We start from the raw sequence: 114,721 nt of genomic DNA, 5'->3' as shown, positions 1-114,721 counted from the left end.
ACGCTGGACCCGGAGTTCCTGGCCACGGCGTTCAACCGGGACGGCACCGCCGAACCGGACCGGGACGGCTCCGCGCACGCGCCCGCGCACGCTCACGAGCCGGGCCGGATCGTGCGCACCAAGGAGCACACCGCCACGCCGATGTCGGTCGACGACGCGCTGTATGAGATGGAACTGGTCGGCCACGACTTCTTCCTGTTCCACGACAAGGAGACCGACCAGCCGTCGGTGGTCTACCGCCGCCACGCCTACGACTACGGCCTGATCCGATTGGTCTGACGCCGCCCGGACCGGCGCCGCGGAGAAGCCGTCCCGACACTGCTCGGCCGCGGCAAAACCGGGCTGCGCAGCGGCGTCACCTACCATGGGTGACGCTCGTAATAGACGAAGACTGAGTAGGGGACCAGCCGTGCTGTCCAAGTTGCTGCGTTTTGGTGAAGGCCGGATGGTCAAACGGCTCAGGAAGGTCGCCGACTACATCGACACGCTGTCCGACGATGCCGAGGCCCTCACCGACGCCGAACTGCGGGCCAAGACCGATGAGTTCCGGGAGCGGCACCAAGCCGGCGAATCCCTCGATGACCTGCTGCCGGAGGCGTTCGCGGTGGCCCGCGAGGCGGCCTGGCGGGTGCTGACCCAGCGGCCGTTCCACGTCCAGCTGATGGGCGGCGCCGCGCTGCACTACGGCAACGTCGCCGAGATGAAGACCGGTGAGGGCAAGACCCTGACCTGTGTGCTTCCGGCCTACCTCAACGCGATCGCCGGCAAGGGCGTGCACGTCGTCACCGTCAACGACTACCTGGCCAAGCGCGACAGTGAGTGGATGGGCCGGGTGCACCGGTTCCTGGGCCTGGAGGTGGGGGTGATCCTGTCGGCGATGACTCCGGACGAGCGGCGGGTCGCCTACAACGCCGACGTCACCTACGGCACCAACAACGAGTTCGGCTTCGACTACCTGCGTGACAACATGGCGCATTCGCTGGACCAGCTGGTGCAGCGCCCGCACAACTTCGCCATCGTCGACGAGGTCGACTCCATCCTGATCGACGAGGCCCGCACCCCGCTGATCATCTCCGGGCCGGCCGACGGCAGCTCCAATTGGTACACCGAGTTCGCCCGGATCGTGCCGTTGATGGAGAAGGACGTCCACTACGAAGTCGACCTGCGCAAGCGCACCATCGGGGTGCACGAGCTCGGGGTGGAGTTCGTCGAGGACCAGCTCGGGATCGACAACCTCTATGAGGCGGCCAACTCGCCGCTGGTCAGCTACCTCAACAACGCCCTGAAGGCCAAGGAGCTGTTCAACCGCGACAAGGACTACATCGTCCGCAACGGCGAAGTCTTCATCGTCGACGAGTTCACCGGCCGGGTGCTGGTGGGACGGCGTTACAACGAGGGCATGCACCAGGCCATCGAGGCCAAGGAGCAGGTGGAGATCAAGGCCGAGAACCAGACGTTGGCCACCATCACCCTGCAGAACTACTTCCGGCTCTACGACAAACTCGCCGGGATGACCGGCACCGCCGAGACCGAGGCCGCCGAGCTGCACGAGATCTACAAACTGGGCGTGGTGCCGATCCCGACCAACAAGCCGATGGCGCGCACCGACCAGATCGACCTCATCTACAAGACCGAGGAGGCCAAGTTCGCCGCGGTCGTCGACGACCTCGTCGAGCGGTACGAGAAGGGCCAGCCGGTGCTGATCGGCACCACCAGCGTGGAGCGCTCGGAGTACCTGTCCAAACAGCTGACCAAGCGGCGGATCCCGCACAACGTGCTCAACGCCAAGCAGCACGAGCGCGAGGCGCACATCATCGCCGAGGCAGGCCGGCGCGGCGCGATCACCGTGGCGACCAACATGGCCGGCCGCGGCACCGACATCGTGCTCGGCGGCAACGTCGACTTCCTGGCCGACCAGCGGCTGCGCAGGAAGGGCTTGGACCCGGTCGAGACACCAGAGGAGTACGAGGCCGCCTGGGACGAGACGCTGAGCGAGATCAAGGCATTGGCGGCCGTCGAGGCCAAGGAAGTGATCGAGGCCGGTGGCCTCTATGTGCTGGGCACCGAGCGGCACGAGTCCCGGCGCATCGACAACCAGCTGCGCGGCCGGTCCGGCCGGCAGGGCGACCCGGGCGAGTCGCGGTTCTACCTGTCGCTGGGCGACGAGTTGATGCGACGGTTCAACGGTGCGGCGCTGGAGTCGCTGCTGACTCGGCTCAACCTGCCCGACGACGTGCCGATCGAGGCCAAGATGGTCAACCGGGCGATCAAGAGCGCCCAGACCCAGGTCGAGCAGCAGAACTTCGAGATCCGCAAGAACGTGCTGAAGTACGACGAGGTGATGAACCAGCAGCGCAAGGTGATCTACGCCGAGCGCCGGCGCATCCTCGACGGCGAGAACCTGGCCGAGCAGGCCCACGACATGCTCGTCGACGTGATCACCGCCTACGTCAACGGCGCCACGTCCGAGGGCTACGCCGAGGACTGGGACCTGGAGCAGTTGTGGACCGCGCTGAAGACGCTGTACCCGGTGGGCATCGACTATCACGAACTGCTGCACGCCGCCGACGTCGGCGAAGCCGACGACCTGACCCGCGAGGAACTGCTGGAGGCGCTGATCGCCGACGCTGAGAACGCCTACGCCGCACGTGAGGCCGAGGTCGACGGCAAGGCGGGTGCCGGGGCCATGCGGGAGCTGGAACGCGGCGTGCTGCTGTCCGTGCTGGACCGTAAGTGGCGTGAACACCTCTACGAGATGGACTACCTCAAGGAGGGCATTGGGCTGCGGGCGATGGCTCAGCGCGACCCGCTGGTGGAATACCAGCGTGAGGGCTACGACATGTTCACCGGCATGCTCGAGGGCCTCAAGGAGGAGTCGGTCGGCTTCCTGTTCAACGTCGCCGTCGAGGCCGCGCCCACCCAGCCGCAGGTGGCACCGGTGGACGCCCCGGAGGGGTTGGCGCAGTTCGGCTTGCGCGCCAAGGGAGTCGACGGTGCCAATGGCGCCGACGGCGCCGACGGCACCGCGGGCCTGACGTACTCTGGGCCCGACGAGGACGGCTCCGCGCAGGTGCGGCGCGGTCGCGACCTGCAACCCGCCGGTGCCAACAATTCGACGTCCCGTCGATCGCGGCGCGAAGCGGCCCGCCGTGAGGGTCGCGGGCCCCGGCAGCCGAAGACCCAGCGAAAGGGCTAGCCCGAAGGACCGCTCAGCCGATGTGCAGGGCGACGATCTGCCATGCCGTGCTTTCGGGTCCGGTTGCGGCCACCCGCTCGATACGGCAGGCCAGCGCGTGGGTGCGCCGGCCGCGCCGGTAGGTGCCGAACGCCTCGACGGCCGTGGCCGGTTCGGCTGATCCGGCCGGTCGCGCGCGCACCCGCTGCAGTGTCGCCGGCCCGCCACGGACCGCCGCCGCTGCGCGCGCCGACAGCACCGACTCGGCGAGTCCGGCGGCGAGCAGTGGATACATATGCGCCGCTGAACGGCGACCATCGATGACCTCCAGCACCCGGCGCAGCGCGGCGTCGGCGAACACCACGGCCGACTGCAACGGTGGCGGCAGCCGGTGACGCGGGGGCCGGTCCTGCCGAACTCCGGGGGGCTGACCCCGTCCGCGCCGGGGCCCGGGCGGTGGTGACTGTTGTGCCGGCCGGCACGGCGTCGCCGCCCGGGCCGGTGGCTCGTAGTCGATCACCGGGGCGACGGTCGAGCCTACGGGCGGGGAGGGGTCCACGGTCACGGCAGCTCTCCACGGTCGATCCGACGGATGGCCCTGCTGGAGAGTGGCAGGATGTGTGGCGATCATCGCACAATCACGGCGCGGCCGTATCCGGGTACGCCGCGCTGCGGCGGCGGGCTACCGTGAGCGGCAGTGTTTCTCCGGTTCTGGTTCCGGTGGGTGTCGCGCGCCAGGCCGAATCGAGTCAGCAGGGAGGGCGGGCGGCGATGGTGAACCGGCTGTCGGCGACGGACGCGGCCTTCTACCGGCTGGAGAACACCACCACGCCGATGTACGTGCAATCGCTGTTCATCCTGCGCCGGCCGCGCGGCGGATTGAGCTACGAGCAGCTGCTGGCCACCGTCGAGCAACGGCTGCCGCAGATCCCGTATTACCGGCAGAAGATCCGCGAAGTCACGATGAGCCTGGCCCGGCCGGTGTGGGTCGACGACCACGAGTTCGACATCACCTATCACGTACGCCATCTGGCGGTGCCCTCGCCGGGCAGCGACCGCCAGCTGCACGAGCTGATCGCCCATCTCGGGCAGCAGCCGCTGGATCGCCACCGGCCGCTGTGGGAGCTGTACCTGATCGAGGGGCTGGCCGACAACCGGATCGCGGTCTACATCAAGTCGCATCAGGCGCTGGTCAACGGAATGGCGGCGCCGGCGCTCGGGCATGTCCTGGTGGACCGGACGCAGCGCCCGCCGCCGTTCGACGAGGACATCTGGGTTCCGCGGCGCGAGCCCGGCGCCGTCGAACTGGTGCTGGGGGCGGTCGGGGACTGGGTGGCGGCACCTCGAGCCCAGCTGCAAGCGGTCGGATCGACGTTCAGCGACCCGCTGACCTGGGTGGGGCGCAAGGCATTCGACACCGCCCGGGCGCTGGTGCGCGGCACCGCGCCGCACACCCCGCTCAACACCCAGGTGTCGCAGAACCGCCTCTTCACGGTGGCGCACGGGGCGCTGGAGGACTACCGCACGGTACGCGCCCGCTACGGCTGCGCGATCAATGACGTCGTGCTCGCCGTGATCACCGGGGCACTGCGCAACTGGCTGCTGTCCCGCGGCGAGCCGGTGTCCTCGACGCGGACGGTGCGGGCGATGGCGCCGCTGTCGGTGTATCCCGACCATGAGTACGACACCGCCGGTCAGCCAATCGGTGCGGTCACCCCGTTCCTGGTGGATCTGCCGGTCGGAGAACCCAATCCGGTGGTGCGACTGTCCCAGATCGCCTACGCCACCGAGTCGCACCCAACGCCGACCGGCCTGGTGGACGCCCGCACCATTCTGACGGTGTCGGGCTTCGCGCCGCCGACGCTGCATGCGATGGGCGTTCGGGTCGCCACCGCGTTCGCCGGGTTCTCCGGGCGGGTGTTCAACCTGTTGATCACCAATGCGCCCGGCGCGCAGCGGCAGCTGTACGTCTGCGGCGCCAAACTGCTCGAGACCTACAGCGTGCCCCCGCTGCTGCCCAACAAGGCGTTCACCATCGGGGTCACGTCCTACAACGGCACGCTGTACTACGGGGTCAACGCCGACCGCAAGTCGATGAGCGACGTCGGCCTGGTCTCGGCACTGTTGGACGAGGCGCTGGCCGAACTGCTGGAGGCGGCCACATGAGCGGTGCGCAGGCCCGGATCGCCGACGATGTGTACCAGGCCGAATTGCTGCGTTTACAAACCGAATTCGTGAAACTCCAAGAATGGGTGCGGCGCTCCGGCGCCCGAGTCGTGGTGATCTTCGAAGGCCGCGACGCGGCCGGCAAAGGCGGTGTCATCAAGCGGATCACCGAGAGCCTCAACCCGCGTGTGGTCCACGTGGCGGCCCTGCCGGCGCCCACCGAACGTGAACGCGGGCAGTGGTACTTCCAGCGTTATGTCGCCGCGCTGCCGGCCCGCGGCGAGATCACCCTCTTCGACCGGTCCTGGTACAACCGCGCCGGCGTGGAGAAGGTGATGGGGTTCTGCACGGCCGACGAGCATGCGCGCTTCCTCGAGCAGGCACCGGTGTTCGAGCAACTGCTGATCGACGACGGGATCCTGTTGCGCAAGTACTGGTTCTCGGTCTCCCAGGAGGAACAGCTGCGCCGGTTTCGCAACCGGCGCAACGATCGGCTGAAGCAGTGGAAGCTGTCGCCGATGGACCTCGAGTCGGTGAATCGCTGGGATGACTACTCGCGGGCCCGTGACGAGATGATGGCGCACACCGATGTCCCGGCAAGCCCCTGGTATGTCGTCGAGTCCGAGATCAAGAAGCACGCGCGGCTGAACATGATGGCGCACCTGCTGTCGACGATTCCCTACCGCGAGGTGGCGCTGCCACAGGTGGAACTGCCGGACCGGCCCGCGGCGGGCGATGGTTACCAGCGCCCCGACCGGGGAAACTACCGCTACGTCGAGGACTACGCGGCGACGCTGGCGGGCGAGGCATGACCGGCCCGGCCGGGCCGCTGTGTTTGATGGCGGCGACCCGCTTCGCCCGGCTTCGCCGCGCTCGCGATCACCGCTAAGGTCTGGGCTCATGCGCGTGTACATCCCGGCGACGCTGGCCATGCTGGCCCAACTGGTCGCCGACGGATCACTGCAGGCAGTCAGCGGGACCGCGTTCGCCGTGACCCCGGCGCTGCGGGAGTCCTACGCCCACGGCGACGACGAGGAACTGGCCGAGGTGGCACTCGCCGAGGCAGCGCTGGCCTCGCTGCGGCTGCTCGGTGCCGCCGGCACAGGCCCGGACGGCGATACGCTGCCCACCCGCCGGGCGGTGCTGGTCGCCGAGGTCGACGGCGCAGCCGCGCGGCCTGATCTCGATGCCGCCGTGGTGCGGCTGGCCGGGCCGGTTGAGATCGGCGACGTCGTCGCGGCTTACGTGGACAACGCGGCCGCCGAACCGGCGGTGCGCGCGGCGGTGGCCGCGATCGATGACGCCGACCTCGGCGACGAGGACGCCGAGCTGACCGTCGGCGACGCCCAGGACCACGACCTGGCCTGGTACGCCACCCAGGAGCTGCCGTTCCTGCTTGACCTGCTCTGATGTCGGCCGGGCGAAGCTACGCTACCGTAGGTTCATCGTGAGCAAGAAACATTCCGCGGTCACCGCGAACATCGGCGACACCAAACGGCCGACCGTCGCCGGCGCCGACCGCCATCCGGGTTGGAACGCGTTGCGCCGCATCGCCACACGCATCACCACCCCGCTGCTGCCGGACGACTACCTGCGACTGGCCAACCCGTTGTGGTCGGCCCGTGAGCTGCGCGGGCGGGTGCTTGAGGTGCGGCGTGAGACCGCCGATTCGGCGACGCTGGTCATCAAACCGGGCTGGGGTTTTCACTTCGACTACACCGCCGGTCAGTACATCGGCATCGGCCTGCTGGTCGACGGCCGCTGGCGCTGGCGGTCCTACTCGCTGACCTCCAGCCCCGTGACCGGGGCACGCACCATTGCGATCACCGTCAAGGCGATGCCCGAGGGATTCCTGTCCAGCCACCTGGTAGACGGGGTCGCCCCGGGCACCGTGGTCCGGCTGGCCGCCCCCCAGGGTGAGTTCGTGCTGCCGGATCCGCCGCCGGCCACGGTGCTGTTCTTGACCGCCGGGTCCGGCATCACCCCGGTGATGTCGATGCTGCGGACCCTGGCCCGCCGGGACGGCATCACCGACGTGGTGCACCTGCACTCGGCGCCCACCGCCGACGACGTGCTGTTCGCCGAGGAGTTGGCGGCCCTGGCGCGTGAGTATCCCGGCTACCGGCTGCTGTTGCGGGCCACCCGCACCGAAGGCCGGCTGGACCTGTCGGGCCCGGGCTCGCTGGACGCCGAGGTGCCCGACTGGCGCGGCCGACAGGCCTGGGCGTGCGGGCCGGCGCCGCTGCTGGGTGACGCCGAGCGCATCTGGGCGGCCGCCGGGATCGCCGACCGGCTGCACATCGAGCGATTCACCCTCGCGCGTACCGCGGTGGCCGACGGTGGCGGTACGGTCACCTTCGCCGCCAGCGGCAAGAGCGTCGTGACGGATGCGGCGACGACGCTGCTCGAGGCCGGTGAGAGCGTCGGGGTGCAGATGCCGTTCGGCTGCCGGATGGGTATCTGCCAGTCCTGTGTGGTGGAGTTGACGGCCGGCCAGGTCCGCGATCTGCGCACCGGCGCCGATCATGAGCCGGGCACCCGCATCCAGACGTGCATCTCGACGGCCGCCGGCGACTGCGAACTGGACGTCTGAGGGTTACCCGTTGGTAACCTACGCCAACGTAGGTTACGATATCGTAGGTCAAGGTTTTTGGTATCCATGCCCGAAAGGCGGTTCGATGGCGGTAACCGACGTCGAGGTGTTCGCGCACCTCAGCGACGCCGATGTGGAGAATCTCGCCGCTGAGCTCGACGAGATCCGCCGCGACATCGAGGCATCCCGCGGTGAGCGCGACGCTCGCTATATCCGTCGCACCATCGCCGCGCAGCGGGTGCTCGAGGTGACCGGCCGGCTGATGCTGGCCGCCGGCTCTCGCCGCTCGGTCCGCTGGGCCGGCACCGCGACGCTGGGGGTCGCCAAGATCATCGAGAACATGGAGATCGGCCACAACGTCATGCACGGTCAGTGGGACTGGATGAACGACCCCGAGATCCACTCCAGCGGCTGGGAGTGGGACATGGCCGGGTCGTCCAAGCACTGGCGCTTCACCCACAACTTCCAGCATCACAAGTACACCAACATCCTCGGGATGGACGACGACGTGGGCTACGGCCTGTTGCGGGTCACCCGCGACGCGCCCTGGAAGCGCTTCAACCTGTTCAACCTGTTCTACAACACCATGCTGGCGATCGGGTTCGAGTGGGGAGTCGCCCTGCAGCACTTGGAGATCGGCAAGATCTTCATGGGTCGTGCGGATCGTGCGGCGACGCTGGTGCGGCTGCGGGAGTTCGCCGGCAAAGCCGGTCGGCAGTTGTTCAAGGACTACATCGCGTTCCCGGCGCTGACCGCGCTGTCGCCCGGCGCGACGTTCGGCTCGACATGCAAGGCCAACGCGATCGCCAACGTGATCCGCAACGTGTGGTCCAACGCGATCATCTTCTGCGGCCACTTCCCGGACGGCGCCGAGAAATTCACCAAGACCGACATGGTCGGCGAGACGCGCGGCCATTGGTATCTGCGGCAGCTGTTGGGCAGTGCCAACATCGACGCCGGGCAGCCGATGCGGTTCTTCAGCGGCAGCCTGTCCCATCAGATCGAACACCACCTGTACCCGGACCTGCCCAGCAACCGCTACCCCGAGATCGCGGTGCGGGTGCGCGAGATCTGCGAGCGCTACGACCTGCCCTACACCTCAGGGCCCTTCCTGGTGCAGTACGGCAAGACCTGGCGCACCATCGCCAAACTGTCGCTGCCGGACCGATTCCTGCGTGACACCGCCGATGACGCCCCGGAGACCCGCAGCGAGCGGATGTTCGCCGAGCTGGGCCCGGCGTCGACCGGAGCCGACCCGGTGACCGGCCGGCGTCGCGGACTCAAGACCGCGATCTCGACCGTGCGGGGCTGGCGGCGCGACAAGCCGGCCCGCCTGGCCGCCTGATCTTCGTTGTGGCGCGCTAACCCTCGCGGAGTGTGGACAGCAGGTGCCGCGCCGCGGCGACGCGCCGGGCCGCGGGCCCGCTCAGCGAGTCCAGGGCGCATTCAGGGTCGGCCGGCGGCCCCAGATGTCCACAGCCGCGCGGGCATTCGGTGATCGCATCGGCGAGATCGGAGAACGCCATCAGCACATCGTCGGGCGCGATATGGGCCAGCCCGAACGATCGGATGCCCGGGGTGTCGATCACCCAGCCGGATCCGGCCAACCGCAGCGCCACCGACTGGGTGGAGGTGTGCCGGCCCCGGCCGATGTCGGTGACCAGCCCGACCGCTCGGCCGGCCTGCGGGACAAGGCGATTCACCAGCGTCGATTTACCCACCCCGGAGTGGCCCAGCAACACCGTGATGTGGGACTGCAGTAGCGGCGCCACGGCGTCCAGCGGATCGTCGCGCCCTGCGGTGACCACCGTGAGATCCAGGTCGGCGAACTGGCCGGCGAACGGCCCCGGATCGGCCAGGTCCGTCTTCGTCAGGCACAGAATCGGCACCAGTCCACCGGCGTAGGCGGCGATCAGCGTCCGCTCGACCAGCCCGGTGCGTGGCGGCGGGTCGGCCAGGGCCACCACGATCAGCAGCTGGTCGGCGTTGGCGACCACCACCCGCTCGGTCGGATCGGTGTCATCAGCGGTGCGGCGCAACACCGTTCGCCGGGGACCGCGCCGGACGATGCGGGCCAGCGTGTCGGGCCGGCCGGACAGGTCGCCGACGACGTCGACGTCATCGCCGACGACGATCGGGGTGCGGCCCAGTTCCCGGGCGCGCATCGCGGTGATCTGTCGATCCGGCTCGCCGTCCAGCACACACCCCCAGCGGCCGCGGTCGACGCTGACCACCATGGCCGAACGGGCGTCGGCGTGTTCGGGGCGGATCTTGGTGCGCGGCCGGGAGCCGCGGCCGGAGCGGACCTTGACGTCGGACTCGTCGTAGTCGCCGGGCTTCAAGCGCTCGAACCCGAATCGGCCAGCATCTCCGCCCACATCCGGGGGAACGCGGGCAGGGTCTTGCCGGTGGTCTCGATGTCCTCCACGTCGACGTCGGGGACCCGCAGGCCGATGATCGCCCCTGCGGTGGCCATCCGGTGATCGGCATAGGAGCACCAGGTTCCGCCGTGCAGCGGCGCCGCGGTGATGACCAGGCCGTCGGGAGTCTCAACGGCGTCACCGCCCAGCCGGTTGATCTCGGTGGTCAACGCCGCCAGCCGGTCGGTCTCGTGGCCACGCAGGTGCGCGATACCGCTCAACCGAGACACCGATCCCGGCTCCGCCAGCGCGGCCAGCACGGCGACGGTCGGCGTGAGCTCGCCGACCGTTCGCAGGTCGACGTCGAACCCGGCATAGCTGGGCGGCCCCTGTACCTGTAGCTGCGAATCGCTGTGGCGCACCGTCGCGCCCGTCCTGCCGATGATGTCGATGATGGTGTCGGACGGCTGGACGCCGAGGGCCGGCCAGTCGGCGATGCGCACCTCACCGCCGGTGACCACGGCCGCGGCCATGAACGGGGTGGCGTTGGACAGGTCCGGCTCGATCTCCCAGTGCCGGGCCTGAAGGGTGGCCGGCGACACCCGCCAGCGGTTGGCGGTGGTGTCGTCGACGTCGATCCCGGCCTGGCGCAGCATCGTGACCGTCATCGCGATGTGCGGCGCCGACGGTAGCGACGCGCCGGTGTGCACCACGGTCAGCCCGTCGTCGAACGCCGCCGCGGCCAGCAGCAGACCCGAGACGAATTGTGAGGACGCCGAGGCGTCGATCGCCACGGTGCCGCCGGTGACCGACCCGGTGCCCTTGATCGTGAACGGCAGGGTGTCACCGTCGACCGCGATGCCCAGGCCGCGCATCGCATCCAGCAGCGGAGCGATGGGCCGGGCCCGGGCCTGCTCGTCGCCGTCGAAGGTCACGGTGGCGGTGCCCAGCGCGGCCAGCGGCGGGACGAACCGCAGTACGGTGCCGGCCAGGCCGCAGTTCAACCAGGTGTCCGGCTCGGGGTCGATCTCGCCGCTGACGGTCACCTGGTGGGCCACCGCCTCGACGCGCAGGCCCAGCGCACGCAGCGCGTCGAGCATCAGGTCGGTGTCGCGGCTGCGCAGCGCCCCGGAGAGGGTGGAGACCCCGCCGCCGCGCGCGGCCGCCAGCGCCGCCAGCACCAGCGCCCGGTTGGTCTGGGACTTCGAGCCCGGCACGGTGACCGTGGCGTCGACAGGGGTGGTGGTGGTCGGTGCCGGCCAAGTCGTCACGGCTTCATCCTGCCAGCGTTTTGCTCCGACGCTGGTATCCGGCGGTTCAGCGAGGCTCGACGGAGGAGAGGCGAAGCTGGGAGCGCCGCATCAACACCGCGGTTCAGCGAGGCTCGACGGAGGAGAGGCGAAGCTGGGAGCGCCGCATCAACACCGCGGTTCAGCGAGGCTCGACGGAGGAGGGGCGAAGCTGGGAGCGCCGCATCAACACGGCGGTTCAGCGAGGCTCGACGGAGGAGAGGCGAAGCTGGGAGCGCCGCATCAACACCGCGGTTCAGCGAGGCTCGACGGAGGAGAGGCGAAGCTGGGAGCGCCGCATCAACACCGCGGTTCAGCGAGGCTCGACGGAGGAGGGGCGAAGCTGGGAGCGCCGCATCAACACCGCGGTTCAGTGAGGCTCGACGGAGGAGGGGCGAAGCTGGGAGCGCCGCATGAGCCGGGCGTACCGGGTGTGCTGGACGCGTTCTTTGCCGATTGGCCGCTTTGCAGCACCCGGCCGTTCACCCGGGATCGTTACCATCGCGGCATGGCTCTGGCAGCGGGCTCTATTTTTGCTGAGTACACCATCCTCAAACTGTTGGGTGCCGGCGGGATGGGCAAGGTGTACCTCGCGCAGCATCCCCGGCTCCCGCGCCGTGATGCGCTGAAGGTTCTTCGCCGGTCGCTGAGCGCCGACGACGAGTACGAGGAGCGCTTTCGGCGGGAAGCCGAAGCCGCCGCGGTGTTGGACCACCCGAACATCGTGCGGGTGCACGATCGTGGCGAGTACCGGGGACGGTTGTGGATCGCCATGGAGTACGTCGATGGCGAGAGCCTCGCCGAGCTGATCACCCGCAGGTTTCCGGCCGGTATGCCCCCGGAAGCCGTAGTCCCGATCGTCGCGACCATCGCCGACGCGCTCGATTACGCCCACCGGCAAGGTGTGGTGCACCGCGACGTCAAGCCCAGCAACATCCTGGTGACCGAGTCCGAAGCCGGCGAGCTGACCGCCGTGCTGGCCGACTTCGGCATCGCGCGGCAACTGAGCGGGCCCACCGGGCTGACCGCGAGCAACCTGGCGATCGGCACCATCGCCTATGCCGCGCCGGAGCAACTGATGGGCGCCGAGGCGCTGCAATACGCCGACCAGTACGCGCTGGCCGCCACCACCTTCCAGATGCTCACCGGTACGCCGCCGTTCCAGCACGACAACCCGGTGACCGTCATCAGCCACCATCTGAACACGCCGCCACCGCCGCTGAGCGGGCAGCGTCCCGAGCTGGAAGAACTCGACGACGTGCTGGCCGCGGCGTTGGCCAAAGACCCCGCCGAGCGATTCCGGAACTGTTCGGACTTCGTCGCGGCGCTGGCCGAGCGGCTGGGCGATCCGGATGCCGAGGATGCACCCGACGCCGCGAGCACCGTCGTTCGGGGTGTTCCGCGAGCGGTGCCGGACCCGGCGCCGCGGAGCCGGTTGGCGACACTGGCCCGGCCGGCCCTCGTCGTGCCGCTGGCGCTGGTGCTGGTCGGCTCGGTGGCGACCGTCGTCCCGCGCATGTTGGCCGACGAGCAGGTGGAGACGGCCGCCGCCGGTGGCGAGCCGGCGGCCGCGGTGGTGCCGCCGGTCAAGGCGCCGGCGTTCGACGGGACCTACCGGGTGGACGCCAACCGGGCGGGGGAGAAGTACAACGGTGTCCCCAACCCGCACCCGCCCAACGTGAGCACCTGGTGGGCGATCCGGACGTCATGCGACGAGAAGGCCTGCACCGCCTCGGCGAGGATGCTCGACCAGAAGGATCACCGGAAAGCGGCGACGCTGCCCGACGGCGGCACCCAGATGGTGCTCGAATACGCCAACGAGACCTGGCGGTCCGAGCCGCAGCAGCTGGAGGGGCCGTGCATGGCGCCCGACGGGCGGCTGGGCACCCACACCACCACGCAGGTGCTGACGCTGTCGCCGACCATCCCGGGCGTGCTGCACGGCGCGATGGTAGCCACCGTCGACACCAACGAGTGTTCCCAGCGCGGCGCCCAGATCTGGGTTCCGGTGGTCGCCAGTCGCTTCGGCGATGCGCCGGCGGAGGTCGTCGGAGCCGTGGACCCCGTCGAACCCGTCAAACCCGCCAAACCGGCCTGAGTTTCCCGCTGCCGTCAAGGCCTGCCGCCGCGTGCGGTGCGCGGCGCGGTTGATCAGGCAGCGATCGGTTAGCCGGCGCTGGGCGGGCGGTTCATGACGCGGTGGCGGTAGCCGTAGCGGGGAACGAAGCGAAAACCGGTGGGCCCGCCACCGCCACCGGCGCCGGCTGCGGCCGCGGGCAGCGCCGCCAGGCCGGCCATACTGCCCATACCGGCGCCGCGGGGCATCGCTCCGGCCTCCGAGGCCGCGGCGCCACTGGAAGCGGCCATCCGGGACACCAGCGTCGCCGCAGCCTGATTGGCCCCACTCGGGGCGACGGGCCAACTCTGCGGCACCGACAACGCGCCGAGCTGGACACCCCGGCCCACCGCGGCGGACGGCGCCGCGGGGGTGAAACCCGAGGTGCGGGTAGCGGCGGAGCCGGCGCTCTTGGCCGCTTCCTCAGCGGCCTTCGCCGAGTCCGCCAGGAAAGTGCGCACACCGGCGGGGCCGGAGCCCGCGTGCTGCCAGCCTTTGAAAACTTCACCGACCGGATGCATGTACCGCGTCGGCAGCAGCGGGTTGCCCCGCATGCTGTCGAGCGGCTTCATCGCATTGACGAACCTCTGCAGGAACGCGGTCAGCGGCGACACCGGTTCTCCGGGCGGCGCGGTGCCCGGGGGCACCGGGGTGCCCGGCGTGGTGGGCGTCCCGCTGGCGGTGCCGGCCTGGGCGAGCGACTGGTTGAGCGCCTGCGTCGCCGCCGAGTTCCCGGCCGCATTGCTGGTCGCGGCGGCCTGTTCGGCGGGCCCGGCCGGATTGGTGATCTGCGGCGGCGAGGTGAACTCCGACAGTTGCGTGGCGGCCGCGGAACCACCGGCGTAGGCGTACATCGCCGCTGCGTCCTGCGCCCACATCGCCGCGTACTGGGCTTCGGTGGCCGCAATCGCCGGGGTGTTCTGACCGAAGAAGTTGGTGGCGACCAACGTCATCAGCTGGACCCGGTTGGCCAGCACCGCCGGCGGCGGCACGGTCATGGCGAACGCGGCTTCGTAGGCGGCCGCCGCGGCCTTGGCCTGCAGGGCCGCCTGCTCGGCTTGCGCGGCGGTGGTCTGGAACCAGGTGGTGTAGGGCAGTGCGGCAGCCGCCATGGCGGTGGCCGACGGCCCCCGCCACGGACCACTGGTCAGGTCGGTGATGGTCATGTGCACCGCGGCAGCGGTGATGCTCAACTCTTGGGCCAGGACGTCCCAGGCCCCCGCGGCTGCCAACAGTGGACCGGAGCCGGCTCCCACGTACATGCGTGCGGAATTGACCTCCGGCGGCAGCGCCCCGTAGTCGATCACTTGGGCTTCCTCGGTCTATCCGCCGAACGGACGACGTGGCATGACTGTCAACGGGCTTCCGTAGCGCGGCGCGCCGAACCCCTTGAAGCCGGCCCCGGCCGCACCCGCGGCACCCGCCGGCATGCCGGCCATCCCCATCGGGGGCGCCATCGGGGTGTTGCCGAGGATTCCGCTGCCGGCCGCACCGCCGATCGGCTGCCACGTGCCGCCCGACACCGGCCCCAGGGCGCCGCTCAACGGCGCCGACGGAACAGTCCAGCTCGGCGGCACCGACAAGCCACCGAGTGAGCTGGCCGCACCCGAGGCGGCGCTGGCGGCACCCGAGGCGGCTCCGGAGGCGGCGTTGGCGGCACCTGAGGCGGCCCCGGAGGCCGCGCCGGCGGCTCCGGAGGCGGCTCCGGAAGCGGCCTTGGCAGCGTCCTTCGCCCCATCGGCGAACATCTTCTGCAGGCCGGTCAGACCGCTCATACCACGCCAGACCGCACAGAGGTTGTTCGAGTGCATGGTGATCTGGCCGGTGGCCATGCTTATGGCCTCGTCGCCCAGCTTGAAGTTCGGGTCTTCGAGGATGTCCCCTGCGGGGCTGCCCGTGCTCTCGGCCGACATCGGGCGGAACAGGTTCTGCAACGCGCTGGATGCCCTCGCCGCCTGCCCCGTTGCCGCGTTCCCCGTGGCCGCCTCGCCGCCCGGGTTGGTCGGGTTCGGCGGCGGGGCGAACTCGTTGAGCTGGGTGGCCGTGCTGGACTGGGCCTGGTAGCCGTACATCGCCATGGTGTCCTGCGCCCACATCTCGCCGTGCTCGGCCTCGGTGGCCGCGATCGACGGGGTGTTCTGCCCGAGGATGTTGGTGTTGACCAATTCCTGCAGCATCTCGCGGTTCGCGTAGACGGCCACCGGCGGCACCGTCTGAGCGTGTGCCGTCTCGTACGCGGCCGCGGCGGCGCGGCCCTGGGTGGCGGCCTGCTCGGCCTGCGCGGCCGTGAGCTCCATCCAGTTCACGTAGGGCGTGACCGCGGTGACCATCGTCGCCGACGCCGGCCCCAGCCATTCCTCGGAGGTCAGCTGACTGATCACTGCCCGGTACTGGGCGGCAATGGATTTCAGCTCCGCGGCCAGCGAGCTCCAGGCCGAGGACGCCGCCACCATCGGCTGCGAGCCGGGCCCGGCGTAGATCAGTGTGGAGGTGACCTCCGGCGGTGAAGACAAATAGTCCATTGTCGTCGCCTAACCGGCCGCGGCTGCGTTGGCAGCCTCGGTAGCGGCGTACGCGTTTGCGCCGTTGCTCAGTGCGTTGACGAACATCTCGTGCACTGCCACGGCCTGGGTGCTCACCGCCTGGTAGGACTGGCCGTGATTGGCGAACTGGACTGCCGTCAGCGCGGAAACCTGGTCAGCGGCCGCCGGCACCACACCGGTGGTGGGGCTGGCGGCCGCGGCGCTGTGGGCGGCCAGCGACGAACCGATCGCCCGCAGGTTGGCGACCGCAGCCAGTAGTGCCTCGGGCTGCGTGGTGACGAACGACATGAACGCTCCTCATCGAAGTCCATGATCTGCGATCGCAAAGTTTGCGAGTCGCAGGCGCGGTTGGGCGCAGCTCCGACGCTAAGTGATCTGACCCCCGAGGCACAGTCGGGAGGCGGGCTTTTCGGAGACTGTCAACAGTTGTTCATCGACCGTTCGGAACGGCACCCGATTCATTCACCGAGCGGCCCGCCGATGTTGCTTTGGCGTCACTCTTCGTTCACCTTGTGCGGCAGGGTGCCGGCCACCAATTTCAGGGTGGTTTCGCGGCCCGGCGAGGCGGCGGGATCGGTTCCCTGCCGGGCCGAGGCGACCGGGTTGAGCATCAGTTCGTCCACGCCGAATTGCTCGGCGAGCGCACGCAGCTGCGCCAGCGCTTCCGCGGGCGTTCCCACCACCGCGCGCCCCAGTTCGGCTTGGGCGATTCGGTGCTGCTCCGGGGTGAGCGTGGCCTGCTGGGCCTCTTCGACGAGTTCCACGGGTCCGGGCGGATGCCCGGTGGCGGTCCGGGCATGCAGATGCAGGTACGGGAGTGTCAAAGCCGTTGCCTCCTGGTGTGTTTCGGCGACGACGGTGTTGACGGTCAGGAATGCGGTCGGCTCGGTGGTCAGCTCGCTCGGCACGAACTCCGACCGGTAGCACGCCAGTGCCTCGTCGGTCTGCTCGCCGAACAGGTGGTGGCCGAACACATAGGGCAGCCCCTTGGCCGCGGCGACCCGGGCCGATTGCACCGAGGAACCCAGCACGAAGACCCGCGGCCGCGTCAGTGCATGCGGCGTCGACTTGAGCACATAGTCGCGATCGGGCAGTCGCACCGACACCCCGGCGGGCCCCAGCAGGGCGATCACGTCATCGAGGTGATCGGGGAACTGATCCACGGCGCGGTCGTCGCGGCCGCCGCGCAACACCGTCGAGGTAACCGGGTCGGCACCGGGGGCACGTCCGATGCCCAGGTCGATGCGGCCGGGGTAGGCGGCCTCCAGCAGCGCGAACTGTTCGGCCACCGCCAGTGGCGCATGATTGGGCAACATCACCCCGCCCGCGCCCACGCGCAGCCGGGAGGTCGCGGTCGCGAGCATCGCGACCAGCACCGCTGGGTTGGTCGCCGCGACCGAGGGGAGGTTGTGGTGCTCGGCGACCCAGTACCGGGCGTAGTCCAGACCGTCGACCAGCTTCGCGAGCCGCATGGTCGCCGCCAGTGCGTCAGGACTGGACTGGTCGGTGCGTACCGGGGCTAGGTCGAGGACGGAGAGACGCACATCGCGATCTTGCCATTCCCCGCTCGGGTATCGACGCCGGTAACCCGGCGTTCCGATTTCGTTAACTTCGGTCACGCACAGTGGGCCGATGAGCAGCGACGCCGAGTTCGCCGGTGCTGTGCCTTCCGGGCCCCCGGAGCCCTGGGACATCGGCCGGCCGCAGCCGGTGGTGCAGCAGCTGGTGGCCTACGGCGCGTTGCGCGGTGAGGTGCTCGATCCCGGCACCGGCCCGGGCCATCACGCGATCCACTATGCCTCGCAGGGCTATCCCACAACCGGGATCGACGTGGCACCGGCCGCGATCGCGGGGGCGCAACGCAACGCCGCGAAAGCCGGTGTGACGGTGAACTTCCAGGTGGCCGACGCGGTCGAGCTCGCCGGGTTCGACGGCCGGTTCGACACCGTCGTCGACAGCGCGTTCTACCACGTGTTCCAGGACGACGAGGAGACCCAGCTGCGGTATGCCCGAAGTCTGCACCGGGCCACCAAACCACAAGCGCGGCTGTACATGTTCGAGGCCGGCCGCCACAACGTCAACGGCTGGCAACTGGACGGGCTGTCGCCCGAGCGTTTCGGGCCGTTGCTCGCCGAGGCCGGGTGGCGGATCGACCACATCGGGCCCACCACCTATCAGGGCACCTTCGACCCCAACTCCTTCACCGAGATGATCACGGTGATGGAGGCGCTTGGCCGGGAGGATCTGCTCGACGGCGTTCGCGCGCTGGCCGAGCGGTTCGCCTACCTGCAACCGCTGCTCGAGGACAACGTGGTGCACATGCCGTTCTGGGCCGTGACCGCCACCCGGCTCGACTAGCTGCCACCATGGAGGCATGTGCGGGCGCTTCGCGGTAACCACCGACCCGGCGCTGCTGGCCGAGCGGATCGAGGCGATCAACGAGGTTCCGGCGGACGCCGATCCGGGCCCGAACTACAACGTGGCACCGACCGACGCCGTCGCGACCGTGGTCAGCAGGCATACCGATCCCGGCGACGCCCCGACCCGCCGAGTCCGGCTGATGCGGTGGGGACTGGTGCCGCCGTGGACCAAAGCCGGCCCTGACGGCGCCCCGGCCGGCGGTGGCCCGCTGCTGATCAACGCCCGCGCCGACAAGCTCACCACCTCGCCCGCCTACCGCTCGGCTGCCGAACGCCGGCGCTGCCTGATTCCGATGGACGGCTTCTACGAGTGGCGCGCCGAAGCCCCCGGCGGGAAGAAGGCGCGCAAGACACCGTTCTACATCCACGGTGACGACGGGATGCTGTTCGCGGCCGGCCTGTGGTCGGTCTGGCGGGGCGGCCCTCGATGCGACCCGCTGCTCAGCGTCACGATCATCACCACCGGGGCGGCCGGAGAGATCGCCGGCATTCACGACCGGATGCCGCTGCTGCTGCCCGAAAAGCGTTGGGACGCTTGGCTGGATCCGGACACACCGCTCGACACCGCGCTGCTGGACAGTTCGCCGCAGGCGCCGGGGCTGGTGTTGCGTGAGGTCTCGACGCTGGTCAACAGCGTGCGCAACAACGGACCGGAGTTGATCGCGGAAGCCGCGCCGCAGCCCCAGCAGGGCTATCTGCTGTAGCCGCGCGCCGACGGCTCCGCTAGTGACCGACCAGGGCCCGCTTCTCGGCGGCGTATTCCTCATCGGTGAGCACGCCGGCGTTGCGCAGTTCGGCCAGCTCACGCAGTTCGATGTCGGCCCCCATCAGCAGGCCGAACGCCGATTCCGGTGTCAGCTCCGGCAGCTCGTTCGGCCGCTGTTCGCGCGGCCCCAGCGTGGTGGCGCCGGTAGTCGGTGTGCGCCGGCCGCCCGCGGCACCCGCGCTGGCCCGACCCGCCAAGCCCGCCGCGGCCATCCCCACCGCGGGCACCGCGGTCTCGCCGGCGATGGCCGGGGCGGCGGAGCTACCGGCCGAGGCCAGCGAGACTCCGGCCTGCCCGATCACCGATGGCACCGCCGATGCCCAGGCCAGCGGCACCGACAGGCCGCTGATCGAGACCGCCGAGGCCATGCTGGCCGTCATCGGCAGCGCACCGGACATCGCGGCCCGAAACAGTTCTTCAGCTATCCCGGCGACGCCGAGCGGATCGATCAGGAACGAGCCGAGGGCGTCGATACCGAACGTGCCTATCGAGTCGACGACGACCTCGAGACCGGCGTCAACGAGCTCGATCGTGGGTGTGCTGGACGCCGCCGCGGCGGTGAGGGGCCCGATGATGCCGGCCAGCGCGGTCGCACCGGTCGACGAACCGGCGGCGGTCGGCAAGGTGGAACCCGGCAGGGCCGGGGCGATCCCGGCGAGAAGGCCCTCGCCCTGGCCCTCGGCGGCGGTGGCGGCGGCCTGGCCCACGGCTTTACCCAATCCGGTGGCGTGGCCCACGGATTTGCCGATTCCGGTGGCGTGGCCCACGGTTTTACCGATTCCGGTGGCGTGGCCCACGGTTTTACCGATTCCGGTGGCGTGACCCACGGCTTTGCCGATTCCGGCGGCCTGGGCGGCGCCCGCGGCGGCGTTGGTGGTGGGCGGCGGTTGGCTGAACGGATCGAGCCGGGTGGCTGACGCGGCTCCGGCGGCGTAGCCGGACATGGCGGTGGCGTCCTGGGCCCACATTTCGCCGTAGTGCGCTTCGGTGGCCGCGATCGCGGCGGTGTTCTGGCCCAGGAAGTTGGTCGCGACCAGGGTCGTCAACAGGCTGCGGTTGGCGGCGATGACCGGCGGTGGCACCGTCATGGCGAACGCGGCCTCGTACGCGGCGGTGGCGGCCCTGGCCTGGATGGCAGTCTCCTCGGCCTGGGTTGCGGCGGTACGCATCCAGTGGGCATACGGTGCGGCGGCCGAGGCCATGGCGGCGGCGCTGGGCCCGGCCCAGCCGGACGACAGTTCGGTCAGCACCGATTCGTAGGCAAGGCCCGCGGCGTTCAATTCGGCGGCGAGGGCATCCCAGGACGATGCGGCGGCCAGCAGCGGACCGGCACCCGCGCCGGCATACATCCGGCCCGAGTTGATCTCCGGTGGCAAGAACGCGAAATCCATAGGTGTTACCGGCCGAGGAGGCGCCGCTTCTCTTGGGCGAACTCGTCTTCGGTGAGGATCCCGGCGTCGCGCAGTTCGGCCAACTCCCGCAGTTCGCCGGAGATCCGCGTGATCGGCCCGTTCAACGGCCGCGCCGGCGGTGACTCCGGCTTCCCGGCCGGGTCGCGTTGCTTGACGATCGCGCGCGGAGGCCGCTTGGCGGTTGCTTTCGTGCTCGTCGTTGCGGTCGCGGCGCCGCCGCGGCTGCGCCCGACGCCGGCGGTGGCCCGGCCGGCCAGACCGGCGGCGGCCATCGCGGCCAGCGGCAGCGCGGCGGCCCCCGCCGCGGCGGGGACGGCTGCCTCGGCGGCGGTGGGCAGTGCGCCGCCCACCTGCTGGATCACCGTGGTTGTCGGGGCGGTGGTGGCCCAGGTCTGCGGTACCGACAGCCCGCTGAGCGTGGCGGCCTCGCCCATCTCGGCGCTGACCGGGGTCACCGCGCTGGCCAGTGCCATCTCCGGCAGTAGTTCGCTCTCGATCTCGCCGATGCCGATCAGGTCGATGCCGAAGGAACCGGCCGCGTCGACGCCGAACGTGCCGGCGGAGTCGATGACGAATGTGCCGAACAGGCTCGCCGCCAACGCCGCGTACGACGCCGCCAGACCGGGCTCCATCGCCGCCGCCGACCCGATGGAACTGAGCAGCGACGCATTCGTTCCGGCCGCTGTCGAGCCGGGGGCGGCGAGGCCCTGCAGGGCCTGGGTGACCGCGGCGGCCACGGTGTTGGCCTGGTTTCCGGCCGCGGTGGCGGTCGCCTGCCCGACCGCGCCTGCCTGGCTGGGGGCGCCGGCGGGGCTGGTGGTGGGCGGTGCCTGCGTGAAGGGGGTAAGCCGGGAGGCCGCCGCGGAGGTCGTTGCGTAGCCGTACATCGCGGTGGCGTCCTGGGCCCACATCTGGCCGTAGTGGGCTTCGGTGGCTGCGATCGCGGCGGTGTTCTGGCCCAGATAGTTGGTGGCCAGCAGGGTCATCAGCTGGGCCCGGTTGGCGGTGATCATCGGCGGCGGGACCGTCATGGCGAACGCGGATTCGTAAGCGGCGGCCGCGGTTCTGGCCTGCGACGCGGCGTGTTCGGCCTGTGCCGCGGTGGCGTGCATCCACTGCGCGTAGGGCGCCGCAGCGGCGGCCATCGCGGTGGCGCTGGGCCCGGCCCAGCCGCCGGACAGCTCATCGATCATCGAGTCATAGGCCACGCCGGCGGTGGTCAGTTCGGCGGCCAGGGCGCTCCAGGCGGTGGCGGCGGCCAGTAGCGGCCCGGCGCCGGCTCCGGTGTACATCCGGGCCGAGTTGATCTCTGGTGGAAGTGTTGCGAAATCCATTGCTAGCCAGACCCGTCAGTGATAGGCGTCATGATGCCTCCTGAATCGCCGGGGTCGCTGCGGCCGCCACGCGTACGCAGCGTTGACCGAGTAACGGCGACGCTAGATGGTGAACTTGAAGTGAACCTGAAGATGCTGCCGGTCAAGAGAACCGGCGGAGGGATGCTCCCCATCCGGGCGCTGCGGTGTTATCAATGGACCATGGCCGATTCGCGGTCCGCCGATCGGCGAGGCGGCATTCCCTCGGCGCGCGGCGCCGAGACCTTCAGCGTGGGGACACCGCGGGTGCTGGTGGTGGAGGATTCCGAGACGATCCGCGAGATGGTCAGCGAGGCGCTGGCCGACGCCGGCTATCTGACCGAAACCCAGCCCGACGGCCGCGGGCTCGAAGAGGTGCTGGACGGCTTCCGGCCGGATCTGGTGGTGCTTGACGTGATGTTGCCGGGCCGCGACGGGTTCGACCTGATGGAGGTGATCCTGCGTTGGGGTGAGGTCGGAGTGGTGCTGCTCACCGCGCGTGACGGACTGCCCGACCGGCTGCGCGGGCTCGACAGCGGCGCCGACGACTACGTGGTCAAGCCGTTCGAGCTGGCCGAACTGGTGTCGCGGGTCGGTGCGGTGCTGCGCCGGCGGGGCCGGCTGCCGTCAGCGGTGCAGTTCGGCGATCTGATGGTCGATGTCGACGCCGGGGTGGCCTCCCGCTCGGGGACCCCGTTGGGGTTGACCGCGACCGAGCTGCGGGTGCTGGTCTACCTCGTGGAACAGCGCGGCCGCATCGTCAGCAGCGCACAGATCCTCAATGCGGTGTGGGGGTACGAGGCCTACGATCCCAACCTGGTTCAGGTCCACATCAGCGGGTTGCGACAGAAGCTGGAGACGCACGGGCCGCGGATCCTGCACACCGTGCGCGGGATCGGTTACCGGCTGCAGCTGTCGGCCTCATGACCGCCACCCCGTCGTTGCGCCGGCGTTTGACGGTGATGGTGCTGGCACTGCTGGCGGTGTTGATGCTGACCATGGGGCTGGTGATCAACGCCACGCTCACCGCGCTGGAGAATCACAGTCTGCAGGAGCGGCTGGCGTTGGCCACGCAGCGTGCGGATTCCCTCGTCGCACTGGGTGTTTCGCCGGAACAACTGGCCGATCAACTCAACGGCGGCATCATCAGTGCACTCGTCGTCGCCGTGGACGGGTCCAGCTACGGCGACCCCGCTATCGAGCCCGACGCCACCACCGGATCGCGAGTGGCGCCCCCGCCGCTGGAGCCCGACGAGACCTCGACGGTGCTGGTGCATCCGCTGGCCGACGGCGGGCGGGTGATCCTGGTCGCCGACACCACCGAGGCCGCCGAGACGCTGAGCCGGCTGCGGCGCCTGATGGTCGGCGCCGGCCTGGGGATCCTGTTCATCGCGTCGATCCTGTTGGCCGGGGTGAGCCGGGCCATGCTCGCCCCACTGGATCGGCTCACCGATCTGGCCCGTGACATCACCACCGGTGACCGCGGACGACGGCTGCGTCCCGACCGGCCGCGAACCGAACTGGGCCGCGCGGCAAGTGCTTTCGACGACATGCTCGACGAGCTGGAGGATTCCGAGAAGCGCGCGCAGCGAGCCGCCGAAGCTGCCCGGCGCGCCGAGGCCGCAGTCCGGCGATTCCTCGCCGATGCCGCCCACGAGCTGCGCACCCCGATCGCCGGCATGCAGGCCGCCGCCGAGCAGATCGCCGGCAATGTCGGCCAGGACGTCGGGCTGGACGCCGGGCTGGACACGGTCGAGCCCGAAGTGCTCCGCCAGCACCGCCGCGCCACCCTGCTGCTCACCGAGGCGCGCCGCGCCACCCGGCTGGTCACCGACATGCTCGACTTGAGCTACATCGACGCCGGGCTGCCCCTGGAACTCAAAGACATCGATCTGGTCGGCATCGTCGACACCCAGCTGGACCGGGCGGCGCTGTTGGCGCCGCAACTGCGCCTGGGCCGCACCGGTGTGGACACCCTGACCGTCCGGGCCGATCCGACCCGGCTGGCTCAGATCCTGTCCAATCTGCTGGACAACTCCCGCCGTTACACCCCGCCGGGCGGGAGCATCATGGTAGATGTGGCGCGCCTCGGCGAGCGCGCCGAGGTAACGGTCACCGACACCGGGATCGGCGTCCGCGGCGAGGACGCCGAGCGGATCTTCGACCGGTTGGTGCGCCTGGACAGTGCCCGCGGACGGGATCACGGGGGAGCCGGTCTGGGCCTGCCGATCGCGCGGGCACTTGCCGACGCACACGGCGGCCGGCTGGGCTGTGTCCCGCGGGACGGTGGGGCCTGTTTCCGGCTGACCCTGCCGCTGCGCGCAGTTTCCGGCCGATAGCTGGCAGATTGCGGACGAATTGGGTACAACGGTGCGATGGAAAGTTGGCCACAGCTGTGGAGTCGCTCGCCGATGTTGCAGGAGGCGATGGCTCGGCGGCTGCATCGCAGGTCCGAGGCCACCGGGCGAATCAAGCTGCCGGCGGTTCCGGGCATGGTCGATGAGTATGTCCGGATGTGCGAGACGATGTTCGCAGCGCTGGGTACCCCGCTCGACACCCAGCAACGGGATCACCTGCAGAAAGTCCTGCAAACAGAGGCGGAAGCGGCGTTTTCGGGCTCGCCGCGCTCATACATCATCATCAGCTATGAGGTGCCGGTCGGCAGCGTCCTCAACTACTGGGTCCGCGCCGAATGGCAGTCGATCGAAGCGGGGTACGAGAGCTGGGTCGCCCTTCGCGAGCCGCCCTTGTTCGGCACCGAGCCCGATGCCCGCGTGTGGGCGCTGGCCGGCGAGGCCACCGATCCGGAGAACTGCCGGGTGCTCGACATCGGAGCCGGCACCGGGCGCAACAGTCTGGCGCTGGCCCGGCGCGGACACCCGGTGGACGCGGTCGAGATGACGCCGCTGTTCGCCGACGGCATTCGCGCGGACGCGCAGCGCGACGGGCTCGGGGTCCGCGTGATTCAACGGGATGTCTTCACAGCCGGCGACGAACTGGGCAGTGATTACCAGTTGATCGTGCTCTCGGAGGTCACGCCGGATTTCCGAAGTACCGGGCAGCTTCGCGACATGTTCGAGCTGGCCGCCCGTCGGCTGGCCCCGGGCGGGCGTCTGGTTTTCAACGTGTTCTTGGCCCGGGATGGCTATCTGCCCGACGCGGCCGCCCGCGAACTGAGCCAGCAGTGCTACAACATGTTCTTCACCTGGGACGAGATGCACGGTGCCGCAGCCGGGCTGGGCCTGCAGCTGGTCGCCGACGATTCGGTTCACGACTACGAGAAGACGCATCTGCCCGAGGGTGCCTGGCCACCTACCGGTTGGTACACCGAGTGGACCCGCGGCCAAGACGTGTTCGACGTCGCGCCGGCCGCCTGCCCCATCGAGATGCGTTGGCTGGTTTACCGCAAGCCTGCCCAGGCCGGCGAGGCTACGATGGCGCGATGAGCGTCACTTTGACCGCCCGCGACGCGGAACGGCGGGACTTCTGGAGCGCACTGTGCCCCCAATTGTCGATCGACGGCGATGCCGTGGCGGTACCCGCCGCGGTCGGTGCGACCGACCCGCTGCTGGTGACCCTCAAACGAGAGGGCTACATCCGGGTACCCGGCGCGCTGCCCGAAGCGGTGGTCGCGCCGATCCGTGACGCGGTGTCGACGCTGTTCGGGTTGGGCATTCCGCTGCCGTTCGTGTTCGTCTACGACCAGTTATGGCGGGCATTCCAAGGACTTTCGGACTTCCTGACGGCGGTGCTCGGCGACGGTTATCGGGCGTTGCCCGACTTCTGGGTCTGGCATGTCAAGCCCGACGAGAGCGCGGCGGGCTGGGGTCCACACCGCGACCGGGTGATGCCGACGTTGGATGCCGACAACTCGCCGCACACGCTGACGGTGTGGCTGCCGTTCAGCGACGCCACCCCGCTCAACGGGTGCATGTACTTCCTGCCCGCCCACCTCGATGACCGGTTCCGGCAACGGCGTTGGGACGGTCCCGACAACACCCTGGTCCACAACCTGCAAGACATCCGCGCTGTGCCGGCCACCGCCGGCACGCTGATGGCCTGGAACCAGGCGGTGCTGCACTGGGGTGGACGGGCCAGCCGCCTGGGTGAAGCCCCGCGGATCAGCGCGGCGTTCGAGTTCCAGCGCGCCGACTCGCCGGCGTTCAACTCTCCGTTGCTCGACCCGGGCCGACTGCCGACGTTCGGTGAACGACTTGGGCTGATCGGCAAGCAGGTGCTGCAGTATCGGCACATGTATCCACTCAGCGACGACGTCGCCGCCATCGCCACGTCATTGGTGGAGCGCTTCATGCCCGGCGTCGCGCCGGTGGGGGATTCGCCGTCGGTGGGAACGGCGGTGTCGTTCTGACCGGATGTGCGCTACTGCTGCACATACCCCGGCGGGTTGACGGTGTCCACCCACAGGTCCACGCCCAGGTCGCTGCCGGGCACGCAGTCATACACCGATAGATCGGTGACGCCTGATTCGACCAGCACGTCCTCGCACAGCACCGTGTTCCCGGTGTATTCGGTCGCCGGTTTGGTCAGGATCGCGTAGGCGGCGTCGGCGTAGACCTCGGGGGTGCGGGCCCGGGCCATCGCCTCGTCGCCGCCGAGCAGGTTCTGCACTGCGGCGGTGGCGATCAGGGTGCGCGGCCACAGCGTGTTGGATGCGATGCCGTGCGAGCGCAGCTCCTCGGCGATGCCCAGCGCACACAGCGTCATCCCGAATTTCGCCATCATGTAGGCGGTGGGCTTGAGCCATTTCGGTTCCAGTCGTATCGGCGGGGACAGCGTGAGGATGTGCGGGTTCTCCCGGCCGATCATGTGCGGGATGCAGGCCTGTGACACCGCGTAGGTGCCGCGAACCTCGATGCCGTTCATCAGATCGAAGCGCTTCAGCGGAACCTCGAGGATGGACCCGAGGTTGATCGCCGAGGCGTTGTTGACGCAGATGTCGATGCCGCCGAACCGTTCGACGGTGGCCGCCACGGCACTGGTCACCGAGTCACCGTCGCGGATGTCGCCGACGATCGGCAGCGCCTGCCCGCCGGCCTCCTCGATCTCGGTGGCCGCGGTGTAGACGGTGCCGGACAGCTTCGGGTGGGGTTCGGCGGTCTTGGCGATCAGCGCGATGTTGGCGCCGTCGCGTGCGGCCCGCTTGGCGATCGCCAGGCCGATGCCGCGGCTGGCACCCGAGATGAACATGGTCTTGCCGGAGAGCGGAGCTGGATTGGCCATGGTGTCACCCTATGCCTAACCGCCGCCGGCTCCGTTCGCTGCGCGAGAAAGGCCCTGGTGCGCTTGCGGGTCGGCATCATCAGCCCGCGGCCGGTGACCACTGCGGCAGGTCCAGCTCGCCGGCAGGGGTGGCCAGCTGGGGGAATTAGAGCGCGCCACCGGTGCCGTCCGGTTGCTGCCGGTCGCGCCACCTGTTGCCCACCGGTCCAGAAAGTCGTCAACAAATGATGAAGACGGCACAACTTGAGGTTGTTGCAAGTCGGGAATCTACCCCCCTGACGGCCCTCGGCCAGCCAGCCGGGCCGCGGTCTGTATGAGATCGACCAGACCCGCGGTGCCCAGACCGCCGATCGCGGTCAGCGACGCCAACTCGGCATCGAACATACATACCTTCGGCCATACCCGAATCGGCCGACACGATCCGGCGCGTCGTCAATCGGTGCGAGGTCCGTCGAGGATTGGTAAAGATATCAATACCCGTCACTACTGTTGAAAACGTGACCACTTCCCCCGACATCATCGCCCCCGCCCTCATCGAACATCTGGAGCAACCGTGAGACGCGCCGCCGACGATGCGGAGCGCACCGACAAGGACGAGAGGCGCAAATGGCACTGAACAAGGTGGTCGAATCGGCCGCCGCGGCGGTCGCCGACATCCCGGACGGCGCCAGTCTGGCCGTGGGTGGCTTCGGGCTGGCCGGCATCCCGTGGTTTCTCATCGAGGCGCTGCTGCAGCAGGGCGCAACCGATCTGACCATCGTGTCCAACAACTGTGGGGTGGACGGCGCCGGGCTGGGCCTGCTGCTCGACGCGCGGCGCATCAGCCGGGTCATCGCCTCCTACGTCGGGGAGAACAAGGAATTCGCCCGCCAGTACCTGTCCGGTGAGCTGACCGTCGAACTCACTCCGCAGGGCACCCTGGCCGAACGGATGCGGGCCGGCGGCAGCGGTATCGGTGCCTTCTTCACCCCCACCGGCGTCGGGACCGCCGTCGCCGACGGCGGACTGCCCTGGCGATATCACCCGGATGGCAGCGTTGCCCTTGCCTCGCCGCCCAAGGAGGTCCGCAACTTCCGCGGCACCGACATGGTGCTCGAAGAAGGGATCGTCACCGACTACGCATTGGTGCGCGCGGCGGTCGCCGACCGGGCGGGCAACTGTCAATTCCATGCGGCCGCACGTAATTTCAACCCGCCGGCGGCGATGTCCGGTCAGATCACCATCGTCGAGGCCGAGCGGGTCGTCGAGGTCGGGGAACTACACCCCGACGCGGTCCATCTGCCCGGGATCTTCGTCAAGCGGATCCTGGAACTCACCGCCGAGCAGGCCGCCCGCAAAGACATCGAGAAACGCACCACCCGACAGCAGGAGACGATCCGATGAGCTGGACCCGCGACCAGATGGCCGCCCGGGCGGCACAGGAACTGCACGACGGCGACTACGTCAACCTCGGCATCGGTCTGCCCACGCTGATTCCCGGCTACCTTCCCGAGGGTTCGACCATCACGCTGCACGCCGAGAACGGCATCCTCGGTGTCGGGCCGTTCCCCTACGACGACGAGGTCGACCCGGACTTGATCAACGCGGGCAAGCAGACCGTCACCGTGCTGCCCGGGGCATCGTTTTTCGATTCGGCGACGAGTTTCGCGATGATCCGCGGCGGGCACGTCGACGCGGCCGTGCTGGGTGCCATGCAGGTCGCCGGCAACGGTGACCTGGCCAACTGGATGGTGCCCGGCGCCATGGTCAAGGGCATGGGCGGCGCGATGGATCTGGTCAGCGGGGTCGAACGGGTCATCGTGCTCACCGAGCACGTCACCAAAACCGGTGCTGCCAAACTGGTTACGATTTGCGATCTACCGCTGACCGGCCGCGGTGTGGTGAGGCGGGTGGTCACCGATCTCGGGGTGTTCGACGTCACCGGCGCCGGCTTCGCGGTGGTGGAACTGGCGCCGGGAGTGAGTTACGACGAGGTGGTGGCGAAAACCGGAGCGCCGGTGACCCCTCACCGCAGCAGCGAGTTGAGCGCGTAGCGGGTCTGCAGGCCGATGTAGTCGTCGAGGCTGTACAACTCGCCGAAGTGCCAGTGCTTGAGCGCCCAGCCGTGGGCCAGCAGCATGATGTCGAACACCATCAGATCCACATTCACCTCGGCGAATGTTCCCGCGGCGATCCCGGCCTCGATCGCAGTGCGAAGCGGTGCCGCACTGGCGATCTCGAGCTCTTTGATCTGGGTCCGCCCGGCCGCGTTCAGGGTGCGGCTCTCCCGATAGGTCAGCACGACCGCATCGAGATTCTCGTCGACGATCTCGATATAGCGCCGGATTCCGGCGGTCAACTGGGCGACCGGATCGGTACCGGCCGCCGCGATCACCGGGGCGAGCTGATCGACGAACGCCTCCTGGATCCGCACGATCGTCGCCAGCAACAGATCCTCTTTGCCGCCGAAATACTTGTAGATCAGCCCGACGCTGACATTGGCTTCGGCCGCCAGATCCTGCATGGACATCTGATGAAAGCCGGTCTGCTGCATGACTTTCACCGCGGCGTCCAGGATCTGTCGGCGCCGGGAGTCGGTGCGGGCCGCCCGCACGGCCTCCTCGACGGGCAGCTGAGCGTAGTCGATGGCCATCAGATACCGAGATCCTTGGCGATGATCGTCTTCATGATCTCGGTCGTGCCGCCGTAGATGGTCTGGATGCGGGCGTCGACGAACGCTCGCGCCACCGGGTATTCGCGCATGTAGCCGTAGCCGCCGAACAACTGCAGGCACCGGTCGGCGGTACGGACCTGCAGGTCGGTGGTCCACCACTTCAGCTTGGCGGCCCGCGCCGGGGTCAGCTCGCCGTCCAGGTGTGCCGCGATGCAGTCGTCGAGGAAGGTGCGGGCCACATCGAGTTCGGTGGCGATCTCGGCGAGCACGAACTGGGTGTTCTGGAAGCTCGCGATGGGGGAGCCGAACGCCTGGCGTGCCTTGACGTAGTCGAGGGTCTCGGCCAGCACGCCCTCCGCCGCGGCGACCGCACCCACCCCGAGCGACAGCCGCTCCTGGGGCAGGTTGCGCACCAGTTGATAGAAGCCCTGGCCTTCCTCGCCGAGCAGGTTGGCGGCCGGCACCCGCATGTCGGTGAAGGACAGCTCGGAGGTGTCCTGGGCGTGCAGTCCGATCTTCTCCAGGTTGCGCCCGCGGTGAAAGCCCGGGGTGTCGCCGGAGACCACCAGCAGCGACAGGCCCCGGTGCCGGTCCTCGCCGGTGCGCACCGCGACCACGAACAGATCACCGGTCTGGCCGTTGGAGATGAAGGTCTTGGCGCCGTTGACCACGTAGAAGTCGCCTTGTGAATCAGATTGGCGGCGGGCGGTGGTGCGGATACCGGCCAAGTCGCTGCCGGTGCCGGGTTCGGTCATCGCGATACCGAGCACGGTCTCGCCGGTCACCACCCCGGGCAGCCAGCGGCGCTGCTGCTCGGGCGTGGTCAGGTCGGTCAGGTAGGGCAGCACCACGTCGTTCTGCAGCGAGAACGCGACGGCCTCGGCGGCGGCGCCGGCCCGCTGCAACTCCTCGATGACGATCGCGTGGTAGCGGTAGTCGTGCACGCCGGGCCCGCCGAACTCCTCGGGGACCGGGAATCCCAACAGGCCGAGCTCGCCGGCCGCGGCGAACAGCGAGCGGTCCCACGCGCTGGAACGCTCCCAGTCCTGGTGGGCCGGGACGACGGTTCGCTGCACGAAGTCGGCGACCGTCTCGCGGAACTGCTGATGTTCGGGGGTATAGCTCAGCGCCATCGGAGTTGCTCTGGTCAGTTGAATGCCGCAAGCCCGGTGAAGGCTTTGCCCAGGACCAGTTGGTGCATCTCGGGGGTGCCCTCGTAGGTCAGCACCGACTCCAGGTTGACCATGTGCCGGATGACCGGGTACTCCAACGAGATCCCGTTGCCGCCCAGGATGGTTCGTGCGGTGCGGCAAATCTCGATCGCTTCGCGGGTGTTGTTGAGTTTGCCGAAGCTGACCTGCTCGGGCCGCAGGCCGACGGAGTCCTTGAGTCGTCCCAGGTGCAGCGAGAGCAGCTGGCCCTTGTGCAGCTCGACAGCGGTGTCGGCGAGTTTGGCCTGGGTGAGTTGGAATCCGGCGATGGGTTTGCCGAACTGGGTGCGCGCCGTGGCGTAGTCGCGGGCGGCCTGCCAGGCTGAGCGGGCCGCACCCATTGCGCCCCAGACGATCCCATAGCGGGCCTCGGACAGGCACTCCAGCGGCCCCTTGACCCCGCGTGCCTGCGGCAACATCGCCTCGGCCGGCAGCCGCACGTCGTCGAGCACCAGTTCGCTGGTGATCGAGGCGCGCAGCGACAGCTTGTGATGAATCGTGTTCGCCGTGAACCCGGGGGAGTCGGTGGGAACCACGAAGCCGCGGATGCCGTCGTCGGTGGCCGCCCACACCACCGCGACGTCGGCGATTGATCCGTTGGTGATCCACATCTTGCGGCCATTGAGTATCCAGTCGGAGCCGTCGCGCCTGGCGCGGGTCTTCATGGCGGCCGGATCGGAGCCGACGTCGGGTTCGGTCAGGCCGAAGCAGCCGATGAGCTCCCCGGTGGCCATGCCCGGCAGCCACCGCTGCTTCTGCTCCTCGGAACCGTTGTGGTGGATGGCGAACATCGCCAGCGAGCCCTGCACACTGACCAGCGAGCGGATACCGGAGTCGGCGGCCTCGAGTTCGACGCAGGCCAGCCCGTAATGCACCGCGGACGCGCCGCCGCAGCCGTAGCCGTGCAGGTGCATCCCGAGCAGGCCCAGCTTGCCGAACTCGCGCGCGAGTTCGCGGGCAGGCAGGTCGCCGATCTCGAACCATTCGCCGACGTGGGGCAGCACGTGCTCGGCGCAGAACTTCGCGACGGTGTCGCGCACCGCGATCTCGTCATCGGACAGCAGTGAATCCAGGCTCAGCGGGTCGAGCGCATCGAAGGCGGGGCTGCTGTCGGTCGCCATCAGCTCATCCTGCCATCGTCAGCCCCCCGCTGACGCTGATCACCTGTCCGGTGATGAACGAGGCGGCATCCGAGGCGAAGAACAGCACCGGCGCGGCGACCTCCTCGGGGCGGGCCAGCCGCCGGAACGGGACCGCTTTGATCAGCGCCTCTTTCAGCTTCTCCGGTTGGGCATCGAAGAGCGGGGTGTCGGTGGGGCCGGGGCAGACGCAGTTGACGGTGATCTCGTGCCGCGCCATCTCGCGGGCCAGTGACTTGGTCAGCGCGATGACGCCGCCCTTGGCGCCGGCATAGATCGTCTCCCCGGCGCTGCCGACCCGGCCGGCGTCGCTGGCCAGGTTCACGATGCGGCCACCGCCGCCGGCCTCGATCATCCCGGGCAGGAAAGCGCTGCACACGTGCACCGGGCCGAGGTAGTTGATCGCCACCACCTTTTCGGCGAATTCCGTGGTGGCGTTGAGGAACTGGTCGGTGCGATCCCAGCCGGCCGCGTTGACCACGACGGTGGGAACACCGACCTCGGCGTGGGTGCGATCGCGCAGTTCGTCCACCCGGGCGCGGTCGGCGATATCCACCGGCAGTGCCGTCATGAGGTCCGGATACGCCCTGGCGGTGGCCTCGGCGGCTGGCTGGTCGAGATCGGCGGCCACCACCCGGTCACCGTGGCCCGCGAACGCCAGAGCGATGGCCTTGCCGATGCCCGACCCGGCGCCGGTCACCAGCGCGATGGGGGTGCTCATGCGCGGGCTCCCGGCCTACGCATCGGGCGGTCAACGCCTCCACGTGAGGTTGCGTTCAGGCGGAATGAATAAAAATTCATTGAAGGTGAACGTATATTCGGATCGCGGGCGGTGTCAAGCGCGGACATCGACGAGCAATCACTCGCACGAGGAGCCTGCCGACGAGGCCGATGCTTCCGGTGTCCCCGGCGCGCTTACGACGTAAACTAACGGTTGGTGCGCGACGTGGCTCCCCGACGATCGGCGCCGGAGTCGTTGCCGTTGCCGAGTGAAATGGGTGGTCTGAGTGGATGCCGACGACAGCGCTGCGCAGCGGCCCGGGGACGCTGCGGGAGCCGACATCGTCGATGGGATCCGGCCGCTGTCGCAGTTGAGCCGTGACGCGATTCTGGAGACGGCCATCGAGTTCATCGATCGTCAGGGCCTGTCGAAGTTGACCATGCGCCGGCTGGGGACGGCCTGCGGGGTCGAGGCGATGGCGCTCTACCGCTACGTCCACAGCCGGGGCGACCTGCTGACCGGCGTCGTCGACCACATCGTCGACCGGCTCTACGCCGACCAACTCGCCGCCCGGCGACAAGAGGACGGCTGGCAGGACTATCTGATGCGGCTCGCGCACGGCGTGCGCCAGATCGCCCTCGACCACCCGGAGGTTTTCCCCCTGTTGGCCACCCAGGCCCCGGAGGCGCCGTGGGTTCGCCCGCCGCTGCGCAGCCTGCGCTGGATGGAAAGCTTCCTCGACACGCTGATCTCCTACGGATTCGACGACGGCGCCGCCGTGGATGCCTACCGCTCCTACACCACGTTCCTGATCGGACACCTGTTGTTGGAGGTGTCTGCGCGCGGCGCGGAGCTGCACCCTGACGAGGCCCTCCTCGACGAGGGTGAACGTCCTGCGCGCGACCTGACGAGCTACCCGAACCTGCAGCGATTGCAGCCGATGTTGTCCGAAGATCACAGCGGCATCGAGTTCGAAGAGGCGCTGGAAGCCATGCTCGACCGGCTCGAACTGCTGCACTCCCGGGTCTGAGGCGTTCACTCCCAGCTACGGGTTTACGTTGTAAACACCGTGGGTATGTTGCGTGTCGCAATGTCGGTACGAGTGTGGGAGGAGTTTCACGATGGGACTGGCGGACAAGGCGAAGAACGCAGCGGAGGATGTCGCGGGCAAGGCCAAGGAGGCTGTCGGCAACGTCACCGGCAGTGACGACCTCCGGAACGAGGGCAAAGCCGACCAGGGCAAGTCCAGCCTGAAGAAGGCCGGCGAGAACATCAAGGACGCCTTCAAGGATTGAGCTAGTGAGAATGCGCGCCCCGCCCGACGGTGAATCCGGGCGGGGCGCGTCTCCCTCACGGTGGCGGCAGCGCCCTCGTGGTGGCGGCAGAAAGCAGGGGAGCGGGGATGACGGCGGTGCGACGATTGCTCTGGCCGGTGGCGCTGATGGTCTTGCTCGCGGGCGCGATTGTGCTGTTGGCGCCGGTGTCGGTCGCCGATGGTGACGGCGGCTCGATCGGCTGCGGCAATGCCGTCGCCGCGGATTTCTCCGCCGCGCTGGACGCCAACGCCGAAAGCGTGGCCACCGCCGTGATCGCCGGCCAGGGTGGCCCGTACACCAACTACGTGGCCGGATGCCGGTCCTCGCTATCGGCCCGGCGTGCCTGGGCCCTGGCGCTGGTGTCGATCGGCGCCATCGCCGCCGCGGTCGGGTTTACAACGTAAACAAACTGGCGTAGCTTCATCCGCATGCTGTTCGGTTTACGCCGTAAACTCGGTCGCTGTTCGGCATGGCTCGGCTCGGTGGTCACACCGGGCGGGACGGCGAGTGACGGGGCCGGTGCGATCACCACCGACACCGGTCTTCCCGTTCGGCTCGGCGAGGCGTTGACCTCCGTGGCGGCCCGTCCGGACATGGAACTACGTGTTGTCCTGGAGCGCAGCGGTCCAGCGCTGGTGGTCGCCGCCAGTGGCAGCGTCGACGCCTCCAATGTGGAGGTCTGGCGGCGACTGGTTAACGAGGCCGCCGCCGTCACGCACGGCCCCGGGCCGCTGGTCATCGACAGCAGCGGGCTCGAGTTCATGGGCATCTGCGCGTTCGCCGTGCTGGTCGAGGAATCGGCCCGGTGTCGCCGACGGGGCGTCAGCCTCCGGTTGGTGAGCAGCCAACCCCTCGTCGGCCGGGTCGTGAACGCAGCGGGGCTGCACAGCGAGTTGGCGTTCTGCGTGACCATCGACGAGGCACTCGGCGACACACCCCGGGAAGATCCGGGACCGGTCCGCGGATCCAGCGCCTAGCGCCAGGTCGACCGGCGGTCGTTCGCCGCGCGACTCACCGGGCCAGGATACGGCCGGAAATAGCGTCGTGACCGACGCTGTTGAGCAAGGCAGCGTGCGGTCACCGCGCGTAGGTATCGATCACGGTCCTAGGATCACAGAAGGAGTCCGGGTGGCAACGGCGATCGGTCTGCTGGAAATCGCGTCATCGGCTGGGCCGGTTGTGGGCACCGCGACAGAAGGGACTGCAGCGATCGAGATGGCTGACGGCGAAAGTGCGACCGAAACCGAGACGACGGGTCCCGTTCGTTCCGACGAGACGGACGAGCAACTGACGGCGCGCTTCGAACGTGACGCGATCCCGATGCTCGATCAGCTCTACGGCGGTGCGCTGCGGATGACACGCAATCCCGCCGACGCCGAGGATCTGTTGCAGGAGACGATGGTCAAGGCCTACGCCGGGTTCCGGTCCTTCAGGGACGGCACCAACCTCAAGGCCTGGCTGTACCGCATCCTGACCAACACCTACATCAACAGCTATCGCAAGAAGCAGCGCAAGCCGGCCGAGTACCCGACCGACGAGATCACCGACTGGCAACTGGCGGCGACCGCCGAGCACTCGTCGACGGGTCTACGCTCGGCTGAGGTCGAGGCATTGGAGTCGCTGCCGGACACCGAGATCAAGGACGCGCTGCAGCAGCTTCCCGAAGAATTCCGGATGGCGGTGTACTACGCCGACGTCGAAGGGTTCCCCTACAAGGAGATCGCCGAGATCATGGATACGCCGATCGGCACGGTGATGTCGCGGCTGCACCGCGGCAGGCGCCAGTTGCGCAGTCTGTTGGCCGACGTCGCACGCGACCGGGGGTTCATCCGTGGCGGCCAATCGGAGGAGGTGTCGTCGTGACCGAGCAAACCAGCGGATGCACCACGCCGGGACCCGACGGGCCGGCTGCCGACTGTTCCGAGGTCATCGCCGAGGTATGGACGTTGCTCGACGGCGAATGCACCGCCGAGACCAGGGCCAAGCTGCGCCGGCACCTCGAGGAATGCCCCGGCTGCTTGCGGCACTACGGGGTCGAGGAACGGATCAAAGCCCTGATCGCCCGCAAATGCAGTGGCGACCGGGCGCCGCGGCAACTCTACGAACGGGTCCGGCTGGAGATCAGCCGCACCACGATCATCCACCGCGAGGGCTGAGGCAGGGGCCGCGCCCGTCAAGACGACGTTTTAAGCGTTGGGGCGCTTGCCGTGGTTGGCCTTGCTGTGCTTGCGATCGCGCTTCTTGCGGCCACGCTTTGCCATGATCCACCCTCCTAGCAGGTATTCCGGCTGGAAAGTCTCTCACACGACCGGGTGTGACGCGGTGGCGGGGCTTGCACCCCGCCACCGCATCGGCCCGTCGGGCGCCCAACCGCGCCAGCGCCTCAGTGGAAGGTCCGCGCCCCCGCCAGGGTTTGTGGTACGGGTGCGACCGGCGCCGGCGGCGTCTCGAGTGCGGGCGCGCCGGGCACGGTGGCGCCGGGCGGGGTCAGCGAACTGACGTCGCTCGGCATGATCGAACCGACCCCGGGCACCACGCGGTTCAACATGCCGTTGAGCGCCTGCAGGAAGGAGTTGGCGGCGTTCACGCCTGCCGACGAGCCTCCTACGGCCGGCCCGGGCAGCGCCGGGGCGCCGATCGGGGCCGGAATCGGCATCGGGTCATCGACCAGCGCCGGGGCGGCTTTGGCCGAAGCGACGCCGAATCCGAGCGTGGCCAGCGTCATCGCGCCGGCGCAGATCAGCGGCAAGCGGATCCGGGGGTTGGCAAATCGGTTCACAATCAACGCGCTACTCCTCAAGTTCGACTTCGACTGTTGCCGCGTCACGGCGAATACGTCACGCGTTCGAAACACTCGAGTAACGGTGCTATGCAATTGTCACAGGAGAAACACGACACGATCACGGATCGAACTCTCTACGTCCTCTTAATTGTCTTGGAGTTCGCTTACCCGTGCGCCCCGGTCAGGCCAGGCCGGGGGTTGTGGTTCCATAAGACGAAGGATTTCGGGGACCAGGGAATCGTTGACTGGATGATGAACGAGGTGAAGATGGCCGAGGACGTTCGCGCGGAGATCGTGGCCAGCGTGCTCGAAGTCGTGGTCCATGAGGGCGAACAGATCAGCGAGGGCGACACCGTGGTGTTGCTGGAGTCGATGAAGATGGAGATCCCGGTGCTGGCCGAGACCGGGGGGACCGTCAGCAAGGTCGCCGTGAAGGTCGGCGACGTCATCCAGGCCGGCGATCTCATCGCCGTGATCGGCTGATCGCAGCGTCCCACGGCGTGTCGTGACCGATGTCCACCCTCGGTGACCTGCTTGCCGAACACACCGTCTTGCCGGGCAATGCGGTGGACCACCTGCACGCCGTGGTCGGGGAGTGGCAACTGCTGGCGGACCTGTCGTTCGCCGACTACTTGATGTGGGTGCGCCGCGACGCCGACGCCGGCGGCGCGCTGGTGTGTGTGGCGCAGTGCCGGCCCAACACCGCTCCCACGGTGCTGCTCAGCGACGCCGTCGGCACCGTGGCCGCCGCGGACTGGATGCCGCTGGTGGCCGGGGCATTCGAGTCAGGCGCGATCGCGCGGGAAAGCATTGCGGGCCAACGTAATACGGAAGCCGTTCCGGTTCGGCACGACGACCGGGTGGTGGCGGTGCTGACCCACCAGACCGCGTTGCGGGCCGGGCGCGAATTCAGCCGGCTGGAGGCGGCCTACCTCGACTGCGCGGCTGATCTGGTGCACATGCTCTCCGAGGGCACCTTCCCCGACGTCGGTGACATCGCGGTGTCCCGCTCCAGCCCGCGCGTCGGTGACGGCTTCATCCGCCTCGGGGTCGACGGCACGGTCAGCTACGCCAGCCCGAACGCGGTGTCGGCGTATCACCGGATGGGCCTGGCCGCCGAGCTGGCCGGACACGACCTGGTGGCCGTCACCCGGCCACTGATCTCGGATACGTTCGAGGCGCACGAGCTCGCCGAGCACATCGCCGACTCCCTGGCCGGCGGATCGAGCATGCGGTTCGAGGTCGACGCGGCCGGGGCGGTGGTGCTGCTGCGCACCCTGCCGTTGATCGTGCACGGCCGGCCGGCCGGGGCCGCCGTGCTGGTTCGCGACGTCACCGAGGTCAAGCGCCGGGACCGCGCACTGCTGTCCAAGGACGCCACGATCCGCGAGATACATCACCGGGTGAAGAACAACCTGCAGACCGTGGCGGCGCTGCTGCGGCTGCAGGCGCGCCGCACAATCAGCACCGAGGGGCGCGAGGCGCTACTGGAATCGGTGCGGCGGGTGTCGTCGATCGCGGTGGTACACGAGGCGCTGTCGATGTCGGTCGACGAGGTGGTGAATCTCGACGAGGTGATCGACCGGATCCTGCCGATGATGAACGACGTCGCCAGTGTCGAGATCCCGATCCATGTCGCCCGGACCGGAACGCTCGGGGCGCTCGACGCCGACCGGGCGACCGCGCTGACCATGGTGATCACCGAACTGGTGCAGAACGCCATCGAGCACGCCTTCGACGCCGACGCCGATCGGCACGATGTGACGATCCGGGCCGAACGGTCGGCGCGCTGGCTGGACGTGGTGGTGCACGACGACGGCCACGGCCTGCCGGCCGGGTTCAGCCTGGAGACCGCCGACCGGCTCGGCCTGCAGATCGTCAACACCCTGGTCTCGGCGGAGCTCAACGGTTCACTGACCGCACGCGATGCCCCGGGGGGCGGGACCGAGATGGTGCTCCGGATTCCCGTCGGAAGCCGGCGGACCCGCCAGGCGCTGTGAGGCGCCGGGCGCGCCCGGCGCAAAACGACGCGGCCCCGACCAGGTCGGAGCCGCGTCGACGTCGTCTGCTCGGGTCAGACCCCGCTGCGCGCCCGGGTCCGAGCGTTGCGGCGCTTGAGCGCCCGCCGCTCGTCCTCGCTCATGCCGCCCCACACGCCGGCATCCTGGCCGGTCTCCAGCGCCCAGGTAAGGCACTCGGTGACCACCGGACACCGGGTGCAGACCTGCTTAGCGGAAGCGATCTGAGCGAGCGCCGGCCCACTGTTTCCCACCGGGAAGAACAGCTCCGGGTCCTCGTCGCGACAGACCGCCTTGTGGCGCCAATCCATAGCTCTCCAACTCCTCACTCTGGGCGCAGCACGGCGCGCAACGTTTGCTTCTCGACTGTTATAAGCGGCGGCAAGAAATGATTACGGCTTGCATCCGATCGCTCGATCGTTTCACAGCCTGGACAGATGTCAAGAGTTTCCGTTATCACGTGGCCAACGTCACGCTTGCGCGGGGCTGCTGACTGTCGGGCCGCCGACGTGTACTACAGTGGGTTCAACTGTGTGCTCATCGACTGATGAAACTGCTATCTGTGCAGGTCAACAGCTCTTTTTAGCGGCGGCGCGACGACATTGAGGGCGTCGGGCACCGCGCGGAACGTCATCGCACTTCGCAATCCGAGGTATTCGCCGTCGATCTGAGTGGCGATCGGTGTGTCGCCGGCGTCGACGCGCAGCGCGGTCACATCGTCGTCGCGGATGAGTTGTTTGGCGCGCAGCTTCGGCCGCTTCGACAACATCTGCCGGACCAGCCGCAGGGTGGGCAGCACCTTCATGCTGGTGGTCGCGAACACCCCCATCCCGCCCTCGAACGTGGTGTCGGGATTGGTCCACACACACCGCTCGTCGGCGTAGGTCCACGGAGCGCAGTTCGAGATGAACACCAGGTGCACACCCGCGACCGGCGCAGCCCCGTCCAGTTGCAGCGTCAACGTCGGCGCGCGGCGGGTGGTGGCCAGCACGGCGGGCACCGCGGCGCGGACATAGCGCAGCGCGGTGACGGCGTGGCCCTTCTCACGTTCGGCTTCGACGGCGGCCACCACCTCACCGTCGACGCCCATGCCGGCGTTGAGCACCGACCACCGCTCGCCGCAGTCGATCAGTCCGATCCGACGCCAGCTCGGTTGGCCGCCGGGGCCGTTGAGCAACCCGATCAGCTGGTTGGTGGCGATGGTCGGGTCGGCGGCGATCCCCAGCGAGCGGGCGAAGACGTTCGCCGAGCCGCCGGGCACCACCGCCACCGCGGGCAGGTGTTTCGGCGGCGCCGAACCGGGCGTCCCGAGTAGGCCGTTGACGACGCCGTGCACGGTGCCGTCGCCGCCGTGTGCGATGACCAGGTCGATCCCGTCGCGGGCGGCGGCCTGGCTGATCTCGATGGCGTGACCGCGGTAATCGGTGTGCACCACGCTCAGCTCGAGCCGGCTCTTGAGAGCGTGGGCCAACAGGTCACGGCCCGCCGGAGTCGTCGAGGTGGCATTGGGATTGACGATCAGCACGGCGCGCACGGGATATCAGTCTATGGGCATCCGGGGAGTGCGACCGGGTGGCTAGGCTGGCGACGTGAATGCCGTCGTCGACCCACCCCGCGCAGTGCTCGCTGCGGGCCTGATTGTTGCGGTGCAGGGCGTGGCCTCGCTGGTGGTCGCGGTGGTGCTGGTGTGGCGGGCGGTGGCCGGTGCCGATCAGCGGATGGCCAGCGGTTACGGCACCGCGGCGTGGTTCGCGCTGATGGGTGCCGCGGTGCTGGCCGCCGGTTGGGCGCTGCTGCGGGGCCGGCGGATCGGACGCGGCGTCGCGGTGTTCGCCAACCTGTCGCTGCTTCCGGTGGCCTGGTACATGGGGGTCGGCTCGCACCGGTGGGCTTATGGCGCGGTAGTCGGCATCGCCGCGGCGGCGGTGCTGGTGGCGCTGTTCAGCCCCGCGGCGCTGCGCTGGGCGGCGCAACGCCCAGCGCCGACAGGATAGTGCTGAACTTCGCCACGGTTTCGGCCAGTTCGTCATCGGGATCCGATCCGGCGACGATCCCGCCACCGGCGTGGGCCAATGCGGATCGTCGGTCGGCGGACAGTTGCGCGCAGCGGATCGACACCACCCACCGGCCGTCGCCGTTCGCGTCGCACCAGCCGGCCGCGCCGGCGTAGAAGCCGCGGTCGCCCTCCAGGTCCGCGATGAGATCGATCGCGGCCCCCGTCGGAACCCCGCCGACCGCCGCCGTGGGATGCAGTGCCAACGCCAAATCCAGCGCAGTGGTGGCGGTGTCGCGGAGCCGGCCGGTGATCGGGGTGTTCAGGTGCCAGACCGCGGCGGTGCCGGTCAGCCGTGGCTCCGGTGCGATGTCGAGTTCGCTGCACAGCGGCCCGAGTGCGGTACGCAACTGGTCGACGACCAGTTGATGCTCATGGCGGTTCTTGCCGGATTCGGCCAATGCGGCCCCGTTGGCGGCGTCGACGGCCGGGTCGGGGGAGCGCGGGGCCGAGCCCGCGAACGGCCGGCAGGTGATCCGGTCGCCGTCGCGGGCCACCAGCAACTCCGGGCTGGCACCCACGAGGACAGCCCCGGCATATGTGTCCCCGGCGGCGCTCAGGTCGACCAGATAGCCGTAGCCGCTCGGGTCGGCGGCGGCCAACCGGCGCAGCACCGTGGCCGGGTGCAACGGCGCGTCGGCGGCCAGCCGCAGGCTGCGCGCCAACACCACTTTGCGCAGGACGCCGTCTGCTGCGTTCAACTCACCTAAGGCCCGGCGGATCCGGTCGCGGTGCTCGTCGGGCTCGGGCAGCTGCGCGGCGATACGCACCGCCGGCAGTGTCGTCGCGGGCCCGGCCGGCAGCGCCTTTGCGCGGCGCACCCGGCCCGGCACGAACAGCGCGGTGGCGGCATCCGGATGGAACGGCAACGCGCCCACCACGATCGGCGCCTGGCCGGTGACCAGCGCGGTCCGTGCGGCGCCCAGATCGCAGAAGCCGGCGGCCATCCCGTCGGCCACCAGCGTCCCGGCCGGCCCGGACAGCACGAACGTCGGTGCCGTCAAAGCCCCGCGGCCTTCGGCCCGGTCAGCCCGAGGGCGGTGAGCTGGCGCACCCCGTGCTCGAATCCGCACACCGCGAGCGACGCCGCGGTCATGCCGAACCGCGCACCGTCGGCCAACGGCAGCTCGAGCCAGCGGGCGATCACCGCCCGGGAGAAGTGGCCGTGTCCGACGAACACCACATCGCGTGAGACCAGCAGTCGCAATGCCGCTGCGACCGCCCGGTCGGCGCGATCGCTGACCTGTGCCACCGACTCGCCTCCCGCGCTGCCGTGCGTCCAGACCAGCCAGTCCGATTCCGATTCCCTGATCTGCGCGGTGGTCAGCCCCTCATAGCGACCGTAGTCCCATTCGGCGAGGTCGTCGGAGACTTCGTCGACGTGCAGCCCGGCGAGCTCGGCGGTCAGTTGGGCGCGGCGGCGCGGGCTGCAGACCACGAACGGGTTGTCCAACCGCAGTTTCGCCAGCGTTGCGCGGGCGGCGACCGCCTCGCGCCGGCCGGTCTCGGTCAGCTCCAATTCGGTGCGCCCGGTGTGCCGTCCACTTTTCGACCACTCGGTTTCGCCGTGGCGCAACAGCAGCAGTCGGTGCTCCTCGATGCCCACGTCCGTCGATTCTGCCCGACGACGGACACCGACCAGCGTTTGGTGCTGCGGGGCCGCAAGCCGTGCCAGTATGGCCTGTGTGACGGGCATGCGAATCTTGGCGGTTGCCAACCAGAAGGGCGGCGTGGCCAAGACCACGACGGTGGCGTCGCTGGGCGCGGCGATGACAGAACTGGGCCGGCGGGTGCTGCTGGTCGACCTCGATCCGCAGGGCTGCCTGACCTTCTCCCTGGGGCACGATCCCGACAAGCTGCCGGTGTCGGTGCATGAGGTGCTGCTCGGTGAGGTGGAGCCCAACACGGCGCTGGTATCGACCGACGAGGGTATGACGTTGCTTCCGGCCAACATCGACCTGGCCGGCGCCGAGGCGATGCTGTTGATGCGGGCCGGCCGCGAGTACGCCCTGCAGCGGGCACTGGCCAAGCTGGACGGCGAGTTCGACGTGGCCGTCATCGACTGCCCGCCGTCGCTGGGGGTGCTCACTCTCAACGGGCTCACCGCGGCCGGCGAGGTGATTGTGCCGTTGCAGTGCGAGACGCTGGCCCATCGCGGTGTCGGCCAGTTCCTGCGTACCGTCGCCGACGTCCAGCAGATCACCAACCCGAAACTGCGTCTGCTCGGTGCGTTGCCCACGCTGTACGACTCGCGCACCACCCACAGCCGCGACGTGCTGCTCGACATCGCCGACCGGTACGGTCTGGCGGTCCTGGGTCCGCCGATCCCGCGCACCGTGCGTTTCGCCGAGGCCAGCGCGTCGGGCGCATCGGTTATCGCGGCCCGCAAGAACAAAGGGGCCCAGGCTTATCGGGAGCTGGCCGAAGCGCTGCTCAAGTACTGGAACAACGGCAAGGCGCTGCCCACCTTCACTCCGGAGATCTAGCGCGTGCCAGCCCGCGTCCCTCGCGCGAGTCGCCGCCAATCAGCCCAGCGCGACCACGGTGTCGCCGCGCTGCTCCAGGACCATCGGGCCCGACACCGCCGGGAACACCGCCCTCACCCCGACGGGGCGGCTGACCGGGATGACACGTTCGGCGGCGCCGGTGCGCTGGTTGAAGACGCCGACGCCACCGGTCACCGGGATCAGCAGACGGTCGGCCATCATCGCCGCCGGCCCCAATGGAACCGCGGCCCCCGCCGCCGGGATGGTGTAGCGATACGTGAGGGTTCCCGAGTCGAACACCATCACCGCATCGCCGGTCCACCAGCAGACCAACCCGGTGGGCCGCGACACCTGCAGCGCGGCGCTGGCGGGGCTGGGCTTTGCCGGCAGCATCGTCGTGGCGATCGTGGTGCCGGTCTGGTCGACCACCTCGACCCTGGGCTGCGGTGTGGGCAGATAGACCGCGGTGTTGGTGCCGGAGTCAGCGTCGGTCACCGTCAGCACCCGGGCCCCGGAATCTGCGGCCACCCCCGGTTGCGGGACATGCTGGGTCTCCGGTTCGTCTTCTTCCTTGCCGGCGCGCAGCAGCGTCAGCTGCAGATCGTCCTGCCCGGGGCAGGCCTCGAGCACCGAGACCGCCGACGAGGCCGCCGCCGCCGACACCAGCGTGCAGCCCTGGCCGCGGCCGCGTGCCGTCGGCTTCACCCGGGCGTCGATCTCGCCGTAGGACAGCACCCGGACCATGTCCGAGCGCCACAGTTCCAGCCGGGTGCTGCCGGCCGAGAGTACCGAGCTGCCCTCGGAGGTGACGTTCACGCTCCGGTCGGCGTAACTGGTCCGGGCCGGTCCTCGCCGGCCGGTCGCGGCGGTGACCGTGCTGACCTGGCCGCAGCCGCGGGAGTCGGGATACACCGCGACGGCATACCGGTAGATCCAGGACACGCCGCACAGGTCGACGTCGCGGGCATAGCTCCAGCGTTCTTCGCCGGTGGCCGGGTCGCGCCCGGTCAGCTGCGGCCCCTCGCCGGTGATCACCGTGCCGGACACCATCACCGGAGCCCGGGTGACCGGGCTGGCCGCCGTCCACAGTTGGTTCAGGGCAGCCGGCACCATGGCGGCCGACTGCGGGGTGGTCGCTTCATCCAGCGCAGGCCGGCTGACGGTCGCGCGGGCGTCACTGGTCCACCAGATGATGACCCCGGCGACGACGACCACGACCGCGATCACCGCTGCGGCCAGCACATCGCCGGCGGTGCGGCGCTCCGGTCGCACCATCTCAGCTGATCCGGCTCAGTTGCCGTTCACCGCGGCGGCGGTCTTGCTCGGCCGCCGGCGACGGCGGCGGCGCGGCGCGCTCTGACCGTTGTCGTCCGAGGGTCCGGCTGTCCTGGCCTCACCGGGCTCACCGGTGCGGGCGGCCGGAGCCGAGGTGTCACCGCCGGCCGCCCGGCCGCCGCGGGTACGCCGCCGGGAGCGGGTGGTGTTGCGGGGCGCCCGCTGCCGGTCGGCCGAGCTCTCGCGGCGCTCGCCATCGCCGCCCTCGGATCGCTTGGCCGGCGACCGGCCCGCGTTGCCGATGGCGCCGGTGGCCTCGGTCGGGATGTTCAGCTCGGTGAACAGGTGCGGTGAGCTGGAGTAGGTCTCCGCCGGGTCCGGGCACTGCAGGTTCAGCGCCTTGTCGATCATCGACCAGCGGGCCAGTTCGTCCCAGTCGACCAGCGTGACCGCGACACCGGTCTTGCCGGCGCGGCCGGTGCGGCCGATGCGGTGCACGTAGGTCTTCTCGTCGTCGGGGCACTGGTAGTTGACGACGTGGGTGACGTCGTCGATGTCGATGCCGCGGGCGGCCACGTCGGTGGCAACCAGCACGTCGATGTCCCCGGTGCGGAACGCCTTCAGGGCCTTCTCGCGGGCCACCTGGTTGAGGTCGCCGTGCACCGCACCCACCTTGAACCCGCGCTCGCCGAGGTCGTCGGCCACCTTCTGCGCCGTCCGCTTGGTGCGGGTGAAGATCATTGTGGCGCCCCGGCCGCGGGCCTGCAGCACCCGGGCGACCAGCTCCGCCTTGTCCAGCGCGTGGGCCCGGTAGACGAACTGTTCGGTGGCGTCGTGGACCGCCGAGGAGTGTGGCGCCTCGGCGCGGATGTGGGTGGGCTGGTTCATGAAGCTGCGGGCCAGCGTGATGATGGGGCCGGGCATGGTCGCCGAGAACAGCATCGACTGCCGGTCATCGGGGATGCGGGCCAGGATGCGCTCGATGTCGGGCAGAAAGCCCAGGTCCAGCATCTCGTCGGCCTCGTCGAGCACCAGCACGGTCAGCCCGCCCAGCTGCAGATGGCCCTGCTGGGCCAGGTCGAGCAGCCGGCCCGGGGTGCCCACGACGACGTCCGCGCCGGCCTGCAGCGCCTCGATCTGCGGCTCATAGGGCCGACCCCCGTAGATGGCCTGCACCGACAGCGGACGGTCTCCGGCGGTCAGGTATTTCGCCGCGTCGGCCAGGTCGCCGGAGACCTGGATGCACAGCTCGCGGGTGGGCACCACGACCAGCGCCCGCGGGATGCCGGTCAGCGGCCGGTCGGTGCTGGTGCTGACCCGCTGCAGCAGCGGGACGCCGAAACCGTAGGTCTTGCCCATACCGGTGCGGGCCTGGCCGATCAGGTCGTCGCCGGCCAGGGCCAGCGGGAGCGTCAGCTCCTGGATCGCGAAAGCGCGTTCGATGCCGTCCTCGGCGAGGGCGCGGACGATCTCGTCGCGGACGCCCAGTTCGGCGAAGGTCGGTGGAGAGGTGGGTCGAGTGGTGGCGATAAGGGGGGTCATGCGCTGGCAGGTGCCTTTCGGAGTTGGCGCGGTATGAAAGTCGATCGCGGTGTGGTCGGGGCGCACACGCTGTGACGGTCGATACCTGACTTGCCAATCCGGGGGGCCCTGCACTCGCCGAGGAGGCGGGCCAACCGCGTGTACGCACATTGCGCGACAGCGCCGAATCGGCACTGCCTGCCGGTCATACTACCTGTTCGGGCCGGGCACCGGTCCAGTCCGGCGCAACGCCTACAGTGTGGTGATGAATTCGGTTCCCTCGACCGACGCCGAAGCCCAGTCTTCCCCGCCCCGACTGTCCGCCGATCATCCCGGTGTCAACGAGCTTTTCGCGGTACTGGCCTACGGCGAGGTGGCGGCGTTCTACCGGCTCACCGACGAGGCCCGCATGGCACCCGATCTGCGTGGCCGGATCTCGATGGCGGCGATGGCCGCCGCGGAGATGGGCCACTTCGAATTGCTGCGTCAAGCCCTCGACGCCCGCGGTGTCGACGTGGTGGAGGCGATGTCGAAATACGCCACCGCCCTGGACAATTACCACCGGCTGACCATGCCCAGCACCTGGCTGGAGGCACTGGTCAAGACCTATGTCGGTGACGCGATGGCCGCCGACTTCTATCTGCAGATCGCCAACGGCCTCCCCGACGAGGTGGCCGACGTGGTGCGCGCGGTGCTGGCCGAGACCAAGCACTCCCAGTTCGTCGTCGACGAGGTGCGGGGCGCGGTGACCGCCAGCGCCAAGCAGCGCAGCCGGCTGGCGCTGTGGTCGCGCCGACTGCTCGGGGAGGCGATCACCCAGGCCCAGTACGTGTTGGCCGACCACGACGAACTCGTCGACCTGGTGGTCGCCGGTGCGGCCGGGCTGGCACACCTGGCCGGGTTCTTCGATCGCATCCAGCACACCCATGACGAGCGGATGCGCGAACTGGGCCTGGCGTAGCGGCCGGCGTATCGCCGAGGGCGAACGGCCGGTGCGCACCAACCGGGGGCCCGTCCACTAGCCTGCTTGACAACGCCCGACGCAAACGAAAGGGGCCGGCGTGGAGGTCAAGATCGGGGTCACCGACAGCTCGCGCGAACTGGTCATCAACAGCGCGCAGACGCCCGATGAAGTCGAGGAACTGGTGGTCGCCGCGTTGGGCAAGGGCACGGAATTGCTGGCCCTCACCGACGACAAGGGGCGCCGCTTCCTGGTGCAGGCCGCCAAGATCGCCTATGTGGAGATCGGGGCCGCCGACAGCCGGCGGGTCGGGTTCGGGATCGGCTCCGAAACCATTGCCCGGGCCAATTCCTCGTGACGAAGTCCGTTCTTCTCAACGAGTGAGCGGCACGTGTGACAGCCCACCCCAGGCGAACGCGACCGTCCCCTCGACCGCGTCTTCCTTGGAGATCGGACGGTCGCTGTCGAGCCAGTAGCGGGCGCAGTCCACACTGATCGCGACCAGCCCGACGGCGACCATGCGGGCGCGGTGCGGGTCGAGGCCGGAGTCGTGGCTGACCAGATCGAAGATCGCATCGATGCACGATTCGGTCGCGACCCGCACCTGGACCGCGACCTGCGGCTCGGCGACGTTGTCGTTCTCGAAGATCAGCCGGTAGCCCTGGCCGTCATGCTCGATGAAGTCGAAGAACGCCTGCACCGCCGACCGCAACCGCTGGCGGTTGTCGGTGGTGGTCCGCAGGGCCTGCCGCACACCGGAGACCAGGTTCTCCACGTGGCGGGCCAGCACCGCCAGGTACAGCTCCAGTTTCGAGGCGAAGTGCTGGTAGAGGATCGGTTTGCTGACGCCCGCCCGATCGGCGATCTCGTCCATACCGGCTGCGTGGTAGCCGCGGTCGACGAACACCTCACTGGCTGCGATCAGCAGCTGTCCGCGTCGCTCGTCGCGGGGCAGCCGACTGCCCCGACGGCTGGTGGCCGCCGGCGCCTTGGCGGCCCCTGAGCCGCGGCCGGCCGACTTGCCGCCACCGCGCTCGGCCGTGTCGATCGGTTTGCTCATCGACTCCTCAATCCGGGTTCGGCCGGCCGGCAGGAATGAGCGCCCGACGGCCGGTGCGTGAGAGCGAGACTACGCGCTGCCCCCGTCAGATCTGCCAGCGACATCCACCAAGGCGGCGCCGGCCCGTTGCGGCACGGTTCGCGGCACCCCGACATGGCGCGGCGAAGAGTCCCAGCTCGCAGTGGTTGTGTCATTCTGGGACGGTGACCTACGACCCGGGGCAACGCGGCGGCGGTCGAGCCCCGGTACTTCGGGATCGTTTCCGCGAACCCCTGCGCGCGCAGCGCGATCCACTCGCCGCCGGCACCGGTCGGCTGCGGTCTGATCGCGACATCCATCGGCAGTGGCGCAAGCAGACCTGGCTGGGCAGTTTCGTGTCCACCTACGGCTGGCGGGCCTACGCGCTGCCGGTCCTGATGGTGCTCACCGTGGTGGTGGTCTATCAGACCGTGACCGGCACCGGGGTACGCGCCCAGGACTCCGACGAGCCGGTGCAGGGCCCGCCGACGATCGGATCGGCCGGCACCTCGATCATCGGCGCGCCGCCGCGGGGGCTCACCGAATTCGACGTCAACCTGCCGACCGGGGTGTTGCCCGACGGTGGCCCGTTCACCGAGGCCGGCGCCATGACCTGGCATGTCGTTCCGGGCACCCAGCCGGTATTCGGCCGGGGCACCGAGAAGGTGTTCGCCTACACCATCGAGGTGGAGAACGGCATCGACACGACCGCCTTCGGCGGCGACGAGGCGTTTGCCCGGATGGTCGACCAGACGTTGCGCAACCCCAAGGGGTGGACGCACACCCCGCAGATCGGGTTCGTGCGGGTCGACGCGACCAGCGGCGTCGAACCCGACTTCCGGATCTCGCTGACCTCGCCGCTGACCGTCCGGGAAGGCTGCGGGTACGAGATTCCGCTGGAAGCGTCGTGCTACAACCCGTCCTACGGTGCGCGGTCGGAACCGCGGGTGTTCATCAACGAGGCCCGCTGGGTTCGCGGCGCGGTGCCGTTCCAGGGCGACATCGGCTCCTACCGGCAGTACCTGATCAACCACGAGGTCGGCCACGCCCTGGGCTATCAGCATCACGAGCCGTGCGAGCGGCAGGACGGCCTGGCGCCGGTGATGATGCAGCAGACGTTCGGCACCTCCAATGACGACGCGGCGAAGTTCGACCCGGACTGGGTCAAGCCCGACGGGAAGACCTGCCGGTTCAACCCGTGGCCGGCCCCCATCGCCTGAGCCGATCGGGCGATCGGGCCGCCGGACCGGGAAGCTTCGTCGTGGGTTTGTCGTTGCCCCCACCAGCTGCTGTGATGGATGACGAAGACGACTTCGAGGAGATTGTGCGGTGTCGAGATCACTGCCGCCGCTGGTGGAGCCCGCCGGCGAGCTGACGCGCGATGAGGTGGAGCGCTACAGCCGGCACCTGATCATCCCGGATGTCGGCGTGCAGGGACAGAAACGGCTCAAGAACGCCCGCGTGCTGGTGATCGGTGCCGGGGGGCTGGGTGCACCGACGCTGCTGTATCTGGCGGCCGCCGGTGTCGGAACCATCGGGATCATCGACTTCGACGTCGTCGACGAATCCAACCTGCAGCGCCAGGTCATCCACGGGGTCGCCGACGTCGGCCGCGCCAAGGCCGAGAGCGCCCGCGACTCGATCAACGCGATCAACCCGCTGGTCGACGTTCGGTTGCACCAATTCCGGCTGGACGCGTCGAACGCCGTGCAGCTGTTCGAATCCTACGACCTGATCTTGGACGGCACGGACAACTTCGCCACCCGCTATCTGGTCAACGATGCCGCGGCACTGGCGCACCGGCCCTATGTGTGGGGCTCGATCTTCCGCTTCGAGGGCCAGGTCTCGGTGTTCTGGGAGGACGCACCGGACGGTCGGGGACTCAACTACCGCGACCTGTACCCCGAGCCTCCGCCGCCGGGAATGGTGCCGTCCTGCGCCGAGGGGGGCGTGCTGGGGGTGCTGTGCGCGTCGGTCGGGTCCGTGATGGGCACCGAGGCGATCAAGTTGATCACCGGCATCGGGGAGTCGTTGCTGGGCCGGCTGCTGATCTATGACGCGCTGGAGATGAGCTACCGCACCATTCGGGTACGCAAGGATCCGTCCACGCCCAAGATCACCGAGTTGATCGACTACGAGGCGTTCTGCGGGGTGGTCTCCGCGGATGCGGCCGAGGCGGCCGCCGGGTCCACCATCACCCCGGCCGAGCTGCGTGAGCTGCTGGACTCCGGGCAGCAACTGGAGCTGATCGACGTGCGTGAGCCGGCGGAGTGGGAGATCAACCACATCGAGGGCGCCCGGCTGGTACCGCAGTCGATGCTCAACACCGGCGAGGGGCTGGCGACGCTGCCGCAGGACCGGATTCCGGTGCTGTACTGCAAGACCGGCGTGCGCTCGGCGGCGGCCCTGGCCACCGTGAAGAAGGCCGGTTTCGCCAACGCGGTCCATCTGCAGGGTGGAATTGTGGCGTGGGCCAAGGCGATGCAGCCCGACATGGTGATGTACTGACCGGCGGTTCAGCGAGGCTCGACGCAGGAGAGGTGAAGCTGGGACCGCCGCATGGACACAGCGGCGAGGCTCCCCGACGCCCTGACGCTGACAGCATAGAGTTGTCGCGTGACTGTCGAGCCGCCGCCCGAGCACGTGCTGGCGACTTTCGGCCTCCGCAGCATGGAGCCCACCCCGCTGGGTGCCGGGTGGGAGGACGGCTGGAAGTGCGGGGAAGTGGTGGTGTCGATGGTCGCCGACCATGCCAGGGCCGCCTGGTCGGCAAAGGTGCGCGAAACGCTGTTCGCCGACGGCATCCGACTGGCCCGGCCGGTGCGCTCGACCGACGGACGCTATGTGGTGTCGGGGTGGCGGGCCGACACCTTCGTGGCGGGCAGTCCCGAGCCCCGTCACGACGAAGTGGTCTCGGCGGCGGTTCGGTTGCACGAGGCCACCGCCAAGTTGGAGCGGCCGCGCTTCCTGACCCAGGCGCCGGTGGCGCCGTGGGCCGACGTCGATGTGTTCATCGCCGCCGATCGGGCCGCGTGGGAGGAGAAGCCGTTCGCCTCACTGCAGGCCGGCGCCCGGTTGGCTCCGGGTTCGGTGGACGGGCAGCGGTCCATCGACCTGATCAATCAGCTCGCCACGCTGCGCAAGCCCACCAAGGGGTCCAGTCAGTTGGTGCACGGCGACCTGTACGGCACGGTGCTGTTCTCCGGTGCCGCGGCGCCCGGCATCACCGACATCACGCCGTACTGGCGGCCGCCGTCCTGGGCCGCCGGAGTGGTGGTGGTAGACGCCCTGTCGTGGGGTGACGCCGATGACGGGCTGATCGAACGCTGGGATTCACTGCCTGAGTGGCCGCAGATGCTGTTGCGCGCGTTGATGTTCCGACTCGCCGTACATGCGCTGCACCCGCGCTCGACGGCCGAGGCGTTCCCGGGGCTGGCCCGCACTGCGGCACTGGTGCGCTTGGCGCTCTGACCCCGCAGGCGCCGTCAGAATCGGTGACGTGCGGCGCGCAGATCCACTCGTCCGTCGACGGCGGTCACCCCTTCGGCGCGAAGCCGTGCGAGTTGTTCGGTGCGCAGCTGGGTCGCCGGCCGCCCGGACGCCCTGATCACCCGATGCCACGGCAGGTCGGCGCCGTCGACCCGCAGGATCCAGCCGACGATGCGAGGGCTGGAAAGCCCTGCTGCGGAGGCGATGTCGCCGTAGGTGGCGACCCGGCCGGCCGGGATGCCGAGGATCAGCGCGCGCACCCGCTCAACCTGCTCGTCGGTCACGGTCGCCACCGGGGAACTCCTAGTTCCGGGCCAACCGGTCGTGGATGACCGCTGCCACCTCGGCGGGCCGGGCCTGATCCACCATGTGGTTGCAATCAAGGTCCACGAGTTGGAATTTCGTGCAGAGCCGCGTCTGCAGGGCCTCGATGAGGCGCGCGTCCACATACGGTGGTGAGGTGCGGGTGGCGCGCAGCAGCGTCGTCGGCGTCGATCGGGGCAGCACGAGGGGGCGGGCCAGCTCGCTCCAGTACGACATCATCGCCGGTACGCTGATCCGCCAGCCGAACCGCCCGCCGGGCAGTGCCACCAGGTGCTCGGCGAGTTCGGCGTCGAGCAGCGCCGGATCCACGTCCGACCACCCCCCGTTGGCCTTCTCGGCGCGGGCCTCGGCGGCGTCGGGATAGTCCGGGGACGCCAGCATCGCCGCGGCGATCTCGGCCATCCAGTGGCCGTCCAGGCCGATCGCCGGGTCGAGCAGCACCACCGAATGGACGAGGTCGGGGCGCGCCGCGGCCAGATGCAGCGCTATCGCTCCGCCGAAGGAATGCCCGACGACCACGACGGGGCCGCCGGCGCCGCCCTCGAGCAACCCGATCAGCGCCGCCACGTTGGCGTCGATAGTCCACGGGGCCGCCCACGACGAGTGCCCGTGGCCGATGAGATCCGGTGCGGCGACAGTGGTTTCAGGCAGTTGCCCGGCGACGTGTCGCCAGCGGGCCCCATGGCCGGTCAAGCCGTGCACGGCCAACAGCTGTATCGGGCCGGCCGGACCATAGCGGTGCACGTGCAGCCGATGATCGGAATTCACCCGTCGATGGTGCCAGCCCTCACCGGGATTGTCAGAGGGTAGTGGTGTCATGGCGTCATGACGCAGCACTGGGAGCCGTATGCCGGCGAGGTCGCCGCGGCGTTGGATCCGCTGCGGCGGGGAGTGCTGCAGGTGCGGGGCGGCCCGGGGACCGGGAAGACCAGCCTGCTGCTCGAGGTGGCTGCGGCTCATGTCGCCGCCGGCGCCGATGCGGATTCGCTGTTGTTGTTGACTGGATCGGGACGGCTTCCGGCGGCGGCCCGGGGTGCACTGACTGCGACGCTGCTGGCCGCGGGCGGCCCGGCGGCCACCCGGGCGATCAGGGAGCCACTGGTGCGCACCGTGCACGGCTACGCGTTCGCGGTGCTGCAGCGCGCCGCGCGACGGGCCGAGGCCGCCCCACCGCGGCTGGTCACCGGGGCCGAGCAGGACAGCGTCATCCGGGAACTGCTTGCCGGCGACGGCGCCCGCGCCTGGCCGTCGTCGTTGCACGCGGCGCTGGGCACCGACGGCTTCGCCACCGAACTGCGGGATCTGATGGCACGCTGCGCCGAACGCGGCGTCGACCCGGCCGAGCTGGTCCGGCTGGGCAAGCGGTACCGGCGCCCGGAGTGGACGGCCGCGGGCCGGTTCGCCCGACAGTACGAACAGGTGATGCTGCTTCGTGCCGCGGTGGGCACCGCGGCACCGCAGGCCACCACACCGGCGCTGGGCGCCGCGGAATTGGTGGGGGCCGCCCTGGAGGCCTTCGCCGCCGACCCCGGCCTGCTGGTCGAGGAACGCAGCCGGTTGCGGCTGCTGCTGGTCGACGACGCCCAGCTACTCGACCCGCAGGCCGCCCGGCTGGTGCGGGTACTCGCTGCCGGGGTGCAGCGCACCGTGATCGCCGGCGACCCCGACCAGGCGGTGTTCGGGTTCCGCGGCGCCGAACCGGCCGCGCTGCTCTCCGACGACCCAACGCCCGGTGGCGCACCCACCGTGCACTTGACGGCATCACACCGATGCGCCCCGGCGGTGATCCGCGCCGTCAACACCATCGCCGCGCGACTGCCCGGCCGCAGCGCCACCCGGCGCCTCGAGGCCGTGGGTCCCGACGCCGGGTCGGTCACTGTGCGCACCGCGGTCTCGGGCCATGCCGAGGCCGCTCTGATCGCCGACACGCTGCGGCGCGCCCACCTGGTCGACGGCGTGCCCTGGTCCCAGATGGCGGTGATCGTCCGGTCGGTGCCGCGCGCGGCGGCCCGACTGCCTCGCACGCTGACCGCCGCCGGTGTTCCGGTGGCCCTTCCCATCGCCGGCGGTCTGCTGGCCCAGCAGCCCGCGGTGGCAGCGCTGCTGACGGTGCTGCAATGCGCGGCCGAGGGTGTGGACGGTCCCCGCGCGCTGGCCCTGCTCACCGGCCCGATCGGGCGCGTGGACCCGATCTCGTTGCGGCAGCTGCAGCGGGTGCTGCGCCGCGGCGCCGCGGCCGACCCGGAATCCGATCCCGGTGACCGGTTGGTGGCGGTGCTGCGCGGTGAGGCCGGCCAGCTGCCGGTCGCCCACGCCCGCGCACTGCGCAGGGTGCGCGCGGTGTTGCAGGCCGCGGCGCGCAGCCACGCGGACGGCCGGGATCCGCACCACACGCTGTGGCAGGCCTGGAATCGGTCCGGGCTGCAACAACGTTGGCTGTCGGCCACACAGCGCGGCGGACCGGCCGGCGCCCAAGCAGGCCGGGATCTGGACGCGGTGACCGCGCTGTTCGATCTGACCGAGCACTATGTCGCACGCACGGCCGGCGCCACCCTGGCCGGCCTCATCGAGCATGTCACCGCCATGCAGCTGGTGATGCCCCGCACCGAGGCCGCGGCGGGCGTCGAGGCGGTCGAGGTGCTGAGCGCGCATGCCGCACTCGGGCGCGAGTGGGATCTGGTGGTTATCGCCGGTGTCCAGGAAGGGCTGTGGCCCAACACCGTTCCGCGCGGTGGCGTGCTGGGGACCCAGCGCCTACTGGACAGCCTGCACGGTCTCGGTGACGAGGTCTCGGCCCGGGCGCCGCTGCTCGCCGAGGAGCGGCGGCTGCTGGTGGCGGCGATGGGCCGGGCACGGCATCGGTTGATGATCACCGCCGTCGACGGTGAGGGGGACGGCGGCGCGACCGAGGAACAGCTCCCCTCGGAGTTTCACGCCGAACTCGCGGCCTGCGCCACCCCCGACGGCGTGCCGGCACCGGCACCGCCGGTCGCGGCCCCGCCGGTGCTGTCGGCGGCCGGGGTGGTCGGGCGGCTTCGGGCGGCGGTCTGCGCTCCCGACGGCGTTGTCACTGACTCCGAACGTGCCGATGCCGCAACGCAATTGGCGCGGCTGGTACGTGCCGGGGTACCGGGTGCCGACCCGGCCGACTGGCACGGGACGGCGCCGGTGAGCACCGAGGAACCGCTGTGGCGTACCGAGGGTGGGCAGGTCGTCACGCTGTCGCCGTCGGCGCTGCAGAGCCTGCTGGACTGCCCGCTGCGCTGGCTGGCCGAACGGCACGGTGGAACCGACGGCCGTGACCTGCGCTCGACAATCGGGTCGCTGATGCACGCCCTGGTCGCCGAGTCCGCTGTGAGCCGAGAAGAGCTGCTGGCCGAGTTGGACCGGGCCTGGCGGCAACTGCCGTTCGAATCGCCGTGGCACTCGGCCAATGAGCAGGACCGGCACCGCGCCATGATCGAGACTTTCCTTGCCTGGCGGGCGCAGACCCGCGACGAACTCACCGAGGTCGGCACCGAGATAGCCTTCGACGGCGTGATCGACGCCGGCGAGGGGGTGCGGTTGCGCGGCCGGATCGACCGGATCGAACGTGATGCGGCCGGACGGCTGGTGGTCGTCGACGTCAAAACCGCCAAGACGCCGGTCAGCAAGGACGACGCGCAACAGCACGCACAGCTGGCCGTCTACCAGCTGGCAGTGGAAGCCGGCCTCGTCGGGCCCGACGAGCAGCCCGGTGGCGCGCGGCTGGTCTACCCGGCCAAGACCGCGGCCGGCGGCGCCACCGAGCGTGAGCAGGACCCGCTCACCCCCGAGTCCGGTCGCGACTGGCGGGAGCGCATCGCTGCGGCGGCCGCGGCGACCGCCGGTCCGCAGTTCACCGCCCGGGTCAACGACGGTTGCCGGCACTGCCCGATCCGGCCGATCTGCCCGGCCCACACCGGCGGGAGTGGCGCATGAAGGCCCGCTACGACCCCGCCGAGCTGGCAGCAGCGCTCGGGTTGCACCAGCCCACCGAGGAGCAGGCGGCGGTCATCGCCGCACCGCCGGGTCCGCTGGTGGTCATCGCCGGGGCCGGCGCCGGCAAGACCGAGACGATGGCCGCCCGGGTGGTGTGGCTGGTCGCCAACGGCTACGCCGATCCGGGCCAGGTGCTGGGGTTGACGTTCACCCGCAAGGCCGCCGGCCAACTACTGCGCCGCGTCCGTTCCCGGCTGGCCCGGCTGGCCGGCGCCGGCTTGTTGATCCCCGAGCCGGGCTTCGCCGGATCGGCCGGTGGTTCGGCAACGCCGACGGTGAGCACCTACCACGCGTTCGCCGGTGCGCTGCTGCGCGAGCACGGGCTGCTGCTCGGGATCGAACCCGATACCCGGCTGCTCACCGAGACCGGGCTGTGGCAGCTCGCGTTCGACGTGGTCAGTGGCTACCCGGGCGAGCTGCGCACCGACCGGGACCCGGCCGCGATCACCGCGATGGTGTTGCGCCTGGCCGGGCAGTTGGCCGAACACCTGGTGGACACCGATGCGCTGCGCGACACCCACCTGGAGTTGGAGCGGCTGGTCCACACCCTGCCGCCCGGACCGCGTCAGCGCGCCGACCCCAACCAGTCGCTGCTCAAGATGCTGGACACCCAGACCGAACGCGCCTCGCTGGTACCGCTGATCGACGCACTGCACCAGCGGATGCGGGCGGAGCGGGTGATGGACTTCGGTGCGCAGATGGCCACCGCCGCCAGGCTGGCGCGGGCCGGCGAGTCCGTCGGCGCGCGGCTGCGCGCCACCTACCGGGTGGTGTTGCTCGACGAATATCAGGACACCGGCCACGCCCAGCGCATCGCGCTGTCATCACTGTTCGGCGGCGGCGTCGATGACGGGCTGGCCCTGACGGCGGTGGGCGACCCGATTCAGTCGATCTACGGTTGGCGCGGCGCCTCGGCGACCAACCTGCCCCGATTCGCCACCGACTTCCCGCTCTCCGACGGCACCCCCGCCCCGACGTTGGAACTGCGGACCAGCTGGCGCAACCCGCCGGAGGTGCTGCACGTCGCCAATGAGATCTCCGCGGAGGCCCGGCGGCGTTCCGTCACCGTGCACACGTTGCGGCCGCGGCCGGACGCGCCCCCGGGCGGGGTGCGGCTGGCGCTGCTGGCCGACGTGGCCGCCGAACACCGGTGGGTGGCCGAGGCGCTGCAACAGCGCTACCGGCAAGCAGCGGCCGACGGCGTCGCTCCCCCCACCGCCGCGGTGCTGCTACGGCGGAACGCCGACGCCGCGCCGTTCGCCGAGGCGATCCGGGCCTGCGGCATCCCGGTCGAGGTGGTCGGGCTGGCCGGGCTGCTGTCGGTGCCGGAGGTCGCCGACCTGGTGGCGATGCTGCGGCTGGTGTCCGAGCCGACCGCCGGCGCCGCGGCGATGCGGGTGCTGACCGGTGCGCGGTGGCGGTTCGGTGCCGCCGACCTGGCCGCACTGTGGCGGCGGGCGGTCGAGCTGGCCCGCACCGATCAGGTGAGCGGGCCGTTCTCGGCCGCCGAGATCGCCGCGCAGGCCGGGCCCGATTCCGACACCGCGTGCCTGGCTGATGCTCTCGCCGACCCGGGCCCGGCGGAGCGCTATTCGGCCATCGGATACCGGCGCGTCACCGCGCTGGCCGAGGAGCTGACCGTGCTGCGCGGCCACCTGTGCCATCCGCTGCCCGACCTGGTCGCCGAAGTGCGCCGGGTGATGGGCCTGGATTGCGAGGTGCTCGCCGCGCAGCCGGTGACCGGAGTGTCGGGCACCGAACAGCTCGATGCGTTCGCCGACGTGGTGGCCGGCTACGTGGAAGGACGCGTGGGTCAGGCATCGCTGCCGGGCCTGCTGGCCTACCTGGATGCGGCCGCCGTGGTGGAGAACGGGTTGGCGCCGGCCGCACCCGCGGTGGCCGCCGACCGGGTCCAGATCCTGACGGTGCACGCCGCGAAGGGACTGGAATGGCAGGTGGTGGCGGTGCCGCACCTGGTGGCGCGGGTGTTTCCGTCGACCGCGTCGCGCCGCAGCTGGCTCTCGGATGCCGCCGAACTGCCGCCGCTGCTGCGCGGCGACCGCGCCGAGCCCGGCGGTTCAGCGAGGCTCGACGGAGGAGAGGTGAAGCTGGGACCGCCGCATCAACACCGCGGTTCAGCGAGGCTCGACGGAGGAGAGCCGAAGCTGGGACCGCCGCATGGGCCCGGCGATCACGGCGTTCCGGTGCTCGACACGGGCGCGGTCACGAATCGAAAGCAGCTGTCCGACACCATCTCCGAGCATCTGCGCCGGCTGGATCAGCGCCGTGTCGACGAAGAGCGTCGGCTGCTCTACGTCGCGGTCACCCGCGCCGAGGACACCCTGCTGGTCTCCGGTCACCACTGGGGCGCCGGTGAGACCAAGCCGCGCGGCCCGTCGGAGTTCCTGACCGAACTCAAGGCGGTGATCGACGATTCGGCGGCCGCCGGGACGCCTTGCGGGTCGATTGAGCAGTGGGCGGACGCGCCGGCCGGCGGCGAGCGAAACCCGCTGGGCGACAACGTCAACGAAGGGAACTGGCCGGTCGATCCGTTGGCCGGCCGGCGGAGCGACGTCGAACGTGGCGCGGCGCTGGTCAGCGCGGCGCTCAGAGCCGACCCGGCGCCGGACGCTGAGCCCGTGAACGGATCGCGGGCCGGCTCGTGGTCTGCCGACGTCGATGCGCTGCTGGCCGAGCGGGCCCGCGTGGCTGCGCAACCGGCCCGGACGCTGCCCAGCCAGGTCTCGGTGAGCGGTCTGGTCGAGTTGAGCCGCGACCCCATCGGCGCAGCCCAGCGGCTGACCCGCCGGCTTCCCGCACGCCCGGACCCGCATGCGTTGCTGGGCACCGCATTTCACGATTGGGTACAGCGGTTCTACGGTGCCGAGCGGCTCTTCGAGCTCGACGACCTGCCCGGTGCGGCCGACGCCGACACCGCCCGGGCCGACGCCGAAGAGCTGGCGGACCTGCAGGCGGCGTTCCTGGATTCGCCGTGGGCGGCCCGCTCACCCGCCGCCGTCGAGGTGCCCTTCGAGATGACCTTCGGGCAGACCGTGGTGCGGGGCCGCATCGACGCGGTGTTCGCCGAGCCGGACGGCGGCGTCACCGTGGTGGACTGGAAGACCGGTGCGGTCCCCGACGGCCCCGAGGCGCGCCGTCACGCCGCCGTCCAGCTCGCCGTCTACCGGCTGGCCTGGGCCGCGCTGACCGACTGCCCGGAATCGCGGGTGCGGGCCGCCTTCCACTACGTGCGCACCGGGACCACCGTCGTCCCCGATGAGCTGCCCGATGCCGCCGAGCTGGCCGCACTGCTCACCGGTGCCGACCCGGATGGCTACAGTGGGTCCGTGCGTCAGGCTGACCGGTGACCGTTCGTCGTGGCGAGCGCTAGATGGCGTCGGCTGCGCGGCCTCGACGAACCGCTGACCGCCCAGCCCAGTTACGCGCTCGTCGGCCGCATGCACATGCCGCAGCGGCAATCCAGTCCGGGACGCACCGTCTACCGGCGCACCGCGATCGCGTTCGCGGCGCTGCTGGTGTCGACGCTGTTGGTCTACCTCGACCGCGACGGCTACCAGGATGTGCAGGGCGACCGGCTGAGTTTCCTGGACTGCCTCTACTACTCGGCGGTGACGTTGTCGACCACCGGGTACGGCGACATCACGCCCGTCACCGAATTCTCCCGGATGATCAATGTCCTGGTCATCACCCCGTTGCGGATCGCGTTCCTGATCCTGCTGGTCGGAACGACCGTGGAGGCGTTCACCGAGAATTCCCGGCAGGCATTCCGTATTCAGCGTTGGAGGAGAAGGGTGAAAGACCACACCATCGTCATCGGGTACGGCACCAAGGGCAAGACCGCCATCGCCGCGATGCGCGGCGACGACGAGTCGCCGCCCAAGGACATCGTCGTGGTGGACAACGACCAGGGTGTCCTCGATCAGGCCGAGGGCAAGGGGCTGGTGACGGTACGCGGCGACGGCACCAAGTCCGATGTGCTGCGCCTGGCCAGTGCCCAGCGTGCGGCCGCGATCGTGGTGGCCACCGGCCGCGACGACACCGCGGCGCTGGTCACCTTGACCGCCCGCGAGATCGCCCCGGAGGCCACCATCGTGGCGGCCATCCGGGAAGCCGAGAACCAGCACCTGCTGGAACAGTCCGGCGCCAACTCGGTGGTGGTGTCCTCGGAGACGGCCGGCCGACTGCTCGGCATCGCCACCACCACGCCCAGCGTGGTGGAGATCATCGAGGATCTGCTCACCCCCGACGCCGGCTACGCCATCGCCGAGCGGGAAGTCGAGCAGCAGGAGGTCGGTGGCTCGGCGAAACATCTCAACGACATCGTGCTCGCCGTGGTCCGTGACGGGCAGCTGCTGCGGTTGGACGCACCGGAACTGGATGCGGTCGAGGCCGGCGACCGGCTGCTCTACGTGCGAACGGTGAACAACCCGTGAGCTTCCGGCTGCGCCAGATGCCGCTGCTGTCGCGGGTCGGGGCCGACCGGGCCGACCAGTTGCGCACCGACACCGACGCCGCCGTCGCCGGGTGGCCGCACGCGGCGCTGCTGCGGGTCGATGCCCGCAACCAGGTGCTGGTCGCCGGCGGGCGCGTGGTGCTGCACGACACCACCGAACTGGGTCAGACCCCGCCGCCGGATGCGGTGTTTCTGGGCCGTATCGAGGACGGCCGGCATGTCTGGGCGATCCGTGGCGCACTGGAGGCGCCGCCCGACGGCGACGTCTCGGTGCTCGACCTGCGGATGACCGGCGACGTCTTCGACGACACCAGCGCCCAGCTGGTCTCCTCGGCGATCGCCCTGCTGAATTGGCATGAGAACGCCCGGTTCTCCGCTGTCGACGGCACACCGACCAAGCCGGTGCGCAGCGGGTGGGCGCGGGCCAACCCGATCACCGGCGCCGAGGAGTTCCCGCGCATCGACCCGGCGGTGATCTGTTTGGTGCACGACGGCGCCGACCGGGTGGTGCTCGCACGGCAGCACAACTGGCCCGTGCGGATGTTCTCGCTGCTGGCCGGTTTCGTCGAAGCCGGCGAGTCGTTCGAGGCCTGTGTGGTCCGCGAGGTCCACGAGGAGGTCGGGCTGGCGGTGCGCGACGTGAGCTATCTGGGCAGCCAGCCCTGGCCGTTCCCGCGTTCGCTGATGGTCGGCTTCCACGCCGTCGCCGACCCGGGCCAGGAGTTCGTCTTCAGCGACGGCGAGATCACCGAGGCCGCGTGGTTCACCCGCGACGAGGTGCGCGCCGCGCTGTCGGCCGGCGCCTGGACGGGTGGCTCCGCGGACGCGAAACTGCTGCTGCCCGGGTCGATCTCGATCGCCCGGACCATCATCGAGTCCTGGGTCGACTGATCCGCGCGAGCAGACACCAAAGCGCCCTGAAACGGTGCGATTAGGGGGCTTTGGTGTCTGCTCGCGCAATTAATCAGCTGCTGAGCCGATCCAGCTTCGCCTTGACTTCACGCCCGGTCGGGTTCGTCATCGTCGAACCGTCGGCGAAGCGCAGCGTCGGAACCGTGCGGTTGCCGCCGTTGACCGACTCGACGAACTTGGCTGCCGTGGGGTCCTGCTCGATGTTGATCTCGTCGTAGCCGATCTCGAACTTCTCCAGGGCCTTCTTGAGCTGGCGGCAGTAACCGCACCATTGCGTCGTGTACATGATGAGCGGTGGATCGCTAACAGTCATAGCTCTTAAAGCTAGCGGCTGGGGATGCGGGCCGCTCGCGGCCCGGCGTCGGAGGCCCCTGTCAAGATGGACGCCATGGCTGACCCGAACGGAGTCCCGGCGGACGGGCTCATCGCCGGCCTGGACGACGAGCAGCGCGCCGCCGTGTTGGCTCCCCGCGGGCCGGTGTGCGTGCTGGCCGGTGCCGGAACCGGCAAGACCCGCACCATCACCCACCGGATCGCGCACCTGGTCGCGGCCGGTCACGTCGCACCGGGGCAGGTGCTGGCGGTGACGTTCACCCAGCGCGCCGCCGGGGAGATGCGGTCGCGGCTGCGCGCGCTGGGCTCGGCCGCGGGCGGCGAGGGCGGCGTTGGCAACGGCGTGGGGGCAGTTCAGGCGCTGACATTCCACGCCGCCGCGCGGCGCCAGCTGCGCTACTTCTGGCCGCGGGTGGTCGGCGAGACCGGTTGGGAACTGCTGGACCGCAAATTCGGGGTGGTCGCCCGGGCCGCCGGACATGCCGGACTGCGGCTGTCCAACGACGATGTCCGCGACGTCGCGGGCGAGATCGAGTGGGCCAAGGCGTCGCTGATCGGGCCGGAGCAATATCCGGAGGCGGTGGCCGCCGCCGGCCGCGACACGCCGATCGACGCCGCGAAACTGGCCGATGTCTACGCCGGCTATGAAGCATTGAAAGCCCGCGGCGAAGTGGCGATGCTCGACTTCGATGACCTGCTGCTGCACACCGCCGCCGCCATTGAGAACGATGCGGCGGTGGCCGCCGAATTCCGGGACCGTTACCGCTGCTTCGTCGTCGACGAATACCAGGACGTCACCCCGCTGCAGCAACGGGTGCTCTCGGCCTGGCTGGGCGAGCGCGACGATCTGACCGTGGTCGGCGACGCCAATCAGACCATCTACTCGTTCACCGGCGCCTCGCCGCGCTACCTGCTCGACTTCACCCGCCGCTTCCCGGATGCCGCCCTGGTGCGCCTGGAGCGCGACTACCGCTCCACACCGGAGGTGGTGTCGCTGGCCAACCGGGTGATCGCCGCGGCCCGCGGGCGCGTTGCGGGCAGCAAACTCAAGCTGGTCGGCCAGCGCGAGCCCGGCCCGCTGCCGACGTTTCGGGAGCATCCCGACGAGGTCGCCGAGGCGACCGCGGTGGCCAAGTCGATCGCGAGGCTGATCGACGGCGGTGTCGCGCCGGCGGAGATCGCCGTGCTGTATCGGGTCAACGCGCAGTCCGAGGTGTATGAGGAGGCGCTGACCGAGGCCGGCATCGCCTACCAGGTTCGCGGGGGAGAGGGCTTCTTCCACCGGCAGGAGATCCGGCAGGCGCTGGTGGCCTTGCGGCGGACCGCCGAGCGCGGCGACGATACCGGCTCCGCGCTCTCGGAGACGGTGCGCCGGGTGCTCGAACCGCTGGGGTTGACGGCCGAGCCACCCAGCGGCGTCAGGGCGCGGGAGCGCTGGGAGGCCCTCGGTGCGCTGGCCGAACTGGTCGACGATGAAGTGGCGCAGCGCCCCGACCTGGATCTGCCCGGTCTACTGGCCGAACTGCGGGTGCGTGCCGACTCGCGTCACCCGCCGACGGTGCAGGGCGTCACGCTGGCGTCGCTGCACGCCGCCAAGGGGCTGGAATGGGATGCGGTGTTCTTGGTGGGGCTCGTCGACGGCACCCTGCCGATCTCGCACGCCCTGGCCCACGGCCCCGACAGCGAGGCCGTCGAGGAGGAACGCCGGCTGCTCTACGTCGGCGTCACCCGCGCCCGGGTGCACCTGGCGTTGAGCTGGGCGCTGGCCCGCGCCCCCGGCGGGCGGGCCGGCCGCAAGCCGTCGCGGTTTCTGCACGGTATCGACGGCGCGGTGCCCCAACCCGATCCGCGGGCGCCCGCGCGCCGCCGCGCCCGCGGCGCGCCGAAACATTGCCGGGTCTGCAACAAGGTGCTGGGCACCCCGGCGGCCATCATGCTGAGCCGGTGCGAGACGTGCGCAGCCGATGTCGACACCGCGTTGCTGGTGGCGCTCAAGGATTGGCGGCTGCGCACCGCCACCGAGCTCAAAGTGCCCGCCTACATCGTCTTCTCCGACAACACGCTCACCGCGATCGCCGAAATGCTGCCCGCCGACGAGGCCGCTCTGGTCGCTATCCCGGGCATCGGCGCGCGCAAGCTGGAGCAGTTCGGTTCCGACGTGCTCGAGCTGGTCCGCAACCGGAGCTGAGGCCCGCACCGGAGGTAATTCGGTTGTGAGTCTCGGCCCCGACCCGTTAACCTCGGACACCATGACCACGATCAGGGGCATGCGGGTAGGCCCGGCCGGCGCGCGCCATGCCGCCGCCGAGGCGGCGGCACCGCGTATTCGCCATGCCGTCGCCGTAGTCGACGCGTCCGTGCCCCGGGGTACGCCCTAAGCGCCAGCCCCCGCCCACCGCAGGCCACGGACCCGACCAGGATCCGTGGCCGTTGTCTTTTCCCGGCACACCGCCACCAGGCCCGGATCACGCCAGACGTACCGGAAAGCAGGTGACCAGCCGATGTCCACCACTACAGCACGCACTCGGAGACTGCCCGAGTTGCCCTGCAACCGCGACCCCGATCTGTGGTTCGCCGACAACCCGGCCGATCTGGAACGGGCCAAGGTGCTCTGCGGCGACTGCCCGATCCGGCGGCAGTGCCTGGCGCTGGCGTTGCAGCGCGGCGAACCGTGGGGGGTCTGGGGCGGCGAGATCCTCGACCGTGGGACCGTCATCGGCCGTAAACGCCCTCGCGGCCGGCCCCGCAAACAGCCCCTGGCGGCGTGAGGGGGGCGGTGTGAGTCAGGCCGAGGGGCCGACCGTTGCGCCGCTGTTGGGGTCGGTGACGAAGCCCGGGACCAATTCCTCCGAGATCCGCTTGACCGGCACATGGGCGTCGAGCTGGCACATGATCGCCGTGGTCGACCCGAGCACCCGCATCGGCATCGCCAGCTTCGGCGGCAGGTCCAGCTGCCGGGCCGTCTTGAGTTGCTCGACGGGGCGTTCCAGCTGTTTGCCCGCCATCCGCATCAGCCACTTGCGGGTGTAGTGGAAGACCTCGACCTCGACCGGCTCGACGTACTGGCGCAGCATCTCGTCGATCTCGCGCACCGAGACGTTCTGGCCCTTCTGGATGAAGCCGCCCTGGCGCATCACCGCGATGACCTGCTCGTAGTCATTGTCGCGGGCGTAGCGCACGGCCGCGCCCAGCTCCGGGGGGAAGCCGCCGGGCATCGGCGCCACCGCGCCGAAGTCGATCACGCCCATCCGGCCGTCCGGCAGCAGCATGAAGTTGCCGGGGTGGGCATCACCGTGGATCAGCTCGAGACGGCGCGCCGCGTCCCAGGTGAACTCCGCCAGCCGGGTGCCCATCAGGTCCCGCTGCTCGACGGTGCCGTTGCGGATGATCTCGGCCATGCCGATGCCGTCGATCCACTCCTGGATGACCGTCTTGGGGGCGCTGGCCACCACGTTGGGGATCAGGAAGTGGGGGTGACCCGCGTAGGCCTTGGCGAAGACCCGCTGGTTGTCGGCCTCCAGCCGGTAGTCCAGCTCCATCTCGGTGCGTTCGATCAGTTCATCGATCACACCCTTGACATCCACCCCGGGAGCCAGCTGTTTGAAGATGCCGGTCAGCCGGCGGATGGTCTTCAGGTCGGCACGCAACGCCTCGTCGGCGCCCGGGTACTGGATCTTGACCGCCACCCGGCGGCCGTCGGCCCATACGCCACGATGCACCTGGCCGATGCTGGCCGAGGCGACCGGGGTGTCGTCGAAATCGCTGAACCGTTCCCGCCACTTGGTGCCCAGCTGGGCGTCGAGCACCCGATGGACCTTGTCCGCCGGTAGCGGTGGCGCGTCCTTCTGCAGTTTGGTCAGCGCCTCCCGGTAGGGCTCGCCGAACTCCTCGGGGATGGCCGCCTCCATCACCGACAGTGCCTGGCCGACCTTCATGGCGCCGCCCTTGAGCTCACCCAGGACGGTGAACAACTGGTTGGCCGCCTTCTCCATGAGTTCGGCGGTGACCTCGTCCTTCGACTTGCCGGTCAGCCGCTTCCCGAACCCGAGTGCTGCCCGGCCGGCGAACCCGACGGGCAGGCTGGCCAGCTTCGCATTGCGCGCCGCGCTCCCACGCTTGATTTCTGACACGTGTCCATCATCCATGATGTCGTTGTGGCGCTGGTCACCGCGTGTGAAATTGCCGCTGGGGGCCCACCGTCAACAACCGCACAGCGGGTGACGAGCCCAGCGCCGCGTCATGATCGACCCGGTCGCCAGATCCATTTCCAGGGTGGCGTTGAGCGTCGGCGGGGGACCGAGGTCGCTGCCGGCCGCCGGCCCGCGCACCGCCGCGATCACCCGATCGACTTGGCTGAGCGCCAGCGCCACTGTCGCCAGCACCGTCGCGCGGTCGCTGTGGGCGACCGTGTCGCGCAACTGGGCGGCCACCGCCGGCCAGGAGGCGTCCCGGTCCCGCCGGTGCAGGTCTGCGCATCCCAGGCAGCTGGTCATGCCGGGAAGCACGAGCGGGCCGACCACGCCGGTGCCGTCGCGCACCCGCACCGCAAGGTGGGCCACCCGCTCGGCGTGCAGTTCACGCACCAGCCGAGGGTCGGCGACCAGATAGTCCGACAGCACCACCAGATCCGTACCGGCGGTGCTCACCGCGGCGTGCGGCTGGCTGCTGCGCCGAACCACGGCGCCCGAGCAGCGCAGCGACTCGACCAGCAGGTCCGAGAGCGGCCCGCGGCCGTGCACCCGCAGCGACGCCGTGCGGCGCGGTCGGCGCGGAGCGCTGTCTCGCACCGCGACACCGGCGCCGACCAGCGCGCTGAGCAGGTTGTCGAGCTCCGCGGTGTCCACCGTGCCGTGGCGGGCGGCCTCGAGCCGTAGCTCGGCCGCGGTGGCCGGGGTCTGCATCGTGCGCAGCACGGCGGCCAGCCCGGTCGCGGTCAGCCCGCGCGGTGGCTGCACGAGTACGGCCCGCCCGGGATCCCAGCCCACCTGCACCGCCCCGTCCGGTCGCAGCAGCACCGGCCGTGCCGGGTCGAGGGTGTAGGCGTGCGTCTGGGATTCGACCCTGGTCACGCCTCGGAGCCTGTCACGCCGGGCGGCGTCACCGCCTCCGGTTGTCCACAGCGGCGGAGACGATGCGTCGTGCGTGAGCCCAGGCAAGGCCGATGCCGAATAGTAGAGCCAGCAGCGTGCTCGAAGCGCGCCTGCCCGTCGGCGCGGGGTTCGTCGAGAGTCAATCGCTCCAACCGCGCCCAGGTGACCACGCGCAGGTGTTCGGGGCTGTTTCGATCCAAATCGTAGATATCGCCGGTGAATTCGAGCACCGCTTCGGGGCGGAGGGTGACCGAGTTCGTTCGGTAATGTGAGGACATGCACGTCCTTCGCGACATCGACGCGATCGTCAACCAGCCGCCCCGGGTGCAGGCCCTGCGGCGGGTGATGGCGGCGGTCGCCGATGCCGTCACACCCGCCGTCGAGGCGTACCGGCCCTACGTCGACGGTCTCGACAATCTTCCGCCGGACGGCCGATTTCTGTTAGTGGGCAACCACACCCAGGTCAGTGTGGAAGCCCTGCTGATTCCCTTCCACGTTCGGCGTGCGATCGGCAAACGGGTACGTCCACTGACGGACCGGCAGTTCGGGCGGATGCGCGGGCCGGCCCGCGACCTGCTCGCCGCCGCCGGGGCGCTGGTCGGCGCCCCCGAACCCGTTCGCGAGCTGATGCGGCGCAACGAGCCCATTCTGGTGTTCCCCGGTGGCGGTCGGGAGATCCCCAAGTTCAAGGGCGAGGAGTACACCCTGCGCTGGCAGGGGCGCGCCGGATTCGCCCGCCTCGCAGTCGAATCCCGCTATCCGATCGTGCCCGTCGGACTGGTCGGGGGCGACGACGTCTACCGCAGCCTGAGCAGTCGCGGCGGCAGTTGGGAGCGCATCAGCACGGCGGTCTCCCGACGGCTATCCGGGCCCCCGGACATGGCCATACCGCTGCAGCACGGCATCGGCCCGACGCTGATCCCGCGACCGCAGCGGATGTACCTGCGTTTCGGTGCCCCCATCGACACCACCAAACCGGCCCGCATCTCGGCCGACAACTGGGTCGCCACAGTTCGGGAGAAATCGCAGCAGTCGCTGGAAGAGATCTTGGAAGACCTGCTCGCCGTCCGAGCCGACGACCCCTTCCGTCACCTCAATCCGTTGGCGTGGCGTGACGCAACCGCGCCACCGGCCTGACCCCGGGGTCAGTCGTCGGTGTCGCCGCTCGCGTCGGCGTCGCGCTGGAACTCGGCGATGGCCTGGTCGATCGCGGAGTCGATGCCGCTGGTGTCTCCCCCGATGATCCGGTCGATGAACGCGGCCGGGTCGTCGAGATCGGCGGCCTCGGGCAGCAGATCGGGGTGCTGCCACACCTGGTCGCGGGCGTCGACCCCGACAGCCACGGTTAACCGCTCCCACAGCACCGCGGCCTCGCTCAGCTTGCGGGGGCGCAATTCCAGGCCGACCAGGGTCGCGAAGGTCTGTTCGGCCGGACCGCCGGTGGCGCGGCGCCGGCGCAGCATCTCCGACAGCGCCGCAGTGCCCGGAATCCGTTCGCCCAGCGCCGCCGTCACCACCGTGCGCACCCAACCCTCGATCAGGGCCAGCAGCGTCTCCAACCGCTCCAGGGCCGCCAGTTGCTCCGGTGTCGACTTGGGCTCGAACACCCCCTGGTTGAGCAGGTCGGCCATCGCCGACGGGTCGGACATCGCCGCCGGGTCGAACCCCTGCGCCAGCTCCTCGATTCCCCGGATGTCGATCTTCATGCCGCGGGCGTAGGCCTCCACCGCGCTGAGCAGCTGGTTGGCCAGCCACGGGACGTGGGTGAACAACCGGTGGTGGGCGGCCTCACGGGCGGCCAAAAACGTGACGATCTCACTGCGCGGCTGTTCGAGTCCGCCGGCCAGTTCCTCGATCGCCCCGGGCAGCAGCGCAGCCACGCCTTTGGGGCCCAACGGCAATCCGATATCGGTCGAGGTCAGCACCTCTCCGGACAACCGGCCCAGTGCCTGGCCCAACTGTGACCCGAACGCCAGCCCGCCCATCTGCGACATCACCGACAGCAGCGGGCCGGCCATGCTCTTGGCCTCCTCGGGCAGCGCCGAGGCCCACACCGATGAGACCTGCTCGGCCATCGGGTCGCACAGGCGCTGCCAGGTCGCCATGGTGTGCTCCACCCAGTCCACGGGCGTCCAGGCGGCCGAGCCGGTGGTGCCGGCCGGCAACGACGTCGCGCCGTTGAGCCAGGTCTCGGCCAGGTGCACCGCGTCACCGATCGCGGTGGTGGTCGAGGCCGTCACGGGCGCGACCGAACCGATCGAGCGGGCGGCGACTTGGCGGGCCAGGTCGTAATTGACCGGTCCGGACGGCCGACCGCTGGTGGACACGGCGCCGCTGAACATCTGGCCGAGCTGGGTGAAGATCTGCCCCAGATCGGCGATGTTGAAACCGGCGCCCATTCCCCAGTCGCTCGGACCGGGATCTCGTCCCCCGGGCCGCTCGCGGTCGGGGTCGTCCCCGGAAGAGAAACCGAAGGGCAGATCAGCCATAGACACAACCGTACCGACCGGCGTCCGGCCACGGTGCGACACGCGGCACTCCGATGTGCGGCCCGAGGTCAGCTGGATACGGGCCGTTTACCATACCCGGGGTGAACAGGCGGATTCTGACGCTGCTGGCGGCCCTGCTGCCGGTGGTCGTGTTCGGCGTACTGCTGACGGCGGTGACCGTGCCCTTCGTGTCGCTGGGGCCGGGCCCCACCTTCGACACCCTCGGGATGGTCGACGGCAAGCAGGTGGTCGACATCCAGGGCACCCCGACGCGGACCACGTCGGGGCATTTGAACATGACCACGGTGTCCCAGCGCGACGGGCTGACGCTGGGTGAGGCGCTGGCCCTGTGGCTGTCCGGGCGTGAACAGCTCATGCCGCGTGACCTGGTCTATCCGCCCGGCAAGTCCCGCGAGGAGGTCGACGAGGACAACGACGCCGAGTTCCGTACCTCCGAGCAGAGCGCCGAATACGCCGCCCTCGGCTACCTGCGCTACCCGAGCGCGGTCACCCTTGCCGAGGTCCACGACCCCGGGCCGTCGGCCGGCGCGCTGCAGCGTGGTGACGCGGTGGACGCCGTCGACGGGGAACCCGTCTACACCGTCGAGCAGTTCACCAAGCGGTTGTCTGCCACCAAGCCGGGCGAGACGGTGGCCATCGACTACCGGCGCAAGAACGCCGCCCCCGGCACGGCGCGGATTACGCTCGGAGAGAACAAAGACCGGCCCAACGGATTCCTCGGTGTGTCAGTGCTCGACGCGCCATGGGCCCCGTTCACCGTCGAGTTCAACCTCGCCAATATCGGCGGCCCGTCGGCGGGGCTGATGTTCTCGCTGGCCGTTGTCGACAAGCTCAGCACCGGCACGCTGGCCGGACAGAACTTCATCGCCGGTACCGGGGTCATCAAGCCCAACGGTCAGGTCGACTCGATCGGGGGGATCACCCACAAGATGATCGCGGCCCGCGAGGCCGGCGCGACGGTGTTTCTGGTCCCGGCCGAGAACTGCTACGAGGCCCGCTCGGACCCCAACGGGTTGCAGCTGATCAAGGTCGACAGCCTCGCCCAGGCCGTGGACGCGTTGCGCACTCTCACCGGTGGAGGTCAGCCGCCGTCTTGCTGAGGCCAGGTTGGCTACAGTGGGGCCGTCAGGACAACCGAGCTAGGGAGCGTGGCACGTGGGGATGCAGCCCACCGCGAGAATGCCGAAGTTGACCCCGCGCAGCCGGATCATGATCGGGAGTGCGCTCGCCGTCATCGTGTTGCTGCTGGTCGGGCCGCGGCTGATCGACGGCTACGTCGACTGGCTCTGGTTCGGGGAACTGGGCTATCGGTCCGTTTTCGTCACCACCTTGCTGACCCGGCTGATCGCCTTCGTGGTGGTCGGCCTCGTCGTCGGCGGGATCGTGTTCGCCGCCCTGGCGATGGCCTTCCGGGTCCGGCCGGTGTTCGTGCCCAGCAACGGCGCCAACGACCCGGTGGCGCGTTATCGCACCGCGGTGTTGTCGCGGCTGCGACTGGTCGCGTTCGGCATACCGACGGGGATCGGTCTGCTGGCCGGGATCGTCGCCCAGAGTTACTGGGTGCGTATCCAGTTGTTCCTGCATGGCGGTGACTTCGGGATCGCCGATCCGCAGTTCGGCAAGGATCTCGGCTTCTACGCTTTCGACCTGCCGTTCTACCGGCTGATCATCGGGCTGCTGCTGGTGACGTTCTTCCTCGCCGCCATCGCGAACCTGACGACGCACTACATCTTCGGTGGCATCCGGTTGTCCGGTCGTGCCGGGGCGCTGAGCCGGCCGGCGCGCATTCAGGTCGTCAGCCTGATCGGCACCCTGGTGTTGCTCAAGGCCGCCGCCTACTGGCTGGACCGCTACGAGTTGCTCAGTCATACCCGCACCGGCAAGCCGTTCACCGGCGCCGGCTACACCGACATCAATGCGGTGCTGCCCGCCAAGATGATCCTGCTGGCGATCGCGCTGATCTGTGCGATCGCGGTGTTCTCGGCGATCGTGCTGCGCGACTTGCAGATTCCGGCGATCGGTCTGGTGCTGCTGCTGCTGTCGTCGGTGGTCATCGGTGCGGGCTGGCCGTTGCTCGTGGAACAGTTCAGCGTCAAGCCCAACGCGGCGCAGAAGGAGAGCGAGTACATCTCCCGGTCGATCGCCGCTACCCGGCACGCCTACGGGCTGACCGAGGATGTGGTCACCTACCGCAACTACAGCGGCGACGCGCGTGCGACGGCCGCGCAGGTCGGCGCCGATGCCGCCACCACCTCCAACATCCGGTTGCTGGACCCGACCATCGTCAGTCCCGCCTTCACCCAGTTCCAGCAGGGCAAGAACTTCTACTTCTTCCCCGACCAGCTCACCATCGACCGCTATCGCGACAGCGACGGCGAGTTGCGCGACTACGTGGTCGCCGCCCGCGAGCTCAACCCCGATCGGCTGATCGACAACCAGCGCGACTGGATCAACCGGCACACCGTCTACACCCACGGCAACGGGTTCATCGCTTCGCCGGCCAACACCGTGCGCGGAATCGCCAACGACCCCAACCAGAACGGCGGCTACCCCGAGTTCTTGGCGAACGTGGTCGGCGCCAACGGCAGCGTGGTCTCCCAGGGGCCGGCCCGCCTCGACCAGCCGCGGGTGTACTACGGGCCCGTGATCGCCGACACCGTCGCCGACTACGCCATCGTGGGCCGCAACGGCCCCGACCGTGAATACGACTACGAGACGAACGTCGAGACGAAGAACTACACCTACACCGGTGCCGGCGGGGTCAACATTGGAAACTGGCTGACCCGCGGTGTGTTCGCCGCGAAATTCGCCGAACGCAACTTCTTGTTCTCCAACGTGATCGGCTCGGACAGCAAGATCTTGTTCAACCGTGACCCGGCCGGCCGGGTGCAGGCGGTGGCGCCGTGGCTGACCACCGATTCCACGGTGTATCCGGCAATCGTGAACAAGCGCCTGGTGTGGATCATCGACGGCTACACCACCTTGGACAACTACCCGTACTCGCAGCTGACCTCGTTGTCGTCGGCAACCATGGACTCCAAAGAGGTGGAGTTCAACCGGCTGCTGCCCGACCGGCGGGTGTCCTACATCCGCAACTCGGTGAAGGCCACCGTCGACGCCTACGACGGAACGGTGAGCCTGTACGCCCAGGATGAGGCCGACCCGGTGCTCAAGGCGTGGATGCGGGTGTTCCCCGGGACGGTCAAACCCAAGTCGGAGATCTCACCTGAGCTTGCCGAGCACCTGCGCTATCCCGAGGATCTGTTCAAGGTGCAGCGGATGTTGCTGGCCAAGTACCACGTCAACGACCCGATCACGTTCTTCTCCACCTCGGACTTCTGGGACGTGCCGCTGGACCCCAACCCGACCGCCAGCAGCTTCCAGCCGCCGTACTACATCGTCGCGAAAAACCTTGTCAAGGAAGACGGTTCGGCGTCCTATCAGCTGACCAGCGCGATGAACCGGTTCAAGCGCGACTATCTGGCCGCCTACATCAGCGCCAGTTCGGACCCGGACACCTACGGCAAGATCACCGTGCTGACCATCCCGGGTCAGGTCAACGGCCCCAAGCTGGCCAATAACGCGATCACTACCGACACCGCGGTCAGCCAGGACCTCGGGGTGATCGGGCGCGACAACCAGAACCGCATCCGGTGGGGCAACCTGCTGACCCTGCCGGTGGCCCAGGGCGGGCTGCTCTACGTCGAACCGGTCTATGCCTCGCCGGGTTCCAGCGACGCCGCGTCGTCGTACCCGCGGTTGATCCGGGTGGCGATGATGTACAACGACAAGATCGGTTACGGGCCAACGGTTTCCGACGCGCTCACCGGCCTGTTCGGGCCCGGGGCCAGTGCAGCGGCGACCGACATCGCGCCCACCGACGGCAGCGCCGCGGCCCAGCAGCAGCCGCCGCCGGCGAGCGCTCCGCCCGCCGCGGCGGTGCCACCTCCGCCGGCGGGCAGTGCCGGGCTGTCGGCGGCGAAGGTCGCTGCGCTGCAAGAGATCGAGGCGGCGATCACCGCGGTGCGCGAGACCCAGCGCCGCGGCGACTTCGCGGGCTACGGATCGGCGCTGCAGCGCCTGGACGATGCGATGGCGAAGTTCAACAGCACCAAGTAGCGGTCGTCAGCGCCCGCGATGATGGTCCGGACCAAGTGCGGCGCGGGCCCGGGCGTTCCAGTGGTGCCGCGGCGTACGGGTGGACAAGCGGGCCAACCTGGCGAACCGCTTTAGCGATCGCCGGTCGGCGGGTGTGACGGTGATTCCGGTGAGTTCGCGGGCACGGGAATGCTGCAGCGCGCGGATGGCCGGGCGGGGGACCGCACGCATCCACCAGTCGGTGGGGGCGAAAATCTGCTCGCGGAACGGTTCGAAGTGCTGGCCGGCGAACAACATTGTCGCGCAGTAGTCCTCGAAGTAGTCGACGAACTCCGGCCAGCTAGGCGGCATCGACCGGCTTGATATGCCGTATTTGCGGTACCAGGCACAGCACTCCTGATAGAGCTGCTCGTGTTCGCGCTTGTCGAGCGGCCGGATGAAGGTGTTGACCATGACGAAGAGAGACTCGACGTACGCCGCGTGCTGGAAATGAAAGGTATCGGGGCTGAGCGCATGGTATTTCTGGCCAACGCTGTCCAGGCCCTTGACGTGTTCGTGCGCGAAGCGCATCTGCGGGCTCATGTCGACATCGGTGTAGGCGTAGTTGACCGCCTGGGTGACGGTGCGCTTCTTGTGTAGCCAGATGCGATCGCGCATCAGGGCGTGCTCGGTGATGCCGGCGGCGATACCCGGATGCAGCATCAGCAGACCTACCGCCCTGGGCAACACGAACAGGAAACGCCGGTCGGCCAGCACATGCCAAAGCATGCTGTCGGAGTTCAGGTCCTGCACCGCGGATGACGACATGATCAGATCCGCGGTTTTTGCGCGGTGAGCAGCCGGCTGAAGTCATTTGCGATCCCAGGCATCCGTCGATTCTCTCGCTGCTTTGGTCCTGGCCCAACTGGGGGTCGGCGCGATGCAGCAGCAGCGTTCAGGCCAGGCGATTTGGCGCCTTGGGCCCGCGTTCGGTAGCCTCGTAGATACCGACGCGGGGTGGAGCAGCTCGGTAGCTCGCTGGGCTCATAACCCAGAGGTCGCAGGTTCGAATCCTGTCCCCGCTACTAGAGAAAGTGGCCCCCGGAGAAAATTCCGGGGGCCACTTTCGTGCCATGGGTCGGTTGCTCGTCCGGCCACACGCTCACCCAGCCCACACATCCTCGACGTAGCGGTCGGACTCCACCAGGCCGATAAGCCAGTCGCGGGCTTGGCTCTCGTCGCCGCCGGTACGCACGCGGTAAATGTCAATGAAGGCCTGCCGTACCGCCGGCGCCATGTGGGCGCCGTCACCACACACGTAGACGTGGGTGTGCTTGGCGGGGTCGCCGAGCAGCTCCCAAACCTCGTCGGCGTCGGCGGCGATCCGGTCCTGCACGTAGCGCACATCGTCCTGCGGTGCGCGGGAGAAGGCGGGGCGCATCCGGACGACCCCCGCCGCTTCGGCGGCCTCGAACTGCTCGCGGAAGATGTAGTCCACGTCTGGATTTCGGACGCCGAAGAAACACAGGGCCGGCGCATAGGGCGCCCCTTGCTGTTTGGCCGCCAGGCGATCGCCGAGGAAGCCGCGGAACGGGGCAACACCGGTACCGGCGCTGACCAGGATCACATTCTTCGCAGGGTCGGCACCAGCACGGAACGCCTGGCGGGCCGGGTCGACCCGTGCCCGAATCTGTGCACCAGGGGAAGCGGCCGCCAAATGATTGGAGGCCACGCCCTGGAACAGTCCATGGCCGGACCGGGCCGGCGCATCGAGCACGCTGACCACCAGCCCGACCAGCCCCGGTGTCAGGCGGGAGGACGACGCGATGGAGTAGTGGCGCGGTGTCATCGGCTCAAGCAGCTCGAGCAGCTCGGCGCCCGTCAGTTCGCACGCTGGAAACTCCACCAGGCACTCGAATGGACTCAGCGGGCAGGGATCGGCCGAGGCGGCGAGCTGCTCGAGGCGTTCACGCTCCGGTGGACACGGGTTGGATGCGGCCAGACGCCTCAACTGGCTCGGCGTAACCGGCTTTCGCAGCTCCACGAAGTGGGTGAGCAATTCGCGCGCGCTCACCTCCCGATCGAGTGCGATCAACCGCCGCGAAGTGCGCCGAGGATTGATCGACAGTCGCCGTTCGGCTTCGATGCCCAGAAGCTTGAGCACCGTGGCGACGAGATCTGGCGGATTGTCCGCCAGGACTGTCAGGTGATCACCCGTCTGGTACTCGACGCCCTCGGGAAGGACAACGCGGACAAAATGTTTGGCTCCTCCCAGGATCGCGTCGTCGCCCACCAGTGCGGTGTTATCCAGGACGGTCATCGGTGTCACGGCGAAGCGGGCGTCGAGCGCCGCGGTGACCGGGCCGATGATGGGATGCATGTCGTAGAGCGGTTCGTCGGTGTCGGTGATTGGCGTTGCGTCCGGATCGCCGAAGTGTTCGCACAGCGCGTCGTGCAACGCCGCAGAGAACTCGTCGACCGTGCCAATGAGGTCGCCTGAGGTATCGGCTGAGGTCAGCGGGATCAGGGGCTGGGCGCCCAGTTCGGCCAGGCGTTCATCGATGCGCTTGGGTACCGCCTGGTAGGTGTCGGCCCAGTTGCGGTCTCCGACACCGAGGACCGCGAAGTACGGGGCGCTGTCGAGTGCGGCGTCGGCACCGAGCAGCCAGGCCAGGAAGGCGCGTGCGTCGTCGGTGGGCTGACCGTTGTAGGACGAGGCGACGATGACGATCGCATCGGTTTTCGGCAGGGTTCCGGCGAAGTTGTCCAGGGGTGCGACCGTGGCGATGCAGCCAAGGTTGGTGGCCTCTTCGGCAAGCTGCTTGGCCAATGCGCGGCAGGTTCCGAGGTTCGAGCCGTGCAGCACGGCTAACGTGGTGCCGGTTTTGACCGCGGAGCTGGCCCCCGACGTGCTCCGCTCGGGTGTCGGGGTGACCGAGGCTGCTGCGCCGCGGCGGTCTTCGAATGTTCGCCGGATCAGGTCGAGGTGGAAGTCCATCGGGCGCCGGCTGCGCTCGCTGTCGAACTGCAGCGCATAGTGTTGCGAGTCGATCAGGCGATACCGGTGGATCAACCGGGCGATCGTCATGGTGGCCTCGTGTAGGGCGAACTGGCGTCCGATGCAGGATCGTGCTCCGGTGCCGAAGGGTTTGAACACCGCGCCGGGCCTGCCGGCGGATCGGGCGGCATCAAACCTGTCCGGATCGAACAGTTCGACGTTGTCACCCCATTCGGGCTGACGATGAAGCGCACCCGTCAGCACGCTGACGGCCTCGCCCTGTTTAATCGGGTATTTCCCACCGATAATGTTGTCCGCCAAAGCCGTTCGGTCGAAGCCGACCACCGGTGGGGACAGTCGCAGTGTTTCGTTGATCACCTGCCGCAGATATTCGAGCTTTCCGATGTCGTCGTAGGTTGGCAGGTAGTCATCGTCCACCCCGAACACGGCATCGACTTCGGCTACGGCACGAGACAGCACTGCCGGGTGATGCAGCAGGTTGTAGAGCGCGGTGGGCATCAGTTCCGAAGTGGTCAGCTGGCCGGCGATGAGAAAGGTCATGATCTGGTTGCGGATGTTGTCCGTACTCAGCAGTGGCCCGCCGTCGGAGTCGTGCTCGAGCATGACGTAGAGCAGATCGTCGAGTTCGGGTGTGGCAGTGGCTCGGTGTTGCTCGATCAGCTCGTCGAAGCTGCGATGCAGATGCTCCAGTTCGTGGTCGAGGTCGGCGGCGCCGTCGGTCTCTGCGAGCTTGGACAAGGCGGCGGTGAAACTCTGCGGGATGGGGGCAAGTCCCTTGTGGCTGAACGAGTCGAATCGTGCCCCGAAGCCGGCAAGGGCGACGGTGTCCATCGCGAGCTTCTGCAGGTCGGTCGACGCGTCCGCCGGCCGATGCCCGACACAGGCATCCCAGCGGTCGATCAGCTGGGTGCCGATGTCGAGCATGGCGCCGTGGTAGTTGCGCAGCCCGGCATAGCTGAAGCCGGGCATCAGGACGTCGTGGGCTTTCTGCCAATTCGGTTCGCCGTGGTACGCGGTGAACAGGCCGTCGCCGGCGAGTTGGCGGACCCGCTCCAAAGGTCGCATCGGGTTCTTGGCGAACCGGTTCTCGTCGCACAGTTCTTCGACCAGCTCCCGTGAGCACGCGTACAGCTTTCGCACCCCACTGAAGTCGGCGTAGAACAGCGGCCCGTGGAGCTCACCGAGGATGTCGATGGGCAGTGCATAGGGCCGGCCGACGAGGTCAGACCACGGCGGCAGCGCTCCCTCGGCGGAGGGAACGTTGTCCAGTTCCGGTGGCAGCGACGCGGTGAAGTCGGCCATATCGGGCAGCATAGGCCGCTGCTGGATCCTGTTCCGGCGCAATGGTGATCATTGGGACCGATTGACATGTCTGCGTCATCAGCAGCGAATATTGTGATTGGTCCACCTCGATTGATCGAATGTCGATGTGTCTGCGGAGGGGGGATCATCAATGCCGGACGAGCCGGAGATGTCAGCGCCCGGTGCTGAACCGGCCGCGCCCGCGCAATTGCGTCGCCAGTTGGGTGTGTTCGACGCAGTGATGATCGGACTGGGCTCGATGCTCGGGGCGGGGATCTTCGTCGCGTTGGCTCCGGCGGCCAGGGCAGCGGGCGGGGCCCTGCTGGTGGGGCTGGCGATCGCGGCGGTGATCGCATATTGCAACGCCACCTCCTCGGCACGCTTGGCGGCGGTGTATCCGATCTCGGGCGGCACCTATGTGTATGGGCGCGAGCGCCTGGGCCCGTTCTGGGGATACCTGGCCGGCTGGGGGTTCGTAGTCGGCAAAACCGCGTCGTGTGCGGCGATGGCGTTGACGGTCGGGTTCTATGCGTGGCCGGCGCATCCGCACGCAGCCGCGGTGGCCGCGGTGGTGGCGTTGACCGCCGTGAACGTGGTGGGTGTCCAGAAGTCGGCGTGGCTGACCCGGGTGATCGTGGCTGTGGTGCTGGCGGTGCTGGCCGCGGTGATCGTGGCCGCGTTCGGCGCCCGAGGAGGCCCGCTCGTGGTGACCACCGTGCCCTCGGCGCCGGTGGGGGCAGTGCTTCAGGCGGCGGGACTCCTTTTCTTCGCGTTCGCCGGCTACGCGCGCATCGCCACGTTGGGTGAGGAGGTACGTGACCCGGCCCGCACCATCCCCCGAGCGATCCCGGCGGCTCTGGGCATCACGCTGGTGGTTTATGCGCTCGTCGCGGTCTCGGCATTGAAGGTGCTTGGCTCACAACGTCTTGCCGAATCGTCCGCACCGTTGGCGCAGCTCGTGACCGGCGCCGGCGCACCCTGGCTGGCTCCGGCGGTTCGGGTCGGGGCGGTGGTCGCGGCAACGGGATCGCTGCTGGCGCTGATTCTGGGGGTGTCGCGCACGACGCTGGCAATGGCCCGCGACCGATATCTGCCGTCGGCGTTGGCAGCCGTGCATCCGCGATTCGGGGTGCCCCATCGCGCCGAGCTGGCCGTGGGGGTCGTGGTCGCCATCGTGGCTGCCACTACCGATATCCGGGGCGCGATCGGTTTCTCGTCATTCGCTGTACTGGTCTACTACGCGGTGGCGAACGCCTCGGCCTGGACCCTGTCGGCCGGGGAAGGCCGTCCACCCCGGCTCGTGCCGATCATCGGGCTGGCCGGGTGCGTGATCGTGGCGTTCGCCTTGCCGCTCTCGTCGGTCCTTGCTGGAATCGCAGTGTTCGCCGTAGGGATCGCCGCCTACGGCGTACGGCGGTTCGGCGCGACCCGCGGCAGGGACCACTAGCCGGCGCCACCCACAAGCTGGATCATGTTGGCCACGCCCTCATCGACGGCGACGGCCATGGAGATCAACCCGAGATAGGCGGGCGAGTGCCCGCCGATCGCCGCCGCCGAGTCGACCGTGATCGGGCCCTGCACCGCCCATCGTGTACAGGTGTCACGGATGGACGCCCAGCACGCGGATCACAAAAAAGGCTGTCGCAGGCTTGCGCTGCGACAGCCTTTTGAAGTTTGTGTGTTCGATCAGATTACCGAAACGCCCACAGCCTGTGGACCTTTCGCGCCCTGTTCTACCTCAAACTGAACCCGAGCGTTCTCTTCGAGGGTGCGGAATCCGCCGCCACCGATCTCCGAGTAGTGAACGAAGACGTCAGGCGCTCCGCCATCAGGGGCGATGAAGCCGAAGCCCTTTTCGCCGTTGAACCATTTCACAGTGCCCTGTGCCATTACTTAACTTCTCTCATTTTTCCGAGCGCATCAAGAAAGATGTGCGTCTCTGACGGTAGCACGGACGGCCTGGGGTCGCGGTCCTCTGCTAAGCAACGAGCAGAGTGTGAATGCCCTCGCGCCGCGGTCTGTTCACCGCGTCCCACGCTGAGCCGAATTGGCAGAAGCCTGCAATGACCACCGTCGCCCTTGCCGGCTTCGGAGCGCGATTCGCATTGGCCGGTGCGATTCTCGCCGGCTGCCCGTGTTCTCGATGGGGCGGGCCGGCTCTGTCAGCCCTCGCGTTCTCGGCCGGTGAAAGTGACCACCTCTCCGCGGTTGATCGACACCCAGTCGCGGGCCGCCAGATATGGCCGGAAGGTCTCGACGATGCGCGCTTCGTCGGCCGGAGTCTTGGGCCGCTGCAGTTCGTACAGGTGCGGAAACTCGGTCCACCCGACAACGGCGTCCCACAGGCGGATCGCGGCATCGCCGGTGGGCGGATCAATGAGTACCGGCCCGAACAGGCATTGCCCGTCGGGAAAGAACAGCGTGGGTACCCCGTAGCCGCTGGCGGCGAGCACCCGTTGATGGTCCGTCAGTACTTCGTCGCTGGTTGTAGGGTCAGCGATCGCCTGGTCGGCGATTTCGGGATCGAATCCCAGTTCTTCGAGCAACCGGCGGGCGACCGCCTTCTCGTGCGCCTTGCGGCCCTCGACGTGCAGAGCTCGGCCGGCGCGCTCGTACCAGGCATCAACGTCGGTCATCGATCGGCGACGCAGCAGTGCTCCGATGCGCATCATCGACCAGCCGTAGGACCACTCGCGTTCCCAGGGATGCTTCTTGCCTTCTTGGCGGTTGATCTCCTCCAGGCTGAAGAAGCGCCAGTTCACCGTGAGGCCGGTGAGGTCGCGGACTTCCCGGATCCACCGCGACGTCTGGTACGCATACGGGCACATGACGTCGAAGTGGAAGTCGATGAAATCCGGGTGACTCGTCACATCGTGAACCTCAGGTTGCGGGCGGCGCGGTCGCCGAGTTCGTCATCGCCCTTCCAGCTGATGGCGCTGGAGTCGATCTGGGCCTGCGGGTCGATGCGTCCGCACGCCAGTTGGATAAAGGTCGTGGAATCGGTGACGACAGTGACATCCGGATTATCCAGGTGGTCGACAGTTTCGGCTCGTCCATCCACGGCGACATGCAACTGGCACGGGATGGGCCCGGTGAGATCGAAGGTGATGCCCTTTCCGTCGGGTAGGCCCACCTTCTTGCCGACGATGTAGCCCAGGGAACCGGCCACCTCAGCCAGCGCGATTTCGGCCCCGAGACCGGCGTCATCGGTTGTGCGGCCGAGCGGGGTGGTGATGTCGCGTTCGTGCACCCAGAAGTCGAAGACCCGGATCTCCAGGAACCTGCCGTAGGTGCCGGGGCCGACCGGAGTCCACGACGGACGCATCAGATCCGCGTCGGACAATGCGGCCAGGTCGCGTCGGCGACGGTCATAGATCCCGCGCACCAGTTCGCTGTACGTGGTGGTGTCGGCGTCCGCGTCGCGCAGGAAGTCCGCGGCCTTCTCGAACGGCGGCGGGGTGCGATCGTCGTCGGGCAGCCACCCGGCCATTACCGCTTCGATGCTGGTGACGTGGTTGATCACGTCGCGGATCGTCCAGTCCGGACACAGTGATTGGGCATTCCACTCGGCGTCTCCCAGGTCGGCGCAGAGGGCTTCTATCGAGGCGTAGCAGGTGCGCAGGGCGGCGCCGATCCTGCCGACGTTGCCGGTTTCCGGGGTCTTCAATGCCGTCTTCTCCTTCGCGGCCAGGGCACTGGGGGAGCTATCGGTGAGTGTGCTTCCACTTCGAGGATCCGACAAGCGAGAGCGGATATCAAGGAATGCCGACTGCGCTCAAATCACCCACGGTGCAATCAACGTCATCGCCCCCATCACCGCCAGCCCGATGCCGAACGCCACGACCGTAAAACCCATCACCTGACGGACATTGAGCTTGGCGATCGCCAGCAGGGGCAGCAGCCAGAACGGCTGGATCATGTTCGCCACGCCCTCACCGACGGCCACGGCCATGGAGATCAACCCGAGATAGGCCGGCGAGTGCTGGCCGATCGCCAGCGCCGAGTCGACCGCGACCGGCCCCTGCACCGCCCAGTGCCCGCCGCCGGAGGGCACGAACAGGCTGATGATCACCGAGCCGAGGAACGTCAGGAACGGCAGCGTGTACTGCGTCGCGCCGTTCACCAGCATCTGGGCCAGCAGCGTCTGCAGCGGCTCGGCGTCCTCGGCGCCCCGGTAGGCGAGAAGTCCGACCAGGCCGCCGTAGAGCGGATATTGCAACAGCAGCGGCCCGGATACCTTCGCGGCGCCGGTGAACGCCCGGATGAACCGGATCGGCGTGCGGTGCAGCAGCGCACTGGTGATGGTGAACAGCATGATCATCGAGGAGATGTTCAGCGCGAAACCACTCATCACGAAATACGCGATGCCCGCGGCGAACACCAGCACGTTGAGGATCCACAGGTTCTCCAGCCATTCGGCGAACGTCCTGGCGTCCTGCGGCTCGAGCGGCTGATCGTCGTCCTCGAAGACCGCGGGGTCCGGTGCCAGGCGCTCGGACGGCTCCATCCGCCACACCGCGAGCGCGAGCACCGCCAGCACGATGATCACGGACAGCCAGCTGTAGGGCTGGAAAATGGTGTGGCGCAACGGCACGATGAATCCGGTGATCCGGTGGATCACGTTGATCGGGCTGCCGGCATCGGTGTTCGCCAGCGCGATCGACGAGGAGAGTCCCTGTGTCCAGACGATGAAGCCCATGAATGCCGCGGCGATCAGGTAGCCGAAATGCGAGTCGGGGAAACGCCGTGCGACCTGTCGGGCGACCAGCGCACCGGCCACCAGGCCCAGGCCCCAGTTCAGCAGGGACAGCACCGCACTGACGGCAAAGCACAGCAGCGCCGCCTGGGCCTGGTTGCGCGGCATGGCCGCGACTCGGCCGATCGCCCGCTTGAGCACCGGCGCCTCGGCCAGCGTGTAGCCGGTCACCAGGATCAGCACCATCTGGAAGGCGAAGGTGAAGATGTTCTCCGACCCCCACACCCCGCTGTACCAGGCGCTCACCATGCCGTCAGCCGACGCTCCGCGCACCAGCACGGCGACCAGCCCGGCGACGATGAGGGTGAGGATCACCGCGAACAGATACGGATCGGGCATCAGGCGTTCGACGTAGCGGACGCTCAGCCCGGTGAGCGACTGCATGACGCCGCGACGTTTGGTCTGCTGCGCCGAGTTCGTCGTCATGGGGTGGCCCCTTCCCTGGAACGTCTCAGCGCATGGTGGCGTGCAGGGCGTCGGTCATCGCCTCGATGGCGGCCTCGCGCTCTAACGGCCAACCGTCGACCAGCCACAGATGCATGAAGGAGTCGACCATGGTGTACATCATCGCGATGGCCAGCCGCAGCTGCGCCTCGGTGGCACCGGGCATGGCGTCGGCCTCGATCCACTCGGTGACGTTGGCCTCCATGGTGGCTCGGTGCGCCGCGGCGAATTCGGGGTCGGCCGCGCGCGCCTGGTGCAGGGCGGTGTAGAGCTGCGGTGCGGAGGTGTAGAAGTCGACCACCTTCTCAAAGAAGGCTCGGATCGACGGCCGTCCCGAGCGGCCGCCGCGCGGGGCATCCTGCTGGTCCCACACGGTCATCCGGGTGTTGCGCAGCTCGCGCAGCACCGCCGCCTTCGAGTCGAAATGCAGGTAGAACGTCGCCCGCCCGATCCCGGCTCGGCGCACGATGTCATCGACGGTCACCGCGACGTAGCCACGTTCGGCGAAGGCCTCCAGGGCGGCGGCCATGATGTGGTCGCGGGTCATGATGCGGTGCCGGTCGCGCATCGTGAGTTTCGGCGCGGCGGAGGTCATTTGAGGATCACACCCTCCAGCTGGCCGGTGGAGCGCCAGGCGCTGAGCATCTCGAAGAACTCGACGGGCTTGCCGCCGAAGTTGGTCGACAGCATGCCGTGCGGATTCTCCCGATCCCCCTCGGAACTCAGGTAACTCGGCGTGCACTCGGCGTAGAAGGCCCGGGGCTTCTCCGACGCCGCCTCCATCGCGGCCAGCCAGTGCTCCTCGGCGGCCTTGGTGGCCTCGATGGTGCTCGCGCCGCGCTGCACGAACGTGCTGACCAGGTAGGCGAAATGGCGGGCCCGTTCCTCGGCGGTGTGGGTGTAGTTGGGGGAGACCCCGGATTGGGTGTAGCCGAGGAAGAAGCAGTTGGGGAAGCCGTGGGTCTGCAGGCCGTGCAGCGTCCGCATGCCCTTGGCCCACTTGTCACTCAGGCGCACGCCGTCGCGGCCGATGATCTCGAAGCCGAGCCGGCGGGTGAACTCGGTGCCCACCTCGAAGCCGGTTGCGAAAACCAGTGCGTCGACTTCGTATTCGACGCCGTCGACGACGACGGCGGTCTCGGTGAACCGCTCGACGCCGCTTCCGTCGGTGTCGACCAACGTGACATTGGTCCGGTTGAATGTGTCGAGGTACTGGTCGTGGTAGCCGGGACGCTTGCAGTTCAGCCGGTACCACGGCTTGAGCGATTCGGCGGTCTTGGGATCGCGAACGGTTTCATCGATTCGTGCGCGCAGCTGTTCCATCGCCTCATAGTCGGCGCGGAACAAGAAGTCCGCGATCTCGGTGGGCGTCATCTCGCGGCCGAGGCGCCGGGTCTCCCGGATCACCGCGGATTCGCTCAGTTGCAGGGCCTTCTGCGTCCAGCCGTCGTCGGTGAGATCGAGGTCCATCTCCACACCACAGGTGACGCGGGTGAAGTTCTCCATCCGCTCGCGTTGCCAACCGGGCTTCAGACTTGCCGCCCACTGCGGGTCGGTGGGGCGATTGCCGCGCACCGAGACGGTGCTCGGGGTCCGCTGGAATACGTAGAGCTGCTGGGCCCACTCACCGAGGTGCGGAATGCACTGCAGCCCAGTCGAACCGGTGCCGATGACGCCGACCCGCTTGTCGGCCAGCGCGGTCAACCCACCGAATTCGTCGCCGCCGGTGTAGCCGAAGTCCCAGCGGCTGGTGTGGAAGGTGTGCCCGCGGAACTCGTTGATGCCAGGGATGCCCGGCAGTTTCGGCCGGGTGAGCGACCCCGGCGAAACGGCGACCACCGTCGCGGTGAACGCGTCGCCGCGATCGGTGCTGATCTGCCAGCGGTTGGCCGACTCGTCCCAGCGCAAGCCGGTGACAGTGGTGCCCAGCAGTGCGTTGTCGTACAGGCGATAGTGCTTGGCGACGTTCTGCAGGTGCTCGCGGATCTCCGGGCCGTGCGCGTAGCGCTCGGTGGGAACGTAGTTCAGCTCTTCGAGCAGCGGCAGATAGATGTAGGACTCCACGTCGCACTGCACACCGGGGTAGCGGTTCCAGTACCAGGTGCCGCCGAAGTCGCCGGCGGTGTCGATCATCCGGATGTCGTCGATGCCGGATTCCTGCAGCCGGGCGGCAGCGAGCAGGCTGCCCAGACCGGCGCCGATGATCGCCACCTGGACGTGGTCGTGCACCGGGTCGCGTTCGGTGCGCTCGGTCCACGGGTCGTCGGCATAGTGCGAGAAATCCGCGGTGACCTCGATGAATTGGCTCACCGCGTCGGGTCGCAGCCGCTTGTCGCGTTCGAGCGCGTACTTGGCCCGTATCCACTCGGGGTCGTAGCCCGCCGGTTGAGGGTCCAGGGAAGCCGCCGTAGCTGGCATCGCGTCGTGCTCCTCGCATCATCCGATCTCGCTGGACATAGCGTCCAGTGAACAGACTAGGCGATATTTTGCCAGACACAACGTCTACGGCAGCGGTCGACGCAGCTCCCGGTCTGCGCTACGACGCCAGCGCGGCCGCGATGTCGTCGAGCGCCCGGTCGGCGTCGTCGAACGGCCAGCGGATGAATTCGTGGATCATGCCGTCGTAGCGCTTGACGCTGACGCGAACTCCCGCCTGGCGCAGTCGCGCACCGTACTGTTCGCCCTCATCGCGCAGTGCGTCGAATTCGGCGGTGACGATGAACGCCGGCGGCAGCTGGTGCAGGCTGGGGGCCAGCAGCGGCGAGACGTATTCCTCGAGCTTCTGGTGCTCGCCGGCGAGGTAGTGGTCCATGAACCACTGCTGGGTCGCCCGGCTGATGTTGCCGTACTTGCCGGCGAGCTCCCGGATCGAGACGTTCGATCGCCGAAAATCCACGTCGGGGTAGATCAGAACCTGATGGGCGATAGCGGGCCCGCCGGTGTCGCGGGCCATCAGGGCGACTACGGCAGCCAGGTTTCCCCCCGCACTGTCACCGGCGACGGCGATGTTCGTGCCGTCGCCGCCGAAGTCGACGGCGTGGTCGGCCACCCAGGTCGTGGCCGCGAAGCCGGCGTTGATCGCTGCCGGGTATTTGTGTTCGGGGGCCAGCGGATAGTCGACGGAGACGACGACCCGGCCGGTGCGGTTTGCCAGTGCCCGGGCCAGTCCGTCGTGGGTGTCGAGGTCGCCGAGCACGAAGCCGCCGCCGTGGAAGAAGACGATGACCGGGCGTGACTCGTCGGGCTGCGGGTGATAGATCCGGACCGGCAGATCGCCGGCTTGCGTCGCGATGATGCGATCCCGAACGCTGGCGACGGACTCGCCGGTGCCCAGGCTTTGGGTCAGCAGGCCCATGGCGTGTCGGACCTGTTGGGGAGCGAAGGTGTGCAGGTCGGCGAAGTTGGTGCCGGCCAAGCGGTCGAGGTGGTCTTGGGCCTGTGGGTGGAGTGGCATGACGTCGGACTCCTTTCCTTGCGGGCGGTTCCTCGCTAGTCTCTGACTTGAACCGCACTTCAAGTCAAGGAGAAGGCCATGCTGGACATCGCCGAAGTGGCCACCCGGTCCGGCTTGGCGTCATCGGCGCTGAGGTTCTATGAGCGGCGGGGGCTGATCAGCTCGGGCGAACGCAACGGCCTGCGCCGCACCTACGAACCCGCGGTGCTCGACCGGCTCGCGCTGATCAGCTGCGCCAAGGCGGCCGGGTTCACCCTTGCCCAGATCGAGCGGTTCCTGCGGGCCACGCCCAGCGACACCGAATTGCGGGCGCGAATGGCCGAGAAGGCCCACCAACTCGACGAGGAGATCGCCCGGCTCACCCGGATGCGCGACAGCCTCATCCATGCCGTGACCTGCACCCACACCCCGCTGGTCGAGTGCCCGGAGTTCAAGGCGCGCATTGCCGATGCCGACACGTAGCCCCATGCCGCACCAATGTCATCGGCGTCGACCCACCCGCGTTCGACTACTTCGCACCGGGCACGCACGACGACCCGGCGGCCTAGTCGCGCATCCGCAGCACGACTTTGCCGGCGGCGGTGCGGTGCTCCAACGCTGCCAGCGCGTCAGCGGCATCCTCCAGGGCAAACACCTCGGGTTGCGGCGCCGACACCGTCCCCGAGGCCAACAGCTGCTCCAGGGTGTCCCATTGCCGCTGCAGCTCGCCGGGATGCGACATCACCCACGCCCCCCACCCGACGCCGACCACGTCGATGTTGTTCAGCAGCAGCCGGTTCACCTTCACCGTGGGAATCTCACCGCCGGTGAACCCCACCACCAGCAGTTTTCCGCCGGGCGCCAACGACCGCAGCGAGTCGGTGAACCGGTCACCGCCGACCGGGTCGAGTATCAGATCCACACCCTTGCCGCCGGTCAACTCGGACACCGCGCCGCGGAATCCGTCGGCCAACACCGTGTCGGTGGCGCCGGCGGCCCGGGCCACCTCGGCCTTGGCCTCGGTGGAGACCACGGCGATCACCCGCGACGCCCCCAGCGGCTCCGCCAGCCGCAGCGTCGAGGTGCCGATGCCGCCGGCGGCGCCGTGCACCAGCACCGTGGCGCCCTGCGACAGCTTGCCGCGGGTGGTCAGCGCGAACAGCACTGTGAGGTCGTTGAACAGCAGTCCGGCGCCGGCCTCGAACGACACCACGTCAGGCAGCTTGAACACCTGCTCGGCGGGCAGGGCGATCACCTGCGCCATCGCGCCGTTGAGCATGGTCAGCGCGGCCACCCGGTCCCCGGCGCGCACATGCGCGCCCGCGGGGGCGCTGCGAACCACCCCGGCGGCCTCCCCGCCCGGCACGAACGGCAGCTCGGGTTTGTGCTGGTAGAGCCCGCGGGACTGCAGCACATCGGGGAAGGCCACTCCGGCGGCGTGCACGTCGATGATGACCATGTCGTCGCCGGACGGCTCGTCGAGATCGACCACCCGGGCGGCTGCCGGTCCGTCGAGCTGGGATATCTGTACCGCGCGCATGGGCGACCTCCGTATGTAGTGGCTGAGGAAAAACCTAAACCACCTCGGCGTAGACTCGCGATGCGGCAGCGTTGCCGCACTTTCGATGAGGTGGCGATGAGTGCTCTGAGTTCTTCGGGGTCCAGCAGGCGCCGAGGCGCCCGCACAATCCCGGCGGCGTTACCGCCCGCTCGCACCATGGCGGTCCGGGCCGCCGACGGAACCAAGCTCCACACCCAGGTGTTCGGCCCGGCAGACGGGTACCCGATCGTGCTGGCACACGGCATCACCTGCGCCATTCGGGTCTGGGGAAACCAGATCGCCGAGCTGGCCAAGGACTACCGGGTGATCGCCTATGACCATCGCGGCCACGGCAGCAGCGGGGTGCCCAAACGCGGTGGATACACCCTGACCCACCTGGCATCCGACCTGGACTCGGTGCTGGAGGCCACCCTGGCGCCCGGTGAGCGCGCCGTCATCGCCGGGCATTCGATGGGCGGCATCGCGATCAGTGCCTGGTCGGACCGCTATCGCCACCGGGTCGAGGAGCGCGCCGACGCGGTGGCATTGATCAACACCACCACCGGCAACCTGCTGGCCGAGGTCGACCTGTTTGCGGTGGCGCCGCCGCTGCAGCGGGCGCGCGTGCAGGCGGCGCGGCGGGCGCTGCTGACGTTCGGCAGTGTCCCGATCGTCGGTCCGGCGAACTTGGCGGTCCGGCGATTCGTGCACATGCTCGCCGTCGGCGGTGAAGCCGATCCTGCTGTCACGTCATTGATCTGCGACCTGTTCGCCCGCACCCCGCCGGTCGGCCGCGGCCACTGGGTGCGGACTCTCGTCGACTCACTCGGCTACTCGTCCTACCTCAGCCTGGACGGGCTGACCGTGCCCACCCTGGTTGTCGGCAGCACCCGTGACCGGCTGCTGCCGATGGTGGCGTCGCGGCGCATCGCCGACCTGGCGCCCAACCTCACGAAGTTCGTCGAGGTCGGCGGGGGACACTGCTCGATCCTCGAACACCCCACCGTGGTGAATCGCGAGCTTCGCGACCTGGCCGAGCTGGTCAGCGGATCGGCGGGCGGCATGACAACCGACCGCGGAATCATCTCCTGACGGCGTTGAAGGTCCTCACGGCGCTGAGCGGACTGACCGGCGTCGCCGACCAGGCCCGCGAGTTGCGCGACGCCGGGGTGAGCGGCGTCTTCACCTTCGAGGGCCCGCACGACGTGTTCGCGCCGCTGACGCTGGCGGCCGGTGTCGGCGGCCTGGACCTGATGACCAACGTCGCGATCGCGTTCCCGCGCAACCCGATCCACCTCGCGCACCAGGCCAATGACCACCAGCTGCTCAGCGGCGGACGGTTCGTCCTGGGGCTGGGCACCCAGGTGCGCGCGCAGATCGAGAAGCGGTTCGGTGCGGCCTTCGACCGTCCGGTGGACCGCATGGTCGAGTTGGTCGGCGCCCTTCGGGCGATCTTCGAATCCTGGAACACCGGCGCCCGCTTGGACTTTCGCGGTCACTACTACCGGCACACGTTGATGACGCCGACGTTCAGCCCGGGGCCGAACCCGTACGGCGCCCCGCCGATCTACGTCGGTGCCCTGGGACCGCGGCTGACCCGGGCGGCCGCCGAACATGCCGATGGACTGCTGGTGATGCCGTTCTCCACCAAGCGATTCCTGCACCAGAACACCATGGCCGCGGTCCGCGACGGGCTGGCACACGCGGGGCGCGCACGAGAAGACTTCGCGGTGGTGCCCGAAATCATCGTGGCCACCGGCGCCACCGACGCCGAGCGAGAGACCGCCGAAGCCGCCACCCGGATGCTGCTCGGTTTCTACGCGTCCACACCCGCGTACGCCCCGGTGCTGGCCGCCCACGGCTGGGCAGCGCTGCAACCCGAACTCAACGCGTTATCGAAACAGGGGCAGTGGGCGCAGCTGGGGGCAGCGATCACCGACGAGATCCTGCACACCATCGCCGCATGCGGCACCCCGGCGCAGGTGGCCGCGCGCATCCGCGACCGGGTCGACGGCATCGCCGAGACGGTCTGTGTCTACCAGGCCGCGCCGATCGCCCCGGCGGTCGTCGGGGCGATCGTCAGCGAACTGAGCTAGGGCGCCATGGTGACCCAGTCGGGGAATCCCGTCGGGTCGTGGCGGCCCAGCACACCGTGCTCGTAGAGTCCCCAGCCCTCCACCGGGGCGTTGGCGTCGCCCTCGCGGCACACCGCACGCCCGACATGGTCGATCATCCCGAAACTGGTGCGCGCGATGACCGCCGGATCGGTCATGTCGTAGGTCAGCCGCTCGCTGAACTTCTCACCCTTCCATTCCCCGTGCAGCCAGTCGCTGTCGCCGCCGTATCCGCCGCCGACGTGAATCGGCACCGGCAGTTTGGATTCCACCTCGAAGATCACCGGGGTGCCGTCCGGCCGGGTCGCCTCGATGGTGGCACCGGTCGCGATGCGGGTGCCGGAACGGTAGCGGGTGGTCACCCGCGGCCAGCCCAGCTGCTCGACGCGGCCATCACGCCAGATCCTGGTGCAGTCGTTGAGTGAGCGGAAACCGTCGGGCTCCTCCTGGATGATCATCACCACCGCGAAATCGTCGAACGCAATCGGCACATACAGCCACCACATGCCGTCGAACGGCGGGTCGGCGGGCCGGCCTGCCGGTTCGCGTTCGCCGACCGGGCGGATACCCCAGGACCGGTCGCGCGACCCGATCCACACCGACGGGTCGACGGTGATCTGCTCGCCGTCGATCACGATCTGCCCACTCCAGGAACCCAGCTGGGCGAAGCGCTGCGCATCCAGGGTCACCCGGTTACCGGACCGCAGGATGTGCGGCTGTTCCTGCACGGCGTCGAACAGGCCCTGCCAGCGCAGGTCGAGCGCGATGCCCTCGGTCTCCTCGAGGATCACTCGCAGCGAGCGCAGCGGATCGGTGACCTCGATGCGGTAGGCCCCGACGTGCTGGTTGAGCCGATCCTGATCGATGGCATCCGACAGGTGCACCGCGGTCTGGGTGTCGCCGCGCCGTACCAAGACGAACGCGTCCTTGACACCGAGGTTGGGGTAGTAGCCGCAGCCGGTGATCACGAAGATGTCCCCGGTGCGGTCATGGGCGTTCAGGTAGCAGCGATCGTAGAAGTTGCGATCCGAGGAACCCGGCCAGGCGATCGGTTGCGGCAGTTGGTGAACCGGGTATTCGTCGAGTGGTCCCAGCATCAGTTCTGTTCTCCGATCAGCTTTTTGAGCAACCCTGCGTGGTAGAAGAGGGATTCGGGGTCGTCGGGCCGTTCCATCTCGCCGAAGTGCACCCGGCGGGCTCCGGTGCGCATGAACACGATCGCCCACATCAAGCCGGCGTAGACGTAGAACCAGTGCAGGTCCCCCAGTTCGACGCCGGTGAGCCGCTGGTAGCTGGCCCGCACGTCGTCTTCGCGCAGCACCTGCGGCAGCCCCGGCAACCCGGCCAGCCCGGCGAGTTCCTCGAAGACCCGGTGAGCGAAGATCACCCACGACACATCCAGTTCGCGCGGCCCCAGCGCCACCATCTCCCAGTCCAGCACGGCGACCGGGCGGAAGTCGCGGTAGAGCACGTTGCCGATCCGGGAGTCGCCCCAGCACAGCACCGTCTCGCCGGCGGCGACGTCGGCCGGCCAGTGCGCCTCCAGCCAGGTGATGGTGCGCTCCAGCAGCGGAGAGCGCCCGATGTCGGGCACCGCGAACTCATACCAGTCGCGGATGTGGGTGAAGTGCCGTTGCAGCGCGGATTCGCCGGCGCGGTGCTCGTCGAGGAAGTCGAACGTCGTTGCCGCGTCCGGAATCGCGTGCAGCTGGGCCAGCACCTCGACGGTGGAGTCCTGCAGGGTCCGTTGCTGTTCGGCGGTCGCGTCGGCGAACCAGTTGCCGCCGAAGGTGTACGGCATGACGTCGGGTGGCACCTCGCCATCGACGCGGTCCATCAGAAAAAACGGCCGGCCCAGCACCTCGCCGGTGGTTTCGATCCAGCGGACCTTCGGCACCGGGACGCCGGTGAGCTCACCGACCCGACGCATGACCTCGAACTGGTGGTCCAGCCGGTAGGCCGGAAACACCGGGACGTCTTCGTCGGTGGGCGCCACCCGCATCACCCAGCGCTGCTCGAGCGGTGCACCCTTCGAGATCCAGCGGCCGGTGAGCATGATCGTCTCCGACGACATGCCGTTGGTGTCGACCCCGCTTTCGACGGTGATCTCCGGCGTGGCACCGCCGGGCAACTGGGTGGCGAGCCAGCGAGACATTACCGTGGGCAGGGTGGTGACATCACGGCTGGAACGTTGGATCCGGCCGACGTCGGTTTCCACAGTCGGTTGGTCGACCACGGCTTCGCCCCTCCGTTAAGCTTGAGCTAATTACGATACGACAGGTAGCGTTATGAAAGCAGAACCTTCAGCGGTTGACAAGGGGTCCGGCGCCGGACGGCCTCGCGATCCCCGTATTGACGCTGCCATATTGCAGGCTGCCGCGGAACTGGTTGTCGAAGTCGGATATTCGAATCTGAGCCTGGCGGCCGTCGCGGAGCGAGCCGGCACGACCAAGACCGCGCTGTACCGCCGGTGGCCCAGCAAGGCCGAACTGGTGCACGAGGCCGCGTTTTCGGTGCCACCGAGTGCGGTGACCACGCCGCCCGGCGACGTGTCAGGGGACCTCCGGGCGATGATGGCCGGTGCGCGCGACGCGTTCACCAACCCGGTGGTGCGGGCCGCGCTGCCCGGCCTGATCGGCGACATGGCCGGCAACGCGGAGTTGACCGCGCGCATCCTCGAACGCTTCACGGGCCTTTTCGAGGTGATGCGTCACTGGGTGGCCGATTCGGTGAGCCGCGGCGACGCCCGACCCGACGTCGACCCCGACCGGCTGGTCGAATTGATCGGCGGTGCAACGCTGCTGGGCATGATGCTGCGGCCCGATGAGGATCTCGGTGACGACTGGGTGGAACGAACCGCCGCCATCGTCGCCCACGGCGTGATGGCATAAGACGATGTCGGCGTCGATGCAACCGCAGCCCTTCCCGGCCGAGTGGGCATCGCTGCTGGTGCTGGTGCCCCATCCCGACGATCCCGAGTACGGGATGGCCGCCGCCGTGGCCAAGTGGACCGCGGCGGGCAAGACCGTCCGCTACGCGCTGGCCTGCCGTGGCGAGGCCGGTATCGAGGGAATGCCACCGCAGCAGGCCGGGCCGCTCCGGGAGGCCGAGCAGCGGCGGGCGGCGGCTATCGTGGGTGTGCATCCGGAAGAGGGGGTCGACTTCTGGGACTTCCCCGACGGCGATATCCGTAACACGCCGGAGTTGCGCGCCAAGATCGCCGCGGTGATCACCGAGGTCCGCCCCGAGGTGGTGGTGAGCATCTACGGCGGCGCGCAGTTCGGCCCCAACGCCCCCAACCAACGCGACCACATCGAGTTCGCCGCCGCGGTCACCGACGTCTGGGACACCCTGGAGAAGCCGCCGCGCTGGCTGTTCCAGAACGGGCCTGACCCCACCCACCTCGAGGCCGTGGACGGCTACCTGGATGCTGCGGTAGACGCCCTGGCCGCGCACGAGGTGTATCTAGCTGTGCTCGATCCCGACACCCCGGTGCGCGAGCAGGCGCGCGCGGTGATCGACATGACGACACCGGCGCAGCATGGCGCGCGGGTGGCCGGGTTCAGTCTGCAACGGACCACGGCCCGATGAGCCGGCCGGTACTGCGGATCGGCGTGCTCGGCGCCGCGCGGATCACCCCGGTGGCGTTGCTGAAACCCGCTGCCGACAACCCCGAGGTGGTGGTGAGCGCGGTCGCGGCGCGTGACGCCGGGCGGGCGCGGGCGTTCGCCGCCAAGCACGGCATCGGTCGGGTCCACGACAGCTATGACGCGCTGATCGCCGACCCGGAGGTCGATGCGGTCTACAACCCGCTGCCCAACAACCTGCACGGGCGGTGGACGCGGGCGGCGCTGGCCGGCGGAAAGCACGTGCTGTGCGAAAAGCCGTTCACCGCCAATGCCGACGAGGCCCGCGAGATCGCGGCGGTCACGGCCAAGACCGACCGGGTCGTGATGGAGGCGTTCCACTACCGCTATCACCCGATGACATTGCGCATCGAGGAGATCATCGACTCGGGGGAGTTGGGAACGCTGCAGCGGGTGGAGGCCGCCCTGAGCTTCCCGCTGCCCCGGTTCTCCGACATCCGCTACGACCTCTCGCTGGCCGGCGGGGCGCTGATGGACGCCGGCTGTTACCCGGTGCACATGGTCCGCACCTTTGGCGGGGCGACGCCCGAAGTCGTCTCCGCGCAGGCGAAACTGCGCGACCGCCAGATCGACCGGGCCATGACCGCGCAGTTGCGGTTCCCGGCCGGGCATACCGGGGCGATTCGCTGCTCGCTGTGGTCATCGAACCTGCTGCAGGTCAGCGCCCGCGTGATCGGTGATCGTGGCGAGCTGCGGGCGCTCAACCCGCTGATGCCCCAGTACTTTCACCGGTTGCGGGTCCGCTCGGAGCAGGGCAGGCGCGTCGAGCGGTTCGGCCACCGGGCGTCGTATGCCTATCAGCTCGATGCGTTCGCCGACGCCGTGCTGCGCGGCGCGCCGGTGCGGACCACGCCGGAGGACGCGATCGAGAACATGACCGTCATCGACGCGATCTACACCGCTGCCGGCCTGGCGGTGCGGCAACCCGGCTGAGCACGGAGCGACTTCCGGCTCGGGCTTCTTCAGGCGTCGTGGCCCGCTTCGATGTCGCCGACGTCGCAGAACGCCAGTAGGCCGCCGGTGCGCGGGGGTGCGTACCCGGCGATCGGTTCCAGCAGATAACCCAGGTGGTCGCCGAGTTCGATACGGCTCAGCGTCTTGCCGACGAACCATGCCGGCGCGTCGTCCAGGATCGGCATGCCGGCGGGGCCGCTGTGCCAGGAGCAGTGCTCGAATTTGTCGATGTCGTCCCCGGTTCGGCCGCCGAAAAGCCGGGCGAGCTCCATGTCACGGCGCGACAGGACATGAACGGCCAAATGGTCGGATCGGGCTGCGACCCTGAAGGTGTGGTTGCGTTCGGACATCCCGACCAGAAACCGCGGTGGCTGCAGGCTGGCCTGGGTGGCGAACCCGACCAGACATCCCGAGGCATGACCGTCGGCCGCAGTGGTCACCACGAACATGGTGTAGTCCAGCATCGCGACCAAGCGCTGAAACGATTCGTCGTCCACCCGTCCATGATGTACCCGCTGGCGCCGGCGTGCCCGCGAACTGCCGCTCGGGCGCGCCTCGGTGGTGGACCGTGGCTACGGAAACGCCAGCCGGAAGAGGTTGAGCAGCACGGTGCCGAGCTGCCTGGGCAGCGAACCGGTGTTGTACGGGATACCGTAACGCCGGCAGATGTCGCGGACCTCCGGCGCGAGCTCGGCGTAGCGGTGCGCGGGCAGGTCCGGGAACAGGTGGTGCTCGATCTGGTGCGATAAGTTGCCGGACAGGATGTGAAACAGCTTCCCGCCGTTCATGTTCGCGGTACCGAGGATCTGGCGGTAGTACCACATGCCGCGGGATTCGTCGCGGGCCTCCTCAATCGTGAACACCCGGGCTCCGTCCGGGAAATGCCCGCAGAACGTGATGGCGAAAGTCCACATGTTGCGGATCAAGTTCGCCGCCAGGTTGCCGGTCAACACGAACCGCCTCGATCGGCCGCCCAGCAGCGGGAATGCGACGTAATCCTTCAACACCTGACGGAAGACCTTGCGCACGATCACCCTCAGGGCTTCGCGTTTGTCGGCCATGGTGATCTCGTGGGGCATCCGCTCGATCTCCAGCTCGTAGCCCGCCAAACTGTATTGGAACAACACGAAACCCAGTAGCGCGTTGATCGGGTTGAGCAGCTTCTGCCAATCCCAGGGCTGGTCTTTCTTCACCCGCAGGACGGCGTAACCGATGTCGCGATCCAGGCCGATGATGTTGGTGTAGGTGTGGTGTAGGTAGTTGTGGGCATAACGCCAGTGGTCGGACGGGCAGGCACTGTCCCACTCGAACGTGGGGCCGTGCAGCGCCGGATCGCCCATCCAGTCGTACTGGCCGTGCATGACGTTGTGGCCGATCTCCCAGTTGTCGAGGATCTTCGACATGGACAGCATCGCGACGCCGGCCAACCAGGCGGGCCGGCGGACGCCGGCGAACATCAGCACGCGACCGCCGACCTCCAGGGTGCGCTGTATTCGGACGATCCGACGGATATAGTCGGCGTCCCGCTTGCCGAGGTCGGCCAGCACCCGGGTCCTGATGGCGTCGAACTCACGGCCCAAGGCATCGGCCTGGGCAGGGGTTAGCGTCATCTCCGGTTCTGACATGATTGGTTCCCGGCGTCCTTTACAAGCTGAGTTCGACGTCGCCGACCGGGATCGAGACGCAGATCTGGATATTCTCTTCGCCCGCGTCCGAAAGTGCCCAGGTAATCAGATTTTGCACCGTGCCAACGGTTTTGCGGCAGGTGCACGTCTTGCAGAGACCCATCCGGCAGCCGCTCGCCGGCTGCAGACCGGCGGACTCGGCCTGCAACAGCAGCGGCCGGCCGTCGTCGACCACCGTGACGTTGCTGCCGAGGAAGGTCACGCGTCCACCGGCCGGATCGGCGGCCGGTGCGAACCGCGGCGGCATGAAGTTCTCGGCAATCGCATCGGCGCAGTGCTCTCGCACCGCCGCAACCAGGGCCGGCGGGCCGCAGACATACACCAGGTCGGGAGCCGGCATCGCGGCCTTCAGATGATCGGCGCCGAAATGGCCATGCAGTTCGCCGTCGAGCTTCGCTGGACCGTTGGCTTCGGTAGATCGGGTGAACCCGTGCAACACCCGCACGCCGGGCCTGGCGGCAAGCTCGTCGCGGTAGCAGGCCTCAGCGCGGCTGCGGGCATAGTGAACGAAGCTGATCTCGCCACCCGCGGCGACATGACCCTCGGCCAGCAACGTGCGCAGCATGGACATCACCGGGGTGATGCCACTACCGCCGGAGATCAGCAGGATCCGCTGCGGCCGGACGGCCGGCAGCACGAAATCGCCACTGCCGCCGGTGAGCCCGACCACCAGGCCCGGGCGGGCGTGATCGCGCAGGTAGCTCGAGACCAGTCCACCGTCGTGTAAGCCGACGGTCAGCTCGACGAGTCGTTGCCCCTCGGCATTGGCAGGCGAGTAGCAACGAGTGTGGCGCCGCCCGTCGATGTCCACGGTGAGATTCAGGTGCTGCCCGGCTCGAAAGCCGGGAAACGCGGCGTTGGGCTGCAATGTCATGGTGACGCTGCGCGGCGTACTGCGATGCACCGCGATGACCTTCGCTCGCGCCTCGCCCGGCGACCAAGTCGGCGTTACCAGCTCGGTGTACCGGTCGATGCGGTGCGGCCAGGTCAGTACCTCGGCCAGGCGCGAGACCAGCGCACGGCGCTTGGAGACTTGTCTGGCCATGGGAAGAGTCGATGCGCCTTTGACTGGAGATCAGCGGTCCATTTACGTGGAGTATACGACGCGACGGGCGACAGCCGACTCCAGGGTTGTCGGGGCCGGTCGGGCCAGTCCGTCGCGTACGAGCGTCAGAACGCGAACTGCGTCGCGGCGTCCACCAGGTCGAGCAGCGGTTGCGGAAACACGCCCAGCACCACGGTGACCGCGGCACACAACGCGATCGCCGTCTTACTCCACACGCTGGGCTGCACCAGTTGCGGCGGGTTGTCGGGGGAGTCGGTGAAGAACATCAGCACGATCACCCGCACATAGAAGTAGGCGGCGACACCGCTGGCGATCACACCGATCACCACCAGCGGGACGGCGCCACTCTCGGCGGCCGCGGCGAACACAGCGAACTTGCTGATGAACCCACTGGTCAACGGGATGCCCGCGAACGCCAGCAGGAACATCGAAAACAGCAGTCCCACAATGGGATAACGCTGTCCTAATCCGGCCCATCGCGACATGTCGAGCTCTTCTTCACCGCCGGGCCCGCGGATCAGGTTCACGACGGCGAACGCGCCGACGGTGGAGAAGCTGTAGGCGGCCAGGTAGAACAGCGTCGATGAGACACCCGCCGGGATCGCCGCCAGCACACCGGTGAGCACGAAACCGACATGGGCGATCGAGGAGTAGGCCAGCATCCGCTTGATCTCGGTCTGGGTGATCGCCGCAATGGTGGCGACCACCATGGTCAGCACCGAGATCAGCCACAGCAGCGGGCGCCACTGGTCGTGCAGCGCCGGCAGTGCGACATAGACGATCCGCAGCATCGCCCCGAACGCGGCGACCTTGGTCGCGGCCGCCATGAAACCGGTGATCGGCGTCGGTGCGCCGACGTAGACGTCGGGGACCCAGGAGTGGAACGGCACCGCGCCGACCTTGAAGAACAGCCCCACCAACAGCAGTCCGGCGCCGATCAGCGCCAGCGGATCGTTGCTGTGCGAGAACAGCTGCTCGCCGATCTCGGACAACGTCAACGAGGCGGTGGTGCCGTAGAGCAGGGCGGCCCCGAACAAGAACAGCGCCGAGGAGAACGCGCCCAGCAGGAAGTACTTGAGTGCCGCCTCCTGCGACAGCAGCCGACGGTACCGGGCCAGCCCGCACAACAGATACAGCGGCAGCGAGAGCACCTCGAGGGCCACGAACATCGTCACCAGATCGTTGGCCGCCGGGAACACCATCATCCCGCCGATCGCCAGCATCGTCAGCGGGAACACCTCGGTCTGGATCATCCCGCTGCGGGCCGCGTCGAGTTCGGCGACGCTGCCCGGCACCGCCGAGGCCTGCGGGGTGAAGGAGTCCAGGCCTGCCTGCCCGCGGACGGCGAGCGACGCAGTGGGTGCGGTCGCGGCGCCGGGCCCCTCGGGAGCTCCCGCGCCGGTGTTGCGTTCGGCGATGAAGACGACGGCCATGATCCCGACCAGCAGCACGATGCCCTGCAGCACCAGCGCCGGCCGGTCGACGGCGACCGCGCCGAGCACCGTGATGTGGCCGTCGGCCGGCAGATCACGTCCCACGGCGACAAGGCTGATGAACGCTGCGGCCAATCCGCCGATGGCGAGCAGAACCTGCATCAGATAGCGCGCCCGTCGCGCCGCGAACGCCTCGAACAGCACGCCGGTGACCGCGGTGCCGAAGACGATCAGCAGCGGCAACAACAGGTCGTACTCGATGTGGGGTGTTGGCATGCCCGACATGGTCAGTGCGCCCCCTCAGCGGTCAGCGGTGCCGGGTCGGTCTCACCGATCGTGGTCAAGGTGTGCGCGACGCCCGGATTGATGATGTCGAGCACCGGTTTCGGGTAGAAGCCCAAGAACACCAGCAACGCGATCAACGGCGCGACGACGACGAGCTCGCGGGGTACCAGATCTCGGATGCGTTCGTTGCCCTCGGTGACCGGACCGGTCATCACCCGCTGATACAGCCACAACATGTAGATCGACGACAGCACCAGCGCGGTGCTGCCGACGGCCGCCGCCAGCCAGTACCGGTTGAAGGTGCCCACCAATACCAGGAATTCGCTGATGAACGGGGCCAGCCCGGGCAGCGACAGGGTCGCCATCGCCGCGACCATGAAGGTACCGGCCATCACCGGGGCCACCTTCTGCACGCCGCCGTAGTCGGCGATCGCCCGGGTGCCACCGCGCCGAGAGATCAGGAACCCGGCGATCAGGAACAGTGCCGCGGTCGACAACCCGTGGTTGAGCATGTACAGCGTGGAACCGCTCTGGCCCTGGCTGGTCATCACGAAGATGCCCAGGATGATGAAGCCGAAGTGCGAGATCGACGTGTAGGCGATCAGCCGCATGATGTCGCGCTGGCCGATCGCCACCATCGCCCCGTAGACCACCCCGATCACCGCCAACACGATGATCGCCGGACGGAAATACGTTGAGGCGTCGGGGAACAGCTGCAGACAGTAGCGCAGCATGCCGAAGGTCCCCACCTTGTCCATGACCGCCATCATCAGCACCGCGGTGGCCGGGGTGGATTCCACCGCGGCGTCGGGCAGCCACCGGTGCAGCGGCCACAGTGGCGCCTTGACCGCGAACGCGAACATGAACCCGGCGAACAGAAGTTTGAGCACGCCCGGATCCACCGTGGTGGTGGCGGACGAGAACAACGAGACCAGTTCGCGGAAATCGAAGGTGCCGCCCGACGTGCCCTCCCGGGCGCTCACCATGTACACGCCGATCACCGCGGCCAGCATGATCAGGCCGCCGAACAGGTTGTACAGCAGGAACTTCAATGCCGCTTGGGAACGCTTGGCGCCGTTGCCGAAGCCGCCGATCATGAAGTACATCGGGATCAGCATCGCCTCGAAGAAGACGTAGAACAGCAGTACGTCCAGCGAGACCAGCGAGATCAGCACCATCGCCTCGACGGCTAGGGTGAGTGCGGCGAAGGCGTGCGGCCCGCGGCCTGACGATCGCAAGCGCGGCGGAGCCTGCGGAGTCGGGCGCTGCGGGTCGTCAGCATCGGCACCGCGCTTACCCTCACCGTCGTTCCAGCCGGCAAGCATCAGCAGCGGCACCAGCCCGGCGGTCAGCAACGCCAGCACCACCGCGATACCGTCGACACCGAGCGTGTAGCGCGCCCCGAAAGCCGGTATCCAGGCATGGGATTCGACGAACTGATACGGGGCGGCGACCGGGGTGGTGTCGAACTCGACGGTGATCACCACCGCTATCGCCAGCGTCACCAGGCTCACCAGCAGGCCGGTCAGCTTCGCCAGTCGCGCCGCTCCGGCCGGCAGCGCGATCACGGCGCCGGCACCGACCAGGGGCACCAACCAGAGCAGGCTCAGCCAGGGCAGGTTCATGTTCACAGTTGCACCGCCAGGACTACCGCGACGACCAGCACCGCGCCGGCCAGCATGGTCAGCGCATAGGAGCGCACGAACCCGGTCTGCAAGCGCCGCATCAAAAGCGATGCGAGCGCGACCAACCCGGCTCCGGTGTTGACCGAGCCGTCCACCACCCGGTCGTCGACGTCGACCAGGGCTTGCGCCAGTCGGTTACCCGGACGCATGAACACCTCCTCGTTGAAGGCATCGCCGTAGAGATACTGGCGGGCGGCCACCGTCAGGGGCGACACGTCGGTGGGCTCGGTGATGGGTATCGGCTTACGGCCGTACCTGCGGTAGGCCACCGCCACCCCGAGCAGCACGACCCCCAGCGTGATGGCACCGGTGAGCCAGGCCGGGATGAGATGCGCCGCTTCGTGGCCGGCCGCCGCGGCCCCGGTCACCACCGGTTCCAGCCAGTGCTCGAGGCGACCGCCGATGGCCAGCGCGGCTCCGGAGAACACGGCGCCGACGGCCAGCACGATCATCGGCCAGGTCATCACCCGCGGGGACTCGTGCGGATGTTGCAGCGCCCGTTCGTGGCTCACCTCGCTCTCGTCCGCCGCCCAGCGACGCTCACCGCCGAATGTCATCAGCATCACCCGGGTCATGTAGAACGCGGTGATCCCGGCACCCAGGATGGTCACCGCGCCCAAGATCCAGCCTCGCGTCCCGCCGGTTGCCAGCGCGGCCTCGATGATCGCGTCCTTTGACCAATAGCCGGCGAACGGCGGCACCCCGATGATCGCCAGATAGCACAGGCCGAACGTCACGAACGTCACCGGCATGAAGGCACGCAGCGCGCCGTAGCGGCGCATGTCCTGTTCGTCGTTCATCCCGTGCATCACCGACCCCGAGCCCAGGAACAGTCCGGCCTTGAAGAAACCGTGGGTGAGCAGGTGCATGATCGCGACGGCGTAGCCGGCCGGGCCGAGGCCCGCGGCCAGCACCATGTAGCCGATCTGGCTGACGGTGGAGGCGGCCAGCGCCCGCTTGATGTCGTCTTTGGCGCAGCCGATGATCGCACCGAACAGCAGCGTGATCGCACCGACCACCACGACCGCGAGGCGCGCGTCGGCGGACAGGTCGAACACCGGGCCGGACCGCACGATCAGGTACACCCCGGCGGTCACCATGGTGGCGGCGTGGATCAGCGCCGACACCGGGGTGGGGCCCTCCATCGCGTCGAACAACCAGGCCTGCAGCGGAACCTGCGCGGACTTGGCGCATGCGCCCAGCAACAGCAGCAACCCGATGGCGGTGGTCCACCCGCTGGACCCGGCCTCTTCGACCGCGCCGAACAGCCCGTCGAACGACAGCGTGCCGAAGCCGGCGAACATCACGAACATGGCCAGCGACAGCCCGATGTCGCCGACCCGGTTGGACACGAATGCCTTCTTGCCGGCCGCCGCCGCGACCGGCCGCGCGTACCAGAACCCGATTAGCAGGTAGGACGCCAGGCCGACACCTTCCCAGCCGACGTAGAGGCCCAAATAGTTGTCGGCGACGACCAGCAGCAGCATCGCGGCGACGAACAGGTTCAGGTAGGCGAAAAAGCGTCGCCGGTCGGGGTCGTGCTTCATGTAGCCGATCGAGTAGATGTGGATCAGCGCGCCGACCCCACTGATCAGCAACACGAAGCAGATCGACAGTTGATCGATCAGGATCCCGAAGTCGACCTGCAGCGCACCGACCGGCACCCAGCTGAACAGGTGGCTGTGAATCGCCCGGTCCTCGCCGCTGCGGCCCAGCATCTCGGCCAGCAACGCGAGCCCGATCCCGAACGAGGAGAGCACCGCGGCACAGGCCAGCAGGTGTCCCCAGCGGTCGGTCCGTCGCCCGCCGAGCAGCAGGATCAACGCGCCGGCCGCCGGCAGGGCCACCAGCAGCCAGCTCAGCTGGCTCAGATTCGTCATAGAGCTTCCCAACTCCTAGCCGCGCAGTAAGTTCGCGTCGTCGACCGACACGGATCGCCGGGCCCGGAAGATCGTCATGATGATGGCCAGGCCGATAACGACCTCGCAGGCGGCGACGACCATCGTGAAGAAGGCCACCATCTGGCCGTCGAGCGCCGAGTGCAGCCGGGCGAAGGTGACGAACGCCAGATTGGCGGCGTTGAGCATCAGCTCGACGCACATGAACATCACCAACGCGTTGCGCCGCAACATCACTCCGGTGGCGCCGAGGGTGAACAGCATCGCCGACAGGTAGAGATAGTTCTCCGGGTTCACTGGCCTGATTCCTCCCCGTTGCTCGCCGGAGCCATACGCCGCTCCGCAGCATCGTCGTCGGCGTGGGCCGCGTTGCCGGTGGCGCCGACCCAGCGGTGCTGCAAGGTGTCCGACACCGACAGCTCCGAGTAGGAGCCGTCGGGCAGTCGCGCGGCGATGTCCACGGCGTTGTGGCGGGCGTAGACGCCCGGCGTCGGCAGCGGGGTGGGGCGGTTGCCGGACCGGAAGCGCAGGATGGACAGCTCCCGCTGCGTCAGCCGCGGTTGCAGCCGCTCCCGATGCGTCAACACCATGGCCGCGACCACCGCGGTGATCAGCAGCGCACTGGTGAGTTCGAAGGCCCACAGGTAACGGGTGAAGATCAGCGCCGCCAGCCCCTCGACGTTGCCCTGGCCCACCATGCCGGAGTCGGCCGAGCCGCCGGTGGCCGGGGCGCCGATTCCGCGCAGGTGCATCGTCGCGCCGCCGATCCCGGCGATCAGCAGCACCCCGAAACCGATCCCGGCGAGGGTCGAGGCGATCCGCTGGCCGCGCAGCGTCTCCACCAGTGACTCGGCGGAGTCGACCCCGATCAGCATCATCACGAACAGGAACAGCATCATCACCGCGCCGGTGTAGACCACGATCTGCACCACGCCGAGGAACATCGCGTCCTGGACGAAGTAGAAAACGGCCAGCGAGAGCATCGTCATCGCCAGGAACAGTGCCGAATACACCGCTTTGGCGGCGGTGACGACCCCGATGGCGCCGACCAGGGCCAGGGCGCCGAGGACCCAGAAGGTCACCGCCTCCCCGGTGGAGGTGCGGACGACGATGTCGGAGGCAAGCAGTGCGGCGTCCATCAGGCTTTGCCCTGTTTCTTCCGGTCCAGCATGACGAACAGGTCCGGGTTCTCGTCGAGCCCATCCGGGCCGACCCTGCCCAGGTAGTAGTCCTTCTCGGTGGCGCCGGGCGGCATCGGGTGCGGCGGTGCGGTCATGTCGGGCTCCAGCGGCGCCAGCAGCTGGTGACGTTCCAAGATCAGGTCGGCTCGGTTGTCCGCGGCCATCTCGTAGTCGTTGGTCATGGTCAGCGCGCGCGTCGGGCAGGCTTCGATGCACAGTCCGCAGCCGATGCAGCGCAGATAGTTGATCTGGTAGACCCGGCCGTAGCGTTCGCCGGGCGAGAAGCGTTCGTCGTCGGTGTTGTCGGCGGCCTCCACGTAGATGGCATCGGCCGGGCATGCCCACGCGCACAGTTCGCAGCCGATGCACTTCTCCAACCCGTCCGGATGCCGGTTGAGCTGGTGGCGGCCGTGATAGCGCCGCGCCGTCGGCTTCTTCTGCTCCGGGTAGCCGTCATTGATCGGCCGCCTGAACATCGTTCGCCAGGTGACGCCGAACCCGGCGAGCGCGTCTCTGAGCTTAGCCATTGACATCCTCCTTGACCCGCGGTGAATTTCGCTGCGGCAGCGGTGGTGTCGGAAAAGAACCTTCGGATGCGACGACCGGCTCAGACGCGGGCTCGTCCGGCACGGTGTTCACCGCGCTGAAGCGGCGGTGCAACACCGCCAGCACCAGCAGCGTGGTGAGTGTGCTGATAGCGATCAGCACCGCCTCCCAGTGCTGGTAGCCCTCGTTGCCCAGGCTGCGCATCACCGCCGCGAGCAGCACCCACAGCAGCGCCACCGGGATCAGGATCTTCCAGCCCAGCGCCATGAACTGGTCGTATCGCAGCCGGGGCAGGGTGGCGCGCAGCCAGATGTACATGAAGATGAATCCCCACACCTTGGCGGTGAACCACAGCAGCGGCCACCATCCCTGGTTGGCGCCGGCCCACAGGTTCAGCGGGAACGGCGCGTGCCAGCCGCCGAAGAACAACGTGACGGCCAACGCCGAAACCGTGGTGATGTTGATGTATTCGGCCAGGAAGAACAGCGCGAACTTCAACGACGAGTACTCGGTGTGGAATCCGCCGACGAGCTCGCCCTCGGCTTCGGGCAGATCGAACGGCGCCCGGTTGGTCTCACCGACCATCGCGGTCAGATAGACCATGAACGACGGCAGCAGCAGGAACGCGAACCAGATCCGGTCCTGGGCGGCCACGATGCTCGAGGTGGACATCGTCCCGGCGTAGAGGAACACCGACGCGAACGACAATCCCATCGCGACTTCGTAGGAGATCACCTGCGCGGTGGAGCGGATGCCGCCCAACAGCGGGTACGGCGACCCGGACGACCAGCCGGCCAGGATGATGCCGTACACCCCGATCGAGGACATCGCCAAGATGAACAACACCGCGATCGGCAGGTCGGCCAGTTGCAGATCGGTGCGATGGCCCAAGATGCTGACCTCCGGGCCGAACGGGATCACCGCGAACGCGGTGATCGCCGGCACCGTCGAGATGACCGGAGCCATCACGTAGATCGCCCGGTCGACGCCGGCGGGGACGATGTCCTCCTTGAGGGCCAGCTTGATGCCGTCGGCAAGGCTCTGCAGCCAGCCCTTCGGTCCGACCCGGTTGGGGCCGGGCCGCATCTGCATGCGCGCCAGCACCTTTCGTTCGATGACGATGGCGAAAAGCACTGTCAGTACCAGGAATGCGAAGACGGCCAGCACTTTGGCCAGCACCAGCCACCAGGGAGTGCTCATGATCTGCGTCCAATCCGTACCACCGCCCCGGGGCCGACCCCGAGATTGCGGTGCACCGCTGAGTCAGAGGAATTCATCGGCAGCCACACCACCCGGTCCGGCATCTCGGTGATGACCAGCGGCAGGGCGACCTCTCCGTGCTCGGTGCCGACCGTGATCTGATCGCCGGCCGCGACACCGATCTCGGTGGCGGTCGGCGCCGAGAGCCGCGCCACCGGTTTGCGGGCGGTACCGGCAAGGTTCGGCTCGCCGGCCTGCATCAGCCCGTTGTCGAGCAGCATGCGCCAGCTGGCCAGCACGGCTTCACCGGAGCCCGGCTGCCCGGGCCGGCCCGCCGCCACGTCGGGGGAGGCCACCCGTTCGCCGTTCCAGGCGCCCAACCGGGTCAGCTCCTCGCGCGCCGCCGCCACAGTGGGAAGCCCGAGGTCGACGCCCATCTCCTCGGCGAGCGCGTCGAGCACCCGCACGTCGGACAAGGTGCCGCGCTCATCCAGGGCGGCGCCGAACCGACGGGGCCGGCCCTCCCAGTTGAGGTAGGTGCCGGTCTTCTCGACCGCCGCCGCGATCGGCAGCACCACGTCGGCGCGTTCGGTGACCTCGCTGCGCCGCAACTCGATGCTCACCAGGAATCCGACCGAGTCCAGGGCGGCCACCGCCGCGGCCGGGTCGGCCAGGTCACCGGGTTCGATCCCGCCGACCAGCAGCGCCCCCAGTGTCCCGTCGGCGGCAGCCGCCAGGATGGCGTCGGTGTCACGCCCGGGCTGGGACGGCAGCTCGTCGGGGCCGTCGAGGCCCCAGGCCCGTGCCACCTCGGCCCGTGCGGATGCATCGCCGAGTGGGCGTCCGCCCGGCAGCAGGCCGGCCAGGGCGCCGCTGTCGAGCGCGCCGCGCTCCCCGGCGCGCCGCGGCACCCATGCCAGCCGCGCCCCGGTCGCCTCGGCCAGCCGAACCGCTGCGGACAGCGCGCCGGGCGAGCCCGCCAGCCGCTCGCCGACCAGCACCACCGCACCGGGTTGGCGCAGCTTTTCGTTGAGCTCGGCATGGCTGGAGCCGTCGAGGATGCCGTCCAGCGCCGCCGCCTCACCGCCCGGAGCGGTCGGCAGCAGGGTGCCGAACATCTTGGTCAGCGCGCGGTCGGCGAACGGCGCGACGGCGAACACGCCGGCGCCCTTCTTGCGGGCGGCCTTGCGCAGCCGCAGGAAGATGATCGGCGACTCTTCCTCGGGCTCCAGGCCGACCAGCAGCACCGTGGCAGCGGTTTCCAGGTCGGCGTAGCTCACGCCGATTCCGCTGCCGGCCACCCGGGCGGCCAGGAACGCGGCTTCCTCGGCGGACAGGGTACGCGCCCGGAAGTCGATGTCGTCGCCGCGCAGCGCCACCCGGGTGAACTTGGCGTAACCGTAGGCGTCCTCGGCGGTCACCCGGCCGCCCACCAGTACGCCGGTGCGTTCGCGCGCCGCGGCCAGGCCGCGCGCCGCTACCGCCAGCGCATGCGGCCACGAGGTGGGGACTAGCTCGCCCCTGTCGTCGCGCACCAGCGGGGTGCTGATCCGGTCGGGCTGGACGGCGTAGGTGAACGCCCAGCGCCCTTTGTCGCAGTTCCACTCTTCGTTGACGTCCGGGTCGTCGCCGGCCATCCGCCGCATCACCTTGCCGCGGCGGTGGTCGGTGCGCTGGGCGCACCCGGACGCGCAGTGCTCGCAGACGCTGGGGGACGACACCAGGTCGAACGGGCGGGCCCGGAACCGGTATGAGGCACCCGTCAGTGCGCCCACCGGGCAGATCTGCACGGTATTGCCGGAGAAGTAGGAGTCGAACGGCGTCTCGGTGTAGATGGCGACCTGCTGCAGGGCGCCGCGGTCCATCATCTCGATGAACTTGTCCCCGGCGATCTCGTCGGCGAACCGGGTGCAGCGCGCACACAGGATGCAGCGATCGCGGTCCAGCAGCACCTGCGAGGAGATGTTGATCGGCTTGGGGTAGGTGCGTTTGGCCTCTTCGAAGCGGGTCTCGGTGCGGCCGTGGGTCATCGCCTGGTTCTGCAGCGGGCATTCACCGCCCTTGTCGCAGGTCGGGCAGTCCAGCGGGTGGTTGATCAGCAGCAGTTCCATCACCAGGTGCTGGGCTCGATCGGCTTCGGCGGAGGTGTGTTGGGTGCGCACCACCATGCCCTCGGCCGCGGCAACCGCGCAGGAGGGCTGCGGCTTGCGCTGGCCCTCCACCTCGACCATGCACTGCCGGCACCAGGCGACCGGGTCCAGCAGCGGGTGATCGCAGAACCGTGGGATCTCGATGCCCAGTTGCTCGGCGGCCCGGATGATCAGGGTGCCTTTGGGCACGGTGACCTGCTGGTCGTCGATGGTGAAAGTCACCGACTCCGGGTTCGCCTGACGGTCTGGCCCGGTCATGCCGCACCGCCGTCGGATCCGTTAGGCACGAACATGCTCGCTTTCGGGTCGAACGGACAGCCCCCGTCAAGGTGGGCGATGTATTCGTCACGGAAGTACTCGATCGATGACTTCACCGGCATCGCAGCGCCATCCCCCAAGGCGCAGAAGGATTTTCCGAACAGCACGTCAGCGATATCCAGCAAGGTGTCGAGGTCTTCGGGTGTGCCGCGGCCGGTCTCCAGCCGCTCGTAGATCGGCACCAGCCAATAGGTGCCCTCCCGGCAGGGCGTGCACTTGCCGCAGGACTCGTGCTTGTAGAACTCCGACCAGCGCTGGGCCGCGCGCACCACGCAGGTGGTCTCATCAAAGATCTGTAATGCTTTGGTGCCCAACATCGAACCGGCTGACGCCATACCCTCGTAGTCCAGCGGGATGTCGAGATGTTGATCGGTCAGCAGCGGGGTCGACGACCCGCCGGGCGTCCAGAACTTCAGCCGGTTACCGTCGCGAATCCCGCCGGCGTACTCCAGCAGTTCGCGCAGCGTGATGCCGAGCGGAGCCTCGTACTGGCCGGGCCGATTCACGTGCCCGGACAGTGAATACAGCGTGTAGCCGCGGGACTTCTCGGTGCCCATCGACCGGAACCAGTCCGCCCCGTTACGCAGAATCGACGGCACACTGGCAATGGATTCGACGTTGTTGACCACCGTGGGGGAGGCGTAGAGCCCGGCGACCGCCGGGAAGGGCGGGCGCAGCCGCGGCTGGCCCCGGTAGCCCTCCAGCGAGTCGATCAGTGCGGTCTCCTCGCCGCAGATGTAGGCGCCCGCCCCGGCGTGCACGGTGATGTCGAGGTCGAAGCCGGTGCCGCCGATGTCCGTCCCCAGCAGCCCCGCCGCGTACGCCTCGGCCACCGCGTTGTGCAGTCGGCGCAGGATCGGCAGTACCTCGCCGCGCACATAGATGAAGGCGTGGCGGGCGCGGATCGCGTGGCTGCAGATGATCATGCCCTCGATGAGCACGTGCGGCGTCGCCAGCAGCAGCGGGATGTCCTTGCAGGTACCGGGCTCGGATTCATCGGCGTTGACCAACAGATAGTGGGGTTTGGCGCCCGCGCCCTCGGTGCCCTGCGGCACGAACGACCACTTGGTCCCGGTGGAGAACCCGGCACCGCCGCGGCCGCGCAGCCCGGAATCCTTGACCAACTCGATGACATCGTCGGGAGCCATGGCCAGCGCCCGCTGCATGCCCTGGTAGCCGCCGTGGCGACGATAGGTTTCCAGCGTCCAGGATTCGGGGTCGTCCCAGTAGCTGCTCAACACCGGGGTCAGCGGCGTCGCCGCGGTGGCGGAGCTGGATGGGGAAGTCACTGTCCGCTCCTGTCGGTGTCGGATTCCGGAGCGGCCATGCCGTGCTCGTGGGCGAATCGCAGCCCGGCCAGCGTCGGCCCGGCCGGGCCCCCCTGGCCGTCGTCGGGACGATCGTCAGCGAATCCGGCCAGCACCCGGGCGGTTTCGCGGAAACTGGTCAGCGGCAGCCCGCGGCTGGGCCGCACCTCGCCACCGGAGCGCAGCGCATCGGTCAGATCGCGCGCCGACTCCGGGGTCTGCTGGTCGAAGAACTCCCAGTTGACCATCACCACCGGGGCGCAGTCGCAGGCGGCGTTGCACTCGATGCGCTCCAGCGTGACCTTGCCGTCGGCGGTGGTCTGCGTGTCGTTGACGTCCAGATGCTCCTTGAGGGCGTCGAAAATGGCGTCGCCGCCCATCACCGCGCACAGCGTGTTGGTGCACACGCCCACCAGGTACTCGCCGGTCGGTTTGCGCCGGTACATCGAGTAGAACGAGGCGACGCCAGCGACGTCGGCGCCGGTCAGGCCGAGCACGTCGGCCACGAATGACAGGCCGGCCGGGGTGATGTAGGAGTCCTCGGCTTGGACCAGATGCAGCAGCGGCAGGATCGCCGAGCGTGGCTGCGGGTAGCGACCGATGATCTCCTTGGCGTCGGCCTCCAGACGCGCACGCACCTCATCGGAGTAGCTGCGCGGCGCATCGGGGTGGTTGAACTGGTTCGGTTCCTCCGGTGGCCGGCCCAGTTGCAGAAACACCCGGTTGCCGTCGGTGCCGGCGGTCGCCGGCATCAGCCGCCCGCGTCCGGTCTTGTTGACTTCTTTTCTTTCCAGGCCGCCCGTTTCGCTCACCGGTCCACCCCGCCCATCACCGGGTCGATGCTGGCGACCGCGGCGATCACGTCGGCGATGAGCGCACCTTCGCTCATCGCGGCGACCGCCTGCAGGTTGGTGAACGACGGGTCTCGGTAGTGCACCCGGTAGGGCCGGGTGCCGCCGTCGCTGACCATGTGCACCCCCAGCTCGCCGCGCGGCGACTCGACCGAGACGAACACCTGCCCGGGCGGCACCCACAGATCCTCGGTGACCCGCTTGAAGTGGTGGATCAGCCCTTCCATCGAGTGGCCCATGATCCAGCCGATGTGCTCGCGCGAGTTACCCTGCCCGTCCGGGCCTATCGTCAGGTCGCCCGGCCAGGCGATCTTGCGGTCTTCGATCATGACGGGATCGCCGTGCGACTTGACCAACTTTTCTACACACTGCTCGACGATTTTCAGCGACTCCTTGATCTCCGCGATACGGATCAGGTAACGGCCGTAGGCATCACAGCCGTCATCGGTGATCACATCGAACTTGTAGTCCTGGTAGCCGCAGTAGGGTTCTTCGCGGCGGACGTCGTACGGCAGGCCGGTGGACCTCAGCACGGGGCCGGTGATGCCCAGCGCCATGCATCCGGTCAGATCCAGGTAGCCCACGCCTTTGGTGCGGGCCTTCCAGATGTAGTTATCGGTGAGCAGGTCCTCGATGTCCTTGAGCCGCTTGGGCATCAGCTTGAGGAAGTCGCGGATCTGCCCGATCGCCTCGTCGGGCAGGTCCACCGAGACCCCGCCGGGCCGGATGTACTGGTGGTTCATCCGCAGTCCGGTGATGGTCTCGAAGATGTCGAGCACCAGTTCGCGTTCCCGGAAGCCGAACAGCATCACCGACAGCGCGCCGAGTTCCATGCCGCCGGTCGCCAGCGCAACCAGATGCGAGGAGATCCGGTTGAGCTCCATCATCAGTACTCGGATCTGGCTGACACGCGGTGGGATCTCGTCGGTGACGTCGAGCAGCTTCTCCACGCCGAGGCAGTAGGCGACCTCGTTGAAGAACGGCGACAGATAGTCCATCCGGGTCACGAACGTGACGCCCTGGGTCCAGTAACGGCTCTCCAGGTTCTTCTCGATGCCGGTGTGCAGATAGCCGATGCCGCAACGGGCTTCGGTCACCGTCTCGCCGTCGAGTTCGAGGATCAGGCGCAGCACACCGTGCGTCGACGGATGCTGGGGGCCCATGTTGACGACGATGCGTTCGCCGGGGTCGGCGGCCCTGGCCGCTTCGACCACCTGGTCCCATTCCTGGCCGCCGACGTTCAGGACGGTCCGGGGTGTTTCGGTGCTCATCAGTTGTAAGCCCTCCGCTGGTCCGGCGGCGGTATATGCGCGCCCTTGTACTCGACCGGGATGCCGCCCAGCGGGTAGTCCTTGCGTTGCGGGTGGCCGTGCCAGTCGTCGGGCATCTCGATCCGGGTCAGCGCGGGGTGCCCGTCGAAGATGATCCCGAAGAAGTCATAGGTCTCGCGCTCGTGCCAGTCGGTGGTGGGATAGATCCCATACAGCGACGGGATGTGCGGATCCGCGTCCGGCGCAGCGACTTCCAGCCGGATCCGCCGTCCGTGGGTGATGGACCGCAGCGGGTAGACGGCGTGCAGCTCACGGTCGGTGTCGGCGGGGTAGTGCACGCCGGAGACCCCGAGGCTCAGTTCGAAGCGCAGGTCTGGCTCGTCGCGCAGCAGCTGGGCGACGGCCGGCAGCTGTGCCCGATGGACATACAGCGTCAGCTCGCCGCGGTAGACCACCACTTTCTCGACGGCATCGGCGAATTCGATCCCTTCGCGCTGCAGCACCGCGGTGAGGGTGTCCACGACTTCGTCGAAGTAGCCGCCGTAGGGACGCGGCGTCTCTCCCGGTAGCGCCGCCTCATTCACCAGACGTCCGTACCCGGACGTGTCGCCGGTGCCGGCCGCGCCGAACAGGCCGCGACGGACCTTGATCACATCCTCGGAGTCGGCCGGGCCTTCACCGTCGGCAGTGCCCTGGCTCACCGCAGCAACCCCCTCATCTGCCAGGTGGATGGGGCCGACAGGGCCGCCTCTTCGGTGGCAGTGATCACCTGCTCCCGGTTAGCGCCCAACGGCATATCGCGAATCTTCTCGTGCAGCTTGAGGATTGCGTACATCAGCATCTCCGGCCGCGGCGGGCAGCCGGGCAGGTAGATGTCGACCGGGACGACATGGTCCACCCCCTGCACGATCGCGTAGTTGTTGAACATCCCGCCCGACGATGCGCACACGCCCATCGACAGCACCCATTTCGGCTCGACCATCTGGTCGTAGATCTGCCGCAGCACCGGTGCCATCTTCTGGCTGACGCGGCCGGCCACGATCATCAGATCGGCCTGTCGCGGCGAGGCCCGGAACACCTCCATGCCGAACCGGGAGATGTCGTAGTCGGGCGCCATCGACGACATCATCTCGATCGCGCAACACGCCAGGCCGAAGGTGGCCGGCCACAGCGAGCCTTTGCGGAAATAACCGGCGAGGTCCTCCACGGTGGACAACAGGAGACCGCTCGGTAGTTGCTCTTCTAATCCCATCGATAAGCCCGCCTACTCCAAATCAATCCCAATTGAGGCCGCCGCGCCGCCAGACGTAGGCATACGCGACGAAGACGACGGCGGCGAAGAGCAACATTTCGATCAGGGCGAACACCCCGAGGCCGTCGAAGGCGACCGCCCAGGGATAGAGAAAAACGATCTCGATGTCGAAGACGATGAACAGCATCGCGGTCAGGTAGTACTTCACCGGGAAGCGCTGCCCGGGCGGGGCATGCGGTCCGCTGACCGGCTGGTCGGTGGGTTCGATGCCGCACTCGTAGGCCTCCAGCTTCGACCGGTTGTAGCGCGACGGGCCGGCCAGCGCCCCGGCGACCACGGAGAACACGGCAAAACCGGCGGCGAGCGCGGCGAGCGCGAGGATCGGCAGATACTGGTTCATGCTCAGTGACGTGGTTCCCTTCCGGGCGTCGTTTGTGAGTTCAGGCACAGCCTAGCCCGCGGCAACCGGGAGGTCGCGGAGAATCTGAAATTGTCGGCAACTGTGACCGGCGTCACCATCAGCGACCAACGGCCACAGGGCAATTCGCTTCTGAGGCTGCCCTAACCCGGCGGTTCAGCGAGGCTCGACGCAGGAGAGCCGAAGCTGGGACCGCCGTATGGGCCGGGCGGTTCAGCGAGGCTGGGACTGCCGTCTCAGCCCGGCGTCGGGGTACGCAGCAGCCCCAGCACCGCACGGCTCAGCGCCATCGGGTCCACCGGGTGCGGCAGCGCGCCGTCGGCGTGGGACCATCTCGCCAGCCATACGTCGTCTGCGCGGCCGGTCAGCACCACGATCGGCGGGCAGGGCGTGAGCTCATCCTTGAGCTGTTTGCAGATGCCCATCCCGCCGGCCGGGGTGGCCTCGCCGTCCAGGATGGCGAGGTCGATGCCGCCGGCGTCCATCTGCCGGATCACCACCGGTTCCGTCGCGACTTCGACATAGTTCAGCTCCGGTAGATCCGGGTGCAGGTGCTTGCCCAACGCGGTCATGACCCGCGCGCGGGTAGCGGCATCGTCGCTGTAGACCAGGATCCGCAGCGCTTGGGAGGAAGGCGTGGAGTCAGACACGTTGGGAATGCTACTGCTCGTATGGCGCCGATAGAGCGGGTTTGCGCGACGACCACCGAAGTGACTGTCGCGCAGTGACTCTAAGGCTTCAACGATCGTAGCCGGGGTGGTCGATCGAGAGCCGGTGGCGCACCAGGGTATAGAGGCAGGCTTCGACCGCGTCGAATCTGTCGTCGAGGTCACCGGCCCGGATGGCGGCGGCCAGGCTGGCCTCGTCGGTGAAACCCAGTCCGGACAGGGCGTGCGTCGCGGCGCCGGCGGCGGTGTCGCGCAACTCCCGTTCGACGATGCGCAGCGCGTTGGCGGCGACCCTGGCGTGGAAGTTGACCTGGCCGTCGGTGGGCCCGCGGCCGCCGCGGTTCAGAAACGCCGCGTCGAGGAACTCGGCGACCGCGGTGACGAGCTCGGCGGCGCTCGGCCGCCGGCCGGTCGCACCCGGT

The 114,721-nt window shown here is 68.8% G+C and carries 109 protein-coding genes and 1 tRNA gene (2 of these 110 only partly in view); 48 read left to right on the top strand and 62 right to left on the bottom strand.

Translation table 11 applies throughout. The features are described from left to right. Positions 1-279 carry the 3' portion of a ribosome hibernation-promoting factor, HPF/YfiA family gene (hpf, locus tag BST10_RS01085; RefSeq protein ID WP_083035883.1) on the top strand. Its footprint begins 423 nt before the window's first position, so 279 of the gene's 702 nt are visible here — the last part of the coding sequence; its start codon lies beyond the left edge, outside the window; the stop codon is at positions 277-279. 130 nt (positions 280-409) lie between these two features. After that, positions 410-3,196 carry a preprotein translocase subunit SecA gene (gene secA / locus BST10_RS01080; RefSeq protein ID WP_083035881.1) on the top strand — a complete coding sequence of 929 codons (2,787 nt, stop codon included), beginning with the start codon at positions 410-412 and terminating at the stop codon, positions 3,194-3,196. Positions 3,197-3,209: 13 nt separating this feature from the next. Here the strand turns inward: secA and BST10_RS01075 are convergent, their stop codons facing one another. Further along, the gene (locus BST10_RS01075; protein WP_049792913.1) at positions 3,210-3,740 is read right to left on the bottom strand and encodes an Rv3235 family protein; all 531 of its coding nucleotides are present in this window, start codon (positions 3,738-3,740) and stop codon (positions 3,210-3,212) included. A 206-nt stretch (positions 3,741-3,946) separates the two neighbouring features. On the opposite strand from BST10_RS01075, the gene BST10_RS01070 reads away from it, so the two are divergent. From BST10_RS01070 to BST10_RS01050, 5 genes are all read left to right on the top strand, one after another. Then, positions 3,947-5,341: a WS/DGAT/MGAT family O-acyltransferase gene (locus BST10_RS01070; protein ID WP_013829898.1), complete on the top strand. Its 1,395-nt coding sequence runs from the start codon at positions 3,947-3,949 to the stop codon at positions 5,339-5,341. Further along, on the top strand, positions 5,338-6,153 hold the full coding sequence (gene ppk2, locus BST10_RS01065; protein WP_083035878.1) for a polyphosphate kinase 2: 816 nt from the start codon (positions 5,338-5,340) through the stop codon (positions 6,151-6,153). The genes BST10_RS01070 and ppk2 overlap by 4 nt, the downstream gene beginning before the upstream one ends. Positions 6,154-6,241: 88 nt before the next feature. Continuing rightward, positions 6,242-6,751 carry a DUF6912 family protein gene (locus BST10_RS01060; RefSeq protein WP_083035876.1) on the top strand — a complete coding sequence of 170 codons (510 nt, stop codon included), beginning with the start codon at positions 6,242-6,244 and terminating at the stop codon, positions 6,749-6,751. Between the two features lie 37 nt (positions 6,752-6,788). Further along, positions 6,789-7,934 carry a ferredoxin reductase gene (locus tag BST10_RS01055; protein ID WP_083035874.1) on the top strand — a complete coding sequence of 382 codons (1,146 nt, stop codon included), beginning with the start codon at positions 6,789-6,791 and terminating at the stop codon, positions 7,932-7,934. An 85-nt stretch (positions 7,935-8,019) separates the two neighbouring features. Further along, the gene (locus BST10_RS01050) at positions 8,020-9,279 is read left to right on the top strand and encodes a fatty acid desaturase family protein (protein WP_013829894.1); all 1,260 of its coding nucleotides are present in this window, start codon (positions 8,020-8,022) and stop codon (positions 9,277-9,279) included. A 16-nt stretch (positions 9,280-9,295) separates the two neighbouring features. Here the strand turns inward: BST10_RS01050 and rsgA are convergent, their stop codons facing one another. Both rsgA and aroA read right to left on the bottom strand, forming a co-directional pair. Further along, positions 9,296-10,276 (bottom strand): ribosome small subunit-dependent GTPase A, encoded by a 981-nt coding sequence (gene rsgA / locus BST10_RS01045; RefSeq protein ID WP_013829893.1) that lies wholly within the window; start codon positions 10,274-10,276, stop codon positions 9,296-9,298. Next, positions 10,273-11,565, bottom strand: coding sequence for a 3-phosphoshikimate 1-carboxyvinyltransferase (gene aroA / locus BST10_RS01040; RefSeq protein ID WP_013829892.1), 1,293 nt, complete (start codon positions 11,563-11,565; stop codon positions 10,273-10,275). Before aroA ends, rsgA begins: the two co-directional genes overlap by 4 nt. 526 nt (positions 11,566-12,091) lie before the next feature. Here aroA and BST10_RS01030 point away from each other — a divergent pair. Then, complete coding sequence (locus tag BST10_RS01030; protein WP_205277412.1) at positions 12,092-13,681, top strand: serine/threonine-protein kinase; 1,590 nt, start codon at positions 12,092-12,094, stop codon at positions 13,679-13,681. 68 nt (positions 13,682-13,749) lie between these two features. Here the strand turns inward: BST10_RS01030 and BST10_RS24090 are convergent, their stop codons facing one another. The 4 genes from BST10_RS24090 to BST10_RS01010 form a co-directional block, all read right to left on the bottom strand. Next, on the bottom strand, positions 13,750-15,006 hold the full coding sequence (locus BST10_RS24090) for a PPE family protein (protein WP_083035868.1): 1,257 nt from the start codon (positions 15,004-15,006) through the stop codon (positions 13,750-13,752). Between the two features lie 15 nt (positions 15,007-15,021). Next, positions 15,022-16,221, bottom strand: coding sequence for a PPE family protein (locus BST10_RS01020; RefSeq protein WP_013829889.1), 1,200 nt, complete (start codon positions 16,219-16,221; stop codon positions 15,022-15,024). A gap of 9 nt (positions 16,222-16,230) precedes the next feature. Continuing rightward, positions 16,231-16,530: a PE family protein gene (locus BST10_RS01015; protein WP_013829888.1), complete on the bottom strand. Its 300-nt coding sequence runs from the start codon at positions 16,528-16,530 to the stop codon at positions 16,231-16,233. A 206-nt stretch (positions 16,531-16,736) separates the two neighbouring features. After that, entirely contained in the window at positions 16,737-17,786 is a 1,050-nt protein-coding gene (locus BST10_RS01010) for an LLM class flavin-dependent oxidoreductase (RefSeq protein WP_083035865.1), read from the bottom strand. An 88-nt stretch (positions 17,787-17,874) separates the two neighbouring features. Between BST10_RS01010 and BST10_RS01005 the strand changes: the two genes are divergently transcribed. Together BST10_RS01005 and BST10_RS01000 are read left to right on the top strand one after the other, a co-directional pair. Further along, positions 17,875-18,600, top strand: a complete 726-nt coding sequence (locus BST10_RS01005) for a class I SAM-dependent methyltransferase (RefSeq protein ID WP_013829886.1) — start codon at positions 17,875-17,877, stop codon at positions 18,598-18,600. A gap of 16 nt (positions 18,601-18,616) precedes the next feature. Then, positions 18,617-19,366: an SOS response-associated peptidase gene (locus tag BST10_RS01000; RefSeq protein ID WP_083035863.1), complete on the top strand. Its 750-nt coding sequence runs from the start codon at positions 18,617-18,619 to the stop codon at positions 19,364-19,366. 19 nt (positions 19,367-19,385) lie between these two features. Here the strand turns inward: BST10_RS01000 and BST10_RS24085 are convergent, their stop codons facing one another. Both BST10_RS24085 and BST10_RS24080 read right to left on the bottom strand, forming a co-directional pair. Then, a complete protein-coding gene (locus BST10_RS24085) occupies positions 19,386-20,819 on the bottom strand; it encodes a PPE domain-containing protein (RefSeq protein WP_013829884.1) in 1,434 nt (477 codons plus the stop codon). Positions 20,820-20,824: 5 nt separating this feature from the next. Further along, positions 20,825-22,174, bottom strand: coding sequence for a PPE family protein, SVP subgroup (locus BST10_RS24080; protein WP_013829883.1), 1,350 nt, complete (start codon positions 22,172-22,174; stop codon positions 20,825-20,827). Between the two features lie 201 nt (positions 22,175-22,375). On the opposite strand from BST10_RS24080, the gene BST10_RS00985 reads away from it, so the two are divergent. Genes BST10_RS00985 through BST10_RS00970 form a run of 4 tightly spaced genes read left to right on the top strand, consistent with a single transcriptional unit; the run spans position 22,376 to position 26,561 of the window. Beyond that, a complete protein-coding gene (locus BST10_RS00985) occupies positions 22,376-23,119 on the top strand; it encodes a response regulator transcription factor (protein ID WP_232062408.1) in 744 nt (247 codons plus the stop codon). Beyond that, positions 23,116-24,531: a sensor histidine kinase gene (locus tag BST10_RS00980; RefSeq protein WP_013829881.1), complete on the top strand. Its 1,416-nt coding sequence runs from the start codon at positions 23,116-23,118 to the stop codon at positions 24,529-24,531. Before BST10_RS00985 ends, BST10_RS00980 begins: the two co-directional genes overlap by 4 nt. A gap of 36 nt (positions 24,532-24,567) precedes the next feature. Continuing rightward, the gene (locus BST10_RS00975; RefSeq protein WP_049792911.1) at positions 24,568-25,638 is read left to right on the top strand and encodes a class I SAM-dependent methyltransferase; all 1,071 of its coding nucleotides are present in this window, start codon (positions 24,568-24,570) and stop codon (positions 25,636-25,638) included. After that, positions 25,635-26,561 carry a phytanoyl-CoA dioxygenase family protein gene (locus tag BST10_RS00970; RefSeq protein ID WP_013829879.1) on the top strand — a complete coding sequence of 309 codons (927 nt, stop codon included), beginning with the start codon at positions 25,635-25,637 and terminating at the stop codon, positions 26,559-26,561. Before BST10_RS00975 ends, BST10_RS00970 begins: the two co-directional genes overlap by 4 nt. Before the next feature lie 11 nt (positions 26,562-26,572). Here the strand turns inward: BST10_RS00970 and BST10_RS00965 are convergent, their stop codons facing one another. Next, a complete protein-coding gene (locus BST10_RS00965) occupies positions 26,573-27,433 on the bottom strand; it encodes an SDR family oxidoreductase (RefSeq protein ID WP_013829878.1) in 861 nt (286 codons plus the stop codon). A 606-nt stretch (positions 27,434-28,039) separates the two neighbouring features. On the opposite strand from BST10_RS00965, the gene BST10_RS00960 reads away from it, so the two are divergent. Both BST10_RS00960 and BST10_RS00955 read left to right on the top strand, forming a co-directional pair. Then, positions 28,040-28,816 (top strand): CoA transferase subunit A, encoded by a 777-nt coding sequence (locus tag BST10_RS00960; RefSeq protein ID WP_013829876.1) that lies wholly within the window; start codon positions 28,040-28,042, stop codon positions 28,814-28,816. After that, entirely contained in the window at positions 28,813-29,466 is a 654-nt protein-coding gene (locus BST10_RS00955) for a CoA transferase subunit B (RefSeq protein WP_013829875.1), read from the top strand. The genes BST10_RS00960 and BST10_RS00955 overlap by 4 nt, the downstream gene beginning before the upstream one ends. Here BST10_RS00955 and BST10_RS00950 read toward each other — a convergent pair. Genes BST10_RS00950 through BST10_RS00935 form a run of 4 tightly spaced genes read right to left on the bottom strand, consistent with a single transcriptional unit; the run spans position 29,439 to position 33,157 of the window. After that, on the bottom strand, positions 29,439-30,065 hold the full coding sequence (locus tag BST10_RS00950; RefSeq protein ID WP_013829874.1) for a TetR/AcrR family transcriptional regulator: 627 nt from the start codon (positions 30,063-30,065) through the stop codon (positions 29,439-29,441). The genes BST10_RS00955 and BST10_RS00950 overlap by 28 nt on opposite strands. Further along, positions 30,065-31,219 (bottom strand): acyl-CoA dehydrogenase family protein, encoded by a 1,155-nt coding sequence (locus BST10_RS00945; RefSeq protein WP_013829873.1) that lies wholly within the window; start codon positions 31,217-31,219, stop codon positions 30,065-30,067. Before BST10_RS00945 ends, BST10_RS00950 begins: the two co-directional genes overlap by 1 nt. 14 nt (positions 31,220-31,233) lie before the next feature. After that, entirely contained in the window at positions 31,234-32,418 is a 1,185-nt protein-coding gene (locus tag BST10_RS00940) for an acyl-CoA dehydrogenase family protein (RefSeq protein WP_013829872.1), read from the bottom strand. Between the two features lie 4 nt (positions 32,419-32,422). After that, positions 32,423-33,157, bottom strand: coding sequence for an SDR family NAD(P)-dependent oxidoreductase (locus BST10_RS00935; RefSeq protein ID WP_013829871.1), 735 nt, complete (start codon positions 33,155-33,157; stop codon positions 32,423-32,425). A 340-nt stretch (positions 33,158-33,497) separates the two neighbouring features. On the opposite strand from BST10_RS00935, the gene BST10_RS00930 reads away from it, so the two are divergent. From BST10_RS00930 to rsrA, 6 genes are all read left to right on the top strand, one after another. After that, positions 33,498-34,187, top strand: a complete 690-nt coding sequence (locus tag BST10_RS00930) for a TetR/AcrR family transcriptional regulator (protein ID WP_083036120.1) — start codon at positions 33,498-33,500, stop codon at positions 34,185-34,187. Between the two features lie 91 nt (positions 34,188-34,278). Further along, the gene (locus BST10_RS00925) at positions 34,279-34,452 is read left to right on the top strand and encodes a CsbD family protein (RefSeq protein WP_013829869.1); all 174 of its coding nucleotides are present in this window, start codon (positions 34,279-34,281) and stop codon (positions 34,450-34,452) included. Positions 34,453-34,559: 107 nt separating this feature from the next. Continuing rightward, positions 34,560-34,877 carry a hypothetical protein gene (locus tag BST10_RS00920; RefSeq protein ID WP_013829868.1) on the top strand — a complete coding sequence of 106 codons (318 nt, stop codon included), beginning with the start codon at positions 34,560-34,562 and terminating at the stop codon, positions 34,875-34,877. A gap of 24 nt (positions 34,878-34,901) precedes the next feature. After that, a complete protein-coding gene (locus BST10_RS00915; protein WP_235673626.1) occupies positions 34,902-35,450 on the top strand; it encodes an anti-sigma factor antagonist in 549 nt (182 codons plus the stop codon). A 238-nt stretch (positions 35,451-35,688) separates the two neighbouring features. Beyond that, a complete protein-coding gene (locus BST10_RS00910) occupies positions 35,689-36,336 on the top strand; it encodes a sigma-70 family RNA polymerase sigma factor (protein ID WP_193374473.1) in 648 nt (215 codons plus the stop codon). After that, entirely contained in the window at positions 36,333-36,629 is a 297-nt protein-coding gene (rsrA, locus tag BST10_RS00905) for a mycothiol system anti-sigma-R factor (RefSeq protein ID WP_013829865.1), read from the top strand. The genes BST10_RS00910 and rsrA overlap by 4 nt, the downstream gene beginning before the upstream one ends. A gap of 30 nt (positions 36,630-36,659) precedes the next feature. Here the strand turns inward: rsrA and BST10_RS24320 are convergent, their stop codons facing one another. Both BST10_RS24320 and BST10_RS00900 read right to left on the bottom strand, forming a co-directional pair. Next, a complete protein-coding gene (locus BST10_RS24320) occupies positions 36,660-36,734 on the bottom strand; it encodes a 50S ribosomal protein bL37 (RefSeq protein WP_011728008.1) in 75 nt (24 codons plus the stop codon). Positions 36,735-36,856: 122 nt separating this feature from the next. Continuing rightward, positions 36,857-37,252 (bottom strand): hypothetical protein, encoded by a 396-nt coding sequence (locus BST10_RS00900; protein WP_013829864.1) that lies wholly within the window; start codon positions 37,250-37,252, stop codon positions 36,857-36,859. 270 nt (positions 37,253-37,522) lie between these two features. Here BST10_RS00900 and BST10_RS00895 point away from each other — a divergent pair, with 270 nt between their 5' ends. Both BST10_RS00895 and BST10_RS00890 read left to right on the top strand, forming a co-directional pair. Next, positions 37,523-37,738, top strand: a complete 216-nt coding sequence (locus BST10_RS00895) for a biotin/lipoyl-binding carrier protein (RefSeq protein ID WP_041320057.1) — start codon at positions 37,523-37,525, stop codon at positions 37,736-37,738. Positions 37,739-37,767: 29 nt separating this feature from the next. Then, the gene (locus tag BST10_RS00890) at positions 37,768-39,255 is read left to right on the top strand and encodes a sensor histidine kinase (RefSeq protein WP_013829862.1); all 1,488 of its coding nucleotides are present in this window, start codon (positions 37,768-37,770) and stop codon (positions 39,253-39,255) included. A gap of 74 nt (positions 39,256-39,329) precedes the next feature. Here BST10_RS00890 and BST10_RS00885 read toward each other — a convergent pair whose 3' ends face one another. Together BST10_RS00885 and BST10_RS00880 are read right to left on the bottom strand one after the other, a co-directional pair. After that, on the bottom strand, positions 39,330-39,584 hold the full coding sequence (locus BST10_RS00885; RefSeq protein WP_013829861.1) for a WhiB family transcriptional regulator: 255 nt from the start codon (positions 39,582-39,584) through the stop codon (positions 39,330-39,332). A gap of 245 nt (positions 39,585-39,829) precedes the next feature. Then, positions 39,830-40,807 (bottom strand): diacylglycerol/lipid kinase family protein, encoded by a 978-nt coding sequence (locus BST10_RS00880; RefSeq protein ID WP_083035861.1) that lies wholly within the window; start codon positions 40,805-40,807, stop codon positions 39,830-39,832. Between the two features lie 55 nt (positions 40,808-40,862). On the opposite strand from BST10_RS00880, the gene BST10_RS00875 reads away from it, so the two are divergent. Then, complete coding sequence (locus BST10_RS00875; RefSeq protein ID WP_049792910.1) at positions 40,863-41,267, top strand: hypothetical protein; 405 nt, start codon at positions 40,863-40,865, stop codon at positions 41,265-41,267. Here BST10_RS00875 and BST10_RS00870 read toward each other — a convergent pair. Together BST10_RS00870 and BST10_RS00865 are read right to left on the bottom strand one after the other, a co-directional pair. Further along, complete coding sequence (locus BST10_RS00870) at positions 41,215-42,273, bottom strand: isochorismate synthase (RefSeq protein ID WP_049793038.1); 1,059 nt, start codon at positions 42,271-42,273, stop codon at positions 41,215-41,217. The two genes, BST10_RS00875 and BST10_RS00870, sit on opposite strands and share 53 nt — an antisense overlap. A gap of 53 nt (positions 42,274-42,326) precedes the next feature. Then, a complete protein-coding gene (locus tag BST10_RS00865) occupies positions 42,327-42,932 on the bottom strand; it encodes an acid phosphatase (RefSeq protein ID WP_083035859.1) in 606 nt (201 codons plus the stop codon). Positions 42,933-43,020: 88 nt separating this feature from the next. Between BST10_RS00865 and BST10_RS00860 the strand changes: the two genes are divergently transcribed. After that, the gene (locus tag BST10_RS00860) at positions 43,021-43,812 is read left to right on the top strand and encodes a ParA family protein (RefSeq protein ID WP_109559357.1); all 792 of its coding nucleotides are present in this window, start codon (positions 43,021-43,023) and stop codon (positions 43,810-43,812) included. A gap of 39 nt (positions 43,813-43,851) precedes the next feature. Here BST10_RS00860 and BST10_RS00855 read toward each other — a convergent pair whose 3' ends face one another. Together BST10_RS00855 and BST10_RS00850 are read right to left on the bottom strand one after the other, a co-directional pair. After that, positions 43,852-45,087, bottom strand: coding sequence for an Rv3212 family protein (locus BST10_RS00855; protein WP_083035856.1), 1,236 nt, complete (start codon positions 45,085-45,087; stop codon positions 43,852-43,854). A gap of 15 nt (positions 45,088-45,102) precedes the next feature. Continuing rightward, complete coding sequence (locus tag BST10_RS00850; RefSeq protein ID WP_013829855.1) at positions 45,103-46,629, bottom strand: DEAD/DEAH box helicase; 1,527 nt, start codon at positions 46,627-46,629, stop codon at positions 45,103-45,105. 244 nt (positions 46,630-46,873) lie between these two features. Here BST10_RS00850 and BST10_RS00845 point away from each other — a divergent pair, with 244 nt between their 5' ends. Beyond that, a complete protein-coding gene (locus tag BST10_RS00845) occupies positions 46,874-47,569 on the top strand; it encodes a ferritin-like fold-containing protein (RefSeq protein ID WP_041320051.1) in 696 nt (231 codons plus the stop codon). 100 nt (positions 47,570-47,669) lie between these two features. Further along, entirely contained in the window at positions 47,670-47,927 is a 258-nt protein-coding gene (locus BST10_RS00840; protein WP_013829853.1) for a DUF3107 domain-containing protein, read from the top strand. A gap of 15 nt (positions 47,928-47,942) precedes the next feature. Here the strand turns inward: BST10_RS00840 and fasR are convergent, their stop codons facing one another. Further along, positions 47,943-48,629: an HTH-type transcriptional activator FasR gene (gene fasR / locus BST10_RS00835; RefSeq protein ID WP_013829852.1), complete on the bottom strand. Its 687-nt coding sequence runs from the start codon at positions 48,627-48,629 to the stop codon at positions 47,943-47,945. Positions 48,630-48,832: 203 nt separating this feature from the next. Here fasR and BST10_RS00830 point away from each other — a divergent pair, with 203 nt between their 5' ends. The 3 genes from BST10_RS00830 to BST10_RS00820 all read left to right on the top strand — a co-directional run bounded on the left by BST10_RS00830 (position 48,833) and on the right by BST10_RS00820 (position 52,118). Continuing rightward, entirely contained in the window at positions 48,833-49,867 is a 1,035-nt protein-coding gene (locus BST10_RS00830; protein ID WP_083035854.1) for a DUF3152 domain-containing protein, read from the top strand. 109 nt (positions 49,868-49,976) lie between these two features. Then, positions 49,977-51,155, top strand: a complete 1,179-nt coding sequence (gene moeZ / locus BST10_RS00825) for an adenylyltransferase/sulfurtransferase MoeZ (RefSeq protein WP_083035852.1) — start codon at positions 49,977-49,979, stop codon at positions 51,153-51,155. A gap of 108 nt (positions 51,156-51,263) precedes the next feature. Continuing rightward, on the top strand, positions 51,264-52,118 hold the full coding sequence (locus BST10_RS00820; protein ID WP_013829849.1) for a TIGR02569 family protein: 855 nt from the start codon (positions 51,264-51,266) through the stop codon (positions 52,116-52,118). A gap of 14 nt (positions 52,119-52,132) precedes the next feature. On the opposite strand, the gene BST10_RS00815 is transcribed toward BST10_RS00820, so the two are convergent. Next, positions 52,133-52,429: an MGMT family protein gene (locus tag BST10_RS00815; RefSeq protein ID WP_013829848.1), complete on the bottom strand. Its 297-nt coding sequence runs from the start codon at positions 52,427-52,429 to the stop codon at positions 52,133-52,135. Positions 52,430-52,439: 10 nt separating this feature from the next. Then, on the bottom strand, positions 52,440-53,228 hold the full coding sequence (locus BST10_RS00810) for an alpha/beta fold hydrolase (RefSeq protein ID WP_083035850.1): 789 nt from the start codon (positions 53,226-53,228) through the stop codon (positions 52,440-52,442). Positions 53,229-53,285: 57 nt separating this feature from the next. On the opposite strand from BST10_RS00810, the gene BST10_RS00805 reads away from it, so the two are divergent. The 4 genes from BST10_RS00805 to nudC are packed head-to-tail and all read left to right on the top strand — an operon-like array spanning position 53,286 to position 61,845. Next, complete coding sequence (locus tag BST10_RS00805; protein WP_083035848.1) at positions 53,286-56,420, top strand: ATP-dependent helicase; 3,135 nt, start codon at positions 53,286-53,288, stop codon at positions 56,418-56,420. Beyond that, positions 56,417-59,848 (top strand): ATP-dependent helicase, encoded by a 3,432-nt coding sequence (locus tag BST10_RS00800; RefSeq protein ID WP_083036113.1) that lies wholly within the window; start codon positions 56,417-56,419, stop codon positions 59,846-59,848. Before BST10_RS00805 ends, BST10_RS00800 begins: the two co-directional genes overlap by 4 nt. 9 nt (positions 59,849-59,857) lie before the next feature. After that, positions 59,858-60,934, top strand: coding sequence for a potassium channel family protein (locus tag BST10_RS00795; RefSeq protein ID WP_083035846.1), 1,077 nt, complete (start codon positions 59,858-59,860; stop codon positions 60,932-60,934). 17 nt (positions 60,935-60,951) lie between these two features. After that, a complete protein-coding gene (gene nudC, locus BST10_RS00790) occupies positions 60,952-61,845 on the top strand; it encodes an NAD(+) diphosphatase (RefSeq protein WP_083036111.1) in 894 nt (297 codons plus the stop codon). 73 nt (positions 61,846-61,918) lie between these two features. Here the strand turns inward: nudC and BST10_RS00785 are convergent, their stop codons facing one another. Continuing rightward, positions 61,919-62,179, bottom strand: coding sequence for a mycoredoxin (locus tag BST10_RS00785; RefSeq protein ID WP_041318427.1), 261 nt, complete (start codon positions 62,177-62,179; stop codon positions 61,919-61,921). Between the two features lie 75 nt (positions 62,180-62,254). Here BST10_RS00785 and BST10_RS00780 point away from each other — a divergent pair, with 75 nt between their 5' ends. Further along, on the top strand, positions 62,255-64,387 hold the full coding sequence (locus BST10_RS00780; protein ID WP_371869141.1) for an ATP-dependent DNA helicase UvrD2: 2,133 nt from the start codon (positions 62,255-62,257) through the stop codon (positions 64,385-64,387). A 313-nt stretch (positions 64,388-64,700) separates the two neighbouring features. Beyond that, on the top strand, positions 64,701-64,967 hold the full coding sequence (locus BST10_RS00775) for a WhiB family transcriptional regulator (RefSeq protein WP_041318425.1): 267 nt from the start codon (positions 64,701-64,703) through the stop codon (positions 64,965-64,967). A 15-nt stretch (positions 64,968-64,982) separates the two neighbouring features. Here BST10_RS00775 and BST10_RS00770 read toward each other — a convergent pair whose 3' ends face one another. Genes BST10_RS00770 through BST10_RS22880 form a run of 3 tightly spaced genes read right to left on the bottom strand, consistent with a single transcriptional unit; the run spans position 64,983 to position 67,567 of the window. After that, entirely contained in the window at positions 64,983-66,344 is a 1,362-nt protein-coding gene (locus BST10_RS00770) for a macrolide-binding ATPase MABP-1 (RefSeq protein WP_083035844.1), read from the bottom strand. 54 nt (positions 66,345-66,398) lie between these two features. Further along, entirely contained in the window at positions 66,399-67,268 is an 870-nt protein-coding gene (locus BST10_RS00765) for a cyclodehydratase (RefSeq protein WP_013829838.1), read from the bottom strand. Further along, positions 67,265-67,567 carry a hypothetical protein gene (locus tag BST10_RS22880; RefSeq protein WP_133054394.1) on the bottom strand — a complete coding sequence of 101 codons (303 nt, stop codon included), beginning with the start codon at positions 67,565-67,567 and terminating at the stop codon, positions 67,265-67,267. Before BST10_RS22880 ends, BST10_RS00765 begins: the two co-directional genes overlap by 4 nt. On the opposite strand from BST10_RS22880, the gene BST10_RS00760 reads away from it, so the two are divergent. Continuing rightward, positions 67,566-68,426: a lysophospholipid acyltransferase family protein gene (locus BST10_RS00760; RefSeq protein WP_083035842.1), complete on the top strand. Its 861-nt coding sequence runs from the start codon at positions 67,566-67,568 to the stop codon at positions 68,424-68,426. The genes BST10_RS22880 and BST10_RS00760 overlap by 2 nt on opposite strands. Before the next feature lie 8 nt (positions 68,427-68,434). On the opposite strand, the gene BST10_RS00755 is transcribed toward BST10_RS00760, so the two are convergent. Next, entirely contained in the window at positions 68,435-69,778 is a 1,344-nt protein-coding gene (locus BST10_RS00755; protein WP_041318419.1) for a zinc-dependent metalloprotease, read from the bottom strand. Positions 69,779-69,879: 101 nt separating this feature from the next. On the opposite strand from BST10_RS00755, the gene BST10_RS00750 reads away from it, so the two are divergent. Both BST10_RS00750 and BST10_RS00745 read left to right on the top strand, forming a co-directional pair. Next, positions 69,880-70,899, top strand: coding sequence for a YlbL family protein (locus BST10_RS00750; RefSeq protein ID WP_083035840.1), 1,020 nt, complete (start codon positions 69,880-69,882; stop codon positions 70,897-70,899). 55 nt (positions 70,900-70,954) lie between these two features. Further along, entirely contained in the window at positions 70,955-73,918 is a 2,964-nt protein-coding gene (locus tag BST10_RS00745; protein ID WP_083035837.1) for a UPF0182 family protein, read from the top strand. 6 nt (positions 73,919-73,924) lie between these two features. Here the strand turns inward: BST10_RS00745 and BST10_RS00740 are convergent, their stop codons facing one another. Then, positions 73,925-74,653: an oxygenase MpaB family protein gene (locus BST10_RS00740; protein ID WP_235673625.1), complete on the bottom strand. Its 729-nt coding sequence runs from the start codon at positions 74,651-74,653 to the stop codon at positions 73,925-73,927. Between the two features lie 234 nt (positions 74,654-74,887). Here BST10_RS00740 and BST10_RS00735 point away from each other — a divergent pair. Then, positions 74,888-74,961, top strand: a tRNA-Met gene (locus tag BST10_RS00735). A 77-nt stretch (positions 74,962-75,038) separates the two neighbouring features. Here the strand turns inward: BST10_RS00735 and BST10_RS00730 are convergent. Then, positions 75,039-78,197 carry a bifunctional cytochrome P450/NADPH--P450 reductase gene (locus BST10_RS00730; protein ID WP_083036105.1) on the bottom strand — a complete coding sequence of 1,053 codons (3,159 nt, stop codon included), beginning with the start codon at positions 78,195-78,197 and terminating at the stop codon, positions 75,039-75,041. A 169-nt stretch (positions 78,198-78,366) separates the two neighbouring features. Here BST10_RS00730 and BST10_RS00725 point away from each other — a divergent pair, with 169 nt between their 5' ends. After that, on the top strand, positions 78,367-79,644 hold the full coding sequence (locus BST10_RS00725; RefSeq protein ID WP_083036103.1) for an APC family permease: 1,278 nt from the start codon (positions 78,367-78,369) through the stop codon (positions 79,642-79,644). Here BST10_RS00725 and BST10_RS23120 read toward each other — a convergent pair. The 8 genes from BST10_RS23120 to BST10_RS00690 all read right to left on the bottom strand — a co-directional run bounded on the left by BST10_RS23120 (position 79,641) and on the right by BST10_RS00690 (position 86,851). Beyond that, positions 79,641-79,778, bottom strand: coding sequence for a hypothetical protein (locus BST10_RS23120; RefSeq protein WP_163762354.1), 138 nt, complete (start codon positions 79,776-79,778; stop codon positions 79,641-79,643). The two genes, BST10_RS00725 and BST10_RS23120, sit on opposite strands and share 4 nt — an antisense overlap. Before the next feature lie 105 nt (positions 79,779-79,883). Next, the gene (locus BST10_RS00720; RefSeq protein ID WP_083035836.1) at positions 79,884-80,087 is read right to left on the bottom strand and encodes a cold-shock protein; all 204 of its coding nucleotides are present in this window, start codon (positions 80,085-80,087) and stop codon (positions 79,884-79,886) included. 272 nt (positions 80,088-80,359) lie between these two features. Further along, positions 80,360-81,067 (bottom strand): mycothiol-dependent nitroreductase Rv2466c family protein, encoded by a 708-nt coding sequence (locus BST10_RS00715; RefSeq protein WP_083035834.1) that lies wholly within the window; start codon positions 81,065-81,067, stop codon positions 80,360-80,362. Then, on the bottom strand, positions 81,064-81,864 hold the full coding sequence (locus BST10_RS00710) for a maleylpyruvate isomerase family mycothiol-dependent enzyme (protein WP_109559345.1): 801 nt from the start codon (positions 81,862-81,864) through the stop codon (positions 81,064-81,066). The genes BST10_RS00715 and BST10_RS00710 overlap by 4 nt, the downstream gene beginning before the upstream one ends. Before the next feature lie 108 nt (positions 81,865-81,972). Next, complete coding sequence (locus tag BST10_RS00705; RefSeq protein WP_083035830.1) at positions 81,973-83,379, bottom strand: TIGR00366 family protein; 1,407 nt, start codon at positions 83,377-83,379, stop codon at positions 81,973-81,975. Between the two features lie 25 nt (positions 83,380-83,404). Continuing rightward, a complete protein-coding gene (locus tag BST10_RS00700) occupies positions 83,405-83,992 on the bottom strand; it encodes a TetR/AcrR family transcriptional regulator (RefSeq protein ID WP_064854780.1) in 588 nt (195 codons plus the stop codon). Next, on the bottom strand, positions 83,989-85,815 hold the full coding sequence (locus BST10_RS00695) for a flavin-containing monooxygenase (protein WP_064854779.1): 1,827 nt from the start codon (positions 85,813-85,815) through the stop codon (positions 83,989-83,991). The genes BST10_RS00700 and BST10_RS00695 overlap by 4 nt, the downstream gene beginning before the upstream one ends. A 118-nt stretch (positions 85,816-85,933) precedes the next feature. Next, positions 85,934-86,851: an alpha/beta hydrolase gene (locus BST10_RS00690; RefSeq protein ID WP_083035828.1), complete on the bottom strand. Its 918-nt coding sequence runs from the start codon at positions 86,849-86,851 to the stop codon at positions 85,934-85,936. A gap of 78 nt (positions 86,852-86,929) precedes the next feature. Here BST10_RS00690 and BST10_RS00685 point away from each other — a divergent pair, with 78 nt between their 5' ends. Next, positions 86,930-87,313 carry a MerR family transcriptional regulator gene (locus tag BST10_RS00685; RefSeq protein ID WP_083035825.1) on the top strand — a complete coding sequence of 128 codons (384 nt, stop codon included), beginning with the start codon at positions 86,930-86,932 and terminating at the stop codon, positions 87,311-87,313. 82 nt (positions 87,314-87,395) lie between these two features. On the opposite strand, the gene BST10_RS00680 is transcribed toward BST10_RS00685, so the two are convergent. Beyond that, positions 87,396-88,370 (bottom strand): NADPH:quinone oxidoreductase family protein, encoded by a 975-nt coding sequence (locus BST10_RS00680; protein WP_083035822.1) that lies wholly within the window; start codon positions 88,368-88,370, stop codon positions 87,396-87,398. A 177-nt stretch (positions 88,371-88,547) separates the two neighbouring features. Between BST10_RS00680 and BST10_RS00675 the strand changes: the two genes are divergently transcribed. Both BST10_RS00675 and BST10_RS00670 read left to right on the top strand, forming a co-directional pair. Continuing rightward, complete coding sequence (locus BST10_RS00675) at positions 88,548-89,462, top strand: alpha/beta fold hydrolase (protein WP_013829811.1); 915 nt, start codon at positions 88,548-88,550, stop codon at positions 89,460-89,462. Between the two features lie 5 nt (positions 89,463-89,467). Beyond that, positions 89,468-90,466: a TIGR03617 family F420-dependent LLM class oxidoreductase gene (locus BST10_RS00670; RefSeq protein ID WP_083035819.1), complete on the top strand. Its 999-nt coding sequence runs from the start codon at positions 89,468-89,470 to the stop codon at positions 90,464-90,466. Here BST10_RS00670 and BST10_RS00665 read toward each other — a convergent pair. Beyond that, entirely contained in the window at positions 90,463-91,581 is a 1,119-nt protein-coding gene (locus BST10_RS00665) for an Rv3169 family protein (protein ID WP_013829809.1), read from the bottom strand. The genes BST10_RS00670 and BST10_RS00665 overlap by 4 nt on opposite strands. Then, positions 91,581-92,720, bottom strand: a complete 1,140-nt coding sequence (locus BST10_RS00660) for a phosphotransferase family protein (protein ID WP_083035816.1) — start codon at positions 92,718-92,720, stop codon at positions 91,581-91,583. The genes BST10_RS00665 and BST10_RS00660 overlap by 1 nt, the downstream gene beginning before the upstream one ends. A gap of 52 nt (positions 92,721-92,772) precedes the next feature. Between BST10_RS00660 and BST10_RS00655 the strand changes: the two genes are divergently transcribed. The 3 genes from BST10_RS00655 to BST10_RS00645 are packed head-to-tail and all read left to right on the top strand — an operon-like array spanning position 92,773 to position 95,064. Then, the gene (locus tag BST10_RS00655; RefSeq protein WP_083035814.1) at positions 92,773-93,375 is read left to right on the top strand and encodes a TetR/AcrR family transcriptional regulator; all 603 of its coding nucleotides are present in this window, start codon (positions 92,773-92,775) and stop codon (positions 93,373-93,375) included. 4 nt (positions 93,376-93,379) lie between these two features. After that, the gene (locus BST10_RS00650; RefSeq protein WP_109559343.1) at positions 93,380-94,075 is read left to right on the top strand and encodes a PIG-L deacetylase family protein; all 696 of its coding nucleotides are present in this window, start codon (positions 93,380-93,382) and stop codon (positions 94,073-94,075) included. Further along, complete coding sequence (locus tag BST10_RS00645) at positions 94,072-95,064, top strand: Gfo/Idh/MocA family protein (RefSeq protein WP_083035812.1); 993 nt, start codon at positions 94,072-94,074, stop codon at positions 95,062-95,064. The genes BST10_RS00650 and BST10_RS00645 overlap by 4 nt, the downstream gene beginning before the upstream one ends. Before the next feature lie 29 nt (positions 95,065-95,093). Here the strand turns inward: BST10_RS00645 and BST10_RS00640 are convergent, their stop codons facing one another. The 19 genes from BST10_RS00640 to BST10_RS00550 all read right to left on the bottom strand — a co-directional run. Beyond that, positions 95,094-95,582 carry a flavin reductase family protein gene (locus tag BST10_RS00640; RefSeq protein WP_205277411.1) on the bottom strand — a complete coding sequence of 163 codons (489 nt, stop codon included), beginning with the start codon at positions 95,580-95,582 and terminating at the stop codon, positions 95,094-95,096. Between the two features lie 75 nt (positions 95,583-95,657). Continuing rightward, positions 95,658-96,710 (bottom strand): fatty acid desaturase family protein, encoded by a 1,053-nt coding sequence (locus BST10_RS00635; RefSeq protein ID WP_083035810.1) that lies wholly within the window; start codon positions 96,708-96,710, stop codon positions 95,658-95,660. A gap of 19 nt (positions 96,711-96,729) precedes the next feature. Beyond that, positions 96,730-97,815, bottom strand: coding sequence for a ferredoxin reductase (locus BST10_RS00630; protein WP_083035808.1), 1,086 nt, complete (start codon positions 97,813-97,815; stop codon positions 96,730-96,732). A gap of 125 nt (positions 97,816-97,940) precedes the next feature. Next, positions 97,941-99,554: an NADH-quinone oxidoreductase subunit NuoN gene (gene nuoN, locus BST10_RS00625; RefSeq protein ID WP_083035806.1), complete on the bottom strand. Its 1,614-nt coding sequence runs from the start codon at positions 99,552-99,554 to the stop codon at positions 97,941-97,943. 2 nt (positions 99,555-99,556) lie between these two features. Next, on the bottom strand, positions 99,557-101,179 hold the full coding sequence (locus tag BST10_RS00620; protein ID WP_083035803.1) for an NADH-quinone oxidoreductase subunit M: 1,623 nt from the start codon (positions 101,177-101,179) through the stop codon (positions 99,557-99,559). A gap of 2 nt (positions 101,180-101,181) precedes the next feature. Beyond that, positions 101,182-103,119 (bottom strand): NADH-quinone oxidoreductase subunit L, encoded by a 1,938-nt coding sequence (gene nuoL / locus BST10_RS00615; protein ID WP_083035801.1) that lies wholly within the window; start codon positions 103,117-103,119, stop codon positions 101,182-101,184. Positions 103,120-103,134: 15 nt separating this feature from the next. Then, positions 103,135-103,434: an NADH-quinone oxidoreductase subunit NuoK gene (gene nuoK / locus BST10_RS00610; RefSeq protein ID WP_013829798.1), complete on the bottom strand. Its 300-nt coding sequence runs from the start codon at positions 103,432-103,434 to the stop codon at positions 103,135-103,137. Beyond that, complete coding sequence (locus tag BST10_RS00605) at positions 103,431-104,276, bottom strand: NADH-quinone oxidoreductase subunit J (RefSeq protein ID WP_083035798.1); 846 nt, start codon at positions 104,274-104,276, stop codon at positions 103,431-103,433. The genes nuoK and BST10_RS00605 overlap by 4 nt, the downstream gene beginning before the upstream one ends. Then, complete coding sequence (nuoI, locus tag BST10_RS00600) at positions 104,276-104,845, bottom strand: NADH-quinone oxidoreductase subunit NuoI (RefSeq protein ID WP_013829796.1); 570 nt, start codon at positions 104,843-104,845, stop codon at positions 104,276-104,278. Before nuoI ends, BST10_RS00605 begins: the two co-directional genes overlap by 1 nt. Beyond that, on the bottom strand, positions 104,838-106,064 hold the full coding sequence (gene nuoH / locus BST10_RS00595) for an NADH-quinone oxidoreductase subunit NuoH (RefSeq protein ID WP_013829795.1): 1,227 nt from the start codon (positions 106,062-106,064) through the stop codon (positions 104,838-104,840). Before nuoH ends, nuoI begins: the two co-directional genes overlap by 8 nt. Then, positions 106,061-108,472: an NADH-quinone oxidoreductase subunit G gene (locus BST10_RS00590; protein WP_083035795.1), complete on the bottom strand. Its 2,412-nt coding sequence runs from the start codon at positions 108,470-108,472 to the stop codon at positions 106,061-106,063. Before BST10_RS00590 ends, nuoH begins: the two co-directional genes overlap by 4 nt. Beyond that, the gene (gene nuoF / locus BST10_RS00585; RefSeq protein ID WP_083035793.1) at positions 108,469-109,821 is read right to left on the bottom strand and encodes an NADH-quinone oxidoreductase subunit NuoF; all 1,353 of its coding nucleotides are present in this window, start codon (positions 109,819-109,821) and stop codon (positions 108,469-108,471) included. The genes BST10_RS00590 and nuoF overlap by 4 nt, the downstream gene beginning before the upstream one ends. Next, positions 109,818-110,591, bottom strand: a complete 774-nt coding sequence (gene nuoE, locus BST10_RS00580; RefSeq protein ID WP_083036097.1) for an NADH-quinone oxidoreductase subunit NuoE — start codon at positions 110,589-110,591, stop codon at positions 109,818-109,820. Before nuoE ends, nuoF begins: the two co-directional genes overlap by 4 nt. Before the next feature lie 56 nt (positions 110,592-110,647). Continuing rightward, a complete protein-coding gene (nuoD, locus tag BST10_RS00575; protein WP_083035791.1) occupies positions 110,648-111,961 on the bottom strand; it encodes an NADH dehydrogenase (quinone) subunit D in 1,314 nt (437 codons plus the stop codon). Continuing rightward, on the bottom strand, positions 111,961-112,662 hold the full coding sequence (locus tag BST10_RS00570) for an NADH-quinone oxidoreductase subunit C (RefSeq protein WP_083035788.1): 702 nt from the start codon (positions 112,660-112,662) through the stop codon (positions 111,961-111,963). Before BST10_RS00570 ends, nuoD begins: the two co-directional genes overlap by 1 nt. Further along, positions 112,659-113,213 carry a NuoB/complex I 20 kDa subunit family protein gene (locus BST10_RS00565; RefSeq protein WP_013829789.1) on the bottom strand — a complete coding sequence of 185 codons (555 nt, stop codon included), beginning with the start codon at positions 113,211-113,213 and terminating at the stop codon, positions 112,659-112,661. Before BST10_RS00565 ends, BST10_RS00570 begins: the two co-directional genes overlap by 4 nt. A gap of 22 nt (positions 113,214-113,235) precedes the next feature. Beyond that, positions 113,236-113,613, bottom strand: a complete 378-nt coding sequence (locus BST10_RS00560; protein WP_013829788.1) for an NADH-quinone oxidoreductase subunit A — start codon at positions 113,611-113,613, stop codon at positions 113,236-113,238. Between the two features lie 254 nt (positions 113,614-113,867). Further along, entirely contained in the window at positions 113,868-114,281 is a 414-nt protein-coding gene (locus tag BST10_RS00555; RefSeq protein WP_083035786.1) for an Rv3143 family two-component system response regulator, read from the bottom strand. A gap of 88 nt (positions 114,282-114,369) precedes the next feature. After that, a protein-coding gene (locus BST10_RS00550) for a phosphotransferase family protein (protein WP_083035784.1) crosses the window boundary here: on the bottom strand, positions 114,370-114,721 show its final stretch. It continues 1,013 nt past the right edge of the window; 352 of the gene's 1,365 nt are visible here — the last part of the coding sequence; the start codon falls outside the window, past its right edge; its stop codon occupies positions 114,370-114,372.

Source organism: Mycolicibacter algericus DSM 45454 (genome assembly GCF_002086455.1).
In the GTDB taxonomy this organism is placed as follows: domain Bacteria; phylum Actinomycetota; class Actinomycetes; order Mycobacteriales; family Mycobacteriaceae; genus Mycobacterium; species Mycobacterium algericum.
The sequence above is the reverse complement of the archived record's forward strand: the minus strand, read 5'-3'. Positions and strand labels throughout refer to the sequence as shown.

Coding starts and splice junctions, on each gene's coding strand:
- BST10_RS00650 (WP_109559343.1), top strand. CDS start 93,380: ATGTCGGCGTCGATGCAACCGCAGCCCTTCCCGGCCGAGTGGGCATCG.
- BST10_RS00620 (WP_083035803.1), bottom strand. CDS start 101,179: ATGAACCTGCCCTGGCTGAGCCTGCTCTGGTTGGTGCCCCTGGTCGGT.
- nuoH (WP_013829795.1), bottom strand. CDS start 106,064: ATGAGCACTCCCTGGTGGCTGGTGCTGGCCAAAGTGCTGGCCGTCTTC.
- nuoD (WP_083035791.1), bottom strand. CDS start 111,961: ATGAGCACCGAAACACCCCGGACCGTCCTGAACGTCGGCGGCCAGGAA.
- BST10_RS00870 (WP_049793038.1), bottom strand. CDS start 42,273: ATGGCCGCCGGCTTCTGCGATCTGGGCGCCGCACGGACCGCGCTGGTC.
- BST10_RS22880 (WP_133054394.1), bottom strand. CDS start 67,567: ATGTCCTCACATTACCGAACGAACTCGGTCACCCTCCGCCCCGAAGCG.
- nuoL (WP_083035801.1), bottom strand. CDS start 103,119: ATGACGAATCTGAGCCAGCTGAGCTGGCTGCTGGTGGCCCTGCCGGCG.
- fasR (WP_013829852.1), bottom strand. CDS start 48,629: ATGAGCAAACCGATCGACACGGCCGAGCGCGGTGGCGGCAAGTCGGCC.
- BST10_RS00685 (WP_083035825.1), top strand. CDS start 86,930: ATGCTGGACATCGCCGAAGTGGCCACCCGGTCCGGCTTGGCGTCATCG.
- BST10_RS00910 (WP_193374473.1), top strand. CDS start 35,689: ATGGCTGACGGCGAAAGTGCGACCGAAACCGAGACGACGGGTCCCGTT.
- nuoI (WP_013829796.1), bottom strand. CDS start 104,845: ATGGCTAAGCTCAGAGACGCGCTCGCCGGGTTCGGCGTCACCTGGCGA.
- BST10_RS01000 (WP_083035863.1), top strand. CDS start 18,617: ATGTGCGGGCGCTTCGCGGTAACCACCGACCCGGCGCTGCTGGCCGAG.
- BST10_RS00605 (WP_083035798.1), bottom strand. CDS start 104,276: ATGGACGCCGCACTGCTTGCCTCCGACATCGTCGTCCGCACCTCCACC.
- BST10_RS24080 (WP_013829883.1), bottom strand. CDS start 22,174: ATGGATTTCGCAACACTTCCACCAGAGATCAACTCGGCCCGGATGTAC.
- BST10_RS00785 (WP_041318427.1), bottom strand. CDS start 62,179: ATGACTGTTAGCGATCCACCGCTCATCATGTACACGACGCAATGGTGC.
- BST10_RS00695 (WP_064854779.1), bottom strand. CDS start 85,815: ATGCCAGCTACGGCGGCTTCCCTGGACCCTCAACCGGCGGGCTACGAC.
- BST10_RS24085 (WP_013829884.1), bottom strand. CDS start 20,819: ATGGATTTCGCGTTCTTGCCACCGGAGATCAACTCGGGCCGGATGTAT.
- BST10_RS01020 (WP_013829889.1), bottom strand. CDS start 16,221: ATGGACTATTTGTCTTCACCGCCGGAGGTCACCTCCACACTGATCTAC.
- BST10_RS00680 (WP_083035822.1), bottom strand. CDS start 88,370: ATGCGCGCGGTACAGATATCCCAGCTCGACGGACCGGCAGCCGCCCGG.
- BST10_RS00945 (WP_013829873.1), bottom strand. CDS start 31,219: ATGGCGCTGAGCTATACCCCCGAACATCAGCAGTTCCGCGAGACGGTC.
- BST10_RS00960 (WP_013829876.1), top strand. CDS start 28,040: ATGGCACTGAACAAGGTGGTCGAATCGGCCGCCGCGGCGGTCGCCGAC.
- BST10_RS00590 (WP_083035795.1), bottom strand. CDS start 108,472: ATGACCGGGCCAGACCGTCAGGCGAACCCGGAGTCGGTGACTTTCACC.
- BST10_RS00975 (WP_049792911.1), top strand. CDS start 24,568: ATGGAAAGTTGGCCACAGCTGTGGAGTCGCTCGCCGATGTTGCAGGAG.
- BST10_RS00630 (WP_083035808.1), bottom strand. CDS start 97,815: ATGGCCAGACAAGTCTCCAAGCGCCGTGCGCTGGTCTCGCGCCTGGCC.
- BST10_RS00690 (WP_083035828.1), bottom strand. CDS start 86,851: ATGCCACTCCACCCACAGGCCCAAGACCACCTCGACCGCTTGGCCGGC.
- BST10_RS00950 (WP_013829874.1), bottom strand. CDS start 30,065: ATGGCCATCGACTACGCTCAGCTGCCCGTCGAGGAGGCCGTGCGGGCG.
- BST10_RS00725 (WP_083036103.1), top strand. CDS start 78,367: ATGTCAGCGCCCGGTGCTGAACCGGCCGCGCCCGCGCAATTGCGTCGC.
- BST10_RS00940 (WP_013829872.1), bottom strand. CDS start 32,418: ATGGCGACCGACAGCAGCCCCGCCTTCGATGCGCTCGACCCGCTGAGC.
- BST10_RS00855 (WP_083035856.1), bottom strand. CDS start 45,087: ATGGTGCGACCGGAGCGCCGCACCGCCGGCGATGTGCTGGCCGCAGCG.
- BST10_RS01030 (WP_205277412.1), top strand. CDS start 12,092: ATGGCTCTGGCAGCGGGCTCTATTTTTGCTGAGTACACCATCCTCAAA.
- BST10_RS00560 (WP_013829788.1), bottom strand. CDS start 113,613: ATGAACCAGTATCTGCCGATCCTCGCGCTCGCCGCGCTCGCCGCCGGT.
- nuoE (WP_083036097.1), bottom strand. CDS start 110,591: ATGCCGGCGACCGCCGGCACCGACGGCAACCGGGTGTTTCTGCAACTG.
- BST10_RS01005 (WP_013829886.1), top strand. CDS start 17,875: ATGAGCAGCGACGCCGAGTTCGCCGGTGCTGTGCCTTCCGGGCCCCCG.
- BST10_RS00700 (WP_064854780.1), bottom strand. CDS start 83,992: ATGACCTCCGCCGCGCCGAAACTCACGATGCGCGACCGGCACCGCATC.
- BST10_RS01050 (WP_013829894.1), top strand. CDS start 8,020: ATGGCGGTAACCGACGTCGAGGTGTTCGCGCACCTCAGCGACGCCGAT.
- BST10_RS00935 (WP_013829871.1), bottom strand. CDS start 33,157: ATGAGCACCCCCATCGCGCTGGTGACCGGCGCCGGGTCGGGCATCGGC.
- BST10_RS00770 (WP_083035844.1), bottom strand. CDS start 66,344: ATGGATGATGGACACGTGTCAGAAATCAAGCGTGGGAGCGCGGCGCGC.
- BST10_RS00780 (WP_371869141.1), top strand. CDS start 62,255: ATGGCTGACCCGAACGGAGTCCCGGCGGACGGGCTCATCGCCGGCCTG.
- ppk2 (WP_083035878.1), top strand. CDS start 5,338: ATGAGCGGTGCGCAGGCCCGGATCGCCGACGATGTGTACCAGGCCGAA.
- BST10_RS00915 (WP_235673626.1), top strand. CDS start 34,902: ATGCTGTTCGGTTTACGCCGTAAACTCGGTCGCTGTTCGGCATGGCTC.
- BST10_RS00675 (WP_013829811.1), top strand. CDS start 88,548: ATGGCGGTCCGGGCCGCCGACGGAACCAAGCTCCACACCCAGGTGTTC.
- BST10_RS00890 (WP_013829862.1), top strand. CDS start 37,768: ATGTCCACCCTCGGTGACCTGCTTGCCGAACACACCGTCTTGCCGGGC.
- BST10_RS00860 (WP_109559357.1), top strand. CDS start 43,021: ATGCGAATCTTGGCGGTTGCCAACCAGAAGGGCGGCGTGGCCAAGACC.
- BST10_RS00635 (WP_083035810.1), bottom strand. CDS start 96,710: ATGTCAGAACCGGAGATGACGCTAACCCCTGCCCAGGCCGATGCCTTG.
- BST10_RS00925 (WP_013829869.1), top strand. CDS start 34,279: ATGGGACTGGCGGACAAGGCGAAGAACGCAGCGGAGGATGTCGCGGGC.
- BST10_RS00970 (WP_013829879.1), top strand. CDS start 25,635: ATGAGCGTCACTTTGACCGCCCGCGACGCGGAACGGCGGGACTTCTGG.
- BST10_RS00800 (WP_083036113.1), top strand. CDS start 56,417: ATGAAGGCCCGCTACGACCCCGCCGAGCTGGCAGCAGCGCTCGGGTTG.
- BST10_RS01060 (WP_083035876.1), top strand. CDS start 6,242: ATGCGCGTGTACATCCCGGCGACGCTGGCCATGCTGGCCCAACTGGTC.
- BST10_RS00565 (WP_013829789.1), bottom strand. CDS start 113,213: ATGGGATTAGAAGAGCAACTACCGAGCGGTCTCCTGTTGTCCACCGTG.
- BST10_RS00705 (WP_083035830.1), bottom strand. CDS start 83,379: ATGACGACGAACTCGGCGCAGCAGACCAAACGTCGCGGCGTCATGCAG.
- BST10_RS00760 (WP_083035842.1), top strand. CDS start 67,566: ATGCACGTCCTTCGCGACATCGACGCGATCGTCAACCAGCCGCCCCGG.
- BST10_RS00980 (WP_013829881.1), top strand. CDS start 23,116: ATGACCGCCACCCCGTCGTTGCGCCGGCGTTTGACGGTGATGGTGCTG.
- BST10_RS00665 (WP_013829809.1), bottom strand. CDS start 91,581: ATGCTGGGACCACTCGACGAATACCCGGTTCACCAACTGCCGCAACCG.
- BST10_RS01070 (WP_013829898.1), top strand. CDS start 3,947: ATGGTGAACCGGCTGTCGGCGACGGACGCGGCCTTCTACCGGCTGGAG.
- BST10_RS00845 (WP_041320051.1), top strand. CDS start 46,874: ATGAATTCGGTTCCCTCGACCGACGCCGAAGCCCAGTCTTCCCCGCCC.
- BST10_RS00775 (WP_041318425.1), top strand. CDS start 64,701: ATGTCCACCACTACAGCACGCACTCGGAGACTGCCCGAGTTGCCCTGC.
- BST10_RS00955 (WP_013829875.1), top strand. CDS start 28,813: ATGAGCTGGACCCGCGACCAGATGGCCGCCCGGGCGGCACAGGAACTG.
- nudC (WP_083036111.1), top strand. CDS start 60,952: ATGCCGCTGCTGTCGCGGGTCGGGGCCGACCGGGCCGACCAGTTGCGC.
- BST10_RS00885 (WP_013829861.1), bottom strand. CDS start 39,584: ATGGATTGGCGCCACAAGGCGGTCTGTCGCGACGAGGACCCGGAGCTG.
- BST10_RS00805 (WP_083035848.1), top strand. CDS start 53,286: ATGACGCAGCACTGGGAGCCGTATGCCGGCGAGGTCGCCGCGGCGTTG.
- BST10_RS00655 (WP_083035814.1), top strand. CDS start 92,773: ATGAAAGCAGAACCTTCAGCGGTTGACAAGGGGTCCGGCGCCGGACGG.
- BST10_RS00920 (WP_013829868.1), top strand. CDS start 34,560: ATGACGGCGGTGCGACGATTGCTCTGGCCGGTGGCGCTGATGGTCTTG.
- BST10_RS00895 (WP_041320057.1), top strand. CDS start 37,523: ATGGCCGAGGACGTTCGCGCGGAGATCGTGGCCAGCGTGCTCGAAGTC.
- BST10_RS00730 (WP_083036105.1), bottom strand. CDS start 78,197: ATGGCCGACTTCACCGCGTCGCTGCCACCGGAACTGGACAACGTTCCC.
- BST10_RS01015 (WP_013829888.1), bottom strand. CDS start 16,530: ATGTCGTTCGTCACCACGCAGCCCGAGGCACTACTGGCTGCGGTCGCC.
- BST10_RS00985 (WP_232062408.1), top strand. CDS start 22,376: ATGGCCGATTCGCGGTCCGCCGATCGGCGAGGCGGCATTCCCTCGGCG.
- BST10_RS00965 (WP_013829878.1), bottom strand. CDS start 27,433: ATGGCCAATCCAGCTCCGCTCTCCGGCAAGACCATGTTCATCTCGGGT.
- BST10_RS00755 (WP_041318419.1), bottom strand. CDS start 69,778: ATGGCTGATCTGCCCTTCGGTTTCTCTTCCGGGGACGACCCCGACCGC.
- BST10_RS00720 (WP_083035836.1), bottom strand. CDS start 80,087: ATGGCACAGGGCACTGTGAAATGGTTCAACGGCGAAAAGGGCTTCGGC.
- BST10_RS00645 (WP_083035812.1), top strand. CDS start 94,072: ATGAGCCGGCCGGTACTGCGGATCGGCGTGCTCGGCGCCGCGCGGATC.
- nuoN (WP_083035806.1), bottom strand. CDS start 99,554: ATGTCGGGCATGCCAACACCCCACATCGAGTACGACCTGTTGTTGCCG.
- BST10_RS00850 (WP_013829855.1), bottom strand. CDS start 46,629: ATGACCCCCCTTATCGCCACCACTCGACCCACCTCTCCACCGACCTTC.